Genomic DNA, 115,343 nt, shown 5'->3' on the forward strand with positions numbered 1-115,343 from the left:
AGTCTAGTTCTCCAAATAAAATGAGGTTTTATTTATTTGAAAGCGAATAATAAGTTGGTTTGGAGAGGCGTCCGCTCGACTCCTACGGGAGATGCGAGAAAGTCCGAGACCCTGCAGGAGCGTGAGCGACGAAGCGGCTCGGCGCTCGCCCCGGTGAGTCGTGCGGTAAGCCTCGGAAAACAAAAACCTACATTAAGTTAGAATGGTTTGATAACTACCGATTCACCAGGTAATTCACTTTTTCAGTACCCTCCTCGCATGCGCTGCGGGGTCTAAAGCCTCTCTATTTCCCGCAGGAGTCGAGCGTCCTCCGCTCCATTTCACTTCGTGTTTATTATTAGTTGAAATGCTTATGTTCCAGCCACTTATTTACTACATCCCTTTTGCGACAAGTGCCGCATTAACACCTGCTAGTCTGCCAGTCACAAACGCAGAAGTAATATTATATCCTCCAGTGTAACCATGAATATCTAGTATTTCACCACAGAAGAACAAGCCTTCCATCAATTTTGATTCCATTGTTTTAGGCACTATCTCCTTAATAGAAACACCTCCACCTGTGACAAACGCCTTTTCTAACGGTAAGGTTCCATTTACATCAAAGGTAAAGGATTTACATAAACGAATAAACTGTCTAATTTTATCTTGGGAAACCGTTGCACATGTAGCTGTTGGGTCGATATTTGCTAATGCCAGTAAAAACAGTAGATATCGTTCTATTAACATACCCTTTAACGTATTTTTAATCGCTTTTTTTGGTTCATTTTTAAGTAAAGTCATTGTGTCTTGAAATAGTTTTTCTTCTTTTATTGCAGGGAAAGAGTCAATGGACACTTTTACTTCTTCTAAATTCCATTTTTTCTTTGCTTTTACAACAAATTGGCTGCAGCGTAATACAGCAGGTCCACTTATTCCAAAATGAGTAAAAATCATATCCATCTGGTGGGTTATTATTGGTTTTCCTTTTGGGTTGAGAACACTTAATCCTACATTTCTTAAGGAAACCCCTTGTAAGTCTTTATTCTGAATAAATGCTTCTTTTGAGGTAACTGGAACCTCTGTTGGAAATAAGTCGGTTATAGTATGGCCTGCTTTTTTTGCCCATGCATAGCCATCTCCTGTAGAACCAGTATGTGGAACCGATTTTCCTCCTACCGCAATGATAAGCGATTTACATGTTTTGGCTTCACCATTTTCTAAAATCACTGTCTTTGTATGATTTTCATGATAATTAACTGTCTTAACAGGGGAGTTTATTTGAATAGTTACATCTAATCTATCTAACTCGCCCAATAATGCATCTACAACGGATTGTGCTTTATTGGAAATTGGGAACATTCTTCCATGGTCTTCTTCCTTTAATGCGATTCCAAGGTTTTCGAAGAATGCGATAATATCTTCATTATTAAATTCGGAAAAACCACTATAGAGAAAACGTCCATTACCTGGGATATGTTTAATGATTTCCTCAATTGGCAGCCTATTTGTAACATTACAGCGGCCACCTCCAGAAATTGCTAGCTTTCTGCCAAGTTTATTGCCTTTATCAATTAGCAATACCTTTGCCTTTTGCTCTGCTGCACCAATGGCAGCCATTAATCCTGATGGGCCTCCCCCAATCACGATTACATCATATTGCATACTACATCCTACTTTCCTGGAGTATTTTTCATTTTAATAGTACATTATTTAGCTCGTTTTATCGATTTGTATCATTCATCAAAAAGAAAGCTGTTAGTAGATACTTGCCTTTTTTAAAAGTAGCGTTTCTTTTTAAGAAAGGGTAAACTACTAATAGTGTGTAAAAAAATGTTCATATTTACTTTGTATCGTATATATTTTATCGGTTGTTTTCGTGGTAAAATACTTATTTATGTAACGTTAAAGAGAGCTTCGGTTAAGGAAGGGATTATATGTCGTCAAAATTGCTTAAAGGCACATTTATTTTAACACTTGGGACAATTATATCCAAAGCGTTAGGATTATTTTATGTTATACCATTTAATATGATTGTTGGAAAACAAGGAACCGTCTTATATCAATATTCTTATGTAGCTTATACTATTGTAATAAGTATTGCAACAGCTGGTATTCCTTTAGCTGTAAGTAAATTTATCTCGAAATATAATGCAATGGGAGAATACGAAGTAGGGAGGAAGCTATTTAAGTCAGGGTTAATGATTATGCTAGTAAGTGGAATTCTCTCCTTTATCGCTTTATATGCAGCTGCTCCTTTTTTAGCCGGACTTATTATATCAGATGAGGATTTAACTTCAACTGTAGGTCAGGTAACAACAGTTATTCGTGCAGTAAGTTTTGCGTTAATCGTCGTTCCCTTTATGAGTTTAATTAGGGGCTTTTTTCAGGGACATGATGCAATGTTTCCATCGGCTGTTTCACAAGTAATAGAGCAAATTGTCCGGATAGTTTTTTTGCTTGGTGGGTCTGCAATCGTTATATTTGTATTAAATGGAGAGTTGATTACTGCTGTCAGTATATCTGTTTTTGCAGCATTCGTTGGAGCAATTGGCGGACTAGCTGTGCTTCTATTATATTGGAGAAAAAGTAAAGAGGAGTATGATAGCCTATTACTGTATGATAAAGGCATGCAAACAGATATTCGTTTACGCTCTATGTATAAAGAAATTCTTTTATCTGCTGCTCCATTTGTCTTTGTGGGAGTGGCTAATCCATTGTTTCAAGCAGTTGATACTATTACCTTTAACCATGCAATGAGTAGTATTGGGCTTGGTTCCATTTCTGAAACCGCCTTAAATATATTTAATTATCAAACACATAAAATTATTATTATCCCAGTATCGCTTGCAACTGGGTTCTCAATGGCATTAATTCCAATGATTACAAGAGCTTTTGTAAAAGAAGACCATTCAGATTTAACAACAAATCTAAATCAGACTTTCCAAGTACTATTATTTCTTACTTTACCGGCATGTATTGGATTGTCCGTATTAGCTGAACCTGTTTATCGATTATTTTATGGAACAGAAGATATTATGTTGGGAGCAGAAGTATTAAAATTATATGCGCCTGTAGCCATTTTATTTTCCCTTTATCCAGTAACAGCTTCAATCTTACAGGGGTTAAATGAGCAACGTTTTACTATCTTAAGTTTATTGGTAGGCATTTTGATTAAACTAAGTTTGAATATCCCGTTTATTGAAAGATGGGAAACAAACGGTGCAATACTTGCCACTACATTAGGATATACTGTATCTATCCTGATTAATTTAGGGGTAATAAAAGCATACGCGCAATATTCATTTAAGATAGTTATTCGAAGAAGCATTCTCATTTTGGGATTTTCGGTTATTATGTATATTGTTACAACGAATGTATATAAAATACTCCAGTTATTTTTATCTACAGAGTCGGTATTTGCTTCCCTTTTAATGGTAGTAATTGTAGCTGCCTTTGGGGTTCTTATATATGTTTATCTAGCTTACCGTTCTAAATTGATTTATCGCATATTTGGTAATCAAGCAGTTAGAATAAAACAAAAACTAAGACTTCCTTTTTAATATAGTAGGAACTTAGCTTTTAAATAAAATAATAAGCAAGAAATAATAGATAGAGGTTGAGTTTAGATGCGAATTGACAAAATGCTCGCTAATTTGGGCTATGGGAGTAGAAAAGAAGTGAAAATGCTCCTGAAAAATAAGGCAGTGAAAGTAAATGATGAGATCATTAAAGATGCAAAGTACCAAGTAGACCCAGAAAAAGATGAAGTATTCTTATATAACGAATTGATTGAGTATAAGGAGTTTATCTATTTAATGATGAATAAACCTCCAGGGCTAATATCTGCAACAGAGGATTCGAGGGAAGAAACGGTCATAGACATTCTCCAAATAGAGGACTCTGTATATAATCCGTTTCCTGTTGGAAGGTTGGATAAGGATACAGAAGGATTGCTTCTGCTAACAAATGATGGGAAATTGGCCCATCGATTGCTGTCTCCGAAAAAGCATGTCCCGAAAACCTATTTTGCCGTTATAAGAGGAGAAGTGGGAGAAGCAGATATAGAGGCATTTAAAAAAGGAGTTGTCTTAGACGATGGATATCTTACAAAACCAGGGCATCTCGTTCTATTAAAATCTGGAGACACTTCTGATATCGAACTGACTATTTCAGAAGGGAAATTTCATCAAGTTAAAAGAATGTTTGAGAGTGTTGGAAAAAAGGTCATTTACCTAAAAAGGATTTCGATGGGACCACTAGAACTTGACGAGACTCTAGAGCTAGGGGAATATCGGGAGTTAACAGAAGAAGAAATAGAGCTATTGCAAAATTATCAAGTAGATAATTAATAATAATTTGTGAAAATCACAAATGGAGAAATTCTTATCGATTGAGCAATAGCAGATTTAAGCCAAACAGCAAACAATACGAAAATATGCAGCAAAAACCTCACTTTGACAGCAGGAATAGCAATAGCTTTCCTAGCAACTCATTGTGAGGTTTGCTTTATTATACAAGTTTAAATCTCGGTTGTTTCATTTTTTAGGATGTCATTTTCACTTTTTTTCTAGTTGTTGTCCATTTTCCACGACTTGGACTTTGCACCAAGTCATTATAAGCTAACACATTCAAATCTCTTTGAATCGTTCGCGGAGTAATACCAAATTCCTCCACTAGCTCTTGTGTTGTGACAGTTCCACGCTTACTAATAAACATGTAGACGGATTTGATACGGTTTAACATCCGGTTAGTTGAAGGTTTCAATAAACCACTCCCTATCCTTTTTTCAAACCTTTGGCAAATTCCAGCGACCGACAGCTTATTTGAAGAATATTTTCTTCAAGCGTATGTAATTTTCTTTTCCACAGACAACCCCTTTTCAAATGGCTAAATAGTGACAAATTCAATAGAATGAATTTCTATATAAATATTGTACCCCTATTTACTAATATATTCTACATTATTTGCGTTAATTTACAAAATATTTGCTTTTTTATGTCTATATTTACCACCCCCTGTAGGGTTTCCTTACATTCATCATATGGGATATATAATTATGATATGAATAAAAATTCAAAAAGTTTTTAATTAAATTTTATTTCCCGAATTTTTTATTAGTTAAACATTTTTTTGATAATGTTTTCTAAAAAAAGATTTCTCTATGAACTATGGCAAAAACATTGCGGGCAAGGCTAAGGGATCCACGTAAATCACTAGTGGGTTTTCCCCTGTCTCGCTCGCCTTGCTCCTAATTTAAAGTTTCTTCCATTTTTTTAAAATCCTCTATCATTTTGCGATGGCTGCCGACCATGTTTTGTGGTAATTTGTGTAATGGGAAAAATCGAAGGCTGAATGCTTCTTCCTGGTCATTCTCGAGTATTCCTTCATATTTAGATGTATAATAGGCGGTTGTTACAGTGTAGAAAGGATCGCCGTTTGCTGCAATCGCAAAGTAGTCTTTTCCGGAATAAACAGATAATAACTGTAGATTTTTTACTTGAAGTCCTGTTTCTTCGAATATTTCGCGTTTTGCTGTATCCTCTGTACTTTCTCCTAATTCCATAAGGCCACCTGGTAATCCCCAAACATTTTTTGGGTGTTTTCTTTCTTGTAATAGAATATTATTTTCCTTGTCTAACAGAATTACTACTGCTCCCACAAGAATGATAGGCATTTTGCCAACTAGCTTTCTTACATCTTCAACATATCCCATTTAAAATACATTCCTTCCATATGGTAGATAAAAATATAGTGTAGCTTTGTTTTCGATAAAATGTATACTATACTTAATGATAATTTAGTGAAATATGAATTTAAAGGTTTTATTTCTCATATAAAGCGTTTTATGATATGTTTTTCCTATACTATATTTAAAAACTTCCAAGGAGGAAACCATGAATTCAATTGATTGGTTAAATGAAGTACATAATCGTAAAGACAGCTTTATTAATGATTTACAAGGACTTTTGCAAATTAAAAGTGTATTGGACGAAGAGAATGCAACAGATGATGCACCTTTTGGCCAAGGAGTGAAAGAGGCATTAAGCTATATGCTAACGATTGGAGAAAAGGGTGGTTTCGTCAGTAAGAATGTTCAAAACGTTGCTGGACATTTACTATTTGGGGAGGGTACGGAAAGTGTCGGTATTCTTTGCCATGTAGATGTTGTTCCAGAGGGGGATGGATGGACAAGCGATCCATATAAGGCAGAGATTCGTGATGGGAAGATTTATGCAAGAGGGGCTTTAGATGATAAAGGTCCAACAATGGCTGCCTATTATGCAATGAAAATTGTGAAAGAATTGCATCTCCCTTTGTCAAAAGAAGTTAGAATGATTATTGGAACAGATGAAGAGAGTGATTGGCGATGTGTGGATACTTATTTCCAGCACGAAAGTATGCCTACGATTGGATTTGCTCCAGATGCTGATTTTCCAATTATTTTTGCAGAAAAAGGCATTGCTGATTTTGATATCGTTCAGAAAATTTCAAAAACATCAAATGATACAGGAGAAGTTAAAATTATAAGCTTTGCATCAGGCAGAAGATATAATATGGTCCCAGATTTTGCCCAAGCAGTGTTGGAAGTGAAAGAAGGTGAACAAACTGAGGTCATTCAGCGTTATAAGAATTATTTAAAGCTAGAGAATGTACCTGGGCGCTATTTGGTTGATAATGGCGATTTAGTATTAGAATTAGAAGGTGTGTCAGCACATGGATTAGAGCCTAATAATGGGGTGAATGCAGGTCTGAAACTTGCTAACTTTCTTGTGGAATTAGAATTGGATGAAAAGGCTGCTCATTATTTTCAATTTGTGCGAAACTTCTTTGTGAATGATTCTAGAGGAAAAAAACTTGGCATTGATTATGAGGATGAAATTACAGGCGAACTTACCTTAAATGCTGGTATTTTGGAATATCATTTAGAAAAGGGTGGAAAAATTGGTCAAACAGTACGCTATCCTGTTACAAATGATATGGATAAGACGAAAGAGAAGCTTGCGAAATTACTAACAGAACATGATTTTAGCCTAGAGAATTTCACAGATTCTAAACCACATCACGTGGAAAAGAACTCAGAATTAATTCAAACATTGAGCAGAGTCTATGAGGAGCAAACAGGAGAAAAAGCTAAGTTATTATCCATAGGTGGAGGCACATATGCTAGGTCGCTAGAAAAAGGGGTTGCATTTGGACCACTATTTCCTGGAAGAGAAGATATTGCTCATAAAAAAGATGAATATATGTATATTGAGGATTTAATGAAAGCAACAGCAATTTATGCACAGGCTATCTATGAATTAGCGAAATAAAGATATAATCCAAAGGAGAAGAGAAAATGAGTACGGTGTTAATGAATGGGGAGTTTATACCAAGAGAAGAAGCAAAAGTAGATATAGAAGACAGAGGATATCAGTTTGGCGATGGAATTTACGAAGTAATCCGTGTGTACAATGGTAAAATGTTTATGGCGAAAGAACATCTTGAGCGTTTATCTGCAAGTAGCGAGAAAATAGGCATAGCTATTTCTTATTCCATCTCAGAATTAACCAATTTATTAGAAACGTTAATTTCGAAAAATTCATTAAGCACCGGTATCCTTTATATGCAATTCACTAGAGGAATAAGTCCGAGAAACCATGGCTTTCCAACAGATGATGTTACTCCAACATTTATAGCTTATACAAAAATAATGCAAAGACCATTAGATAATCTAGAAAATGGTGTGTCTGTCATTACTGTAGAAGATATTAGATGGTCAAGATGTGATATTAAAAGTTTAAATTTACTTGGAAATGTAATGGCAAAACAAAAAGCAGTAGAGGCAAGCTGCTATGAAAGCATTCAGTATAGAGAATTATCTGTAACAGAAGGTAGTTCTTCTAATATTTGGATTGTGAATGGGGAAAAGGTACAAACTCATGAGGCAAATCAATTCATTTTAAATGGAATTACCAGACAAAAAATTATTCAATTATGTAATGAAAATGGAATGGAACTAGAGGAAAAAGCATTTTCAATTGAAGACTTAATTGATGCAGATGAAGTTTTCTTATCCAGTACAACTTCTGAAGTAACACCAATTACTTCTGTCAATAATGTTCCCGTAAAAGAAGGGAAAGTAGGAGAAGTAACGAAAAAGTTACAAGGGTTGTTTATTGATGCAATCATCGCAGAATGCGGACAGTTAGCAAATTAATTTAAGGGAAAAACGCAAAATGGGGTTGTTTCAAACTAGTTATGGTCAATAGCTGGACTTGAGACAGCTCCTTTTCTTTTTTCAAAAGAAAATAGGGTATAGTAATTTATATGGATTTTCTAAAACATAGGTACAGATACGGTTAAAATTGATTCATTAGGTTATATAATAGAAATATAGTTAGAGATTAAGCTAATCATCGATACTGCATTAAAAAAAGGTTAAAGGAAAAAGGATATGAATACAAAACCACATTATTTTCTAGGAGTTAAGCCAGATAGTCCTGTTATAAGCAAATTAGAAAAGATTAGGAAAGAGCTACAGTTAAGGTTCCCTTTTAAAAAGTGGGTACATCCTTTCGATTACCATATTACCCTTGCGTTTTTAGGGAGTGCTAATGATGATAAAAGGGAAATGTTACAAAATCTTTTAGAAGAATCATTTTTAGCTAGTAACCAATTTAAGCTACATATTGATCATTTAGGTGTTTTTGGTCAACCCAAAAGCCCTAGGATATTTTGGGCTGGGGTAAAAGAGGAGAAGAAACTATTTGATCTTAGAAATCAAGTCTTTCATATTTGTAGTCAGGCTGGTTTTCAGTTGGAAACTAGGCCGTTTCATCCACATCTAACGTTAGCAAGAAAATGGGATTCCGAAACTATATTTTCGGAGCAATTGCTAAAAGGATCCCTTTTCCCAAACGATTTGATTTTTGATATGGACAGTATCCACCTATTTCAGACACATATGGAGAAAATACCTAAATATGAAATAATAAAAAGTTATTGCTTTAATGACCAATAGAAACATTGTAATTTAGGGGGAAAAAGCTTGGCGCAGTTAATAAAGTTGCAAGATTATGTGTCGCGTTATGAGCAAAACATTGTCTTGTATCCATCACGTTTTGTTCGGTTGAAGAAACAAAAGTGGCTCGGATTAAAAAGAGCATTTGAAACAAAGGATAGAAGTCTATTTTACCCGGAGAGTCCAATAGAAGAAGACTGGATAGTGGATAAACCTTCTTTTTTAGAACGATTTAAGAAATCAATTTGGCAGCAAAATAATTTTGAAGAAGTAGAATTGGAAAATGAAAGCGAAATAGTCAAAACGGAAGAAGATGATTTGAGTTTTGAGTACGATGCAAAACAATATAGCCGTCCACAAACTGTTGAGGAATTAAAACAGCAATTCCTAAATCAATTATTTGAATTTCAGCTGAAATGGGCCAGTTCAACGCTCACGGAAAAGTCTAACGTGAAAAAGACGCTTTATTATGATGAATTATTAAAGTACTACTTACAAAGATTTCCGGATACTTTCTTGGTACTTTATCAACCATTATTTCAACTGAAAAATGCTCCTGTTGAATTGGACACGATTATGATTACCCCAACTGATGTCTGGTGCATTCATGTGTTAGAAGCAGAGAATTCAGCAGTATATGTTGGTTCGAATGATAAATTTTGGGTCAAAAAAAAGGGGGATAAAGAGCAAAAGATTCTTAGCCCTGTCATATCTATAAATAGAACAGAAAAAATAGTGAAAAGTATTTTAGATAAATATGATATTACATTACCTGTTCAAAAGGTAATTCTTACTCGAAATGGATATATTGATTTTCCATCCGTGCCATATGATTTAAAAATTGTGGAAAAAAGAAATTATGAAGAGTGGTTTCAAAAAATGAGAAGTCATCATTCGCCAATTAAGGCTATTCAATTAAAAGCAGCAGAGAGCTTATTACAATATGGTTTGACGAACTCGAAAAGAAGGTATGAATGGGATACAGAAGAATCATAAAAAAAGGGGAAGAGTAGAAGGAGGGCACTGAAAAAGTCTAGTTCTCCAAATTAAATGAGGTTTTATTTATTTGAAAGCAAATAATAAGTTGGTTTGGAGAGGTGTCCGCTCGACTCCTACGGGAGATGCGAGAAAGTCCGAGACCCTGCAGGAGCGTAGCGACGAAGCGGCTCGGCGCTCGCCCCGTGGAAAGCGAGCGGTAAGCCTCGGAAAACAAAAGCCTACACTAAGTTAGAATGGTTTGGTAACTACCGATTCACCAGGTAATTCACTTTTTCAGTGGCCACGAGTAGAAGAGTTGTGTTTTCAAGAGATGAGGGAGTGAGAAATTTGATATCAATTCGAAGAAGTTTCTTTGCTTATTTAGATGAAATGTCATTAATAACTGTTCTACTTCCCTATTCCTATTATAACGGGGAATCTACTGCGTTTAGATTAAAAGGAGATAGCCATCCTATTAATCTTGTGATTGAGTCGAAGGAAAAAATGCAGCATTTTGTAAAGTACAAATGTCACTTAAACGAAACCATTCAAATCGGCCAAAAATATGAGGTAGAGGATGCAAATAAGGGAGTAACAGATTTACAAATAGGTGCAGTCATTAGAACAGCTTCATTTGATGAAGAATTTTATTATGATGGTCCTCTAGGTGTAGACTATTCATCCGAGAAAAGTATCTTTTATCTATGGGCACCTACTGCACAACAAGTGAAATTGGTACTTAAATCCTCTGATCCAGCTATTGAGGAACGAAGGATTTTGGAGATGGAAAGACAGGAAAAAGGGGTTTGGAAAACAATCTATCTTGAAGATCTAGAAGGATGGTACTACAGCTATTTAGTACTTATAAATTTAGAGTGGAAAGAAGCAATAGACCCATACGCTGTAGCGGTTTCTGTAAATGGAGAAACAGGGGTAATTGTAGATTTAAATAAAACAAAAAGACAAAAGCCGGTTTTACCAGCACTCGAGCATGCGGTAGATAGTGTGATATATGAAACTCATATTAGAGATTTAACGATTCATCCTGATAGTGGAATTCGGCAAAAAGGAAAATATTTAGGTGTAACAGAATTAAATACAAAAACGAAAAAAAACGAGCTATCAGGTCTTTCCTATATAAAAGATTTAGGGATAACACATATAGAGTTTCTCCCTGTTCATGACTTTGAAGAAGTTGATGAGCTAGAGGTGCTAAAAAAATATAATTGGGGATATAATCCTTCCCATTATAACGTGCCAGAGGGCAGTTATTCGACAAATCCTATTGATCCATATGTAAGAATTAACGAACTTAAAGAAATGATTCATGCTGTACAAGAGCAAGGTATCCGTGTCATATTGGATGTTGTATATAATCATGTCTATAAAAAAGAAGATTCTTCTTTTGAAAAAATTGTTCCAGGCTATTTCTTCCGCTATGATAAGTATGGAATGCCATCAAATGGTACAGGAGTAGGGAATGACATAGCTTCAGAAAGATCGATGGTGAGACGATTCATTGTTGATTCTGTCCGTTTTTGGATAAAAGAATATCAAATTGATGGATTGCGCTTTGATTTAATGGGAATTCTTGATTGCCAAACAATGAATGAAGTTCGTTCCGTGTGTAATAGTTTCGATAAGAGCATTTTAATTATTGGGGAAGGTTGGGATTTAGCAACCCCTTTAAACAAAGATAAGAAGGCTATTATTGCTAATCAGCATTTGCTTCCTAGGATCGGTCAGTTTAATGATCAATTTAGAGATAAATTAAAAGGGAGTACCTTTCAGTTATATGATCGAGGTTATGCGCTTGGAAATAAGCTTTATAAAGACGATATTCCTGAACTATTAGCTGGGAGTGTCGGTGTCTATAAGGAAAATGGAATGTTTATTGAACCAGGTCAATCTGTAAATTATGTGGAGTCTCATGATAATCATACGCTATGGGATAAAATTGAAATATGTTTTTCAAATGAATCAGAAGAGTGGAAGCAAAAGAAACAACGACTTGCAACGTCTCTTGTCCTTCTTAGCCAGGGAATCCCTTTTATTCATTCGGGTCAGGAATTTTTCCGCACGAAAAATGGTGTAGAAAATAGTTATCAATCGCCAGATGAAATTAATCAGTTAGACTGGGATAGAAAAGATCAATTTATAGGCAATGTGGAATATATAAAAGGATTAATTTCCCTAAGAAGAAATAACAGAGCGTTCCGATTACCATCAGTGGAAGCTATTCAAAAGCACCTTATCATTAATCAGCAATCGAATGACGTAATACAATATATTTTACATGATCTAAAAGAAATGGGAGAATGGGAATCGATTATCGTATTTATAAATGTGAATGATTCTCCTGAAGAAGGATTTTGTAAAGAAGAATGTTGGAATATTTTAGTTGAAGGCGATACAGTTTATCAGCGGGATTATCCAACCATTCACAGAGATCGGATAATGGTTAAGCCAGTAAGCATAACAATAATTGCCAAGTAATAGGAAACGATAGTAACATTCGAAAGATTTCCGTGATATTTAGCAGGAATGTTTCCTAATGATGGAACCGGAAAATTTTTTTGACAGGAAATCATTATTTTAACGAGAGATTCACTTGACTAAAAAAAGAAATAAGAGATAATATTTAAATGAGAAACTTTCTATAAGAAAAAGTATTTAGGTAAAATTTAATATAAAATGATTGGAAATCTTGGATACATAGTATAATGGTATGGATACTATGTCCTTTTCTTTTTTACAGTTAAGAAAGTATTAGTTTTCTAAAAGTTAATTTGGTGTCTAGCTAAAGCGCCTACTGTCTAGCAAACTTTAGGTCATTTCTTTTGCGTTAGATAACACGAAAAATGCGTGTATCCTTTCTCGAAAGAACAGGTCCTTTCCGGTTATAAGGCGGTGTACAAGGCGCTTGCGCTTTTCTTATATCATTAAACTTTAGGCAAATTTGTGCTAATTAAAGAATGATTGCAGTACGATGAGTATAAGTTTACTATAAATGGATGAATAGCTGATAACCATTTTTGTTTGTTCTTCCTACCAAATTAGGACAAAAAAGACTCAAACAGGAATTTCTCATCTTTTTTTTGGAGCATAATATATAGTAGGTGAACAATTTTGGAACATTTATTAGGGCAAGATTGGGAAATAACCCCTGCAGGTGGAGAAACAGGCGAAGCCTTTTTTGCACAAAATAATGGGCAGAAGCTTTTTTTAAAACGGAATTCTTCTCCGTTTTTAGCTGTGCTGTCAGCAGAAGGAATTGTCCCAAAACTTGTTTGGACAAAAAGATTTGAAAACGGAGATGTTTTTACTGCACAGCAATGGCTCATAGGGAGAGAATTTGGTCATTCGGATATGACGGATGAAAGAGTGACAATGTTGCTTAAAAAAATTCATACCTCGAAGCCTTTATTAGAGATGCTAAAAAGACTAGGTAAGACATCTTTTCATCCTGAGATGATATTGTCAGTCATAAAAGCAGAAATAGACGATGAGCTAAAAGAAAACGAGGATATTACTCGTTATATCCAATTCTTAGAAGATAATCTTCCGTTTATAAAAACAACAGAACATGTGGTATGCCATTGTGATGTTAATCATAACAACTGGCTGCTTTCTGAAGACAACCAGTTGTATCTCATTGATTGGGATGGAGCGATGATAGCAGACCCAGCCATTGATTTAGGAATGCTGCTTTATTGGTATATTCCAAAGGAAGATTGGAAAAATTGGTTACACACTTATGGGTATGAACTCACAGATAATTTATCTTTAAGAATGAAATGGTATGTTATTGCTCAAACCATTAACTCCATCCGCTGGTACAAGAAAAAAGGTCGTTTTAGTGAAATGGAAAGATGGATGAAGTTTTTACATGATATTGAATAACACCCATTTCAAAGTATTTCTGATAAATTATGATAAATTGTTAATGCCATCTACCCACTGAGACAATTGATTTTGATGTGAATGGATATGTGTGTCTAAATTTGAGGCAGTAACACCTTGTTCGCTGTAACGGTGAACTTCCTCCAAAATTGGAAGGATATTCTGATCGATTTGCTCATTGGATCTTAAGGATGTAATCAATCTTTCTATTTGCTCACATTCTGCAACAGATCCACAGCAGTCTGTTTGTTGATTACTGAGAATATCGGCTAGTAATGCTAGTTGATGCTCATGATTTATAGGCATACATAGAACACCCTTTCTATAGGTTCTAGTATGAAAAGAATAATACATTCTTTTCAAATACCAGTTAAGGAATTCACTTATAGGTTGTGAATTCTTTTTTTCTTTATACAATTGTTCCTAATGTAAATTTATCCTTATATAAATTCAAGTTGCCAATAAAAGAGTATTGCATCCATGTATAATGCATGATATTGTTTGAAACGATAGTTATTAATAAGGAGTGTCCACATGCGATTAAGACATAAACCATGGGCGAAAGATAAATTAAGTGCATATCCACAATATATTATCCAAAACCCTGTAGATTGGAAAGGAAAATGGGATCAAGCTTTTAGTCAAAAGGGTCCTATTCATATTGAAATTGGTACAGGTAAAGGTCGATTTATTACAGAAATGGCAAAAGCGAATCCTTCGATTAATTACATCGGCGTAGAACTTCAGGAAAGCGTCATTGTTTCTGCATTAGATCGCTTAATAGAGGCAGAGATTCCTAACTTGAAGTTAATGAATATAAATGCAGAAAAACTAAAGGAATATTTTGAAAAGGGAGAAATTGCAAGAGTTTATCTAAATTTCTCCGATCCTTGGCCAAAGACCAGACATGAAAAACGAAGACTTACTTATAAAACGTTCCTTGATTCGTATCAGTCTGTGCTTGTAAATCAAGGAGAAGTACACTTTAAAACAGATAATCAAGGTTTATTTGAATATTCTTTAAAGAGCTTTTCTGAATATGGCATGCTTTTAAAATATGTGAGTCTTGATTTGCATAATAGTGATTATGAAGGCAATATCATGACAGAGTATGAGGAAAAATTCTCAAATAGAGGAAATAGAATTTATCGTTGCGAAGTACAATTCAGATAATGTAAAAGAGCTGGGATATAAGTATTCCAACTATATAATAACCCGAACTATTTCACGTAGATGTTAAAAAACATGCGTATAATTGTTGTTCGGGTTATTATATAGGTCTCAGGTTAATTGATTCACATCAAGAATAGTTCCAGTCTCACAATCGGAAACAAATTCAAAAACCTCTTGTTTTTCACCATTCATTCGAGTAATACCACCTCTATAGACTGTGAGTGAAGATTCAGGAGTATGAAGTGTTTCTTTTTCCATATTGATCCACGATCCGTTAATCGGCCCCTTTTTTTTAAAAGCTACTTTTGCTATATGTAAAATTTCATTACTTGATAGGTTATTGTTCTTTGTAATGGTTTTCTTCGCAAGATAACTTGCAGCCACTCCAACAACAACCCCTCCTAAACATTGTTTCCAATTCATAAACTTAGCTCCTTACGTTTTTTTTATTCAAAACAAGAATGTTTATCAAAAAGAAAGCCATCCTTTTAAACAGATAATGTTATTATATCTAATTTATATGCTAGAAGAAATGATAAGGTAATATTCTTCTTGCGAAGGTTGGTTTAATGAAATGGATTAATTGGCAGTAGTTAAAGGAAAGTAGTGGTATGTGTTTAAATATTTCGGTACAATAAATATATTATCCCATTCTTAACGGACAGAAACTTCCACCTGAAGCTTTAAGAGAATAGCAAGGAAGCAAGGTGGGAGATCAACTATCCGTAAAGGTCTAGATTGGTTCAACTAACCTTTAGTGGAGAGGAAGGGCCCCCTACTGATGGAAGTTTCACTTTATCAAATACATAGTTAATTAAAGGAGCTTTGCTATAATGGAACAACAAACTTTGGATATGTTTAGAACTTTAACAGAACTTCCTGGTGTAGCTGGGAATGAACATCAAGTTCGAAATTTTATGAAAGAACAATTAAGTCTTTATACAAATGAGATAGTGCAAGATAATCTTGGCAGTATATTTGGTGTAAAAAGAGGGCAAGAGGATGGCCCGACTGTAATGGTTGCTGGTCATATGGATGAAGTTGGATTTATGGTAACATCCATCACAGATAATGGAATGATTCGCTTTCAGCCAATAGGTGGATGGTGGAGTCAAGTGCTTCTAGCACAAAGAGTACAGATAATTACGAATAATGGTCCTGTAATAGGCGTTATTGGTTCTATTCCTCCACATCTATTGGATGAAGCATTAAGAAGTAAACCAATGGATATAAAAAATATGCTTATTGATATTGGTGCTGATGATAAAGAAGATGCCTTGAAAATTGGAATTAAACCAGGTCAGATGATTGTTCCAATTTGCCCATTTACTCCTCTTGCGAATGAAAAGAAAATTATGGCAAAAGCGTGGGATAATCGTTATGGCTGTGGGTTAGCAATTGAATTGTTGAAAAACCTTCAAGGAGAAGAGATACCAAATATCTTATATTCTGGTGCTACCGTACAAGAAGAAGTAGGTCTTAGAGGGGCTAGAACAGCAGCTAATATGATTAAGCCCGATGTTTTCTATGCTTTAGATGCAAGTCCTGCAAATGATGCCTCAGGGGATAAAAATCAATTTGGCCAGCTTGGTAAAGGTGCCTTACTCCGTATTTATGATCGTACAATGGTTATGCATAAAGGAATGAGAGAATTTATTTTAGATACTGCTGAGTCTAATAAAATTGCCTATCAGTATTTTATTTCACCTGGTGGAACAGATGCGGGACAAGTTCATATTTCTAATGACGGGGTTCCAAGTGCTGTTATTGGAATATGTTCTCGATATATTCATACAAGTGCTTCTATTATTCATATCGATGATTATGCAGCTGCAAAGGAATTGCTTACTAAATTAGTAAAAACAACAGATAATACCACAATTGAAACACTGCGTGCTAATCAATAAATATAGTCAGATTTAGCGTAGATTTGCATTGTTTTGAACAAAGAAGAATTTTCTTCATAAAAGGTGTCTCAACTATAATTAGCTGAGATACCTTTTTCTGTAGAAATTTTGTTAGGAGAGAATAATCATGAAAGTTTGTATCGGTACAAATAATATGGCTAAAGTGAATGCCGTCAAAAATTGTCTAGGAAATGACAAACATATGGAATATGCTATGTTCAATGTTAGCTCTGGAGTCAGTGATCAACCATTTTCAGATGAAGAAACTATTAAAGGTGCAATTAATCGAGCCAAAGCTGCTTTACTAGAGGGAGAAGGGGAGATAGGGATTGGATTGGAAGGAGGAGTACATCACACAAATGATATCCTCTTTTTGAATAATTGGGGTGCATTAGTATTAAAGGATGGAACAACCTTTATCGCAAGTGGAGCAAGAATACCGTTACCGAAAGAAATTGAGACGGAGTTAGTTGCAGGGAAAGAATTAGGACCAGTTATGGATGAATATGCCCAAAAAGAAAATGTGCGCCATAACGAAGGTGCTATCGGGATATTTACAAGTGGGAGAATAAATAGAACCTCGATGTTTAAACATGTTGTCGAATTACTCATTGGACAAATGGAATTTCACCAAATAAATAAATAAAGCATAACTCTCATCCGACTTTTTCATAATAGAGGAGATGGCTTAAGTACACCATCTTCTCTATTATCTATATATAAGAGTTATTTTATTTAAAGCTGCTTTTCATCAGGAGGAGATAGTGTGAATTGATTTACTTCACTATGCAGATCTAAGGCGATTTGCTGAAGAAGAGAAGCGGAATCATTTACTTTAATAACAGCCTCTAATTGAACTTCACTAGAAGCAGAAACCTCCTGTGTGGAAGCAGCTGCATTTTGAGAAACATTGTATACCTCAAGAACATCCCCCTTTAAGGACTGATTTGCTTCCTTAATTTTCGTTACTGCTTTGTTGATTGTACCCACTTTTACATTGATATTGGCAATGGATTTCACTATATTTTCAAAAACTAATTTTGTCGTATAAACTGATTTTTCTTGATAACTCCTGTATTCGTTTAACTGTTCAGCATTTTCCTTCAGCTGATTCATTTCCTCTGTCATTTCAGAAACTAAGCAGTGGATGTCTTCTGCTTCCTTTTTTGATTTTTCTGCTAGATGACGAACTTCTGTTGCGACAACCGTAAATCCTTTTCCACTTTCTCCTGCTCTGGCAGCTTCAATAGCAGCATTTAAGGCAAGGAGATTTGTACTGTCTGCAATGGTTTGAATGGTATCAACAATCGAAGCGATTTTTTCCGAATAATAGGTAGCATGTACCACTTTTTTTGTTAGCATTTGTGTTAAGTGAAGAAAATGTGTAGATATATTTTCTAATTCCTTCACTGTTTGCAAGCCTATTTTACTTTCTTCGCTAGCTAAATGAACCTCTTTTGTAACCTGTTTATCAAGTGTCACTGCTTGCTCAATCGCTTCTTCCACATCTTTTATATTATGAAGACTGTTAAATAGACGATTAGACTGTTCTGAAGCTCCTAAAGCAATTTGCTGGATGCTTTGGTCCACTTCATTTGCTTGTGCAGTTGTCTCTTTTGAAATAGTACTTAACTCTTGGGACGAAGCATGTAATTGATCCCCTGAAGTAGAGATAAAGAGTAAACTATTTTGGACTTTTTCTGCCATCTGATTAAAAGCAATTGCAAGAATACTCATTTCATCTTTAGTTGTTATAGGAACACGATAATAAAAATTTCCCTCACTAATTTTTTTTGCAGCGGAGATAAGTAATTGAATCGATTTATTAATCATTTTTAAAAGAAATAATCCAATGACAAATAGGAGTAAAATGATGAGAATACTGACAGAAAGGATGATGGCAGTATACATTCTATTTTTTTGAAGCAATTCTGTATTTAATCTGTTTTGTTCACTAGATAGGGCGTTTTCAAGTTCTTGAATGTTGGTTTGGATGGATTGAGATTGTGAATCAAAGGCTGTGATAAAATCAGTACTTCCTTCATAAGAACGGTTGATTTCTTTCAAAGCATCAAAATAATTATTGAAACTAGTTGTAATCGCCTGCTTTTGCTCAGCTGAAAGAGCGGTGTTATTATCTAATCTATCTGCATAGCCGGATGAAATCTCGAGGAAATTTTCATAAAATATCTTATTTTGTGTAGTAATATAATGTTCTTCATTAGTATGTAATTCCTCGAGTTCAGAAATAAGAATGCTATCGTTTGTATACTGTATAATCGATTGCAGTTCTTTAACAGAACTTTGAACGTCCCCCTTTAGTCCTTCATATGGTTCGTAACCAATCTTTTCATATTGATTAGACAATGTATCAAATCCATCTAAATAATTATTCCCATCTGCAGCTATTTGTTTAAATTTTTGTTGTAGTTCTTTTGAAAGATTTTTATCTTCACTGTATTGCTCAGCTAGGTGGACTAATTTTGTCCCCTCAGCTTTTACACTTTCTGCTAATGCGTAGCTTGGTAATTGAAGATATTCCCCTTCGATATTTCGTGTCTCATAAATAATCGCTTTAATCTCTTTTCCATCCCCAATAGTAGATAATAGATGTAGTTCTTGTTGTTTACTTTCTGTTTGAGCATTATTAAGAACGAATATTGCGCCTAAAATAGAAATAAATCCACAAATTGCTAATCCTAAAATAAAATATAATTTCGATTTTATTGTTTTCATCCTATCACCTCTTTTTGAAAATTCTTAAAAAACTGAATATTATATAATTATAGATGGGAATAAAAAATAGGACAATAGTCATTTAAAGAATTTTATGAAATAGTTAAAATGACATAAAAAAAGAGAGGAGATTGGTTGATAAAATACAATCAATAGGAAAGCATATTAGTAGTTAGGAAAAGGGAATTCTGATACTATTTAAAGAAAGTGGCATGAATTATTTAAGGGGGCTTTACAATGAAAGATTTACAATCAGTAGAAGAATTTACAGAGCTTAAAAATAGTCCGGAAAAACATATTTTTCTTTTTTCAGCACAATGGTGTGGAGACTGTCGATTTATTGAACCATTTATGCCAGAAGTAGAAGCTAGATATGATAACTATACATTTGTACATGTGGATCGAGATAAATTTATTGATACATGCATCGAATTAGACGTATTTGGCATTCCAAGCTTTATTGCTTTTGAAGGCGGAAAAGAACTAGGCAGATTTGTAAGCAAGGATCGAAAAACACAAGAAGAAATTGAAAAATTTATTGAGTCTTTATAAAGGAATGGTGCGTATTTATTACGTGCATAAGTGAGAAGCAGTTTAAGAAGATTTGTTTACGTTAAAAGGTTGTCTCCTATAAAAAATATAGCGTAGGAATAACATAGTTTCCTGCTATATTTTTCTATTTGAGATAACCTTTTTCCATTGATTTGAATAAAATTCATTATCAAAACGATGAATATAAGATGGGATAGAGTATAATAAAAAAAATGACACCTAATAGGACGGAAGTGAAGCAAGAATGAAAATGACCAGTAAAAAAATGAAGGACATGCTTAAACAACGAATTAATAACGAGGATCGGACATTTACTTTTGATAGTAAAAAAGATTTGGTACGCATAGAAAGCAAGCAGACAGGCAAGGGCGTTACGGTCTCTTTACCTGAAATAATTGCAAAATGGGAAACACAAAAAGAGAAAGCAGTAGATGAGATTGTTTATTATATTGAGCATGGATTAGGAGCAATTGAAAAAGATAGCAAAATAGATGGGAAAGAGAAAAAAATCTTTCCAGTTATACGTTCTACTTCTTTTCCACAGCAATCGAATGAAGAGATTCCATTTATAACAGATGAGCATACAGCAGAAACAAGAATATACTATGCCTTAGATATGGGAAACACGTATCGTCTCATCGACGAGAAATTAATGGAAAAGGAAAAGTGGACAAAGACAGCTATTAAAGAGATGGCTCTCTTTAACGTAAGGTCTCTACCAACTAGTGTAAAGACAGACAGTGTTGCAGAAAATATCTTTTATTTTATAAATAGTAATGATGGCTACGATGCAAGTAGGATATTAAATGATGCATTTTTAAAAGAAATGGACGAACAGATGGAAGGAACAATGACTGTTGCTGTGCCACATCAGGATGTCCTTATAATTGGAGATATTCGAAATGAAACAGGGTATGATATACTTGCCCAAATGACGATGAGCTTTTTTGCAAGTGGCAGAGTTCCAATTACTGCATTATCTTTTCTCTATGAAAATGGAGAATTAGAGCCAGTGTTTATATTAGGGAAAAATAAAAAGCGCGAAAAATAATCGTATGAATGTAATCAAATCGATGCATAAATTACTTTTGAATGACATCTAATTGAAATGTTTTTATATTAAAATAACATGCATGTAGGTTGAAAGATACCATGGAGAAGAGGAACACCATTTCCTTTGATGAAAACGGGGAAATTACCCCGTTTTACTTAATTAAAAAGAGAAACTTGATGAAAGGGCAATTAGGAATCAAAAAACTTTCAAATCGTTTCTCTTTTTTTGTAAATGACTCTCATTATACGAATCGATGTTTAATTTTTTGTTTAGTCTCTTCCTGAATAGGGAAAGGAAGAGATGTTAAAAAATAGTGCTCGAAATTCTGAACATAACTGTTAAAATAGTAATGAGATTTGAAAGAAAGAGTGATTAAGTGTGAATTGGTTCAAGAAAGTATTTAAACAGTTTGTTAGTGAAGAAGATGAGCTGAACCAAATTGAAGAAACGGTAGAGGAATACGATCAACCAAACAAGGAATCAACAGCATGGAAAAAAGAGATGGATTCCAAAGTTATTTATCAATATCCGAAAGGAAACTTTCGCTTTCCGTTAATTCCAGATGGGGATGAAGACGATAGGAAGGAAATAGAAAGGAAAACTAGAAGAGAGAAAGCAGGACAAACTTTCGCGGATGAAAGACAAGATAGCAATCAACCATTTAATCGTCCATTAAAAGAAGAGCCTAAAAGTAATCCGAGGGAAAATCAAACATCCAATACATATAGTTCTAATCGACCTTTTAAGCCGACAGAAACAATTTCTCCTATATATGGATATAATCGCCCGGAACGAAAAGAAACGAGTATTACGATACAACAACCAAGAGTAAAAGAAGAGATTGAATCTCCGGTTGAATCGGCTACTATCCAGACAGAACAAAGGCAGAATGAGGAATTACTTGCATGGAAAGAAATAGTGAATGATAAGATAGCTGTAGCACAAGAACAACCTACATCCACTCAGGAAGTAATCGAGCCAATTAATGAGCAAGAGGAAATACTTTCTCTGTTTACAGAAGAATGGTTAGAGAGTGAGAAAAACTTGCAATATAAGGATAGTGGGGATAGTTCACTAGAAGCGGAAGAAATAGTTTCACCTGAAATGGATGATGAAATTACTACACAAACTGAAAGGTTAGTAGAAGAGCAAGAACAAAACGATCAGCCGATTTTGCTGAAAGATTTGGAAATTAGGGAAGAAAAAATTCCTGAGCAAAATAAGGAAGAAATCATTGGAGCAATTGAAGAAGAAGCGCGAGAGACAGAATTACAAGAAAAAGAAAACAAGAAAGCAACCTCTTCTAAAAAAGGTCCATTGCCTTTTAATGTATTGATGCTAAATAAAGATAGACAGTCTTTGGCTAATAAAAAAGTCGAAAATAAAGCCTATGAGAAGCCGCTTCAGCAACCGAAGTTGGAAGAAGAAACCACTTCTATGCTAGAGAAGGATATGGAGAACCATCATGATTTACCATATTACGTTTTTCCAGAAGAAAATTTATTACATCCCCCTATTTTGCAAATAGAAAAGGACGGCTGGATTGAAGAGCAGACACTACTTTTAAATAATACATTTACTAACTTTAATGTTCATGCAAAGGTAGTAAATGTAACACAAGGACCCTCTGTGACACGATATGAAGTACAGCCTGAGCCAGGAGTTAAGGTTAGTAAAATTACAAACCTTTCGGATGATCTAAAATTAAGCTTAGCTGCTAAAGATATAAGAATTGAAGCACCAATTCCTGGAAAGCATACGGTAGGAATAGAGGTGCCAAATCAAAGTAGCCGACCTGTGCTAATAAGAGAAATTTTGGAAAGCGATGAATTTAAAAATTCATCTTCTCCTTTAACTGTCGCTATGGGATTAGATATTTCCGGTAAACCAATCGTAACAGATTTACGAAAAATGCCACATGGCTTAATCGCTGGGGCAACTGGTTCTGGGAAAAGCGTATGTATAAATACAATGCTTGTTAGCTTGCTGTATAAGGCAAAGCCAGAAGAATTAAAGCTATTGTTAGTGGATCCTAAAATGGTTGAGTTGGCACCATATAATTATGTGCCGCATTTAGCTAGTCCCGTTATTACAGATGTAAAGGCGGCAACGGCTGCATTAAAATGGGCTGTAGAAGAGATGGAAAGAAGATATGAGTTATTAGCACATGCCGGGGTTAGAGACATTACTAAGTTTAATCAACTAGCTGATGAACATAAAAGATACAGTGACAAATTGCCTTATTTAGTTATTGTGATTGATGAATTAGCGGATTTAATGATGATGGCACCAGCAGATGTAGAAGAAGCAATTAGCAGAATAGCTCAAAAAGCAAGAGCGTGTGGAATTCACCTTTTGATTGCCACACAGAGACCTTCAGTTGATGTTATTACCGGTTTGATTAAGGCAAATGTGCCGACACGAATCGCTTTCTCTGTCTCCTCTCAAATTGATTCACGAACCGTAATAGATATTAGTGGTGCCGAGAAGCTATTGGGTAAAGGAGATATGCTGTTTTTAGAAAATGGAACATCAAAGCCAGTACGATTGCAAGGTACCTTTGTATCAGATGAAGAAATTGATCAAGTAGTGGCCCACGTTAGAAAAGAAAGAAAACCTGAATATTTATTTGAACAAGAAGAGCTGTTAAAAAAGGTCCAAATGTCTGAAGAAGAAGATGAGCTATTTTATGAAGCATGTGAATTTATTATTGAACAAGGTGGTGCTTCAACATCTAGTCTTCAAAGGAACTTTAAAATTGGCTATAATCGGGCAGCAAGGCTGATTGATATGATGGAAAAGCAAGGGTTTATATCAGAAGCAAGAGGAACGAAGCCTAGAGAAGTATTAATCACAGAAAGTGAATTAATACAATTGCAGGACAGTGAATGAAAAAAGGCTGTTTTCTAAAAAATCGTATTTTATTAATAAAAAAGAATTAGTTGGAAAAATAGAGTAGCGTTATACCTAGACCTAATGAGAGAGTAGCGAGCCACTTTGAGACCCTGCAGAAGCGATTTTAGTGCGAGCCCTGCGGAAAGCGAAGTGTATTTTAGACTTGGGGATAGAGTAACATCTTTACGAAAAAGCTATAAGAAAAGGCATTTGGTTAAAAATGTCATACATTGGAAATGTATTGTTGCGTAGTTTTTCAACTTAAAAGATGATATAATGAATAAATGTGAAATAAAAAAGGAAAAAAAAGTTAATGTTTAGCGAGAACATGAATAAATGCTAAATGAGAAAAAATAAAATAAAATCAAAATTGCATACATATAAATGCAATTAGCAAATTGAATGAGGATATCATATACTGTTAAAAGATATGCGTAGTTGGAGGTTCTTTATATGACTATTTACCACTTCGTAGGTATAAAAGGGTCGGGGATGAGTGCATTAGCACAAATTTTACATGATATGGGTTTCGAAGTACAAGGATCAGATGTGGAGAAAACATTTTTCACTCAGGTTGCTTTAGAACAAGCAGGAATAAAAATTCTTCCTTTTCAACGAGAGAACATTAAACCAGGAATGAATGTGATTGTTGGGAATGCTTTTCCTGATACACATGAAGAAGTAGAAGAAGCAGTGAAGCTAGGACTTCCAGTTATTCGTTACCATCGTTTCCTTGGCGATTTTATGAAGCAATTTACAAGTATAGCCATAACGGGTGCGCATGGTAAAACATCGACGACTGGGTTACTTTCACATGTAATGAAAGGTGCTAAGCCTACTGCGTATTTAATTGGTGACGGAACGGGTAAAGGGGTAGTAGGAGCAGAATATTTTGCTTTTGAAGCTTGTGAATACAGAAGACATTTTCTTTCGTATTTCCCTGATTATGCTGTAATGACTAATATTGATTTTGATCACCCAGATTATTTTGCTAATGTGGATGATGTATTTTCTGCCTTTCAAGAAATGGCATGGCAAGTTAAAAAAGGAATTTTTGCTTGTGGAGATGATGAACATCTACAAAAAATTCAAGCGAAAGTACCGGTAGTATTTTATGGATTTGGTGACGAAAATGACTTCCAAGCAAGGAATGTGGAGAAAACAACGGAAGGCACAACGTTTGAAGTGTATGTACGTAATACGTATTACAATACATTCTCTATCCCGACATTTGGTGATCATAATATCTTAAATGCTCTATCGGTGATCGCGCTTAGCCATTATGAAGAATTGGACGCAGAAGTCGTGAAAGAACGTTTAATGACATTTGAAGGTGTTAAACGAAGATTTACAGAAAAGACAATCGGTACACAGGTAATTATTGATGACTATGCCCACCATCCTACAGAAATCAAAGCAACGGTGGAAGCAGCACGTCAGAAATATCCTGATCGTGAAGTAGTTGCTGTATTCCAGCCACATACATTTTCGCGTACACAAGCGTTTCTTCAAGAATTTGCAGACAGTTTGAATTTGGCAGATTCTACCTATCTATGTGATATATTTGGTTCTGCCCGTGAAAATCACGGTAAACTAAGCATAAAAGACTTAGCAGATAAAGTACCGGGAAGCAAAATCATTTCCGAAGAAACGATTTCTTCATTAAGTGAACATAATAACAGTGTCATCTTGTTTATGGGCGCAGGCGATATTCAAAAATATCAAAGTGCTTATGAAAAAACATTAGAATAGACAATAGGACTCTTAGCTTCATATTTAAGAGGGGAAAGAAAGGGATCAGAATGTTAATTCTGATCCCTTTTTTGACAATTTATACGGATATTTTAAAAACCAAATGTTTAGAATTTCAATATCATTACTTTAAATTCTCTGGATTCAATGCTTCTAATTCTGGAATGACAAACTTACCATCTTTTCTGATGAGCACATCGTCAAAGTAGATTTCTCCGCCACCATAATCAGGACGTTGAATATTTACCATATCCCAGTGGATATTGGAGTTATTGCCATTATAGGCGTTATCGTAAGCTTGTCCTGGTGTAAAGTGGAAGCTTCCATCGATTTTCTCATCGAATAAGATATCTTGCATCGGATGTAAAATATATGGGTTTACTCCAATAGCAAATTCACCAATATAACGAGCACCTTCATCTGTATCCAGAACTTTGTTCAATCTTTCTGTATCATTTGAAGTTGCTTCAACAATTTTTCCATCTTCGAACTTTAAGTTTACATTTTCAAAAGTAAAGCCCTGATATGGGGAAGGTGTGTTATATGTTAGTACTCCATTGATTGAATCTCGTACAGGAGCAGTATAGACTTCACCATCTGGGATATTCATTTGTCCAGAACATTTTATTGCAGGAATATCCTTAATAGAGAAGGTTAAGTCTGTGCCAGGACCAGCTAAACGAACTTTATCTGTACGATTCATTAACTCCACAAGGGCATCCATTGCTATATCCATTTTCCCGTAATCTAGATTACATACATCGAAATAGAAATCCTCAAATGCATCTGTGCTCATTCTCGCAAGCTGTGCCATGGATGCACTAGGATAACGTAGGACAACCCATCTAGTTTTTGGCACACGAATTTCTCTATGTACCTTTTTACCAATTGTCGATCCTTCAATCTTCATTCCCTCTGCTGGTACGTCTGCAAGTTCATTAATGTTATCGCCAGCACGAAGCCCAATGTATGCATCCATATTACGCATTACATTTGCTTCAAATTGTGCCATCATTTCATATTGCTCTTCTTGAGCTCCTAAAAGCAAGGAACGATTAATATCATTGTCTTTTAGGGAAACAAATGGGTAACCTCCAACAGCGTATGCTTCACGGACAAGGGCTTTTACAAGCTCCTTTTGAAGTCCAAAGTTTTCAATAAGTACTTTTTCTCCTTTTTGTAAACGAACAGAATAATTAATTAAATTTTTTGCTAGTTGATCAATGCGTGGATCTTTCATATGTACCTCCAAGTTTTATAAATGTGATAACTTTCTTATTGTACCCGAAAAAATTTTTTCCTTAAATATAAACGGTTATAAAAAATAAGAAATAAGAAAAAAATAATCAGAATCGGACTCTTTCTATTATTTTTCTCCACAAACATGGTCCCGTAGTAGAGGAATGGAAAGGAATCATTTGTTTCTGTAAGTTTTTCCAATTATAATAAAACTAAGGTTTTAGTCATAGCGATTGTGGGAAAAGACCAATAAAGTGGAGGTGCGATAAGGATGATAAATCTTTTATATTTAAGTGTAGCTTTAATAGCTATAGCATTTACAATTCTAGTCATTTATGTTGCTAGAACATTGAAATCACTACATATCACGCTTGATAGTGTTTCAAAAACACTTGTCGGGTTAGAAAGGCAATTAGATGGCGTTACAAGAGAAACAACAATTTTATTACAAAAAACGAATGATTTAGCTACAGATATTCAACAGAAATCGGAAAGTTTAAATTCAGTCGTAGATGCAGTCAAGGATGTAGGAACAAGTGTACAAGGTTTTAATCAGTCTGTTCAAACGATTACGCAAAATGTAGAAAATACACTTACGAAAAATCAAGATAAAATAGCTCAAATTGTTCAATATAGCAAAGTATTTATGAATATTAAAGATCAGTGGCAAGCTAGAAAGACAGAACAAAATCGAACGCGAGTAAGAAGTAATTAAAAGGAGGATGTTTAATAATGAAGCGAGAACAAGAAATAATCCATGCAAATGAAAACTCAAGTACGAAGGATTTTCTAGTCGGTGCCATTTTAGGTGGGGTTGTCGGTGCAGCTACCGCTTTATTTCTTGCTCCAAAGCCTGGAAAAGAATTGCTTCATGATTTGAACGGACAAGCAGGAGCTTGGAAGGATAAAGGAATTGAATTAACGGATACTGTAAAAGAAAAAGGCACAGAGTTCATTTCCATTGCGAAGGATAAAACAGACAAGATTAGTAATGTAGTAACAAAAACTTCTAGTGATATTATGGATAAGGTGAAAAGTACGAAAGCACAAGATAATACTTCTGATCATTTTGATGAACTGAAAGAAGAGGCATCTGATTTAAGTACTAGTTTAAAAAGCTCGGAATTTGATGAAATTCAACAAAAACTAGCAGAAACAAAAAAAGCATTTGATGAAACAGAAAGTAAATACAATCATTGATAAGGACGATTTGTATAAAATATCGTTAAAGTTTGCAGTCTATATTACCATTCGCTTTCTACGCTAAAAAGAGACAGTCTTTTAAGTTAAGCTACATGCAGATAGCCAATAGGTATATAGGCTGTTTTAAGTAGATTGATTCCTTTCTAGAACCCTTTCGATTAGTTAAAGAGTCTTAGGAAAGCTATTTAAGATAGGATGGTTAGAAATGAAAAAAATAGACACTGTTGAAAAATTTGAAGGTCTTGTTCAAAGTAAAGAGATATTTTGGTTGGTTAAGCATAGCTTGACATGTCCAATTAGTGCGAATGCTTTTGATGAATATAAACAATATGCGGAAGATAATAAAGAAATCGCTACATACTATTTAGCTGTACAAGAATCAAGAGCATTATCTAACTATATTGCAGAAAATTATCAAGTAAGGCATGAATCTCCGCAAGCGTTACTTTTTGAAAACAATCATATTGTTTGGCATACATCACATGGAAAAATAACGGTAGATTCTTTACAAAAAGCTGTGATTGAAAGATAAAGTAGGGTAGTCCTAGCGATTCAGCTAAAGATAAGTAAAAATCAAATTTTACATAAAAAGGAAGTCGGAAGATGGTAGTCTGACTTCCTTTTGTAATGTTAAATGATTTATAACCGTTTATTTGTCTTTATTCTAACTTCCTGTTTTAACAGGCCAAACGATTGAAAGCTTATCGTTTTTTTTTATAGGGGTTAAAAAGGTTGCACGTTCTCCGTTTCGTAAAAGCTGAAAAGATCCCCCGCCGTTTTGAGGCATATTAATATTTACAAAAGCGAATAAATCTTGAAATAAAAACCCCTCAAATGGTTTTTGCTCTATTCTAATGTCATCTCCACTGTATAAAAGATCATCCAGTTGTAGAATTTGTCCCTTTCTTTGTATTTGTGCTAATTGTTTTGTAAGGGTTATTTTTTTGTCATTAAAATAGACAGGAAGTATTTGGTACATTAAAATTTGTTTTTTTTCTGTTAATTCTTGAACAGTTGGTGTCCTTCTTTGTTCTAATATAATTTCATCATTATGTTCAAAATACTGACTTATACGACAAGGCAAACCATTCTTAATAATTTTTCCAGAAAAAGCAGGAAGAATCGTTTCTTTTCCGTTTATTAAAAGTTGGAATGGCTGAAGTTCATCAATAAGATGGGTTAAATTTAGTGATTTTAATGCCTCATGAATGGTGGTATCTGCGTGATATACGATGATATCTTTATCTTCTACTTGGTAATCACTTGAAACAGCTTCTCCATTGCATATAATCTTAGAATGAATCGTATAGCTTTTATTATTAATCATAATATTTTTGTCTGCTTCTGTATCAATTAAGTCCTTTATTTGAACAATTGCTTGTTCTCCATCCTTCCCACGGTAAACGGTTAATGCTTCTCCATCCTTCACTGTATCTTCTAATGAGCAAGGTATTTCATTTCTTAAAATAGTTGGTCCTTTGCCATGACTTCCTGGAATAGTTATTTTTTGATTATTTATCGTAACAATCATAGCATTGCCTGGTTTTCCATATAGCTGGGTCATCTTTATGCCAGATGCCAAAAGACAATCTCCAACGGTTAATTTATTTACTTCAAATAATCTGACAGGTTGTTCATTAATATAAACCGTTTTATATTGGACTGGCATTTTTTCAGCTGTAATAGCGATTCCAATTGGTGTTACAAGCTCTGGTCCAAAGTGGAAGGACTTTTCAAAGGTTAGTTGGGTGATAGCATCGATTCCTCTTATTGCAACTCTATTAGCAGGCAAATTTAGCATTTCTGCAATCTTCAACTGTAATGCCGGCGTTTGGCTTCCGCCACCAACTAGCATTACTGCTTTAGGTGATTTGTGATTATTTAACGAAAGAATTTCCCTACAGATGGTATCTGCCAATTTATCTAGTGCTGGCTCGATTTCTTTAATAACCTCTTCTTTATGTAATTCAGTCGTGAATCCAAGGATATCTGAAATCTCAATATGATCATTTTGAGATAATTCTCTTTTCGCCTTCTCTGCCAGTGGAAAGTCTAATAAATATGCATCACTTAGTGCCTCGGTTATTTCATCTCCCGCAACGGGGACCATTCCATAGGCAATAACAGTACCAGAATCAGTAATTGCTATATCAGATGTTCCAGCCCCAATGTCTACTAAAGCAACATTTAATCTTCTCATGGAGGGGGGTATAAGTACATTGATGGCTGCAATTGGTTCAAGCGTTAAAGCTTGCATTTCTAAATCTGCTCTATGTAAAGCAGCTATCAGGGATTCGACAACAACCTTAGGTAAAAAAGTAGCGATAATTTCTACTTTTGCAATTAAACCTTGCTGGTCAATTAAGCTACCCATTTCTTGATCATCAAGAGAATAGTGGAGAACAGAATAGCCAACACAATAATAAAATTGTCCTTTATCACGTTCATTTTTTTCTGCAACAGAGCTTTGAGCTTGCTGCACAGCAGTCAATTCCAAATGTAATATATCTTCTTTTGTAATTAACGGTTTTCTTTCTATGTTCATTTCATAAGATGCTCGTTCTGTCTTTAAAGCTCTTCCAGCAGCTGCAACACTAACTTTTTCCAGAGGGCCATGTTTTATTTCTAATTGATTTTTAATTTCTTTAATAATTTTAGATACGGCTAATACGTCATGAATTTGACCATCTAACATTGCTCTTTCTGTATGTTCAATGGCTAAAAGGTCAGAAACATGATATTTGTCTTCTTTCTTTTCTAAGATAATACCGACAACGGAGCGAGTACCAATATCTAATGCAAACAGTTTTTCATTATTTTGCACAGAAAAACACCTTCTTTTTTATTTAAATATAAACTCTTGTTCAAGGCAGAATCATTTATTAACATATTAATTATAACGCTTTAACGCTTAAAAGCGTTTAATTATTAAAGAAAAATAGTGACAAGGCGATAAATTTGATTTATAATTAATCCAATTAAAAGAAATGTAACATATTTTTGTATTTGTATAAAGAATCTAGGCAAATTGTATAATGGAATTATACGGTTTTGGTCTTTTTTAATGAAGGGATGAGGATGATTGTGAGCAATAAGGAATTGGAAGAATTACGTAATCGTGTAGATGAGCTAAACTTAGAAATTTTAGAAAAAATTAATGAGCGTGCAAGCCTTGTTCAAAAAATTGCGCAAACAAAAGATACCCACGGTGTACATCGATATGATCCAGTCCGTGAAAGAAAGATGCTTGATCATATTTTAAATAAAAATAATGGTCCATTTGATAATGGAACTATTTCTCATTTATTTAAGCAGATTTTTAAAATGGGCTTACAATTACAACAAGAAGATGATAGTAAAGCATTATTAGTATCACGTAAGAAAAAGGCAGAGGATACAATTGTTGATATTAAAGGAACAAAAATTGGTGATGGTACGCCAAAATTTGTGTTTGGTCCTTGTTCAGTTGAATCTTATGAGCAAGTAGCTCAAGTTGCTGCATCGGTGCAAGCAAAAGGGCTAAAGCTTCTTCGTGGTGGTGCATTTAAGCCGAGAACATCTCCTTATGATTTCCAAGGCCTAGGTGTAGAAGGTTTAAAAATATTAAAAAGAGTAGCAGATGAATATGATTTAGCAGTAATCAGTGAGATTGTGAGTACGGAGCATATCGAAACAGCTCTAGATTATATTGATGTCATTCAAATTGGTGCACGTAATATGCAAAACTTTGAATTATTAAAAGCAGCTGGTAGTGTGAAAAAACCAATTCTATTAAAACGTGGATTAGCGGCAACGATAGAAGAATTTATAAATGCTGCAGAATATATCATGTCCCAAGGGAATGACCAAATTATCCTTTGCGAACGTGGTATTCGTACGTATGAGCGTGCAACAAGAAATACATTAGATATCTCTGCGGTTCCTATCTTAAAACAGGAAACGCATCTGCCAGTCTTTGTTGATGTAACACATTCGACAGGAAGAAAAGATTTGTTATTACCTTGTGCAAAGGCAGCTTTAGCAATTGGAGCAGATGGAGTAATGGCAGAAGTTCATCCTGATCCTGCAGTAGCATTATCTGATTCTGCACAGCAAATGGACATTGAACAATTTGATGAATTTTACCGAGCAATACAATCTACACCTTATGTAAGAGTTTAAAGCTCTAATAGAATAGGTAAGAGCCCCGTTCGTGTTAAACTAACATGAACGGGTTTTTTATCTTATAAACGGGTAAAGAAAAACTATGTAATATAAATGATTACTTATACATCAATAGGATAATTATTTATATTTTTCTCGTTTTTATGGTAAACTGAATGGAAGAATGCTCAAATAAGGTTTTATTTTACTAAATGACGAAAAAAAGTCGATTTTTTTGAAAAAAAATGAAAGCTTGTCATTGCGGCTTTTGCGACGATATCGTATCATTAGTACATAATTAGACAAGATTAGCTAAATAAAAATCGATTATGATTAGGAAGTAGCTTCTTGCCGTAAAATAATAGAAAGAAATTAGTTCGACTAAAAGGAGTGCAAAATAACAATGAATATAACAATATATGACGTTGCAAGAGAAGCGAGTGTTTCTATGGCAACCGTTTCCCGTGTTGTTAATGGAAATCCGAACGTAAAGCCAACAACAAGAAAAAAGGTTCTAGAAGTTATCGATCGATTAGGATATCGTCCCAATGCAGTAGCGAGAGGGCTTGCAAGTAAGAAAACAACAACTGTTGGAGTAATTATTCCAGATATATCAAGTACTTTCTTTGCAGAATTAGCTAGAGGGATTGAAGATATTGCTACAATGTATAAATATAATATTATTTTAAGTAACTCTGATCAAAATAAAGATAAAGAGCTACATTTATTAAACACGATGTTAGGAAAACAAGTGGATGGTATTGTATTTATGGGTGGTAATATAACAGAGGAACATGTTACTGAGTTTGAGAAGTCTCCTGTGCCAATCGTTCTTGCTGCTAGTATAGAGGAAAGCAAGAAGATTTCTTCTGTTAATATTGATTATGCTCAGGCTGCATATAATGTGGTGACTAGCTTTGTGGAGAAGGGTCATAAGTCTATTGCAATTGTTCTAGGATCCTTAGAAGAGCCAATCAATAAAAATGAGAAATTAGGCGGTTATAAGAAGGCTTTAGAGGCAGCTGGGATTGCTTATAATGAAGATTTAGTAATTGAAGGAGATTATACCTATGAATCTGGTATGGAATCTTTTGATAAATTAATGGAAATTGATAATAAACCAACCGCTATCTTTGTTGGTTCAGATGAAATGGCTTTAGGGGTAATTCATGGAGCTGAAGATAAGGGATATAAAGTTCCGGAAGATTTTGAAATTGTGACATCTGATAATACGAAATTAACTTTAATGGTACGTCCACAACTAACAACTGTTGTACAACCTTTATATGATATAGGGGCAGTAGCAATGAGATTGCTGACCAAATATATGAATAAAGAAACGGTGGAAGATCATATTGTAACACTTCCACACCGTATTGAATCTCGTAAATCAACAAAATAATGATTTATTAAAAACCAAAGCTGGAGAAAATTCTAGCTTTGGTTTTTTGTATGGGAAAATGATTAAGATTTTGGGAAGGTGTGTGTAATAAGGATAAAAAGAAGAGAGAATCAATGATGATTCTCCCCTCAAATATGCTTTAATTATTCTCTTTCTCACCATCATCCTTGGTTTGTTCTGCATTGTTTTGCTGATTCTCTTGTTTCGTGTTTTCTTCATTATTTTCTTTTTTATTGTCGGATTTTTCTTCTTTTTGTTCTTCTTGCACTTTTCCTATAACAATTTCATTTGATGCTTTTGATTCTTTCCCCGCAATATCAACAGCCTTAACGATAAAGGTTCCATTACTTGCTTTAAAGCTCAATGTATTGCCTGCTTTTATGCTTTGTACCTTTTTTCCATCCTTATATACACGATAGCCAATAACATCTTTTTCATTATGTTTGCTCCATGTAATCGTATCACCTTTTTGACTTATTTTCAGTGCATTAGGTGCCTTACCATTGTCTTCAATCTTATTATTTGGAATGATAAGATTCTTCAGCTTTGAATTATTTTCGCTTAATATACTTGAATCACTAATGCGTATACCAAATAATTTTTCAATGTAATCTGGATTTAACATTAATCCTTCTTCGGCAAATTCACTTGGTGTTGAATCTAAGGCCATGTATTTTTTATTGTTAATCTCAACATATTTACCAGCAACTAAGCTATCATCCTTTTTGGATGGAACAGTACCAGATTTAAATAAATCGGTAGTAACTAACCCAGCTTTGGAGCAGCCCTCAGAAGGAAGTAGTCCAGAAATAGAACAAACAGATTGTCTTACGATTCCACCAGGCATTTTAAAGGTTTCTGAAGGATCAATGAGCTCAGGTGCTATGTCGTATGCAGCGTTCAATAAATCTGCCCATAAATAATTATTACGTTTACTGTATGATAAGCCAGATGTTTCTAATGATTTTGGTGTATCATAGCCGGTCCATACTCCGAATGTAACATTCGGATTGGTGGCAATTAACCAAGAATCATTTAAATCCTGTGTTGTACCAGTTTTTCCAGCCCAATCTGAGTGGAATTTTAAGCGGCCATTTACAGCAGCTGCTGTTCCTTGATTAATAACATCTCTCATCATATCTAATGTTAAATATGCAGTTTGTGGACTAAATACATCCACGGGCTGTACTTCATGTTGATAAATAATATTTCCATCTTTATCTTCAATTTTTTCAATCATATATGCATCAATATGTTTACCGCTATTAGCAAATGTAGAAAATGCATTTGTATTTTCTTCAACAGTTAACCCATATGAAAGCCCTCCGATAGCGGCAGATCTTGTAGAATAATCTTGTTCATCTAAAGTAGTAATACCCATTTTTTCTAGATATTTCATTGGGTTTTGCGGCATGATATCAATATATGCCTTAACAGCAGGAACGTTATAGGATTGTTGCAATGCATATCTTGCTGTTACCAACCCATGGAACCGAAAATCATAGTTGTTTGGCCATACTTTTCCTGGTGTACTAGGGTTTAACTTTAATGGTAAGTCTGGAAGAACACTACCTGGTGATAATGTGCCTAGTTCAATGGCAGGAGCATATACTAGTAGTGGTTTCATTGTTGATCCATTTGGTCTAACACTGCTTGTAGCATGGTTTGTCGCTTCTCGATTATAATCACGTCCCCCAACAAAGCTGATAATCGCTCCGGTTTTATTTTCTATTAGAATTGCTCCCGTTTCTACTGGTTCCATAATGGTTACTTTTTCATTCGTTTCTGGATCAATCACTTGTTGTGGCTTGTCTGGACCAAATAGTTGAGAGTTTTTAACCGTTTCTTGTTGAATATCATAAATTTTCTTATTAATAGTGCTATGAATTTTATAGCCATTTTGATGGATTTGACGGTCTGCAATTATGTTGTACTGTTCTGCTAATATGTCATCTGCTTGTAAGTCTTCTTTTGTATATCCGTCTTCTTTTGCTAACAGCTCAGCAATAATTTCTATACTTCTTTGTTGTATCTCAATAGTTAAAGCAGGATATTCTTCAATTGGACTTTTTTTAGGACCAATAAAATCCTCCGTTATATCATATGCTATAGCAGCTTCATATTCTTTTTTAGAAATTTTTTCTTGATCATACATTCGGTTTAAAACGGTTTTCATTCGATTTAAACCAGGTTCTAAGTTCTTTTTTAGCTTTCCTTCTTGGGTAAAAGGAGTATAACCAAATGGACTTTGCGGGAGTCCTGCAATAAATGCAGCCTGCGGCAATGTTAAGTCTTTAGCTTCCACTCCAAAGATTCCGTTTGCTGCTGCTTGTACACCAGCAATGTTTCTGCCAGAAGAATTTCTTCCAAAAGTTGAAACATTTAAGTATGCTTCTAATATTTCATCCTTGTCAAAAAATTTCTCTAGCCTCAGCGCTAGTAATATTTCCTTAGCTTTTCTTTCAAAAGATACTTCATTTGTTAAGATTTGATTCTTTATCAATTGTTGTGTTAACGTACTTCCTCCTGATTGAGTGGAAGTGTTAGCAACTTCTTGAAATAATGCACGGAAAATTGCTTTTGGGACTACTCCGTTATGGGTATAGAAATTTTCATCCTCTGTAGCAATCACAGCATCCTTTAAATAGGATGAAACATCTTTAATTTTTACTTCTTCTCTTTCAAGGTCAGTAGGAACTTTTCCTAGAAAATCATTGTTGGCAAAGTATAGTTCGGATGTTTCTTCATAATTGTAAATTTCTTTTTGCATGGAAGCATAAGGACGAATTGGCTCATCTTTAACAAGTGATGCAAAGTATCCTGCACCAATTCCGAGGCCAAATGCCCCGCCTATCACGATAATAATGATAAACAGCAAGGTAACATTCCATGTTACCTCATAGGTTACACGGGCTCCTTTTATTGTTCTTTTATTGGTGAAGAAGTTTTTAAAATGGTTTAATGCATTTTTCCACTTCGGCCTTTCATTCATGTATCATTCCCCCTAAAATCACATACATTATAGCATAAAGAAGAAGGGAATATAGACAGAGTTCGGTATTTTTCCTCTTTTTTCGAATAATTGTTTGACATTAATAGCTTTACTATGGTAAAAATAAGCTAACTATATATTGATTCGTTATTGCTTTGAAGGGAAGAAGTAGTTCTTTTATCACTAGAAACAGAGAGCCATTGGTTGGTGGAAAATGGTATAAATAAAAGGATGAATTACCTCCTGGAGCTTTCACTGGGAAAATTGCGCATATTTGTGTATTAGTAGCAGTGAACGGTAGAAACCGTTATTCTAATTAAAGTGGAGAATCATTTTCTCAAGTTTTGGGTGGTACCGCGCTAATTTGGCGTCCCTGCATTTAATTGCAGGGACTTTTTGATGGTTTCGAAAACCCCTGGCTATGCCGGGGGTTCCGGAGAGCTTATAGCGAGGTAACAAAAAAACCTCCTTTCATGGAAGGATAAAGTTGGTTTCCCGACCACTTTATCTCACGCAAGAAGGAGGTATGCCCTTATGAAGGACATGAACAGTTTAGCACATACAACATGGAATTGTAAGTATCACATAGTCTTTGCCCCAAAATACAGAAGGCAAATTATTTATGGCAAATACAAAAAGAGTATAGGACAAATCATAAGAGAGCTATGTGAAAGAAAAGGTGTCATTATACATGAAGCAAATGCCTGTCCGGATCATATCCATATGTTGGTTAGTATTCCACCAAAATTAAGTGTATCGCAGTTCATGGGTTACCTAAAAGGAAAAAGTAGCCTGATGATATTTGATCGACATGCGAATTTGAAATATCGCTATGGGAATCGGAAATTTTGGTGTCGTGGTTTCTACGTTGATACCGTGGGGAGAAATAAGAAACAAATACAAGAATATATAAGAAATCAGCTGAAAGAAGATTATATGGCTGATCAGCTAACGTTGTTCGAAGAATTCGATCCGTTCACGGGTGAGAAAAATCGGAAGTAAATAAAGAAATTCTTTAGAATTGGTGAGTGAATGTGGTGCAGAAGGGAAACCTTTTCAGTGGGCCTTTAAGGCCGAGGCCGGTAAGAGAGGCTTTTAGCCGCAGAGCAAACCACCAGTTCACACTGGTGGTTTTGATTTGCGTTACCTATCAACAATAACGAAAAATATGATAAGTACAACTACTTATAATTAATGGAGGAATATAAATGAACTTACTAGAAGATCTTCAGTGGAGAGGGATTATTTATCAACAAACAGACGAAGATGGCTTGAAAGAGCAATTAGCAAAAGGAATGACTAGTTTGTATTGTGGAGTGGATCCAACTGCTGATAGTATGCATATTGGCCATTTACTGCCATTTCTAACATTAAGACGTTTTCAAAATGCTGGGCATCGACCAATTGTATTAGTCGGTGGGGCAACTGGTTTAATTGGAGACCCAAGTGGAAAAAGCGAAGAAAGAAAGCTGCAAACATTAGACGTTATTGGACACAATGTGAAATGCTTGCAATCTCAATTAGAAAGAATCTTTGATTTTGATGGAGCAAATGGTGCAGTAATGGTTAATAACTATGACTGGGCAGGGAAGATGGATATTGTAACCTTCCTACGTGATTATGGAAAGCATATTGGTATCAATTATATGTTAGCAAAAGATACGATTGCGAATCGTTTGGAAACAGGAATTTCCTTTACAGAATTCACGTATACGATATTACAAGCATTGGACTTTTTACATTTATATGAAAACCATGATTGCAAATTGCAAATTGGCGGCAGCGACCAATGGGGAAATATTACAACTGGATTAGAATTAATTAGAAAGAATATGCCAGAAGGTGCAAAGGCCTACGGGTTAACGATACCTCTTGTAACAAAAGCAGATGGCACTAAGTTTGGGAAAACGGAAAGTGGAGCAGTTTGGTTAGATCCTGAAAAAACAACTCCATATGAGTTTTATCAATTTTGGATTAATACTGCCGATGCAGATGTAATTAAATATCTAAAATTCTTTACTTTCCTTTCAAAAGAAGAAATAGAAGCATTAGAAAAATCGGTACAAGAGGAAGCACATCTACGTAAGGCACAAAAAACATTGGCAGAAGAAATGACAAAATTAATTCATGGCGAAGTGGCACTTGAACAAGCACAAAAGATAACTGCAGCATTGTTTAGCGGTGATATAAAAAACTTAACTGCAGAAGAAATAAAACAAGGTTTTAAAGATGTGCCGACATATGAACATAAAGAGGGAGAAGCCCTTCTTGTAGATTTACTTGTAGCAGCAGGGATTGTATCTTCGAAAAGACAAGCGCGTGAAGATATAACTAATGGAGCTGTCTATATTAATGGGGAACGGAAACAGGCATTAGATTATGTCCTGACAGAGGAAGATCGGATTGAAGGACAGTTTACTGTCATTCGACGTGGAAAGAAAAAATATTATTTAATTAAGTTTTAAAGGGAAATGCCTCAAAAGGATTACTTTTGAGGCATTTTTTTATGAAAGGGAGAAACTGTATATGCTCAAGCTAAATATTCAATTGTGAAGGTTCTATCTTATTGCTTCCTCTTTTTCTAATGGCAACATTTTGTTACAAAATATTGTCTAAAATGTGAAAAAGATATATTTTCTTCCAATTGCAATCTGTTTATTCTATAAAATGATTTATACTTATAGACATAAACAATTAATTAAGGAGGGAGAAACGGGTAGATGTAGAATAGATTTACCTCTCCTGTATAAGCGATGAAATTAAACAGTGAAGTATTAAATGTACCGTCTCCTTTTTTAGAGTATATAGTAATGCGGATGTTTATGATGAAGTATTATGAAAAAGACCATTACTCCATTGCCTTCCAGTACCCTTTAAGCCATTTTGAAAGCAGTTATGTAATACCGGAATTTCAAATGCTTTTCGATAAAGTAAGATGGAAAAATAATGTTGTGACTCTAACTAATTTGCGTCAAGAAATATACGATCAAATAGTAACAAAAGTAAAACGCCGGGATATTCGTTCCTCTTATTTTGCGATAATAAATTATATAGAGAAACAGATGAAAGTCGAGGATCGAATGGATGTCTTTCCGACAATCCTAACTGGTGATCTCGTTTCTCCAGAATGGAGTCTAGGTGTTCAAAATGAGGGAGTTATAGAGTTAATCAAGAATCCAAGGGTTTTAGGTGAGAGGGAGAGCTATACTTGTGAAAAGAACAATATAGAATTTCAAAAGATAATATCTCAAGTAGTGCATGAATACTGGCTAGTGTATGAACAAAAACGGGATAAAACAGTTATTCAAATTAGTCTGCCAAACATTAAATACACAAGGGACTTAGAGATTAGAATAAAAGAATTGTTCTTTCCGTTTTTTCATCAAGTCCAAGTAGCGACATTTTTTTATGAAGAAGGACTTTATATTAATAATATCCTTGTGAGAAGGCCGCGAAAAAAAGAGAAGATTGATTGGGGAGCGCTGCTTTTCCCAATGGGAGAAGAAAGAGAGTTTTAATAAAAGCATCGAATGATAATTAATTCTTTTTAAGCATCTTCACTAAAATAGAAAATCCCTGATTCCATATGGAATCAGGGATTTTCTAAATATAACAATTCTATTAACGAGAGTAGAACTCAACGATAAGAGCTTCGTTAATTTCAGCTGGTAATTCAGAACGTTCTGGTAAACGAGTGAATGTACCTTCTAATTTATCTGCATCGAAAGTTAAGAAATCAGGTACGAAGTTATTTACTTCTACTGCTTCTTTAACAACTTCAAGGTTGCGAGATTTTTCACGTAAAGTGATAGTTTGACCAGATTTAACGCGGTATGATGGGATATCAACGCGCTTGCCATCAACTAAGATGTGACCATGGTTAACTAATTGACGTGCTTGACGACGTGTACGAGCTAAACCTAAACGGTAAACAACGTTATCTAGGCGAGTTTCTAATAAGATCATGAAGTTTTCACCATGCTTACCAGTCATTTTGCCTGCGATATCAAAAAGATTACGGAATTGACGTTCGTTCACACCATACATGTGACGAAGTTTTTGTTTTTCTTGTAATTGTAATCCGTATTCTGATAATTTTTTACGTTGGTTTGGACCATGTTGTCCTGGAGCGTAAGGACGTTTGTCTAACTCCTTACCTGTACCACTTAATGAAATACCAAGACGACGAGAAAGTTTCCAGCTTGGACCTGTATAACGAGCCATAATTGACTCCTCCTTCATGTTTTTATTTGGTAAAATAAAAACAGATGTAACATGTCTTCTTATTTATTTTGTCTTCCTGTACCTTCGCCCTAGCAGCCAAGGGTTACACAATACACCATCAGAAATGATTCCTGAGGAACAAAATAGAATAAAAAGTGTATACATATGCTGCGCTATTTTACACAAAGAATATTATATGATTTTTATAGGTGAAAAGTCAAGTAGAGTTTACTATTAATTTGAATGGATGAGAACAGAATGACATAAGTTAGAGATCATGGGAAATGTTAACGAAAGTAAAAAAATATTTTTGTCTAATCTATTTATTGCCAATATGGTATAATTAGTATAATTTAACTATATAATTAGGTGGAGTTCAAGAAATAATTAATTCTATTATATCCATGATAAAATAAAACCTAGTGTATAGTAATATTTAGTGGTATTGCAAACTAGATTCCTCCTATTCACATTTGTGAATAGATATGTAATTAGTACTATATTATAGGCTTTATCATTGTTGGTTTACATCCTCAATAGAAAAATATTTCCCGTTAATTTTATTCTGATTGGTTACATATATAAGTTGTTATTTTGGTACTTATTCTAAAAGGGAATCTATTTATGAATCAGTACAAAAGTATTATAATTACGACAATAAATAAAAAATCAATATATATAAAATAAAGATTGTTCCTTGGAAAAGTGCTTCGATTAATTTTTACTCTTTATTAAATTTATCTCGTATTTATATTTTAAATAAGAATTACTAAATCAAAGAATGAATAGTTAGGTGAATTAGGTGATAAATACATGGACTTCCTTGGCCACCAAAAAATATTAATATTAAAAAGTCGTTTTTTTGAATTGTATGATATTAAATTAATAAACGATGATTACGACATAATTATCCAAGAAGCGCTCCAAGCGATAAAAGAAGTATTTGGGGCTGTTGAAGTTACTCTATATACCAGTGAAGAATGGGATTTGAATTGGTCAATCGTATCCACCACAGCTAGTAGAGATGATTTAGGAAAGAATACCTGTATAAAGGAAAATTTACAATTGGCAAGTGGGTATAAATTTTTCCGGTTGCCTATTACGGAAGATACAATACATGATTATATGATGCTAGCCCTGAAAAGTAAGGAGAAACTTGACTATATTCTAGCAATAAAGATCAAGAAGGAATTATTGGACGAGCCAAATGGAGAAATTTCTTTATTCGATATGGTAGCAAAGGAAGTCGGAATATTATTTAGAAATATGCAAAATATGTTAAATGTTAATAGAGATAAGAAGAAATATAAGCAGTTATTTAAAGTGACTGAAAAATTTCATTCCTCTATGAAAATGGAAGATGTATTAAGAGAGGTTATTTTTACCTTAAAAAAAGTGTATCCTTCGTATCATTATTATCTTTTGCTATCACATGATAATAATAGTCCAATGGATCTGCCAGTAAAGGATTTAGAATATGACAGTGAAAACATGGCCGCTATGGAAGCATATGTTACGGCTGAATTGCAATTCGAAAATTTGAAAGAAGAAAAAAGTTCTGTTATCTATGCTCCTTTAAAAGGAAAACAAGGAGTATACGGAGTTCTGCAAATTATTGTTCCAGATGTGAGCTCTTTTCCGAAAAATGAAGTGGAATTTATTTCTTTATTGGCAAATACGGCAGGAGGTGCATTGGAAAATGCTCAGCTGTATCAGCAATCAAAAAAATTAGTTACTGATTTACAGTTAATAAATGAGGCGTCGGATCAATTAAATTCTAATTTACGCTTAAATGAAATGATGACATATATTTGTGAAAGAATATCTGCGAGTTTTAATGCAAAGGAAGTAGGATTTATTCTGTTTTCCATCGAAAATGATTCAACAAAGGTGCTGCAAGGAAGCTCTTCTTTCTTTTTTGAGCCGGAATCGAAGAACTATATTGATTATTTTAAAGAGAAAATTCAAATGGAGAAAGATTCCCTCTTTTTAGGAGATTTCAGTATGCAGCTTGAGGATGTTCGGTATAAGTCTGTAATGGCTGTGCCTATGATGCAAACAGGGATATTAAAGGGGTTTGCTATAGTAATGCACCCAGATGCATACCATTTTTCATTTGATACATTTAAACTGTTACAGTCTTTAATACATCATTCTACTCTTGCCTTAACTAATTCCTTGTTAAGAGAGGAGTTGGAAAAAATGGTCGTAACAGATCATTTAACAAAACTTTTTTCTAGAAGTTATTTGGATGAAAAGATTCAAAGGTCCTTAATAGAAGATAAGGAAGGAACATTTATTTTAATCGATATTGATGATTTTAAATTAATAAATGACACGTATGGACATCAAATTGGCGATGATATTATCATTCAAGTGGCGAATATTATTAAAGAAAATATTCGGAGTTCAGATGTTGGTTCCAGATGGGGGGGAGAAGAGCTAGCTATTTATTTGCCAAAAGTCACTCTTTCTTTAGGTGTTACGATTGCTGAAAGATTGGTGAAAAAGGTAAGGGATTATTCTAAGCCATCTGTTACCATTTCCTGTGGAGTTTCTTATTGGAATAAGCAAACTAATGATACGTATAATACGCTTTTTAAGCGTGCAGATAAAGCATTGTATATAGCAAAGGAAACAGGAAAAGACAAGGTAGTTATCCAAAATACTCTCCTTGTTAGCGAATAAAAAAGGTGTTCTGCCTCTCATGAAGAAGGGCAGGACACCTTTTTATATTTGGAAGTACATCCCGATTTATTTTATAAACTTAACTAATGTAGATACAAAAATCTCTAAATATTTTTGATCTAATTCATCAAATCTATTCTTTTCTGGAGAGTCAATATCAAGGACGCCTATTAAAGTACCGTCTTCCTTGACTAATGGGATGACGATTTCGGATTGAGAGGCTGCATCACAGGCAATATGACCTGGAAATTGATGAACATCTTCAACTCTTACTGTTTCTTTATTAAAGGCTGCGGTACCACAAACACCTTTTCCCAATGGAATACGGACACAAGCAGGTAAGCCTTGGAATGGTCCAAGAACAAGCTCATTGTCTTCAACTAGATAAAAGCCCACCCAGTTGGTTTTTTCTAGAAATTGATTTAATAATGCTGATGCATTAGAAAGATTTGCAATTGTATTATGTTCTCCCTCTAATAAAGCACGTAATTGTTTTTCAACTAATTGGTACTGTTCTTCTCGTTTACCTTTATATGTTTCGACGCTAAACATGTATATCACCAATCTTTCTCATTTTTTTTGTTGTTTTTTGACGATAAATACAGAAGGAACCCATACTTTGTCGGTAATCTTTTAAAGGATTCTCCCTCTTTATAAAGAAGTGTAAGGAATAGCATATTTGTAGATTTAATGGCTGTTCTCCAAAATACTGATATGGAAACTCATACACACTCTTCCTTGAAAAAACAGTCTTTATCATAAAGCGAAGTTTTTAATAATTCAACCATACTTTTTAAGGATTCGCAACAGAAAAGAGGTTAGGCTAGATGAAAGAAATTTCAACAAGGGATGCCATTGTAGAAGCTGCCATTTCGTTATTTAATCAGAAAGGTTATCATGGTACTTCTATCCGAGATATAGCTGGGCTGGCTAAAGTGAATACAGCAAATATTTCCTATTATTTTAATGGTAAGCAAGGATTGTTAGAATATTGTTATATGAATTTTTTCGAAACCTATTTAGAATTGTTAGAACAAGTTTATTTACAATCCTGCAATCCAACGGAAAAGTTAAAAAAATTAGTAGACAGTATTATCACCTATCAATGCAAAAATCCTCAATTAACCAGATTTATATTAAGAGAAGTTACGATTGATTCACAAGTTGTAAGGGAAATAATGTCGACTTATTATGTGAAAGAAAGATATATCTTTACACAAATTTTGGAAAAAGGGATAGAGAAAAAAGAATTTAGGAAACAGTCTATTTCCTATAGTATCATTCAATTAAAAGGGCTACTCTCCATGCCTTTTATTCACTCTTTCTATGTTACCGAGGTTCTTCATGTTTTTCTAAATGAAGATTATTTCAAAAGAAAATATTCAGAAGAGATCCATCGATGGATACATGACGTTGTTTGTATGAATGAAAATGAATTATCGATTATTCCATAACATAACGTTCCGGCCTTGTCCTAAATCTTTTGCCTGGTGAGCATCAGAACCATATACTAAGGGGATACCACGTTTAACCGCTTCTTCAGCTATCCACTTTGAAGGATATGGTTCTTTGCAATATGGCTTATTTACTCCTGCTCCGTTATAATCCAGTTCATAATTGTTATTTTTCACCTCGTCTAAAATGGTGAGTATAACAGTTTGAAAGTCTTGGTCAATGGGGTACAAATGCTGGAATTTATGTATCAGCGTCATATGACCTATTCGTTTTGGCTTGTTCGGACCTAAGTCTGCTTGAATCGATTTCAAAAGTGTTTGGTAATAAGTAGCATATACTTTTGATATTCCTCCGTACTGCTCAACAATTTTTCCAAAAAGCTCGGGGCTGTAATCGACACAATCATAGTGATTGTTTAAAGGATTTTTCAGGAAGTGTACACTTAAAATACTGTCGTCTAATAAATGACCCCAATCTGCTAGAAAGTTTTTTATTTCTAGTTCAAATCCCTCCATATAATCAATTTCTAGTCCTACATTTATCTTGATTGTTTCTTCATATTCTGCTTTGATACACTGTATTTCTTTTAAATAAATGGGTAATGTTTCGATTGTTATACTGCTGTCTTGCGTTGGTGTTGTATCGATAAACCCTTCTGGTAAGGGGGCGTGCTCGGTAAATGTCATTTCTTTATAACCAAGGGCTAATGCCTGTTCTACGTATTGTTTAAGAGAATCTTTAGAACCATGTGGACAAAATGGAGTATGGATATGTCCGTCTTTTTGCATGGAAATAATCACCCTTTCTATATTTGCTAATATTGATATATACCTAATATAGCAGGAAGACTAATAAAGAAGTAGTTATACGTGTTATTTTTGAAAAATACTTATATAATTTAAGTTATCTAGCGAACTTTGAAAAAAGTAAACGAAATTATGAAAAAAACGTAAAATAATAGTCAAAAAATGTCGTTTACATGTTATCATAAATACAAAGAAATTTACCTGCAAAAAGGGAGATATCTAATATAGCTTAAAACATTTTGCTTGGATTTTGAAAAAGTAATCTTTTTTTTACGGCAGTTACCTTTATGCGTATTATTTTTGTGGAATACTGCTCTTTACTATTGGATAATTATTAGCTTAATTAAAATAGATACGGAATTATGGCCGGTGTATGAACAGGGGGCTTCAAATGAATTACATAATTGGTGGAATAGGTATAGTTATTTGCCTATTTGTAGCGGGATATTTTATTAAACGAAAATATTATAATGGTGTCGATGAATTAGAAAATTGGAAAATAGACATGATGAATCGTCCCGTATTAGAAGAGCTTGCAAAGGTTAAACAATTGAATATGATTGGACAAACCGAAGAGTTGTTCGAAAGATGGAGAAAAGAATGGGATGACATTGTTACTACCGAATTGCCTACTATTGAGGAATTGCTTTTTGATACGGAAAATTATATTGATAAATATAACTTTCCGAAAGCCAAGAAGACACAAGATACTATTCGCTTTAAAATGGAAAGTGTAGATAAAAGAATTGATACTATATTAGAAGAACTTAATAATCTAGTTGGTAGTGAAGAAAAGAACAGATCGGAAATTGAAGAACTTAAAGAATCCTACCGTGTCAGCAAAAAAAATCTTTTAGCACATCGTCATACTTATGGTGAGACAGAGAAAAAGATTGAAACAATGCTTCACGAAGTTGCGGAATTATTTATAACTTATGATGAAAAAACGAATAATGGGGATTATTTGGAAGCAAGAGAGATTGTTTATAAAATGCAAGAACGTTTAACAACGATTACTTATCTGATGGAAAAAATTCCTCCATTACTGATTGAATGTCAGACAAAATTGCCAGAACAACTTGATGAGTTAAAAGATGGCTATGTAGATATGTTGGAGCAAGGATACATCTTGGAACATTTGCAAATGGAAGAAGCAATCGAAAACTTAATGAATGAACTTGCATCAACTGAAAATGATTTAAGAGAAGGAAAAGTTGAGGCAGTAGAAAAGGTTATTGCGGAAATACAGGAAAAGCTGGATTTGCTATATGATTTATTAGAAAAAGAAGTACTTGCAAAAAATTATTGTAGTAATAATATCAACGTAACCAAGGAAATCTTAGAAGATGTTCAGCAAGGAAACGCACAGCTTCAAGTAGAAGTTGGATTATTGCAGACAAACTATAATCTAGATAATGAAGATATTGAACTGCAATTTAAGCTTGAGAAGAAATTAAATCATCTCTATAAGCAATATGAAGTATTAGAACATAAGCTCTTGACTGAATCAGCAGCACATACTCTGTTGGGAGAAGAACTTAAGGAACTGAAAGGGCAATTAGAAAATGCCTCTTTAGAACAAAAAGAATTATTTGATAGGCTGCATGCTCTACGTAAAGATGAAGTTTCTGCACATAATCGTATAAGAGAACTAAGTAAACAAGTGGCAGAAGCTATTAGAAGTGTTACTAATAGCAATTTGCCAGGTGTGACAGATGAGTATAATGAGCTAGTACGAGAAGCAAAAGAAAGTATTGATGAAGCAAAAAGAATGTTAGATCGAACACCATTAAATATGGTTGAAGTGAAGAACATAATAGAAGTGACAGAAGAAAAAGTGACGGTGCTAGTTAATGCAACACTTGAATTGGTAGAAACCGTTTATTTAGCAGAGAAAATCATTCAATATGGGAACAGGTATCGTCGCCAATATCAAAAAGTCCATCAAGGCTTATTAGAGGCAGAAGCACATTTTAGAAATTATCGCTATAAAGAAGCATTGCAATATGCTGCAGCAACCATTGAAGAGATAGAGCCTGGAAGTACTAATAAGATTCAAGCTTGGTCACATGAATGGAAAGAAAATGAAAAGTAATGATGAGTAACATCTAATTCCATTATAAGTAGAAAAAAGTCTGAGGGACATGTCTCAGACTTTTTTTGTGGAAAGCGAAAAATTTCTCCGGTTATGGAAAGAGTTAACATTTTATTTCCAGTAAGAATAGATATAATGAATTTTTATGAAGCTTATTCTTTTATTTGAAAAAGTTTTTTGGTAGCATAATAAAGTGAAACTTCGATTAGTGAATATTATTCCGCTTTATAGAGGATAAAGTAGAGAGTTAAAGACGTAACAATTATAACGTTATGTGAGTGAAAATGATTGTCGCTAAAGGAAAAGCGGATTAACGAATTTTTATAATGGAAAGGAAATTCCAATGTAATGATATATTTAGATAATAGTGCAACAACTAAGCCTTTTCCAGAGGTTATTGAGTCTTTTACGACTGTATCCCAAAAATATTTTGGAAATCCATCCTCAATCCATCGAATAGGAATGGAATCAGAGAAGCTGTTAATACAAGCAAGAGAACAAATTGCGGGACTTTTAGAAGTGAAAAGCAATGAAGTATTTTTTACCTCAGGTGGTACAGAAGGAAATAATACCGTTTTAAAAGGAATTGCTCGTTCATATAAAAGTAGAGGGAATCATATTATTACCACAGCAATTGAACATGATTCCATTCACAAAGTAATGGAGCAATTAGAAGATGACGGTTTCACTATTTCTTATGTCCCTGTCGATGAGTTTGGTCAAGTATCAATCGAGGATATAATCAAAAATATACGCAAAGAAACCATCCTTGTTTCTATTATGCATGTAAATAATGAAATAGGATCTATTCAGCCAGTTGAGGAAATCGGTAAACGATTAACCAATTATCCAAATATATTTTTTCATGTAGATGGTGTTCAAGGAATTGGGAAAAAAGCCATCTCAATAAATAAGGCAAACATAGATGCTTATACCATTTCTGCCCATAAATTTCATGGCTTAAAAGGAAATGGGGTTTTATATATAAAAGAAGGAAAAAGAATAGAACCTTTATTGGCAGGTGGCGGGCAAGAGAATACTTTTCGCAGCGGAACGGAGAATGTTGCTGGTGCAGTTGCTACTGCCAAGGCATTACGAATGCAGCTGCAAAATCAAAAAGAGAAACTGCCTATTCTGAAACAGTTGAATGTTTATTTGCGTGAGGAATTATCTAAGATAGAAGGTATCTCCATTCATACGCCAGCAGCAGAGAAAAGTGTACCTCATATTGTTAACTTCTCCATCGAAGGAATAAAGGCAGAAGTATTTGTTCATGCATTAGAAGAACGTGATATATATATATCCACTACAAGTGCCTGTTCATCAAAGACAAATAAAATTAGTAAAACATTATTAGGAATAGGAGTACCAGAACAGCTTGCAGAAAGCTCGTTCCGAATTAGCTTATCCTATGAGAATACAATAGAAGAAATGGAAAGCGTAATTGCAGCTATAAAAGATATTCAGGAATGGTTGAGAGGGGTAATGAAGTGAAATATGATCGTATTTTAATACGTTATGGAGAGCTATCTACGAAGGGGAGAAACAGAAAGCAATTTGTAGATAAACTAAAACGAACAATTGCAAAGTCTCTAGAGGGCTATCCATCTGTTTCAATTGAAGCAAAAAGAGAAAGAATGTATATAATGTTAAATGGTGAAAAGGAAGAGGAAATTTCTAAAGTGATTAAAAACATCTTTGGTATTCAATCCTTTAGCCCAGCAGTAAAGCTTGAGCGGGATATAGAGAAAGTAAAAGCAGCTGCTTTAGATATTGTTTCTTCTTTATATAAAGAGGGATGTACCTTTAAAATAAGTGCAAGACGAGCTGACAAAGAATTTGAACTAGATACAAATGAAATTAATCAGGCGATTGGTGGGCATTTGCTAAAAAATATCTCTGGTTTAAAAGTAGACGTTAAAAATCCTGATATAAATGTTCAAATTGAAGTTAGAACAGAAGCAATCTATCTTTCCTGTGAAAATATTCCAGGGGCAGGGGGGCTTCCTTCAGGAACGAGCGGGAAAGCAATGCTAATGTTATCTGGTGGATTAGATAGCCCGGTAGCAGGATATTTATCTATGAAAAGAGGATTAGAAGTTGAAGGGGTACACTTCTTTAGTCCTCCGTTTACAAGTGAGAGAGCAAAACAAAAAGTAATTGATATTTCGGAAAAGCTTGCAAGTTTTAATGGTCACTTTGTGTTGCATATTGTTCCGTTTACTACTATTCAGCAGTTAATTCATAAGCAGATTCCAGAAAATTATACAATGACCGCAACGAGAAGAATTATGCTAAGAATAACAGATGAAATTCGCAGAAGAAAAGAAGCGCTGGCTATTATCACGGGCGAAAGCTTAGGGCAAGTTGCTAGTCAGACATTAGAGAGTATGTATGCAATCAACGATGTAACAAACACACCTATTTTAAGACCTTTAATAACTACAGATAAAACAGAAATAATCGAATGGGCAAAAAAAATTGATACACATGATATCTCTATTCGTCCATATGAGGATTGCTGCACGGTATTTGTGCCGGCATCGCCTAAGACTAAACCAAAAAAAGAAAAAATACAATATTATGAAAGCTTTACTGACTTTGAACCATTGATTGAAGAAGCAGTGAATCATGTTGAAACGATTATCCTTAAAAGGGAAGAGAAGAAGAAGGAGACCGAAATAGATTCACTTTTTTAAAGTGTTTTGCATGACCGCCATAAGGAAGAAATGGTATGATACAAAAATTCCCTGTTTTTTTGTGAACAATTACCAGTAAAAAGAACGAATGAATGCTATGTGTATTACACATTCTATTATCACAAGGAGGTGATACACATGGCAAGCAGCAACAATTCAAATCAATTATTAGTACCTGGGGTTTCTCAAGCTCTAGATCAAATGAAATATGAAATTGCTACTGAGTTTGGTGTAAACTTAGGTGCTGAAACAACTTCTCGTGCTAACGGTTCTGTTGGTGGTGAGATCACTAAACGTTTAGTGCAAATGGCTGAACAACAATTAGGCGGCGGTTTCTCTAAATAATTGAATAGTAATGGCTACAAGAAGCAAGGCATCATGCCTTGCTTCTTCTTTATGTATGCCTATTTTTTGCTTTTATTGGTAAAAGATTGGCTACTTAAATAGGCTATAAAAGGAACGAAATTTAATTAATTCAAAAATTGGAGATAGGGTAGTATAATGGGTTAAGTATTTACTTTTATAAACAGGAGGAGACTACATATGCGGACGGAGGATTTAATTGCTCCAGAACAATATAATTTTGTTTCGGAGATTGAGAAATTTGCCCAAAATACAGATAGACTTGCTTTAAAATGGGAGAATGAAGAGGGCGAAACAAAGGAAGTTACTTATTCCTCCTTAATGAAAGCAGCAAATAGAATAGGAAATGTTTTCAAAGAAGAGGGCCTACAAAAAGGAGATGTTGTCCTTGTTATTGTTCCAAGGATAATAGAAGCCTATCAGGTATATTTAGCAGCTTTAAAACTGGGAATAACTGTCCTTCCAAGTTCAGAAATGCTTCGCGCAAAAGATTTACAATATCGCATTAAGCATGGAGAAGTAAAAGGGGTAGTTAGCTATTATCCATTTTTAGAGGAATTAGAATTAGTGGAAGAAATACATACTATTAAACGTTTTGTATTAGGTGAAGCAAAAGAAGGTTGGATGCTTTTAGATGAGCGAGTACTGAAGGTTTCAGATGAACTAGAACTGGTAAGTACACATAAGTCAGATACAGCATTTATTTCCTATACATCAGGAACAACTGGTAATCCAAAAGGTGTCGTACATACGCATGGTTGGGCATATGCTCACCTCAGAACAGCAGCACCAAATTGGCTGAATATTGAAGAAGGTGACCTTGTATGGGCAACGGCAGGTCCAGGATGGCAGAAATGGGTTTGGAGCCCACTATTATCTGTTTTAGGATCTGGTGCAATTGGACTAGTCTATCATGGAAGATTCAACCCGGATAAATATCTGCAGCTTTTGGAGAAATATGAAGTAAATGTTTTTTGCTGTACGCCAACAGAGTATCGCTTAATGGCAAAAGTGGAAGATATTCAAAAGTATCAATTAGATCAATTACGAAGCGCAGTTTCTGCTGGAGAACCACTAAATAGAGAAGTTATTGATGTATTTAAAGAGAATTTCCAACTAGATGTCCGTGATGGATATGGACAAACGGAAAATACGTTATTAGTAGGGATCACAAAGGGAGTAGAATTACGCCCTGGATCTATGGGGAAACCAACTCCAGGAAATAGCGTCGAAATCATAAATGAAGATGGAGAAATTTGTTCAGTAGGGGAAGTTGGAGATATCGCAGTACACAAAGATACTCCTGCATTATTTAAAGAATATTTAAAAGAACCAGAAAGAACAAAAAATCAATTCCGTGGAGATTACTATATCACTGGTGATCGTGCTAAGAAAGATGAGGATGGTTACTTTTGGTTCGAAGGCAGAAGAGATGACATTATTATTAGCTCTGGCTACACGATTGGACCTTTTGAAGTAGAAGATGCTTTAGTTAAGCATAAAGCAGTTAAAGAGTGTGCGGTAGTGGCAAGTCCAGACCCAATTAGAGGAAATGTCGTGAAAGCATTTATAGTTCTTCGAGATAAAGTAGAAGGAACAGAAGAATTAATAAAAGAACTGCAAACACATGTAAAAAAATTAACGGCTCCATATAAGTATCCACGTAAAATCGAATTTATGGAAGAATTGCCCAAAACGACTTCAGGGAAAATTAGAAGAGTGGAATTACGAGAGAAAGAAGAGCGTAGCAACTAAAGAAGAAAATAAACTTCTCGTTCTCAAAACAGAGTGCGAAAGGTATTAAAAAGGGCACTAAAGTTAGTGTCCTTTTTAATAAAACAGAACTGATGATTTATAGAGTTTATTGCCATTCAATCGAAATTTAAGATAGTAGGAGGATTTGCATGGGGAAACTGATTTATGGTGGGAAGATATATACGCTTAAAGAGGAAGGACAAGTAGTTGAGGCAATTTTTACAGAGGAGCAATATATCGTGGATTTCGGCGATAAAAAGTATTTGGAAGAAAAATACGAAGGAAGGATAGAAGAAAAAATAGACTTAGAAGGTGAAGTTCTCCTTCCAGGATTTGTAGATAGTCATATGCACCTAGTTGGGCATGGGGAAAAGTTATTAAGATTAAACTTATCCACTTGCACATCAAAAGAGGAAGCTTTGCGGTTGCTAGCTAATTATGCAGAGAATATAGAAGAAGGGCAATGGATTATAGGAGATGGATGGAATGAAAATATGTGGCAGGAGCAACAGGTACTGACTTCTATAGATATTGATCAGTATGTTCCAAACCATCCAGTCCTCCTAAATCGTATATGTAAGCATGCAATTGCAGTAAATTCATATGCTTTAAAAATTGCCAATATTACAAATGATACTTCCTCTCCAATTGGTGGAGTTATGGAGAAGGATGAGGAAGGCACGATTATTGGAGTTTTTAAAGATCAAGCACAAGAGTTAATAACAAGAGTCTTGCCTAAAGTAACCGATGAATATGTGGAAAGAGCATTGCGAGCAGGTATTAAAGATGCCTATAAGTTAGGACTAACTGGAGCTCATACTGAAGACTTACACTATTATCATGGCTATGAAGGAACATATCGTTCCTATAAAAAAGTAATTGAAGAAGAAGGAAATCACTTTAGAGCCCATTTGCTTGTGCATCATGAAGTATTTGATGAGATGATACATGATGGCGGGAAATATCTAGGTGGTACCGAATGGGTGGAGCTTGGCAGTATGAAAATATTTGCTGATGGTGCTTTTGGTGGAAGAACCGCTCTTTTAAGTAGACCATACCTTGATGACCCTTTAACAAATGGAGTAAGCATTTTTTCACAAGAACAATTAAATGAATTAGTAGAAAAGGCAAGGAAGAGAGAAGTTCCGATTGCTGTACATGCAATAGGCGATGCAGCTTTTGAAATGGTCTTACAAGCTATTGAACAACATCCTTTACAAGGATTTGGAAGAGATCGCCTTATTCATGCAACGATGCTTCGCAAGGATTTAATGGAACGTATGAAAGACTTGCCGTTAATATTAGATATCCAGCCTAGCTTTGTAACTTCAGACTTTCCTTGGGTAATAGATAGACTGGGGAAAGAAAATCTTGCCTATTGTTATGCTTGGAAAACATTATTAAAAGAGGGATTACATTGTGCAGGGGGTTCTGATGCTCCAATTGAAAGTGCAAATCCTTTAGTAGGAATTCAAGCAGCTATTACAAGAACTAATGCAGAAGACATAGAAGGAAACGGATACCTTCCAGAAGAGGCGTTAACAGTATATGAAGCAGTGAGCCTTTATACAAAAGGAAGTGCTTATGCCATTTGTCATGAAGAAGATCGAGGGAAAATTGAAAAAGGCTATTTAGCAGATTTTACTGTATTGAATAAAGATATTTTTGAAGTAAGTCCAAGTGAAATAGATAAAATAGAAGTAACAAAAACAATTGTTGGAAATGAAATAATGTATGATCGATTAAAGTAATAACAAGTGAAAGAGGCAGGGACATAAGTATTTCAACCAACAACAAACACGAACTATAATGTAATTAGATTACATTATAGTTCGTGTTTATTTTTTAGAAAAAGGTTTAAAAACGAAGTGAAATGGAGCAGAGGACGCTCGACTTTTGCGAGAATTAGAGAAGCTTTAGAACCAGCAACGCAGTGATGAGGGCACTGAAAAAGTATAGTTTTTCCAAATTAAATAAGAATTTATTTATTTGAAAGCGAATATTAAGTTGGTTTGGAGAGGTGACCGCTTAACTCCTATGGGAGCAGCGAGAAAGTCCGAGACCCTGCAGGAGCGGAGCGACGAAGCGGCTCAGCGCTCGCCCCAATGAGTCATGTGGTCACCTCGGAAAACAATTTGCACATCTAAGTTTAAAAGGCGGTTACGACCAATCATCAATAGCTATCTGTTTTTCAGTGGTCGCGTAGTGAGGCTCAGCTTCCTCTCCGGCGTATCCGTGCATCTGTAGCACAATGAACGACTTATTTTATACACTTAACTATATTTAAAAACATAGATAAAGTAGCATTATTTAAGAGCTAAATTAGAGATTGTTCGTCTTTAAAGATTAGTTATTTAGTTTTGTCCCAGTCTCTTTTGGCTGGATTTGACAAACATTTCTAAAAAAGATTGCCAGTTACCAAAATAATATATATAATATGGAATATTTCGAATATGGAAAGAAGCGATGAAGATGGAGAAAAACAACATTAAAAACGGGGTAATATTTGCTGGTATATCTTACTTAATATGGGGACTATTCCCGATATATTGGAAGCATCTGCAAGGAGTTGGGGCAGATGAAATTCTCGCAAATCGAATTTTTTGGTCATTTATTTTTATGTGCATTTTACTAACATTTACTCGTAAATGGGAATTATTCTTTCAAACATTAAAATCATTTAAGCACCAGAAAAGACAGGGTATCATGCTGTTTATTGCATCTATATTAGTAAGCTGCAATTGGTTTATCTACATTTGGGCTGTAAATGCGAATAAAATAATCGAAACGAGTCTAGGGTATTATATAAATCCACTGGTAAGTGTATTATTAGGCATTTTTGTAATGAAAGAGAAATTGTCTAAAATACAGTATGTTTCTGTAGGATTAGCTGCGATTGGAGTTTGTTTTATTACTTTTGCTCATGGAGCATTTCCATGGATTGCTATTTCATTAGCATTAACATTTGGCTTATATGGATTAACAAAGAAATTAATCAAAATTAATTCGGATGTAGGATTAACCTTGGAAACCATGTTTATTACTCCATTTGCCTTAATGTATATTGGCTATTTATTTTTAAAAGGAGATCATGCATTTTTAGCTGTATCTACTAGTTTAGACTTCTTATTAATTATTTCTGGTGTGTTAACAGCAGTGCCATTGTTGTTTTTTGCAAAAGGAGCGCAAAGGATTCCGCTATCCATGCTCGGGTTCATTCAATATTTAACACCTACATTAACACTAATACTTGGAGTATTCGTTTATCATGAACCATTTACTACCTCTCATTTATTGGCATTTATATTTATTTGGTCAGCATTATCCATTTATTCTTTATCACAAACAAAACTATTCTCTAATTCAAAAAAGCAACAGCAAGCAAAGGGAATAGCGTAAAGAATCTTTTAAGTAATCCGACATTTTCCTGAAACAATATCGGTACTTATACGTATAAGAAATAGAAAGAAATAATAGGGGGTTATAAGTAATGAGTGGAAAACGTTGGGCAGCTTTAGGGATAGCTGGTATTATTTTTGTCTTTTCCATTATTACCAGTATGGTATCTGTAGCGTTCACAACGGACGTAGAAGATTTATTTGGACAATTTCTTAGTGAAGGGGAAGGACCATATGTAGAAGAATACATAGAGGACGGAGATTTCTCTGAGAAGATAGTTGTACTGGAAGTGTCTGGGACCATTCAAGATACTGGAGATGCCGAATCTCTTTTTTCGACTGTAGGTTATAATCATACTTCCTTTATCGAAAAATTAAATTACATAAAAGAGGATCCTAGTGTAAAAGGTGTAATTTTGAAAGTGAATTCTCCTGGTGGAGGAGTTGTAGAAAGTGCACAAATCCATGATAAATTAGTAGAAATTCAAAAAGAATCAAAAAAACCAATATACGTATCAATGGGATCTATGGCAGCGTCTGGAGGGTACTACATTTCTGCACCTGCTGATAAAATTTTTGCTAGTCCGGAAACATTAACAGGCTCACTTGGAGTTATTATGAGTGGATATAATTTCGAAGGGCTGGCTGAAAAGTATGGAGTAGAGTTTGTCACAATTAAGAGTGGGAAATATAAGGATATCATGAGTTCTACAAGAGAAATGACAGAGGATGAAAGAGAGATTTTACAAAATTTAATTGATAATTCTTATGCCGGTTTTGTTAAGGTTATTGCTGATGGTCGAGGAATGACAGAGGCAGAAGTGAAGAAAATCGCTGATGGACGGATTTACGATGGTAGACAGGCGAAGGAACTAAATTTAATCGACGATTTTGGCTATTTTGATGATGTAGTAGAACAGATGAAAAATGACTATGATTTAAAGGACGCAGCTGTCGTTACCTATACCGACAATACTGGTTTTGCTTCCCTATTTGGAATGACTGCCAAAAAATTAATTACAAGTGAGGATAAAGAATTAGCAAATATACTAAAGATTGTCACCAATGCTAACTCGCCTCGACTAATGTATTTATATGCAGAATAGGAGGGGGACAAATGAGTAATAACCGTGAAAATATAGAATCAGAATCTTCCCTGAAGGACGAGGAACTATCCGAATTAACGGTATCATTAAATGAAACCGTTGAATCAAAGGAACAAAATCTGAATGTTGGTGATAGTAAGTTAGATTCTAAAGGCAAAGTTTCGTATGTATATGCCGGCTTTTGGATGCGCTTTTGGGCTTATTTAGCAGATATAGTGATTGTATCGAGCGTTAATCGTATTCTTATTTATCCGATTTTAAGAATAATAGATGTACCGTTACATGAATCGAGTATTTTTTCTACCGTTAACATTTGTACGGCCATTACGTTTTATTTATATTTTGTTTTAATGACACTGTTTTTAAAACAAACGTTAGGAAAGATGATTTTTGGCTTGAAGGTTATACCGATGAACAAAGAAAGATTAACATGGGACACTATCCTTTTCCGTGAATGGATTGGTCGATTTATCTCTGGCAGCTTTATTATTTTATATGCGCTAGTTGCCTTCTTGCCGAAGAAACAAGGTCTTCATGATTTATTTGCTGATACAGCAGTCATTCATGATCGATAATAGGAACCGAGGTTGGGACATAAGTTTTAACTAATAATAAAAACGGACATTTATGCAGTTGGTATGCATTAGTGTTCGTTTTTTGTGTTTTGGAAAGATGATTTTTAAAAAAGTAAATTGGTTATTTCGTTTTGTCACATCCTAGTTTTTATTTTTGAATACTAATTCCATAGCATAGAAAAGAATCAGGAAGAAATAGGTTTATTTTTTCATATTTTATCCAATAATAATAGGCTGAAGGGAAGTGTTACCAAAGTGAAAGTTCTTTCCATAATTGGTCTTATTATTGGTGCTCTTTTTTTAGTGCTTATTTTTCTGTGTTTTTTAAAATTAACGATACATATACGCTATTATCATAAGAAAGATAATGATGATTTAAAGATAGAGCTTCGAGCATTGTTTGGACTCATAAAATACAAAAAAACCATTCCTTTGATAAAAATAGATGAGGACTCTCCAACACTGGTGATGAAAGAGGAGACGGAATTACAGGGTAAACAGGAAACTGTAGAGGAAACAAAGCAATTTTCCGCCTCTGATTTATTAATTTTTTTATCTAATTTAAAAGAATTATTAAACCATGTTGTACAGTTTCATCGCATAGTAAGGTCATTTTTAGCAAAACTAACAATTAAGCATATCGAATGGAGCTCGATTGTTGGTCTAGGAGATGCAGCACATACTGGAATGATTTCTGGTGCTATTTGGGCTGTTAAAGGAAGTATTATTGGCATTATTAGTAATTATATGAAGCTTAAAGACATGCCCAAAATCAACATATATCCACAATTTCAAGGAATGGCCTCTGAAACATTATTTTCTTGTATGATTCAATTTCGGATAGGGCATGCTATGATGGCAGGAATTAAACTGGTTAAATATTGGAAAGATGGTTTTCCAAAGTTTAAAACAAGTGAACCATCTATTCCAAGTAAACAATAGCAATGGAGGAATGGGAAAATGTCAGATCATCCAATTCAAGGCTTAATGACAACTGCAATGGAAAACTTAAAAGAAATGATTGATGTCAATACGATTATTGGCGATCCTGTTGAAACACCTGATGGCAGTGTCATCTTAACCGTATCTAAAGTGGGATTTGGATTTGCTGCTGGTGGTAGTGAATTCACACTTGAAAATCATTCATTAAATGATTCGTTGACTAAACATCCTTTTGGAGGGGGAAGTGGTGGGGGAGTAAGTATTACTCCAATTGCTTTTCTTATTGTAAATGGTGAGGGCGTAAAAATGGTGCACTTAGATGAAAGTACCCATCTATACGAAAAAATATTGGACATTGCTCCACAAGCTGTTGATAAGATTCAACAAATGTTCGCTAAAAAAGATTCATCTTCTGAATCAAGCAACAACAACGCTCACACAAACCAGCCGAAAGAAGATATTGAGTTTTAAAAAAATCAATTAGATGTAGTTTAAACGAGTTCACACAAAATAGTGGACTCGTTTCCTTTTTTTTATAAAAAAAGCCAATTATATTTCTTAAGAAAGTACGTTTTTTTTGCAAATAAAAAAAACTATCGATATGATGGTAGTAAATACATAGAATGAAATCGAAAATGGAGGAGAGGCAATGGCAAATATAACGTTTAAGCATAACCCGGTAACATTGATTGGAAATGAAGTGAAAGTCGGAGACAAAGCTCCAGATTTTACCGTGTTAGCAAATGATATGTCAGAGGTAACATTAGCAAGCTCAAAGGGAAAGGTCCGCCTTTTTAGTGTTATCCCTTCTATTGATACAGGTGTTTGTGATACTCAAACAAGAAAATTTAATGAGGAAGCAGCTAGACTTGAGAATGTGGAGATAATAACAGTAAGTGCTGATTTACCTTTCGCTCAAAGAAGATGGTGTGCTGCAAGTGGCTTGGACAATGTTATTACTGTATCAGATCACAGGGATTTATCTTTTGGAGAATCATATGGTGTGGCGATGAAAGAATTGCGATTGTTAGCTCGTGCTATTTTTGTTGTTGATTCAACTGATACTGTAACTTACGTTGAATATGTTAGTGAGGGCAGCAACCATCCGAACTACGAGGCAGCGATAGCAGCAGTGAAAGCAGCGAAATAACGATAATAACTTATAGGTAATACAATCGATTATCTGGTTAAATTTTTAACCGTATGATAAGCTAGAGTTTGGCCTTCTATATAAAGGACAGGCTCTTTTTATTTGGATGTATCCTATTATGCAAAATTCAGAGATAGTTATGTAACGGAAAATTTATGTTTAGAAATCTACAATAAATTAGGTGATAATAGATGAACATTTCTCCAGTAGAAGAATTATTTACAGTATTTAATGAAACAGCATTAATTATTCAAGAAGAATTGGAATATACGTATTTAGAATCATTAGCTTTAACAGGAGAAAATATCTTTCAAGAAGCTATATTACAGGAAGAATTAAGTGAATTAAGTAAGAAAAGATTAAGAAATGCCTATAAAGAAATCAAATTGGCCAAATACACAAAAGAAGAAATTCGCAAAGCTTTTCAACTTGTCATTTTAAAAGGGATGAAAGAAAATACACAACCAAATCATCAAATGACACCTGATTCTATCGGCATTCTTTTTGGCTATTTAGTGCAAAAGTTTTGTACGAAAGTGGAACTGCGTTTGTTAGATTTAGCGGTTGGAACCGGTAATTTATTAACTACTGTTATGAATCACCAGCAAGGGAAGAATATAGCTGCATATGGTGTAGATATTGATGACTTATTATTACAACTAGCACTTGTAAATGCAAATCTACAGGAACAGCCAATTGAATTTTTTAACCAGGATAGTTTAGAGCATTTATTTATTGATCCAGTAGATGTTGTTGTAAGTGATTTACCAGTTGGTTATTATCCGAATGATGTTCGTTCTAATGAATTTAAAGTCAAATCAAATAATGGGCATACATATGCACATCATTTATTTATAGAGCAAAGCATGAATTATCTAAAACCAGGTGGCTATGCATTCTTCGTTATACCAAACAATTTATTTGAATCCGAACAAGCTGCAAATCTGCATGATTATATTAAAGAAGAAGTACACATACAGGGGATTATGCAATTGCCGGAAACGCTTTTCAAAAATAAACAGTCGGCAAAAAGTATATTGATTCTGCAGAAAAAGGGGAATAATATAGTTGCACCGAAACAAGTTTTACTTGCAAAAGTGCCTAGCTTCTCCAATATGCGTGGAATGGAACAGGTTTTAAGCGAATTGGACACATGGATTCAATCAAATAAAAAAGCATAACAACATAAATTTCTGTATAAGTGTTATAAAACAGATTTCTTCTATTGTATAGAAGAATATCGACGTAAATATGTCTTTTTTTCGAAAAATCGACGAAATTCTAAAAAAAAATGAATAACTGGGCATAATGTGCTTGAAATGTTTCTAGTAGAATGTTTTAATGAAAAACTGAAAGAAGTAAATATTGTCTGTTGTATGATTCGAACTGTTCAATGTCAGACAAAGTAAATAAAAGTTGTTATACAAAAGGGGAGTAAAACATTTTATGGCAAAAGTTATTGCGATTAATGCTGGTAGTTCTTCATTAAAATTTCAATTGTTTGAAATGCCAAGTGAAGAAGTAATTACAAAAGGTTTAATAGAGCGAATTGGGTTAAATGATGCTGTTTTTAATATTTCTGTTAACGGTGAAAAAATCCAAGAAATCACAGAAATTCCTGATCATGATGTTGCGGTTAAAATCCTTTTAGGAAAGTTAACAGAGCTAGGTATCATTGCATCATTAGATGAAATCGAAGGAATTGGTCATCGTGTCGTTCATGGTGGGGAAGAATTTGCTGATTCAGCATTAATTACAGATGAAGTTATCGCTAAAATTGATACTTTATCTGAATTAGCACCTTTACACAATCCTGCTAACTTAACTGGTATTACTGCATTCCAACATGTATTGCCAAATGTTCCAGCTGTAGCAGTTTTTGATACAGCGTTCCATCAAACAATGCCTGAAAAATCTTATTTATACAGCCTTCCATATGAATATTACGAGCAATATGGAATTCGTAAATATGGTTTCCACGGGACAAGCCATAAGTATGTTTCTCAACGTGCGGCTGAATTATTAGGTCGTCCTATTGACCAATTACGTTTAATTTCTTGTCACTTAGGAAATGGTGCAAGTATTGCAGCTATTGAAGGCGGGAAGTCTATGGATACTTCTATGGGATTCACTCCTCTTGCTGGTGTTACAATGGGAACTCGTTCTGGTAATATTGATCCTGCATTAATTCCATTTATCATGGAAAAAACAGATCAATCTGCTGACGAAGTGTTACAAGTGTTAAATAAGAAGAGTGGACTTTTAGGAATCTCTGGTTTCTCAAGTGATTTACGTGATATCACAGAGCAAGCAAAAGAAGGCAACGATCGTGCTGAGCTTGCATTACAAATATTTGCAGATAACATCCATAAATATATTGGATCATATGCATCAGGTATGAATGGTGTAGATGCAATTATCTTCACAGCTGGTATTGGTGAAAATAGTGAAATCGTTCGTGCTAGAGTACTACAAGGTCTTGAATTCATGGGCGTTTACTGGGATCCAACACTAAATAAAATTTCTGGGGAAGAGTCATTTATTAACTATCCACACTCTCCAGTAAAAGTAATGGTCATTCCAACAAATGAGGAAGTAATGATTGCAAGAGACGTTTGTAGATTTGCTGGAATTTAAGTTAACTATAGACATGTAAGGTTTGTAACCATTATCTAATAAAAAGACAATCTTTTCGTAGAACAGATGCGAGGAAGATTGTCTTTTTTCTGCTAAGCTAAAACGACTACCTTTCAAATGAAAATATATTGTCTTTCCATAGGTTCTTTTAGTAAAATAAGGAATGATTCGGTATGAACTAGGGGGGATTACATGCTTTCTAAAGCAGAAAACTATTATATGGAAAAGATAGAGAAATGGGAATCAGAATTAAGAAATGGTCGTCCAAATAAAATCCTCCATCTTTATTCTGATTCCATAGACAGTGCTTTATCCTATATACCCGATATGCACAAACAAAAAATTTTACATTCATTTGATACCATCTTATTTCATCTTCATGCCATCTTATTTAATTCCACCTTTCAACGAAATACCGCACAAAAATTAATACATCATGCAAGAATACATAATGAATCCATCTTCACTTTAAAGGACATGAAAAAATTGAATATTGACCAATTACAAGCAATTGCAGATAAACTAATAGCACATTACAGATTACTTGCTACTGGGCAAGGTATATTGGCATCGAAGCATACTGGCTTTCTGATGGGAGATTTTCTTTCTATTCTTATAATCAATCTTCGGGCAGTTCAGGTTTTAGCTTCCATATATGGAAGACCTGCAGATAGTCCGAGTGAAATAATGATTTCATTGAAAGTATTCTGTACAGGCTGCTTGCCATATAAACAGCGAATGGAAGCTTGGGTTGAAATCATGGGTGAATTGGAAAAGGAACAACAAAGCTTTTTTTATAATGGCAATGATGAAATGGTGCCAGAAAAGATGTTGCAGACGTTATTAACAGAGCTAATAAAGCTTTCCTTTCTCCAATTTTATAAAGGGTCCCATACAGGAGCAGTAATAGGGGCTGCAGGAAACTATCATTTTACGAGAAATATAACAGAAGTAGCACATCATTATTATCAAAAAAGCTATTTATTAAACAAACGGGAAGAAAATTGATAGATGGAGAAAGGAAAAAACATGGAAGATTACTCAATAGATGAACTGAAACAGGAAAAAAGCAGACTGGAATATACAAAAAATTATATGAATATCGTTTTGCAAGAGGCTCAAATAAATCAAGGAGCATTACAGGAAAATGTAAAAGATGCTATTAGTAATGATGAAGCTCTTGACAGTAGTTTGAGTTATATCAATTATTTAACGAATAGTAAATTTTTGCAGCTGGCAACAACCGAGTTAAATATTTTGAAACGGATTTTAGATGCACCATATTTTGCACGGATTGATTATCAAATGAAGGGCAAATCACAAAAAGATGTTTATTATTTAGGGAAGACCTCTTTGTACGAAAAAGATACGCAAAAACCAATTATAGTAGACTGGCGTTCCCCGATTGCGAATGTTTATTATGATGGACGTCTTGGAGAAGTTGCTTACGAAGTTAATGAAGAAACAATCGAAGGATATTTATCCTTAAAAAGACAGTTTAAAATCGAAAAAGGAAAATTGCTTCATTTTCAGGATATTGACCTAACAACAACGGATGAGTTATTACAGCAATCACTTGCCGGAAAAGCTGATCAGCGTCTAACTGAAATTATATCCACTATCCAGGCAGAACAAAATGAAATCATTCGGGCAGATTTAAACCGGCCGATTATAGTGCAGGGAGCTGCAGGTAGTGGGAAAACGACTATTGCCTTACACCGAATATCTTACTTTATATATAACTATGCTCGATACTTTCAACCAGAGCAGCTAATGATTATTGCGCCAAATAATATGTTTATAGGATATATAGCAGAGGCATTGCCAGACTTAGGCGTAGAGAAGATACGCCAAACGACTTTTATGGACTATGTCCTATTATGCATTGGGAAAAAAATGAAAGTAATCCAGTCCAATAAAAAACTTCTATCTTTTATTAATCATGAGAATAAACAAGAAGAAATGATCAAGTGGCTTTCTCGTTATAAAGGTTCTTTAGCTTATAAAAAAGTAATGGATAATTATCTGATTGATATTTGCAATGAAATGAGCCCAAAGCAAGAGTTCCGTGTGGAAAAATTCCCTTTATATGGGGCAAAAAAATTAGAACGATTATTTAAGAAGGAATATGATTACCTTCCCTTAATCAAACGGAAAGAGAAAATAAAGGGGATATTGCAAGCAGATTTAAAACGGAAAAAGAAAGTGATTTTAAGTAAGCTAGAAGATAAATATGAAGATGCATTGGATCGTGCTTTACGGATTAAAGAGGATGATAAGCGAAAAGAGAGGGTAGTCTATTTTTTGGATACAAAGCAAGAACGATTAGCCAATGTCAAAAAAGAAGCTTCGACTGCCGTTAGAAACTATATGAAAACGATGCAGACAAATGATTTATATGGATACTATAGCCGATTATTTTCTGATAAGGAGCTCCTTCGAAAATATACAGAGGATTCCTTAACAGAAAAGCAATTGGATTATATGATTGCCTTTCAGCAGCGGATATTGAAGCAAAAGAAAGTAGAAATCGAGGATCTTGGGGCATTATTCTATTTGCAATATAAAATCTTTGGTATTGATAAAGAATATCGCGCTAAGAATATCGTGATAGATGAAGTACAGGATTATAGCGAATTTCAATTATATGCCCTAAAAGCAGGATTGGAGACTGATATGTTTACCCTCGTTGGAGATTTAGCACAAGGCATTCATTCGTATCGAGGGTTACAAAACTGGAATACACTGCAGCAAGCTGTATTTCCACGAGCTAATTATATGACCTTGCAAAAAAGCTATCGTACTACAATCGAAATTATGTTTTTGGCAAATGAAATTCTGCATTTACTAGATGAAGATTTACCAAAGGTGAAACCTGTTGTACGTCATGGAGAAAAACCAACTGTTCATTTGTATGAGCATAAAGAAGCTTTAGTAGATAAAATAGTTCAATTAGCAAAGGGTTTACAGGATGAAGATTTTCACTCTATTGCTATCATTGGCAAAACAGAAGCAGAGTGTAAGACTATATTCAAAGAAATGCAAAACAGAAAAATTCCAAATGTTCAATTCTTACGAGAAAATGAAGAGTTAGAAAAAAATTATTTGATCATTGTACCAAGCTATCTTTCAAAGGGATTAGAATTTGATGCAGTATTTCTTTTCACCCTAAGCGAGAGTTTTACACAAGAAGAAATAGATTTAAAGCTATTATATGTAGCAATGACAAGACCAATGCACCGACTTCATTTATTTACTAGGGAAAAATCAGATTTATTATTGGATAAAGTGGATGAGCAACATTATACAGTAGAGATAAACAGATAGAATTAAAGGGAGGAAGGCATGAATAAACAAACACATATCAACAATCATTACTGGCAAGTGGGCTGTAAAGTGATAACGGTTAGTGATACAAGAACAACCGAAACCGATAAGAGTGGCAAACTGATGATTGAATTATTAGAACAAGATAATCACTCAATAGAAGAATACATTATTATTAATGATGATAAACAGCGAATTCAACAGGAAATAGTTAAAGGAGTACAATCAGGGAAAATTGATTGTATCCTTCTCAACGGAGGTACGGGCATTTCTCCAAGAGATGTGACAATTGAAGCGATAAAGCCACTTCTGACAAAAGAATTGTATGGATTTGGAGAACTTTTTCGCATGCTAAGCTACACAGAAGATATCGGCTCTAGTGCCATTTTATCAAGAGCAATTGCTGGTACCATTCATAATAAGGTCGTTTTTTCAACTCCCGGATCAACTGGGGCAGTACGCCTTGCGATGAAGAAGCTAGTTCTTCCAGAATTAAGCCATGTAGTAAGTGAATTGCATAAATAATGGATGAGTAAGGTCAGCAACCTCTTATAAAAGAGGTTGCTGACCTTTTTTTGTTTAAATAAAGATATATCTTTCATTGTAAATAAAATTATCTATACTTCTAATAAGAAAATGTATAAATTCATGCATAAATTATAGACTTCGAGATAGAAGGATTTAAAATGATTTAGCTGTACAAGGAGATAAATTAGGATGGCAAAGAAATAGGTATGTATAAAAATGAAATAATTTATATTTTTATAAAAATTCTATTGAAATTATTAGAAAAAGTTGTTAAAGTGATACATATAGTTTTTTGAATAAAAATATAAATAAATGAATATTTATTCGCATATAGGAGGAATTAGGTAATGGCAAATCCAAAAGTTGTTTTAGCATATTCAGGTGGATTAGATACATCTGTCGCAATAAAGTGGTTACAAGATCAAGGTTATGATGTAGTAGCTTGCTGCTTAGATGTTGGGGAAGGAAAAGATTTAAACTTTATTCAACAAAAAGCATTGTCAGTTGGGGCTGTTCAATCTTATGTAATTGATGCAAAAGAAGAGTTCGCACAGGATTTTGCACTTACTGCTATGCAGGCACATACCCTTTATGAAGGGAAATATCCACTAGTTTCTGCGTTATCAAGACCTTTAATATCGAAAAAATTAGTAGAAGTGGCCGAAAAGGAAAATGCTGTCGCAGTCGCACATGGATGTACGGGAAAAGGAAATGACCAAGTGCGTTTTGAAGTATCGATTCAAGCATTAAACCCAAATTTAAAAGTACTAGCCCCTGTTCGTGAATGGGGATGGTCTCGTGAAGAAGAAATTGCCTATGCAAAAGATAAAAATATCCCGATACCTGTTAACTTAGATAGTCCATTTTCTATTGACCAAAATCTATGGGGAAGAAGCAATGAATGTGGTATTCTAGAAGATCCTTGGGCTGCACCTCCAGAAGAGGCATATGATTTAACGGTTAGTCTTGAAAATGCACCTGATCAAGCAGATGTTATTGAAATTGAATTTAAAGAAGGTGTTCCAGTTAGCATTGATGGCATCTCTTACTCCCTTTCTGAGCTAATCCTTCAGCTTAATAAAATTGCTGGAAAACATGGTGTTGGTAGAATAGATCATGTAGAAAATAGATTAGTAGGAATTAAATCTAGAGAAGTGTATGAATGTCCAGGTGCTTTGACACTTATTAAAGCACATAAAGAATTAGAGGATATCACACTTGTCAAAGAAGTAGCGCATTTTAAACCAGTAATTGAAAAAAAAATTACAGAAGTTATTTATGAAGGACTTTGGTTCTCTCCAATAACAAAAGCTTTACAAGCGTTCTTGCAAGAAACACAGAAAAATGTTACGGGAACTGTTCGTGTGAAATTATTTAAAGGACATGCGATAGTAGAAGGAAGAAAATCACCTAATTCTTTATATGATGAAAAACTTGCTACGTATACTTCAGACGATGAGTTTGATCATGCAGCAGCAGTAGGCTTCATTAAACTTTGGGGACTTCCAACAAAGGTTCAAAGCATTGTGGAAAATGGCAAGAAGGTGACTGTGTGAAGAAATTATGGGGAGGTAGATTTACAAAATCTGCGGAGGAATGGGTGGATGAATTTGGTGCCTCCATTTCCTTTGATCAAGAACTAGTATTAGAAGATATCGAAGGGAGCATAGCCCATGTGGCTATGCTCTCTAAAACAGGAATATTGCCTGTTGAAGATGCGGAAAAAATTAAAGATGGTTTGCTAACACTAAAAAAACAAGCAGAAAATGATGAATTAACGTTTTCTGTAAAACTAGAAGATATTCATCTTAATTTAGAAAGTCAGTTAACGGATTTAATTGGTCCTGTTGGTGGAAAGCTTCATACTGGAAGAAGTAGAAATGACCAGGTAGCTACAGATATGCATCTTTATTTACGAAGACAAGTGAAATTAATCATTCAATTATTAAATGAATTGCAGGTTGCTCTTTTAGAAAAGGCAGAAAATCACATCGAAACAGTAATGCCTGGCTATACACATCTTCAACGTGCACAGCCTATTTCTTTTGCACATCATTTAATGGCGTATTTTTGGATGTTTGAAAGAGATAAACAAAGATATCAGGAAAATTTGGCAAGAATCAATCTGTCTCCACTAGGTGCAGGTGCTCTAGCAGGAACAACTTTTCCTATTGATCGTGTATATAGTGCTGATTTACTTGGATTTGATTCCATTTATGAAAATAGCATGGATGCAGTAAGTGATCGTGATTTTATCCTAGAATTTCTGTCTACTAGCTCTATTTTAATGATGCATCTTTCCCGTTTTAGTGAAGAAATTATTCTTTGGTCTTCTCAAGAATTTAAATTTATTGAATTGGACGATAGTTTTTCGACGGGAAGTAGTATCATGCCGCAAAAGAAAAATCCGGATATGGCCGAATTAATCAGAGGAAAAACGGGACGGGTTTATGGTAACTTAATGGGATTATTAACTGTACTGAAAGGACTACCTCTTTCCTATAATAAAGACATGCAGGAAGACAAAGAGGGAATGTTTGATACAGTAAAAACAGTTGTCGGCTCGTTGCGTATTTTTGCAGGGATGATTCAAACAATGAAGGTTAATGAACAAGGAATGGAAAAGGCAACAAAAAATGACTTTTCGAATGCAACGGAACTAGCTGATTATTTATCAGATAAAGGGATGCCATTTAGAGAAGCACATGAAGTAGTGGGAAAATTGGTTTTGTATTGTGTGAATAAAAATTGCTATTTACAGGATTTAAGTATAAATGAGTTAAAAGAGGCAAGCAGCTTATTTGAAGATGATATTTACCATGTCCTAAATCCAAGAACAGCAGTAGAAAGACGAAATAGTGCTGGAGGAACTGGATTTAAACAAATCGAGAAAGCAATCGAAAAGGCAAAGCTTTGCGTTTTACAAAAAGAAGAAGTGAAGTAATAATTTGTTTGCAAAGTGAAAAGAATATTCTATTTGAATGCAACTTTGCAATCGAATAGAATATTCCTTTTTACCGTTCGAAAGGATATGCATTTTAAAGGATATTTGACGTTTAGTGTAAATACCTGTGAGCTGAGCGATGGTGCCTCTTGCCACAATCCATTCCCTACAATAAGTATCCTTATCTTTTCTCTTGATTGCTGTATGCTAGAAAGGGGCCGTATAGCCCTGTGCATTTGCTATTATACTTAATTTTTCACTTAACTATTTCGCACAATTAGCACATCACAAGGTGCGTTTCTTGTTATTCCTTCCGAAACACTTCCAATGATAAATCTCTCAACTGCATTTAATCCAGTTGCTCCACAAACAATTAAATCTGCTTTGTATTTTTTTGCAACCTCTCGTGGAACTACTGCTCTTGGTGATCCGAATTCAATTGCTTTTACTACATGTTGTATTCCTTCAGCTGTTGCTTCGGTTACATATTTATCTAATAACTCATTTGCGAATTCATCTGATTTAGCTGCAATGGACTGATCATATGCAGCCACTGTTGCGAACGATCTTGTATCAATAACGTGAGCAATGACAAGCCTAGAGTTATTTTCTTTCGCGATTGAAATCGCTTTCTTCATTGCTTTGTCTGCTTCTTCTGAACCATCTACTGCCACAATAATGTTTTGATAGTTTACGTTCATAAGCGTTCACTCCTTTATTTGATCTACTTCTATTATATACCCATTTCATGCATAAGTTTAACTTTTCAATCAGATAATAGATAAGAAATTAAGGAAAGAAGGAATAGAAAATGGATAAACTAAACGGAAGTACCAACCATGATTTTCAATTTGATGAAAAAGGAAGAGAAGAAGTAACCGCACAAGTAATGGAATCCTATAATGATGGTGCTATTGATGCTTTCTTGGATCCTGAAAAGAAACAGAGTCGAAAGTAAACTTTCATAGTGAGTGAAAGAACAAATAGACTGAACAAATGGTGTTCAGTCTATTTTATTGCTAGGTGTAATTTCCTTCGATTAATCAGATTTAATGGAGCAGTAGAAATTGCACAGATTTAATCAAGGGTATGGATTCTATTATTAATAATATCTTGGGAATTGGTAAGGATGTTGATAAGTTGGCTGGGGAGGATAAGTGTGAGCTGGGTAATTGTCCCTTTGACTACTTCTGTTAATCGATGGACCGAGAATGGTTGTTTGATTAATAGGCGAGATAGTAGATTTCCATTTATTTACGTCCATGGAATAAGTATGAGCCATTATTTCGGGTGGTGTTAGACGAAGTAAATCAGAGCCAAAGATAGCTTCAGGTGTAGGTGCGTCAAATATAGCTAAAAGATGAGTATTATTTGTATTCGCTATCTCATAATGCCACCATCCTTGAGGAACATTCGCGACTTGACCTGCTGTAATTGTATAGTTTTGGATTTCCTTCGAAAAAGGATTTAATAGCGACACCGTTGCAGAACCAGAAATACAATAAACGAGTTCCGCAGCATTTTGATGTACATGTGGTTCCACTACTATATCTTTACTTAAATAAATATCTAGTAATGATACATTTTCCAATGAATTTAATTGTTGCTCACCTAAGACATTAATATTGTTGTAATTATCTCTTTTAAAAAAATTGCTCTTATTTACATCATAAGTAAATGATGTTTTTGGATCTGTATAATCCATATATTTCACCATTCTATTTACCCTTCTTCCCCTTAAAGTCTAGGTATTTTATGATGTATTTTTTAAATAAGTGCAAGTACCGCATCTAAATGGAGACAGATTATAGAAAATTCGTATGATAGAAGAGTAACGATGAAATAGAATGAAAGGTAAAGAAGGGTGTTCCATAAGGAAATAATTAGCTATTCCTTATGGAACATATATGAAAGTTTGTTATACCTTATGAGATTACTTGAAGCTCTTTAGGAAATTTCGTTAATATTTCCACACCTTCTTTTGTAACGTAGACATCATCCTCAATCCGAACTCCTGCAACATTAGGAACGTAAATTCCAGGTTCAATTGTATAAACCATGCCTTCTTGTAGTAACAAGGGATTTGTTTCTGTTAAGGAAGGGAATTCATGAACACTAATACCTAATCCATGACCTAAACGATGTGGGAAAAATTCTCCGTAACCTGCATTTCTAATTGTGTTACGTGCAACTTGGTCAATGGTTGCACATGAAACTCCAGCCTTTGATGCTTCAATTGCGGCAAGCTGTGCTTTTAAAACTGTGTCATAGATGTCCTTTTGTTTTTCACTAATATCTCCATATGCAACAGTTCTAGTAATGTCTGAACAGTAACCATCCACAACTACTCCTAAGTCAAATAAAACTAGATCCCCTTTTTTTATTTGAGTTTCTCCAGGATTACCGTGAGGAGAAGCACCATTTACACCGCTAAGTACCATAGTAGAAAAGGACATTTTGCCGATCCCCTTTTTCTTTAATTCATATTCAATACTTGCGAGAATCTCCATCTCTGATTTACCTTCCGCAATTTCATTACAGCCAACTTCTATAGCATAATCCGCCCATTTACAAGCTTCTTTTATTTTTGCTAGTTCATCAGCAGTTTTAATCATACGTAAGGTATTAATTTTTTCTTCGGCAGAAATAAATGATTGGATAGTAGGGAAAGAATTCTGCAGTGCGTGATATCTAGCAACATTCATATGATCCATCTCAAGAGCTACTTTATTTCTACTGCTTGTTCGAGCCTCAACCATAGTTTGAATGGTTTCCCAAAGATTGTCGGTATCACTATATCCGATGATGTCATGATTCCAGCCAGCGTTTTTTGCATCATTTTTTTCCATGGATGGACAAACCAATATGGGATCTTTTTCTGGGAACACAATCAAAGCCAATAGTCTTTCATGTGGGTCACTATAAAATCCGCTAAAATAAAAAATATTATCTGTTGATGTGAGAAAAGTGAAATCAATTTCTTCTTGCTTCATCCAATTCGCTAAAGACTCTAATTTTTGTTCCAATTAAACCAACCTCCGTGTTTCTTAAAAATATAGGATTCGTTATACTTACGTTTTATCCGTAGGACTAGGTGAATGCATTCCTTATCTTATAAGAGTAACAACTAAAATCAAGCATGTAAATATTTAGCTTCCCTAAATTTTTTCAGATCGTTTAGCTAATTATTGTTAGTATAATAATTTGCTGATTTTTAAATACTTTTTTAAACCTTGTCCGCATAGTATGGAAACAAGGAGGTTTTACGACTATGAATAAAAATAGATATTTATTATGTATCTTATTGTGTGGAGTCTTTTTATACTATGGCATGCCAAGACTTTCCCCATTTTCCGAAGGAGCAGAAGGAATATTCTCGATTACTTGGTTAGTATTTGCCTTGATGGTGATAGCAGGAAATTTAACTGCATTACTATATACTCCTAAAAAATCAAGAACAGTGAAAAAATCATCTAAAAAAGTACAGAAAAAGAAAAAAATATATTATTATCAATAAAGTGAAAAAAGCTAGTATGGTGAACCTTCTACTAGCTTTTGCTTTTTATAATAATTGTTGATTAAAGTAAAATCTTTCAATCCACACCATCCCCCCTTTAACTTCCATATATGTTGGAATGTTTTATACCGATTAATCGAGAAGTCATTGAATACCCTAGTAGTTCACTCTATAATAAAGATATGTAAGCTTTTCAATAGTTAAATGATAATAATTTCAGATAAATAGAAAAAAAGGTATTAAAATGTCTAGTGCAAGTCGTTCTCGTCTAGCCTAAACTTCAAGAAGTCTCTTTTCCTTTTCAAAAGAATAGGACTTTTTAAAGGTTAGATTGGATGCAATGCGCTGTTCTTAAAAAGAGGGTGGTAATTTGGCTACAAAACATGAGCAAATACTAAATTATATTGATGAATTACAAGTAGGAGAAAAAATCTCTGTCCGTCAAATCGCAAAAGCATTGAATGTAAGCGAAGGTACTGCTTATCGAGCAATTAAAGAGGCAGAAAATAAAGGATATGTAAGTACGATTGAAAGAGTCGGTACGATTAGAATTGAACGGAAAAAGAAAGAGAATATTGAGAAATTAACATACGCTGAAGTAGTAAATATTGTCGATGGACAAGTTCTTGGCGGAAGAGCTGGTTTACATAAAACATTGAACCGTTTTGTTATCGGAGCGATGAAATTAGATGCAATGATGCGTTACACGGGTGCTGGTAATCTTTTGATTATTGGGAATCGAGTCCGTGCACAGGAGCATGTTTTAAAAGCAGGAGCAGCGGTTTTAATAACGGGCGGATTTGATACAGAGGATCATGTGAAAAGATTAGCAGATGAATTGCAGCTGCCCATTATTTCAACAAGCTATGATACATTTACTGTTGCAGCAATGATAAATCGAGCAATCTATGATCAGCTAATAAAAAAAGAGATTGTTTTAGTGGAAGACATTTTAACGCCACTTAAAGATACAATCTATTTAAAGACAACAGATAATGTTGCATTGTGGCATCAATATAATAAAGACACTTTGCATGGACGCTTTCCAGTAGTTGATCAAAGCTTAAAAGTGCAAGGAATGATTACTTCTAAAGATATTATCGGAAAATCGATGGATATGACTATTGATAAAGTCATGACAAAGCATCCAATGACTGTTAGCGGGAAAACAAGTGTTGCTTCTTGTTCTCATATGATGGTATGGGAAGGTATCGAAGTACTACCTGTTGTAGAGGAAGCAAATAAGCTAGAAGGAATCATAAGTCGACAAGATGTATTAAAGGCATTGCAAATGAACCAAAGGCAGCCTCAAATCGGGGAAACAATTGATGATATTGTAACAAAGCATGTATTGTTGGCAAAAGGGAAAAATAAGGGGGAAACTACCTTTTCCTGTGAAGTGACACCGCAAATGACAAACCATTTAGGCACTATCTCATATGGGGTTTTTACAACAATTGTATCAGAAGCAGCGAATAGAATACTAAGAGGTTTTAAAAAAGGGGATTTAGTTGTAGAAAATATGACAATCTATTTTATCAAGCCTGTTCAAATGGATAGTGTTATTGAAATTTCCCCCAAAATTCTAGAAGTAGGACGAAAATTTGGGAAGGTAGATGTGGAAGTATTTAATCATGGGATCCTTGTAGGAAAAGCGATGATGATGTGTCAATTAATTGACCGTCATTAAGGAAGGGAGAAATAAATGAAACAGCAAATACTAGATGCAATAAAAGGGTTTGATACAATCATTATTCATAGACATGTACGTCCAGATCCTGATGCATATGGATCTCAAGGGGGATTAGCTGAAATCATTAAAGCCTCTTTTCCGGAAAAAAATGTGTACACCGTAGGGAAAGAAGAAATCTCATTAAACTTTCTTAGAAGATTAGATGAGATTGATGATAGTACATTTAAAGATGCTTTAGTCATTGTATGTGATACAGCTAATCAAGAAAGAGTTTGTGACCAGCGATATCAAACAGGTAAAATGCTAATTAAGATAGATCATCATCCAAATGATGATGCGTATGGGGATATTGCTTGGGTAGAGACTACAGCTAGTTCAACTAGTGAGTTGATTTATGAGCTTTATTTGTTTGGAAAAGATCAAGGACTAAAGATGAGTGATGAAGCTGCTAGGCTTCTATATGCTGGAATTGTTGGAGATACAGGGAGATTTCTATATCCAAGCACATCAGAAAAAACATTTCATTATGCTGGAGAATTAATCAAGTATTCATTTTCGCGTACAGACATATATGACCAAATGTACGAACTTGATCCTTCTATTGTAAAGCTGAGTGGATTTGTGCTCCAGAATTTTAATGTTCATGAAAATGGTGTTGCAAGCATGATGATTAACAAGGAGATACTAGATCAATTTCATGCTACTCCAGCACAGGCTTCTTTACTTGTTAGCAGTCTTGGAAGCGTAAAAGGTTTAAAAGCATGGGCCTTTTTCATAGAGGAGTCTGATCAAATACGAGTAAGGCTGCGTTCGAAAGGACCAGTTATTAATGGTATTGCAAAAAAGTATAATGGTGGAGGGCATCCATTAGCTTCAGGTGCAACAATATATCATTGGGATGAAGTAGGTACAGTAATAAGAGATTTAGAGGAAGTTTGTAAATAAATTTTACTAGTAAAGAGGTGCTATCTCATTTTTATGGAGCAGCACCTTATTTCAAAAGCTAAGTAAGTATCGTTTTTTAGTGAACTATCTTCATTTACTTCATGAACGGAACAATTCTTTGGTAAGGAAAGGTTGCTCCTTCTCGTACTGCTTTTTAATCGGCAAAGGTAACACTTAATTCAACATGAACTGTTGTATAGATAATCAACTCTGTTACTTTAAATTTATAGCGCTTCTTATCAGATTCTACTACTTTGTTTTCAATTGATTTTTTCAATAATGCCCGACTTTTATATACCATATCAAGGTCTTTGGCAATAATGGTCGATAAATCTTCTTTCATCGCATCTTCCATCTCAAGGGCATTGAATGGCTTAATGTCATATTTTTCTTTATCTGTATTGTTTATTTTTACAACAATGCCTTCAACTGTAAGCTTTTCCTCGGTTGTTTTGTTTTGTGCAGCAAACTCCTCTTGCCAAATTTTCTTCTCTCTTTCTAAATCTTCAATGGTAGCTTTTTGTGTTTTAATTTCTGAACTATATCTTTCCTGCCATACGCCAAAAATAAAGACAAAAATGCACCAACTGATTACCCCGCCGATTACCATCCCGGCAAAAAAACGCTGCACTGCCTGATTTTTATAATATGGTGGAATTCTCATTTTAAATATACTCCTGCGTTATCCATTTTATAATCGTTATTCCAGTATGCGCGCCACCAAAAGCAGAGACAATTAATAAGATTTGCTTAAATAAATCCTTTGTTCCGGCATCATAAATTCCTTTTTCAATTGTATCAATTGCATCAAATGTACCACCAATTGCGGTGACGATTGCCCAGATTTTTATGATTCCAGATATACGGATGATTTCTGTGATGAGTGGTTTTCCTGTTAGAAATGCGGCGAGACCGCCTAAAAGTGCTCCACCTAATATAACGCCTAATGCAATAAAGTAACTTTCAATGAAGGTAGGGAAGAATGGCTGTTGGTTCATATGTTTACCCTCTCTATCTTTTTTAGTTTTGTCCATTGCTAAAAAGACCGCAAAGTTATTAGCAAGGACTAAAGATTGTTTGTCGTATTCATCACGCTTATTAGCAACATTTTTGAAAATGGTAAAACCGTTATCTAGTATTCTTCTATTCTTATTACTATGGACAAACTATCAGTTTTATGAGTGTTTTTAACAACTTCCTTTTATATGTTTTAAAGGGGGGATGTTTGCATCGTTTTTTGATTATAAATCGTCGTATCCATTTGCTATAAATGCAATGGGAATAATTTTAAATACTCGGAAAGCTCCATAAAGAGAACATATTTTCTTTTTTTGCTGTGAACAACTATAATGAAAGGAAAAAGGTTTATTTCCGCAAACATTTTTAAGGGGAAAATGATATTTTTAAAAATTATCCTAAAAGGACGGTAACCGAAGATTTTCGGTTGAAATTCGTTCTTTTTAAAGGAATGAGCATAATAATATATTTTCTGTTAATAGGAAATTGAAAAATTTACAAGAAAAGTGGTGAATTTATGTCTTTTGTACATCTTCAGGTTTCTAGCGCATATAGTCTTTTATCTAGTACTCTTTCGATAAAAGAGTTGGTCAGCAATGCTAAATTGCAAGGGTATCATTCCATTGCTTTAACCGATCGAAATGTTATGTATGGTGCAGCTTCTTTCTATAAAGAAGCATGGAAGCAAGGAATAAAACCGATTATTGGACTAACAGTAGATGTAATAAGTGAAAGGGAAAAAGAAAATGCATATCCATTAATCTTATTAGCTAGAAATAGTCTTGGGTTTAAAAATTTATTAAAAATTACCAGTGCCATTCAAACAAAGAATCCACAAGGAATTCCGGTGAAGTGGCTAAAGCATTATGCAAAGGGCTTGATAGCCATTTCCCCAGGATTCGAGGGAGAAATGGAACAAAGTATTCTGAAGGATGATATGGAATCGGCACGAAATACATTATTGTTATGGAAGTCTATTTTTGAACCTGGCCAATGCTTCTTATCCATCCAAAGACATGGTTTAACCATTGAGGAAAAGTTCAATGAACAATTAAGGAAATTAGCTATCGAAGAAGAAGTGAAGCTTGTAGCAACAAATAATGTACTATACCTAAAGGAAGAGGATCATTTCGCTTATGAATGCTTAAAGGCAATTAAAAATTCAGAAAAGCTATCAGATTTAGAGCAAAATGAATGGAATTCCAATCAGCATTATTTAAAAAATAAAGAAGAAATGATAGAACTTTTTCATGATGTTCCAGAGATTCTTGAGAATACTTGGAATGTAGGTGAATCTTGCCAGATAGAGATGGAAGGTATACTTGCTACCTTGCCTAAATATACTGTACCTACAGGGAAAAACGCACTAAGCTATTTGAAAGAATTATGTCTTGCTGGATTAAATGAAAGATATCCAGAGCCTACTCTAGAACATAAAGCGCGGTTAGAATATGAACTTGGCATAATTGGAAAAATGAATTATAGCGATTATTTTTTAATTGTTTGGGATTTTATGAAGTACGCACGAGAAAATGGTGTTCTAACAGGTCCAGGGAGGGGATCGGCCGCTGGGTCAATCGTTGCCTATGTTTTACATATTACAGATGTAGATCCTATTAAGTATCAATTGCTTTTTGAAAGATTTCTAAATCCGGAGAGAATTTCCATGCCTGATATCGATATTGATTTTCCGGATAATAAGCGTGAAAAAGTTATTTCATACGTGAAAAATAAGTATGGAGAACTTCATGTTGCACAGATTATTACCTTTGGGACATTGGCAGCTAAAGCTGCTTTGCGAGATGTTGGCAGAGCGTTTGGTCTATCTGTAAAAGAGTTGGATGAACTTTCAAGGATGATTCCATCTAAGCTAGGAATCAATCTTAAACAGAGCTATCAAGAATCAACTCGATTGCAGCAATTTGTTGCAGCATCTCCTCGTAATAAAAAACTGTTTGATACCGCTTGTAAAATTGAAGGGCTTCCAAGGCACACTTCTACGCATGCTGCTGGCGTAGTCCTTAGTCAACAACCGCTTGTGGAAATTATTCCGATTCAGAGTGGGCATGAAGATATTTACTTAACACAGTACAGCATGGAATATTTAGAAGAACTTGGTTTATTAAAAATGGACTTTCTCGGATTGAGAAATCTTTCTTTCATGGAATCTATTCTTGAAATGATTTACAAAACAACTAAGAAAATGATTGATATAAGAAAAATACCGATTGACGATCCAGCTGTGTTCAAGCTTCTAAGTAAAGGGGAGACAACTGGGATATTTCAATTGGAGTCAGAAGGAATGCGCAATGTGTTAAAAAGGCTACAGCCAACTGATTTTGAAGACATTGTAGCCGTTAATGCGCTTTATCGTCCAGGTCCAATGGAAAATATTCCTCATTACATCAATAGAAAACATGGCAAAGAGTCGATTAACTATTATCATCCTGATTTAGAGGAAATATTAAGCAGCACATATGGAGTAATTGTTTATCAAGAGCAAATAATGCAAATTGCTTCTAAAATGGCTGGTTTTTCGCTAGGAGAGGCAGATTTGTTAAGGCGAGCTGTGAGCAAGAAACAAAAAGATATTCTAGAACAAGAAAAGATTCATTTTGTAAAAGGTGCGGCAAGGAAAGGATATCACGAGAAAACGGCGAATGAAATATATGAGTTAATAGTACGATTTGCTAATTATGGTTTTAATAGGAGCCATGCAGTGGCATATAGTATGATTGCTTATCAGCTTGCTTATTTAAAGGCTAATTATCCACTATATTTTATGGCTTCGTTACTGACATCGTCTATTGGAAATACAGGGAAAATACTTCAATATATTCAAGAATTAAAACAAATGAATATCGAAGTGGCTCCGCCATCCATTAATAAAAGTAATTACTTTTTCCGAGTTGAAAAGAACAAAATTCGTTATAGTTTAGTTGCGATAAAAGGGATTGGCACAAACGTAATGAAAGAAATACTAAAGGCAAGAAATCAGAAAAAATTTGAGGATTTATTTGATTTTTGTATTCGTGTCTCTCCAAAGACGATAAATAGAAAAGTGATGGAAATGCTAATCTACTCAGGAAGCTTTGATGAATTTGGCGTAGACCGGGCTACGCTGCTTGCTACCATTGATGTGGCAATTCAGCATGCACAGTTAGTTCATCCAGAGGATGCAGACCAAAATGATTTGTTTAGTGACGACGATTTCTTTTTTAAGCCGAAATATGTAGAAGTGGAGCCACTTAAAGTCGAGGATAAATTAGTTTTAGAAAAAGATGCATTGGGTTTTTACTTGTCAGACCACCCGGTATCTATTTATAAACAGTATCACACTTCTTTACAAACTACTCCCATTAATGAAATAGAAACAGGGAAGAAACAAAGATGTATTGTATATATAACAGAATTAAATGCAATACGTACAAAAAAAGGCGAACCAATGGCTTTTATACAGTTAAGCGATCAAAGCGGTGACATTCAAGGCGTTATATTTCCACTTGTCTTTAAAAAATATCATGAACTGCTAAAAATAGGTGAAACGGTCTATATGGAAGGGAAATGTGAAGACAGAAATGGAACGAAACAACTCGTTATTCAAATGGTTGAATCGATGGGAACAATAGTCCAATCACTTCCTAAAAAAAATCATAAGCTATTTATTAAAGTGATGAGTGAGAAAAAAATGATTGACCAAAAAGCAAAGCTTCTTACGATTATTAGGAAATATCCAGGAATTACTCCTGTTATTATTCACTATGAAGAAACAGGAAAAAATATAATTTTGAGCGAAGAATATAAAATTTCTCCAAGTAAGGAATGTATCGAAGAATTAACTGCTCTGCTTGGTACTAATCAAGTTATCCTAGCTGAATAAAACTTTACAACTTTTCAAAGATAGTATATTGTTTAATAAGCTAACTGGTCAGACCACTTAGCAAAATTTTTTGGATTGGATTATTGTACTTATACTTTATTTATTTTCTAATTATATTTGCCCTATTATGGCAAGAAAGAAGTGAGTGATGACATAAGGTGAATGAATCATCTTCAAAGGAATCCAAATTATATGTGGATATCGTCAATCATTTACGAGAAATGATTGATCAGAATGGTCTTAAGCCTGGGGACAAGCTTCCATCTGAACGGGTATTAAGTGAAACGCTAGGAGCTGGAAGATCGTCTATTAGGGAAGCCTTGAGGGCATTAGAGCTACTTGGACTTATTGAAACAAGAAAAGGGGAAGGAACCTTTCTTCGTGATTTCCAAGGTCATAAACTAGTAGAACTAATCAGTACATTCATCTTGCAGAATGATAAAGCCAAGCAAGATGTTTTGGAGACGAAGAATTATATTCAATTAAACGCTCTATATATTGCGATGGAAAAAATAACAGCAGATGAAATCGAATATTTAAAACAATGGGTGAAAGCGCAAGAACGGTCAGAAAGTGAATTTTTCTTTCAGTTAATAAAAATAGCTGATAATTTTTTGGTCCATCGTTTATGGACAATTTTGAATGACTATTATCACTCCTTAAAGATTCCTACAAAAGAATGGAGGAGGGAAGATTTCCTCCTTCTTTTAGATGCATTACATGATAAGGATCAAATGAAATTATGGAGTGTGTATAGTATTTACAATAACTTTAAATGAATAATGGTGCATGGGAATGACAGGAATCCGATTCAAATCTAAATTGTTACTTATGGGGAGGTTTCCATATTGATTAAGGGGATATTTTCGAAATCGAAAAAACTTAAATATGCTACATTGCCTTCAGAATTATCGAAAAACGAACTTCCTGAAGGTATTATGACAAAATGTTCTAATTGTAAGAAAATAATGTATACACGTGAGCTACAGAAGAATTTAAAGGTTTGTTTGAATTGTGGGTATCATTTACCAATGAAAGCATATGAAAGAATGAATAGTATCCTTGATGAAGCAACTTTTATCGAACTAAATGAGGACATGAAAACAGGCAATCCGTTACAATTTCCTGGCTATGAGGATAAGATTGCTGGAGATATTAAGAAAACGAATATGAATGAAGCAGTTGTTACTGGCACTGGCGAAATAAATGGAAATAAAGTAGTGATAGCAGTAATGGATTCTTCTTTCCGAATGGGGAGTATGGGATCGGTAGTTGGAGAAAAAATAACACTTGCTATTGAAACGGCAGACGAGCTTTCTGTACCGTTTATCATTTTTACTGCTTCAGGTGGAGCAAGAATGCAAGAAGGCGTATTAAGTTTGATGCAAATGGCTAAAACGAGTACCGCATTAAAACGATTTAGTGATAATGGTGGTTTATATATAACGATTATGACACATCCAACGACAGGAGGGGTTTCTGCAAGCTTCGCCTCGCTTGGTGATTATAATTTTGCTGAACCAGGAGCATTAATTGGTTTTGCAGGACGTCGAATTATTGAGCAAACAATTGGAGAAGAACTTCCTGAGGATTTTCAAACTGCAGAGTTTTTACTAAAGCATGGTCAATTAGATGCAGTCATACCTAGATTAGAGTTAAAAGAAAAGCTTAGCTTAGTGCTGGAAATGCATCAAACTGGTGGTGATTTAGAGTGGTAGGATTAGATTTTGATAAGCCGATAAATGATTTGAAAGTTAAAATTAAAGAGTTGAAAGATTTCTCGGAAAATGCAAAAGTTGATTTAAGTACAGAAATTGAAAAATTGGAGCTTCGCTTAAAAAAACTTGAAAATGATATCTATGATAATATGAAGCCATGGGATAGGGTTCAGATTGCTAGACATCCAAATAGACCAACGACTCTAGATTATATCTCTCATTTATTTACAGATTTTATCGAGTTGCATGGCGATAGAGGATTTGGAGATGATGAGGCAATTGTTGGCGGAATTGCAAAATATAAAGGTTTGCCTGTAACAATTGTTGGTCATCAAAGAGGGAAGGATACAAAAGAAAATATTCGTAGGAATTTTGGAATGCCCCATCCAGAAGGATATCGAAAAGCGCTTCGTTTGATGAAGCAAGCGGATAAGTTTAATCGTCCCATTATTTGTTTTATTGACACAAAAGGTGCATATCCAGGTAAAGCAGCCGAAGAAAGAGGGCAAAGTGAAGCTATTGCAAAAAATTTATTTGAAATGGCATCCATGCAAGTCCCAATTGTTTGTATCGTAATTGGGGAAGGTGGTAGTGGTGGAGCATTAGCTCTTGGTGTTGGTAACCATATCCATATGCTGGAGAATTCCACTTACTCGGTTATTACTCCTGAGGGTGCAGCATCTATTTTATGGAAAGATGCTGGACAGGCAAAACAATCTGCTGAAAAAATGAAAATTACTGCTCCAGACTTAAAAGGATTAGGTATTATCGATTCGATTATAAGAGAAGTAAAAGGTGGAGCACATCATGATATAAAAGAACAAGCGGTACAAATCGATGAGGTTTTATATGCATCTCTGAAAGAATTAAAAGGGATGACAAAGGAAGAACTTGTGAATCATCGTTATGATAAGTTCAAAAATATCGGAGCATATAAAAATAGTTAAAAAACGCTAATAACAAGAATTAAGACTGTAGACATAAAGAAAAACTGTCTACAGTCTTTTTGATGAAACTATTTAGAATTTACGCTTTCTGTTATATGTAAGATAAAACTAGTGAAAGCTAGACATAACTTTACAATAAAGTGACGAAAACATATACATAAAAAATAATGAAATGTGTATGATAAAACTGTTAAAATGATTTTGTTGACATGGTTTAAAGTGATAGAAATAGGGAAAGACCTATAATATGCGTCAGTATAAAACGGTTTCAGTTTGCTGATTATTCCGTCTTTTATTTTTTTCATAGTTTAAGTTGAGATGCGCGATTCTTCATGATATGGTAGAATTGTTTAATGGATAATTGGGTACAAATATCGGGAATTAATAGAGAATAAACATTTTCTAGATTAATTTACAAAAGTTAGCATTACATAAAATTATATATGTAAATTTTGTGAAAAATGTTGCAGACAGATAATTTGTTATATAATAGTATATGTATGTTATGCTACATAATTTATTTGTTAAGAAATTATGAGGTGAGGAAATGACAGTTAAAAGAATTGGTGTATTAACAAGTGGCGGTGACGCACCTGGAATGAACGCTGCCGTTAGAGCAGTAGTTCGTAAAGCGATTTTTCATGGTGTAGAAGTATATGGAGTTATTGGTGGTTATGCGGGACTAATTAGCGGCAACTTCAAAAAGTTAGAAGTTGGTTCTGTTGGCGATATAATTCATCGTGGTGGAACATTCCTTTTCTCTGCACGTTGTGAAGAATTCAAAACAAAAGAAGGACAACAAAAAGGAATTGAGCAATTAAAAAAACATAATATTGATGGTCTTGTTGTTATTGGAGGAGACGGATCTTATATGGGTGCGAAGGCGCTTACAGAACAAGGTTATCCTTGTGTAGGCGTTCCTGGTACAATTGATAACGATATACCTGGAACTGAATTTACCATTGGCTTTGATACGGCACTAAACACAGTCATTGATGCAATTGATAAAATCCGTGATACTGCAACTTCTCATGAAAGAACATTTATTATTGAAGTTATGGGAAGAAATGCTGGCGATATCGCATTATGGGCTGGTTTAGCTGGTGGTGCTGAAACAATTCTTATCCCTGAAGAAGGCTTTAATTTAGAAGAGATTATTGGCAGATTGAAAAAAGGGCAAGAACGCGGCAAAAAACATAGTATTATTGTCGTTGCTGAAGGTGTTGCAAGTGGTGTTGAAATTGGTAAATTGATTGAAGAAAATACCGATTTCGATACACGTGTATCTGTATTAGGTCATATGCAGCGTGGTGGTTCCCCTACTGCTCAAGACCGTGTATTAGCGAGCCGTCTAGGTGCTTATGCAGTTGAGCTTCTTGTAGAAGGTAAAGGTGGACGAGCTGTAGGTATCGAGAAAAATCAACTGGTTGATTATGATATCATTGAAGCTTTAGCGCGTAAACACACGATTGATAGTAATTTATATCACTTATCAAAAGAATTATCTATTTAATAAATCGATAGGAATTTATGATTATCTCGTCTATTTCATTGTACAGATAACTCATAAATTCCTAAAATGCTGTGAAATTAGCTATTATTTTTTTACTATTATTTATCGGAGGTAATTATTAATGCGTAAAACAAAGATTGTATGTACTATTGGTCCTGCAAGTGAAAGCGTGGAAAAATTAACGCAATTAATGGAAGCTGGAATGAATGTTGCTCGCCTTAACTTTTCCCATGGCGATTTTGAAGAACATGGTGCTAGAATAAAGAATATTCGTGAAGCAGCAGAGATTACTGGAAACAATATTGCGATCCTTTTAGATACGAAAGGTCCAGAAATCAGAACAAATAACATGAAAGACGGCGCAATTGAATTAGTTGCTGGAAATGATATCATTGTTTCAATGACAGAAGTGGAAGGTACTACAGAAAAATTCTCTGTTACTTATGAAGGATTAATTGATGATGTGGACCCAGGTAGCAAAATTCTATTGGATGACGGCTTAATTGGTCTAGAAGTAACGAAAATAGACAAATCAGCTGGTGAATTACATACAAAAATCTTAAATTCTGGAACATTAAAAAACAAAAAAGGTGTAAACGTTCCTGGAGTAGCTGTAAAGCTTCCTGGTATGACTGAAAAAGATGCAAATGATATTCGTTTTGGTATTGAACAAGGAATTGATTTTATCGCAGCATCCTTTGTACGCCGTGCATCTGATGTTTTAGAAATTAAACAATTATTAGAAGATAACAATGCTTCTCATATCCATATCATTCCTAAGATTGAAAACCAAGAAGGTGTGGATAATATTGATGAAATTTTAGAGGTTTCTGATGGATTAATGGTTGCCCGTGGTGATTTAGGAGTAGAAATCCCTGCTGAGGAAGTACCATTAGTACAAAAATTATTAATTAAAAAATGTAATACTTTAGGGAAACCTGTTATTACTGCAACACAAATGTTAGATTCAATGCAACGTAATCCACGTCCTACTCGTGCAGAAGCAAGTGACGTAGCAAATGCAATCTTTGATGGCACAGATGCAATTATGCTATCAGGTGAAACAGCTGCAGGATCCTACCCAGTAGAAGCTGTACAAACAATGAACAATATTGCTTCTAGAGCAGAAGAAGCATTAAATTATAAAGAAATATTATCGAAACGTAGCAAAGATTCTGAGCATTCCATTACGGATTCAATCGGACAATCTGTTGCCCATACAGCATTAAATTTAGAAGTAAAAGCAGTAATTACACCAACTGGTAGCGGTCACACTGCAAGAATGATTTCTAAATACCGTCCAGAAGCTCCAATTGTCGCTGTAACATATGATGCAAGTATTCAAAGACAATTAGCGCTAGTTTGGGGAGTATATCCACGCTTAAGCCAAAAATCAGAATCAACAGATGAAATGCTAGATGTAGCAGTTCAAGAAGGTGTTAACAGCTCTATTGTTACACATGGTGATTTAGTAGTGATTACAGCAGGTCTTCCTGTTGGAGAAGCAGGTACAACAAACATCATGAAAATTCATGTAATTGGAGATGTTCTTGCTAAAGGACAAGGAATTGGCCGTAAGACAGCATTTGGTAAAGCTGTAATCGCTACTAGTGCTAAAGAAGCGCTAGATAAAGTTAATTTTGGTTCGATTCTTGTGACAAATGCAACGGATCGCGATATGGTACCTGCATTAGAAAAATGTAGTGCAGTAATTGTTGAAGAAGGCGGCTTAACAAGCCATGCAGCTGTTGTAGGCTTAAACATTGGGATCCCTGTTATCGTTGGTGTAGAAAACGCAACAAGTATCTTAAAGGATGGACTAGATATTACTGTTGATTCCCGTAGCGGTTATGTTTATAGCGGACATGCTAGCGTACTATAAAAAATGATTAAAAGAAGAATATCCTTGCTATAAGGCAAGGGATATTCTTCTTTTTTTAGTTAGAAAAGGTTAAGCTATATGATGATAGCCACGATAGTAGTTAGAAAGAAAAAAGTAGTGTTCAAGGAAAGGAAGAAAGCTACATTGGCAACGGAAATGAAAAATAGCTTTTCATAATATTCACCGAAAAATGGAAACAGAGCACCTCCAAGCCCCCTCCGCCAAACCACCTATAAAAATAATGCTAATGATAAATTAAAAGATATTACCATAAATAAACAGTGGGACGAAAGGCGGTCTACTATCCTCAGCAAAGGAAAAAAGGTATAATATAAGTAGGTAGACAAGAGAAGGACGGTGACAATTTTTGCGAAATTTTTTCATTAGCTTGCTGTTATTGCCAATAATAGAGCTTATAATCTTTCTCTTAGCAGGAAATTTAATTGGAATACCAGAAACTTTATTTGTTGTAATAGGAACAGGAATTCTTGGAGCTATATTATTAAAGAAACAGGGATTAAAGGCAATTCGTAATGTGCAGGTTCAATTAAATCAAGGGATCATGCCTGGAGACGCTATACTAGATAGCTTTTGTGTTTTAATTGGGGGATTACTATTACTTTTCCCAGGATTTTTAACAGATATTGTAGGAGCTATTATGTTAATTCCTCCTACAAGAAGAATCGTAAAGCTACTCTTAATGAGGGGCATACAAAGAAAGTTGCAAAAGAAAAATAGAGTAACGATTATTCAATAAGTATAGACAAAAAGGAATAAATAATGATATATAGTAATAAAGAAAGAGTCTGACTTCTTACAAAAGAATGGAACAGACTCTCTTTTTTTGCAACTAATGTTTATTTGTATAACGAATAAACAAAGTTTGTGATTATTTGGTATAATAATGGTGCAAATAAAGAGAAAGGCGATAAATAGATGTTCAATTTATTAAGAAAATGGAATACACTAAGAAATCAAATCTTGTTTGTTTTTTTATCTGTTATGATAGTCGTTCTTTTATTTGTTAGTATATTGATATTTAATCAGGTATCTTCATTATTAGAAAATAATGCTGAAAAACAAATACAGCAAGTGGCAGTCGAAGCAAATGGCAGAATCGAAACCTTATATGAACAATTAAATATGGCATCAAAGCTTGTAGCCACTAATGATAAAGTACAAAAGCTTTTGACGAAAGAATATGATCAAAAACATGTAGCTTTTCAAGAGAAACAAGATTTGATGGGGACGGTTAATACAATAACCGCTAATTCAGATGGCATTTTTTCCTTTCAATTATTTACTAGGAATCATACACGAATTTTGCCTCTGGATAATGCTAATCTAATGACTAGTCTCGATACAAGATGGGTGAAGAAGGCGGATGACGCAAAAGGAAGCCTTGTGTGGATCGGCGAGGATCCCAATGACAGCAATTATTTTCTGGTTATCAGAAGGGTAAACCTTATTAATCGAAGTTTTGCAAATGGGGGATATTTACTTTTTAGTATTTATGGAAATTATTTTAAGTTTGCAAATCAAGCGCTTACAGGTGAAATAAATCAATATTTTATGCTTTTAGACGAATTAAATAAACCGATTATCACAAATTTTGAGCAATCAAGTGAGTCAATTGTGGAGAGGGATAAAAAAATTGTTCAAATTAATGAAAGGGATTACATGATTACCAAGAATTTTTCCAATGTAACTGGTTGGACGGTTCTCATCCTAACGCCGTTCAGTACGTTAACAAAAGGGATAACGGTGGTAAGAACAAGTATCCTCTTAGCTGGCTTAATTGGATTATTAATATATTTCATCTGCTCATTTTTTCTATCCAATATTATTACTAGACCCATTATTCGGCTAACAAATACGATGAGATTTGCAAGCGAAGGCTCTTTGCCATCGACACCTAATATCTCTTCTGTAAATGAAATAAACGAATTAAACAGTACATATAATCAGCTTGTAAAAGAAACCAATCATTTGATCACAATGGTATATCAAAAGGAAATAATTCGGAGCCGTAGTGAATTAAGAGCACTGCAAGCTCAGATTAATCCTCATTTTTTATTTAATACTTTAGATGCCCTTCATTGGACATTAGAAGAGAAAGAGGAGGAAGAGCTGGCAGAACTTGTTGTTACGATGTCTAATTTATTTCGATATACAATCTCTCGTTCCTCAGAGGAGGAGTGGGTACGTATAAAAGATGAAATAGAACATATAGAGGACTACATGGAAATAATGAAAATGCGATTTGGAGAGCAGTTAAAATGGCATATAAAGCTACCTCAAGCATTTGAAGAAGTACGAATTCCTAAATTTTTAATACAGCCATTAGTTGAAAATGCTGTATTACATGGAGCAGAAAATAAGCTTGGACAATGTACGGTTGATGTTATTGTTGAACAAGCAGAGGAGAATAACCGAATAAGAGTTAGTGTTAGAGATGATGGAATTGGCATCAATGCGTCTAAATTAAAAAGTATTAAAGAATCAATGGAAAAAGGAGGCATAACCTCTGCAGCAGGCAAGGGAATGGCTCTTTCTAATGTATACAAAAGGCTTGCACTCTATTATCAGGATAGGCAACAAAAGGGACTAATAATGGAAAGTAGTGAAAATAAAGGAACATTAATTTCTTTTGAAATTCCAAAAGATGGAGGGATGTCTGAATGAATACAAAAACAATATTAATTGTTGATGATGAGCCAAGATCGAGGGAAGGGATAAAAAAAACATTAGAGAATTGGTCTAACGGGCAATATCAAATATTATTGGCAGCCAATGCCGAAGCTGCAATTGACACCATGAAAAAGCAAAAAATAAACATCCTAATAACAGATATTCGAATGCCGAGAATTACTGGTATAATGATGTTAAAAACGATGAAAAATCAAGAACATCAACCTGTAGTTATTGTTATCTCTGCCTATTCTGAATTTGAGTATGCCCAAGAAGCACTTCGATTAGGTGTTATCAATTATTTACTTAAGCCAATAAGTAAAAAGAAACTAATAGAAGCAGTGGAAGATGCTATTACGATTGATAAAAATAGAGAAAGAGCCAATATAATCTCAAAAGTTGTTGATGACAAGTTAATTGATGCCACCGTAACGAATGAATCGGCCCGAGAACCAATACAGAAGGCATTGCAATATATTGATAAGCATTTAAAAGAAGATTTAAACCAACGTGAAGTAGCTGACCATGTTTTTTTAAATCCAAGTTATTTTAGCGTGTTGTTCAAAGAAGAAATTCATTTAACATTTAGTGAATATATCACGAGAAGGAGAATTCAGCATGCTAAAAATCTACTTATGTCAACAAAGCTTTCCATTGCTGATATTGCAGAAGAATCAGGATATAAAACCCCTAAATATTTTATAAAAATTTTCAAGGAATTAGAAGGAATAACACCGAGTGCCTATCGAAAAACCAATGTTGAAAGGGCTTTCTAAAAATAGTTGAACTTTTTCTAATCACTGTTACCTTTTTTCGGAAATCCAATAATGATAGACTTTAATTGTAAGAAAGAAATAAATAGAATGTATAGGGGGTAGTTTTAATGTTTCATAGAAAAGCAATGTCAGCCTTACTATCGGTTGCTTTATTAATGGTTTTAGTTTTAGCAGGGTGTTCTTCATCCACTTCTTCTAATAATGAAAGCGCTTCAGATGATGATGGTAAAACAGTTATTAAATTTATGCATTTGTGGCCAGAAGGAAGTTCAAAAGCTCAGTTCACAATTGTAAACGATATCATTAAGCAATATGAAAAAGACCATCCAGATGTGAAAATACAAACGGAAATTTTAGGAAATGAGCAATATAAAGATAAAATTAAAGTATTATCTGCTTCTAATGAGCTTCCAGATGTTGGAGTTACATGGGCAGCAGGATACATGCAGCCATTTGTTAAGGGTGGAATGTTCGCATCATTAGATGATGTCATTGATAGCAATTTTAAAGATCAATTTGTAGCAGGTACAACAGAAGCCTTTGCTATGGATGGTAAAACATATGGACTTCCACTTGAATTAAACATTACACCTGTATATTACAATAAAGAAATCTTTGAAAAATATAATTTAGAAGTTCCTGAAACATATGATGAGTTCCTGAATGTTGTGAAAACACTAGTAGATAATGATGTTACTCCAATAACTTTAGGTAATAAAGATCGTTGGACTGGTTCTATGTGGTATATGTACCTAGCAGATAGAATTGGTGGACCAGAAGTATTAACAAATGCGATTAATCGCAGTGGAAGCTTTGAGGATCCAGCACTTGTTCAAGCTGCTGAAGAAATTATTAAATTAGTAGATATGGGTGGATTTGTAAAAGGATTTAACGGATTATCCAATGATGAGGCAAAAGGATACTTTATGAATGAGCAAGCAGCTATGTATTTAATGGCTACTTGGGAGTTGCCAAACTATACAACAAGCCCAGATGTTACACAAGAATTTAAAGACAAAGTTGGATACTTTAAATTCCCAACTTATGAAGGCGGTAAAGGCGATATTAACAGCTTTGTAGGTGGTCCTGGTGTTGGACTGTTTGTTTCTGAAAAATCTAAAGTAAAAGAAGAAGCGAAAGATTTTGTAGCATATCTAGTCCAAGAATGGGGCAAAAACTCTGTTAAAGATGCTGGCGTTATCCCGGCAACTGTTGTGGATACTTCCAATATTGATCTTGACCCAATGTACATTGATATTTTAAATGATCTAGGAGAAGCATCGAACTTAACATTATATGCTGACGTTCAAATGAGCTCAAGTGTTGCTCAAGTTCATTTAGATATGATTCAATCACTATTTGGCGGTCAGGCAACACCAAAAGAATTTACAGCAAAACAAGAAGAAGCGTTAGCTGAAGAAGAATAACAAATAATGAGTGGAATCTATCATAGGGAAAAAGATGGATTCCACTATTTAAAAATAATCATTTAATTATGATATTGACATTATTGATTTTAAGAGAAGGCTTTGTTGAACGATAATATTGGTTTGATGAAAAAAATCACATTAGAATACCCAATATTATCATTTGACAAAGCCCTTACAAATCAATAAGGAGGGAGAGCAGAAAAATGAAAAATGTGATGTCGAATAAATGGGTAATCACTCTGTATGTGCTCCCTGCACTGTTGCTCATTTTAATTTTAATCTATATTCCTATTGTATTAACAGGATATTATGGCTTAATGGATTGGGACGGTATAGGGGCTAAGACCTTTATTGGGCTAGATAATTATATAGAGCTCATGAAAGATAAAATGTTCTGGACTAGTACGTATCATTCGGTTTTATTAGCAGTATTTTCTGCAATAAGCCTAGTAGCATATTTAGTAATCTCGTTAATTTTAGCAAGTAAGATTAAGGGAGCAGGACTTTTACGCAAAATTTATTTAATTCCAATGCTATTATCCTCTGTAGCAATTGCTCAGTTATGGTTAAAAATTTTCGATCCAACAAACGGAATGCTGAACAAGCTTTTGGAAATGTTTGGAGTGGAAAATACACCGATATGGCTTGCAGATCCTAATTTGGTCCTATATTCGATATTCATTCCAATTGTATGGCAATATGCAGGATTTTATATCATTATTTATTATGCAGCTTTAAAAGGGGTGCCAGATGAAATTATGGAGGCAGCTAAAATCGACGGAGCTACCCCGTTACAAATCGCTTACAAAATAAAGCTCCCACTGATTGCTCCAGTAATAAAAGTAACGATAGTACTAGCAATTGTAGGTTCATTAAAATACTTTGATTTAATCTATGTAATGACTGGCGGCGGACCTAATGGTGCTAGTGAAGTAATGGCATCTTATATGTATAAGGAAGCATTTAAAACATATAATTTTGGCTATGGTAGTGCTATTGGCTTTGCGTTATTAATAATCTGCTTAGTGATGACATGGGTGATACAAAAATTAACAGCATCAAAAGAAGATGCTCAGTATTAAAGGAGAGAGAGGATCATGAGTGAAGTAGTTGTACAAAAAAATAATAAAACTAATTTATCCACATCTCCTAAAACAAGAGGATCAATTGGAAGTAAAATAGGATACGGAATTTTGTATCTAGTACTAGGAATAATTGCCATTTTTCAAATATATCCATTAATTTGGTTATTCTTCTTTTCTTTAAAAACGAATCAAGAAGTATTTGGCTTATCTCCATTTGCTCTTCCAAAAGATCCACAATGGGGGAACTATGTAAAAGTATGGACACAAGGGAATATAAGCCAATATTTCTTTAATAGTGTGTGGATTACTATTGTCGCAGTAGTTTTAACTGTAATTCTAGCAAGCTTTGTTACTTTTGCAATAACAAGAATGCATTGGAAACTAAGTAAACTTGTTCTTGGATTGTTTATGGTTGGAATTATGATTCCATTGCATTCCACCTTAATTCCTTTATTTAGTTTCTTTAATCAATTACAACTAATCGATAATCCGATTTCAATCATCTTATCGTATACAGCGTTTAACCTACCGCTTACCATCATGATTTTATTAGGATTCTATCAAGCATTGCCACGTGAACTGGAAGAAGCAGCTGTAATGGATGGTTGTTCGATCCATCGCATATTCTTTCAAATCACGCTACCAATGACAACTCCTGTTATGGCAACAGTTGTTATTATCAATATGATCTATAACTGGAATGAATTCGTATTCGTTAATACGTTCATTAGTTCTGATAAATGGAAGACTTTAACCGTTGGTGTTAATAATTTCGTAGGTCAATATTTAACAGATTGGGGAGCTATTGGAGCTACCTTAATGATAAGTATTATTCCAATTTTAATTGCTTTCATCATCCTAAGTAATAAGATTGTCGAAGGATTAGCTGCCGGCTCTGTAAAAGGATAAAAAGGAGGAAATAATCACGATGCCAAAAAATTTATTTTTTAATGCTCATCATTCTCCAATAGGAGCGTTCTCCAGCTTTACGCTAGGATTTCCTGGTGATGGTGGTGGATTAGATTTAGAATTAGGTCGTTCTCCAAAGCAAAATATTTATATTGGAGCACTAGTGTTGCATTAATTTATTTTCACTATTAAAAATACTCAAAATGTTCAATTTTATTATTTTGTGCAAAGAAAAAGTCCTTTATAATGGATAAGTCAGGTGGTAACCCGTCCAAATCCACTAAAAAAGGACCAACTCATGGACAAGATTACACGAAAAACTTCATTTGGACAATGGTTTTCACCAATAAATCTTCAACTTTTTGAAGAAACCGTGAAAACGTTGAAATTAGATTACTATACGAAAAAACTAAAAACAGACTCATTTCTAAAATTACTCCTTTTTGCACAGCTACAAGAAGTCGAAAGTTTGCATGAGCTAAGCGATTGTCTTTTCGACGACCAACTACAAAAAGGCATTGATCTTGATTCAATCAGTATTTCTCAGCTCTCACGCCGATTAAACGGTATAAATCCAGATTTATTTCAAAGGCTTTTCCTTGATTTAGTCGCACAAATTCATGCAAAAACACATTATACAAAGCTTATTATGCCGTTAAAAATCATTGATTCAAGCACATTGCCACTTAATTTGACCAATCATAAATGGGCAAAGTTCCGCAAAACAAAAGCGGGTGTCAAGTTGCATTTGAGACTTGTGTTTATGGAAAAAGGGAGTTCCTATCCTGAAAAGGCTGTTTTAACAACGGCAAAAGAACATGATCGTGGTCAGCTTGAAATCATGGTTGATGATAAAGAATGCATGTATGTGTTTGACCGTGGCTACCTAGATTACGAGCGCTTTGACCGAATGACAGATGATGGTTACTTTTTTCTTTCAAGGCTACGGAAAAACGCAGTCATACGGGAAGTTTATAATTTTAAACTACCCGAGAATTCAGCTGTTTTGTCAGATCAAATGGTGTTGATTGGTACGACTCAAAACCGTGCTGAAAATTACTTTCGTCTTCTAAAAGTGATGGATTCAAAAGGAAATGAACTGCATTTAATTACCAATCGTTTTGATTTGAGTGCCGAAGAAATTTCAGAGATGTACAAATCACGGTGGGCAATTGAGTTGTTCTTTAAATGGATCAAACAGCATCTCAGCATCAAAAAGTTCTACGGTCAAAGTGAATGGGCGATTCAAAACCAAGTGTTTATCGCACTGATTGTTTTTTGCCTACATGTTCTCGTACAACTTGAAACAAGAAGTAAGCGAAAAACCTTACAAATTAGCCGTTATTTAAGGGCTGCATTGTGGAAACCAGCTCATATCTGGCTTCGAAAGATTGAAGGGAAAGCCATCCCTTAATAAGCAAATTGTTGTTGTCGCACAAGTCTAATTGTAAAAAAAAACCAAATGGATGGAGCCACCTTTGAATAGGTATTTACCTTTTTGGCTCTAAACAAGGAGGATAATCAGACTGAAAATTGCGACAATATTTATGCAACACTAGTGATATTGGAGCTGAATCTTTAGATAATGAAGGGACATATGAAGCTTTTCCGTTCTTTGCATACCAAGCCGATGATGAAAGTAAGCGATATGATATTGAAAATATGGATCCAGATCCAGATAAGCCTAATATAATTTTTCCTATCTCTAAAGATAAAATAAAACGTAATTTTCAACTTGGAACAGATACATGGGAATCTGAGGATCTATCTTTTACTATTTACTCCCAAGTAGAAGGTGTTCCAGATCCAAAAGCTGCAGATGAAGAAGAATTGAAAAGTACTATTTTGCCAGCTGTACTTGCTGAATTGACAGTAGATAATACAAACGGAACAAGAAATAGACGCGCTTTTTTCGGCTATCAGGGGAGTGATCCTTATTCATCGATGCGAAGAGTCGATGATACAATGGATGGCTTTGCAGGTATTGGTCAAGGCAGATTGACTGCTATTGTATCCAACAATCCTGATGTAAAATCAGCAATGCACTTTAGTTTGGAAAATATTCTAACAACTCCTGAAGAAGAGAATTGGACATTTGGATTAGGACCTTTAGGAGCGCTTGTTATGGATGTCCCAGCAGGAGAAAAAAGAACATACCAATTTGCCATCTGTTTTTATAGAGGTGGGATTGTAACTGCAGGAATGGATACTTCTTATTACTATACAAACTTCTTTAATAATATCGAGTCAGTTGCTGAATATGCGCTTGGAAATTTTGATCTACTTGCAGACAGATCGAAAAATGCGAATAAAAAAATAACTAGTACAAATCATTTATCGGAAGATCAAAAATTTATGTTGATTCACTCGATTCGCAGCTATTATGGATCTACACAATTGTTAGATTATAATGGTGAACCCTTCTGGGTAGTGAATGAGGGGGAATATCGAATGATGAATACATTTGATTTAACGGTTGATCAAATTTTCTTTGAGCTAAGAATGAACCCATGGACAGTAAAAAATGAATTAGATATGTTTGTCCAACGATTTAGTTATCAAGATACTGTTCGTTTTCCCAATGATGATACAGAATATCCTGGTGGGATAAGTTTTACCCATGATATGGGTGTAGCAAATACAATTTCTCGTCCGCAATACTCATCCTATGAGTTGTATGGACTTGATGGTTGCTTCTCGCATATGACCCATGAACAGCTAGTAAACTGGGTGTTATGTGCTGCCCTTTATGTTCATCATACAGGCGATCAAAAATGGTTGGATGCAAATCTTGAGATAGTGGAACAATGTTTTAAAAGTATACTAAACAGAGACCATCCAGAACCTGATAAGCGTAATGGTTTAATGGGACTAGATTCTTCAAGGGTAATGGGCGGTGCGGAAATTACCACTTATGACAGTCTTGACGTGTCGTTAGGGCAAGCGCGAAACAATATTTATCTTGCGGGAAAAATATGGGCTTCCTATATTGCACTTGAAAAAATATTTACGGAAAATGAAAGAGAAGATTTAGCTAAGCTTGCAGGTGAGCAAGCAGAAACATGCGCAGCAACCATTGTCGAGCATGTTACCGAAGATGGGTATATTCCAGCTGTCATTGGAGAAGGAAATGACTCGAAAATTATCCCTGCAATAGAAGGACTGATTTTCCCATACTTTACAAATTGTAAAGATGCGTTAGATGAACATGGACGATATGGTGTCTATATTCAGGCATTAAAGACACATCTTGAAACAGTGTTAACAGAAGGTGTTTGTCTATTTGAGGATGGAGGATGGAAAATCTCCTCTACAAGTAATAATTCATGGCTAAGCAAAATTTATTTATGCCAATTTATCGCTCGAGAAATTCTAGACTGGGAATGGGATGAAAAAGGGGCAAAAGCAGATGCTGCACATGTAGAATGGCTAACACACCCTGAGTTATCCGTTTGGAGCTGGAGCGATCAAATCATAGCAGGTGAAATCGCAGGAAGTAAATACTATCCACGTGGAGTAACGAGCATCTTGTGGTTGGAGGAACAGCATTAAAAGTAACTATGGTGAAAAAAGCATTCCTAGTGAAAGGGGAATGGGAGCTTAAGTAGCCCCATTTCCTTTATTTACAGTTATTTGCCAGAGAGATTTACTCTTAGTTTGCAAGAAAGATAAAAAAGACTAGGTAGAAAGTTAGCAGGACAGAAGAAAGTAGAGGGGAATTACATGTCAACAAAACCAATGGGAAAATTATATACCATCTGTGAATGGATTATGAAGCTGGCCTATATTAATTTACTATGGATTATGTTTCTGTTAAGCGGATTAATTGTATTCGGTTTTATGCCTGCGACAGTAGCTTTATTTACTGTTGTTCGAAAATGGTTTATGAAAGAAACCGAGATACCCATCTGGAAAACATTCTTCTCTGTCTATAAAAGTGAATTTATCAAAAGTAATGGTTTTGGCATGGTATTTGCAATGGCTGGAGCGATGTTGTATCTAGATTACTATCTAATTTTAAATTTAGAGGGAATAATCAGTATTATATCAACAAGTATCGTATTACTAATTTCTTGCTTGTATATTATTACACTTTTATTCTTTTTTCCTGTATATGTCCATTTTCAATTAAAATTCATCGAGTATTTTAAATATTCTTTTTTTGTAGGAATTTTAAATCTCCATTTATTGATTCTAGTAATCCTTGGAGTAGCTGCAGATATTTTTCTATTGATTTATTTACCTGGACTTCTACCATTTTTCAGTGGTGTTTCAATAGCTTGTATACTAATGTCAGGTGGTCTACTCATTTTTCAGCGATTGCAAAACCAGAAAACAAACAAGATTATCACGGAATAAGTAGAGTTTGAGACGAAATTTATCGTGAAAGAAAAATTCATAGAAAAACTTGTAAAAAAAACAGTTTGTATATTGAATGAACGAACTTAATCATGGTATAATTTGATTAACTTGATGGGGGAGATAGAATGACGAATATTCAAAGAGTAATTGATAAGTTAATCGAACCTGCAAGAAGATTTGAATCAACAACTGATATATTAGTAAAAGGTTCAGCTAATGTTGATGTTGAAGGAATTGTAATCGCATTCATGCTTACGCAAGAAGTATTAGAAAAAGCAATTTCTATTGGAGCAAATATGGTTATTACACATGAAGGTCCCTTTTATAGTCATGATAATTGGAAAGAGGCATATGCTGAAGATCCAATTTGTAATGCAAAACTCCAAGTAATAGAAGAAGCAAATATTAATATTTTTCGCTTTCATGATTACTTTCATCGCTACACTCCAGATGGAATTATGGTCGGTTTGATTCGAAAGCTTGAATGGGAGAAATATGTTGAAGAGAACCATCCTACTGCAACTATTTTAACCATTCCAAAGAAATCGGTTATGGAGATAGCAATGTATGTAAAGGAAAAGCTTGGCGCTCCTTTTGTTAAAGTTGTTGGTGATCAGTTAATGGAATGCATAAGAATCGGAGTGCTGGCAGGTTATCGAGGTGGAGGAGAATTAGTCATTCCTTATTTCAGAATCAACACCTAGATTTAGTTATAGCAGGTGAAGGTCCAGAATGGGAAGCTCCAGAATATGTAAGGGACGCTATCCACCAAGGAGAAAAAAAGGCACTTATTATGATTGGTCATGCAGTTAGCGAAGAACCTGGAATGGAGTACCTCCAATCATTAGTTCAAGAATACTTTCCACATATTCCAGTTCATTACTTCAAAGAAAAGCCATTGTATCAAATTAATTAAATGTTTTAAGTAATAATCGTTTTTTAGGTATACTACCATACTAGTATTTTTCTGAAAAATACAATCTTATCACTCTCAATCACTTCATTCAATTGTTTCATCTCAAATTTTCTATAACATTATATCCTTTTACATAATAGCATTTCATAATTTGTAACAGGACTTCTAAAATTCGTAAAAGTAAGCGCTTTATAAAGAAAGTGTATTTGCTTCATCTTCGTAAGATGAAGCTTTATAATAGTCAAATACTTCTTAAAGAATTTGTATATGACTAAAAAGTTACTAATAATAGAAATGGGGGGTCCTAATGGAAACTGAAGTAGTTCATTCACAGGTAAAGACTACTAGTAAGCCAAAAAGAAACAAATTTAAAACTTTGAAGATTGCTATACGAAAAGATTGGCAGCTTTATTCTTTGTTAATATTGCCAATCATCTATTTATTAATCTTTAAGTATGGTCCTATGCTTGGAAATGTTATCGCTTTCAGAAGGTATATGCCAGGCGGTAAGATTTATGGCGAGCAATGGGTCGGTTTGTATTATTTTCAAATGTTTATTGAAGATCCAGTTTTTTGGAATGTATTTAAAAATACTTTTATTTTAGGTGGATTAACACTGCTATTTTGTTTTCCAATGCCGATTATTTTTGCTCTTCTTTTAAATGAAGTGAAGTCAAAAAAATTCAAAAAGTTTGTACAGACTGCTTCTTATTTACCGCATTTTTTATCTATCGTTATAATTGCAGGGATGGTTTTACAATTAACCGCATTAAACGGTTCGATCAATGCAATAGTAGAATTTTTCACAGGAGATAAAATAAGCTTTATTCAAAGTCCAGAATGGTTTAGGACCATTTATGTTACATCAGAAGTATGGCAAGGAATGGGATGGGGAGCCATTCTTTACTTGGCAGCCTTAACAACTATTGATGAATCCCTCTATGAAGCAGCGAAAATAGATGGTGCAAATCGTTGGAAACAGACACTTCATATTACGATTCCTGGTATCTTACCGACAATTGTTACCCTATTAATTCTAAACATAGGAAGCTTTCTAGCAGTTGGCTTTGAAAAAATCTTATTGATCTATAATCCTTTAACATATGAAACTTCCGATGTTCTTTCTACTTATCTATACCGGGTTGGTCTAGAGTCTAATAATTTCAGTTATGCTGCAGCTATTGGATTATTTGAATCTATCATTGGATTAATACTTGTTTTAACGGCTAATAGTATTTCAAGAAAACTTACAGAAAGAAGTTTATGGTAGGAGGGGAGACTAGATGAAAGAATCGAAGCAGTATAAAATTTTTAAGGTCTTTAATGTTTGTATTCTATTAGTAATCATTTTTTGTACGTTATATCCGTTCATAAATGTTGTGGCACAGTCATTTAGTAGTGAGTCCTATATTAATTCAGGACAGGTAAATTTATTGCCAAAAGGTTTTAATGTAGATACCTATCAAAAAGTTCTTAGTGATGATATGTTCTGGATAAATTATAAAAATACAGTTGTTTATACAATAGTGGGGACAATCATATCCATGTTTTTAACAACTATATTTGCATATGCACTTTCAAAAAGAAGATTGGTTGGCCGCAGGTTTTTAACAGTGTTTGCCGTTTTTACCATGTTCTTTAACGGAGGCTTGATTCCAAACTATGTATTAATCAATGCATTGGGCTTCGGTAATACGATGTGGGCAATTGTTATCCCCGGAGCAATTAGTATTTACAATATGCTAATAATGAAATCCTTTTTTGAAAATATGCCTGAAGAATTAGAAGAGGCAGCTTCTATTGATGGTTTAAACACATACGGTATTTTATTAAAAATAGTTTTGCCGCTAAGTAAAGCGGTAATTGCCACAATGGTATTATTCTATGCGGTTGCATATTGGAATTCTTGGTTTAGTGCTTTCATTTATTTAGATAAAAAAGAATTATTTCCAGTAACAATTTACTTAAGAAATATGATTGCAGGGGCAACAAGCGCTATGTCAGCAGGAGCAACGTCGGCAGACAACTTAACACAGATTTCCGCCAACATTAAAGCCGTAACAATGGTTTTAACCATTTTACCAATACTATCTGTTTATCCATTTGTACAAAAATACTTTGTTTCTGGTGTCATGCTCGGCTCTGTTAAGTAATAAAACAGGACCGCTAGCTAACTGGAATTCAGCGTAGTTATTTTTCGAAGAAGTGTTTACAATATGCCATATCTTGAGAAAAAAACCTACGCTTTTCCTATATATATAAGGGGAGGAAATACCATGAAGAAAAGTTTAAAAAAGGTTGGGTTATTTCTAAGTTTATGTATGTTTGTACTTATTGCAGCTGCGTGTTCTGATGATGATGCGGCAAGCACAGAAGTATCTACAAAAGGAGCTATGGAATCGTACTCGGTTGGAGACACATTTAAAGCTACGGAACCATTTGAATTACCAATCTTATATATGGAACAGTCTACATATCCTTATGAGAAAGATTGGCTTCTATGGGATAAAATAACAGAAATTACGAATGTTACTTTAGAGCCAACAATCGTACCTTTGAGTGATTATACGCAAAAAAGAAGTTTGTTGATTAGTTCAGGTGAAGCACCATTATTAATTCCAAAAACATATCCTGGCGAAGAAACTGCGTTTGTTTCTTCAGGTGCTGCACTTCCAGTAAGCGATTACATTGATAAAATGCCTCATTTAAAAGATAAAATAGAAAAATGGAACCTAGAAGAAGAGTTAGATACTTTACGACAACAGGATGGAAAGTTTTATGTCCTTCCAGGTTTGCATGAAGAAGTTTGGCCAGATTATACATTGCTCGTTAGAACAGATGTCTTTGAAGAAAATAATATTGATATACCAACAACTTGGGATGAACTATATGTAGCAATGAAGAAGTTAAAAGAAATCTATCCAGACTCTATTCCGTTCTCCGATCGTTTTAAGTTTGATAGCACCCTAAATATTGCTGCAACAGGCTTTGGAACAAAGGCCGGTTGGGGATTTGGAAATGGATTGTCTTATATAGAGGAACAAGATGAATTTGTTTATGCACCTACTACAGACGAATACAAAGAATTAGTAACTTATTTTCATAAACTAGTAGACGAAGGGCTGTTAGATGAAGAGAGTTTCACACAGACTGATGAACAGGCAACGCAAAAATTTGTAACTGGAAAGTCCTTTATTATCAATGGTAACTCACAAACTATTAATTTACACCGCACAGATATGGATAAAACATTAGGAAAAGGAAATTATTCTATTTCAAAAATAACCGTTCCTGGTGGTCCTGCAGGTCAATTAATGGCAGGTTCTCGATTAGAAAATGGTGTTATGATTTCTTCAAAAATAAAGGAAAGTGAATATTTTGAAGCAATTCTGCAGTTTGTTGACTGGTTATATTACAGTGATGAGGGTCAAGAATTCGCTAAATGGGGAGTAGAAGGAACAACATTTACAAAAGAAGATGGAGTAAGAACATTAACGGAAGACGTCACTTATAACGGTCTAAATCCAGAAGGAACAAAAGATTTACGTGTTGATTTTGGTTTCTCAAATGGGGTTTTTGCATATGGTGGAACAACAGATTTACTTCACTCTATGATGAGTGAAGAGGAAATCAAATTCCAAAACGATATGAAAGCAGTAAAAACAACAATTCCAGCAGAACCAATTATTCCGTATTCTGTAGAAGATAGAGAAAGAGCTACTTTACAAAGCACACCATTAAAAGACTTTACGACTCAAAACACATTAAAGTTTATTTTAGGTACACGTGATTTAAGTGAATATGATGCTTTTATTAAAGAGCTAAAAAGTCAAGGGTTAGATCAATATGTAGAAACAGCAAATAAAACATACCAAGAATATAAGAAGAATAATAAATAATAGATGAAGAATTGATGAGGTATCCTATAGCGACTAGCAATAAGGATACCTTATCCTATATATTTTTTCATTAGGACATTTCTTTATTCTGAAAGAAGGTGAAAGGCATGGAACATAAAAAAGAGTTTGGACAAGGGATCTTATTTACATTCAGCAATTACGTATATTGGATATTATTAACCAATATTTATTTTGTAGCAACAAATGCAATATTCATTTTTTTCTTTATGACATTAACACCAACGTTCTCTAATATCGGTTTGTATGTTCTTGCATTAATTCCATCTGGTCCTGCTATATCAGGATTACTTTATTCCATGGAGAAATTAGTGAGAACGAAGGAACTGTCACCCACTGCGGACTTTTTCTATGGCTATCGATCAAATTTAAAAGGCACGTTTTTCACCTGGACAATAATCCTTGCCGTATACTTTGTTTTACTCATCGATTTACAATACCTCCGAATAACAGTAACTCCAGTCAATCAAATGATTTTTATCGTATTGCTTGTACTTACTCTTATTTGGACAATGCTTAGTATCAATATGTTAATGATTAATGCAAGGTTTACTTTTCGGATAAGAGATTTAGTAAAGTTATCTGCCTTTTATCAGTTTACTAAATTTAAAGAAACGATAGGCAATATATTGATATTATTTTTAGTTGCTTTTGTAACAGTATGGACGACTGATTTTTTAGTGATTTTTATTGCAAGTTTGATTGCGATGGGGATGACATTTAATTCTAAGGCGATGTTAGGTCATATTGAAAGTAATTTTCTAAAGAAGACAGGAAACAGTGATACAAGTGTATAGGATTCATAATTCAAACGAAGGAGAATAAAAATGTTAACTACGCAAGGAGTGAGGGTTTCTTCAAGAGATTACTCCTATAATATTTTAAAAGAAAAAATTATGAGTTTGGAATTAGAACCAGGTACGAAGATATCTGAAAAAGAAATTGCAGATGAGCTTAATGTAAGCAGAACTCCTGTTAGAGAAGCATTTATGAAGCTAGCACAAGAGGAATTGCTTGATATTATCCCTCAATATGGAACGATTGTATCAAGATTAAATTTAGAGCATGTAGAAGAAGGTCGCTTTATTAGAGAAATGGTGGAAAAGGAAATTGTTATACTGGTCAGTAAGGATTTTCCAGAAGTATTTCGTTTTCGATTAGAAAGTAATATTAGAATGCAAGAACTTTGTATGGAACAAAATAATTTTCAAAAAATATTTGAACTAGATGAGGAATTTCACCAATTATTATTTGCTGCCTGTCGAAAAGAACGAACATGGAATATGCTTCAGCTTCTAAATAGTCATTTTAAGCGATTACGACTGCTCAGATTTTCTAGTGATACAAATTGGGAAATAATCATTAATCAACATAAGTCCCTTTATCAACTAATTACGAATAAGGAAGGAGAAAAGGCAAGTGAAATAATGGAGAAACATCTTCGGCTAGCCTTTTTAGAACAGCATGTTTTAAAGGAAAAGTATCCAAATTACTTTATTGGCTAAAAAATATTTAAGCATTGTTTAGTAGGGAAAGAAAATTTCTATTTTATCTATTTAGATAGGTAGAGGATACATTTTAAAGGTGAAGATATGGATTATCCAAAGAAAAACCACTAACTGTTTTTTATTTCTTATATTCAGGTAAGGAGAGAGGGAGAGTGTTGATGAAAGTAATAGAAGAAGATTTTTTATTACAAAATGAATCTGCAAAAATTCTATATCATGAATATAGTAAGTCCATGCCAATAATTGATTATCATTGCCACTTAAGTCCAAAAGAAATAGCAGAAAATAAATCCTTCGATAATATTAGTGAGCTATGGTTAGCAGGAGATCATTATAAATGGAGAGCAATGCGATACTTCGGAATAGAGGAGGACTATATAACTGGAAAGGCAAGTAATTATGAGAAGTTCCAGGGTTGGGCAAAAGTTCTTCCTTATTGCATAGGAAATCCTTTATATCATTGGTCCCAATTAGAATTAAAGCGATATTTTCAGATTGACACTGTATTGAATGAAGATACTTGCGATGAAATCTGGAATATTTGTAATGAGAAGTTTAAGCAAAAAGAATATACTGCCCAAGGATTTATTGCTAAATCTAATGTCGAAATGATTGGGACAACAGATGATCCTTTAGATGATTTAGAATATCACAGCATGATAAAGGAAAATTCGGAGATTAAAACAAAGGTTCTTCCTTCTTTTCGACCTGATTCTTTACTTGAAATTAATCAAGAATCGTTCCTTTCTTATATAAGAAATTTGGGGAAGAAAACAAATACTAGCATTACAGATTACGAGATTTTTCTAAAAGCGATTAGAAAACGTATTGATTATTTTCATCTAAAAGGATGTAGAATTGCTGATCATGGGTTGGAAGAATTGCCATATGAAGAATGCACGTTAGGAGAGGCAAGTCGCATTTTTCTAGCAAAGCTAGAAGGAGCAACCATTTCTAAACAAGAGGAAAATAAGTTTAAAACGTATACATTCCTATACCTTGGACAGTTATATTCTTCCTTAGGCTGGGTGATGCAACTGCATATTGGAGCAAAGAGAAATAATAATAATCGTATGCTTCAGTCATTGGGTGCTAATACAGGCTATGATTCCATTAATGATTTTACCTTAGCAAGACCGCTTAACCAATTTTTAAATAGCTTGGATAAAGATAATCAATTGCCAAAAACAATCCTATATTCGTTGAACCCTAACCATGGTCCAATCATTGCCTCAGCCGCAGGAAACTTTCAAGCAGCAGGGGTGAAGGGGAAAATACAAAGTGGAGCCGCATGGTGGTTTAATGATCATAAAGATGGAATGATAAATCAAATGAAAGATTTAGCCAATATAGGGATTTTGTCAACATTCATTGGAATGTTAACAGATTCGAGAAGTTTTTTATCCTACACCCGGCATGAGTATTTTAGAAGAATTCTTTGTAATATGCTAGGGAGCTGGATAGAAAATGGAGAGGTCCCAAAAGATTATGATTTTATTGGAAAATTAGTTCAGGATATTTCCTATTTTAATGCAAAAAATTATTTTGAGATTAATAGAGATAATTGATAAAAAGAGATGACTTTCTAGGAGGATTCATAAGTGAAGGTAGCATTTAGATGGTTTGGTAGAGAAGATGATAGTGTTTCATTAGAGCATATTAGACAAATACCTGGAATAGATGGGGTAGTTGGAGCATTGTTTGATATTCCAGTTGGAGAGGTTTGGCCAGAAGATAGAATTATGGAGTTAAAGGAAGAAATCAATAGAAATGGTATGAGTTTAGAAGTTATTGAGAGTGTTAATATTCATGAAGACATTAAACTTGGACTTCCATCAAGAGAAAAATATATTGAAAATTATAAACAAACGATTCGTAATCTAGCAAAAGCTGGAGTGAAGGTTATCTGCTATAATTTTATGCCGATTTTTGATTGGACGCGTTCAGATCTAGCAAAGGAACTTCCTGATGGGTCGACTGTTTTAGCATATGAAAAGGGGAAAATAGAATCGATTGAACCAATGGCTTTAATTGAGCAAATGGAGAACTTATCAAATGGATACTCATTGCCAGGGTGGGAACCGGAAAGACTTAAATCCATTAAGTATCTATTTCAATTATATAAAGATGTAACAGAAGAAGATCTATTTAACCATCTTCAGTATTTCTTAGAACAAATCATTCCAGTTGCAGAAGAATGTGATATAAAAATGGCTATCCACCCAGATGATCCACCATGGTCTGTTTTTGGTTTGCCTAGGATCGTTCATTCAAAGGGAAATTTAGACAAAATTATTAAGTTAGTAGATAGTCCATCTAATGGTTTAACGATATGCTCGGGTTCTTTAGGAGCAAATCCTAATAATGATATTCCTGATATATTACGACATTTTTTGAAAAAAGAACGTGTACCTTTTGTGCATATTCGGAATATCAAAATTGCAGAAAATGGAGATTTCGAGGAAACATCCCATAGAAGTACGGAAAATGGCACGCTTGATTTATATGAAATAGTTAAGACGCTACATGATTATGAATTTAAAGGTTATTTCAGACCAGATCACGGTAGAATGATTTGGGGAGAAAAGGCAAGACCTGGTTATGGTCTTTATGATCGAGCTTTAGGAATAATGTATATATTAGGAATTTGGGATAGTTTAGAAAAAGGCGAAGGAATCAAACAGAAAGGGGAAGACAAAAATGTTGCCTTTAATTGAAAATCTATCAGGGAAAGTTGCAGTTATTACTGGCGGTGGAGGAGTACTATGTAGTTGTATGGCAAAGGAGTTAGCTAGACAAGGTGTAAAAGTAGCACTGCTTAATCGTACGTATGAAAAAGCTCAAAAGGTAGCAGAAGAAATAAATATCGCAGGTGGAACAGCTATTGCAGTTGCATGTGATGTAGTCGATGTCCATAGTGTAAAAGAAGCAGAGAAAATTGTATACGAAACTTTTGGGAACTGTGACATTTTAATTAATGGAGCGGGAGGAAATCATCCAAAGGGGGTTACATCAGAGGAAATTCTTCGTATGGAAGATTTAGATAAAGAAGGGATTACGAGTTTCTTCGATTTAACAATTGAGGGATTTTCATTTGTATTTAATCTAAATATTATCGGAACATTAATTCCTACACAAATATTTTCTAAGCAAATGCTTGGAAAAAGTGGGACTGTCATAAATATCTCTTCTATGAGCGCGCCAAGTCCAATGACAAAAGTACCAGCCTATAGTGCAGCAAAAGCGGGGATTGAAAATTTTACCAAATGGCTTGCTGTTCATATGGCTGAAACCGGAATCAGAGTAAATGCTATTGCTCCTGGCTTCTTTCTTACGAAGCAAAATGAAGGGTTGCTCAAAAACTCTGATGGCACTTATACAGACCGTACGAAAAAAATACTGGCACATACACCAGTAAGAAGATTAGGAAGACCAGAGGATTTATTGGGCACCTTATTGTGGCTAGTTAATGAAGAAACAAGTGGTTTTGTTACCGGAATCAGCGTTCCAGTTGATGGAGGGTTTATGGCTTACTCAGGAGTTTAACTGCTGAAGCTCTTAAAACAATATTTCCTGGGGAATTTCGACATTTACAAAAGATTGAAACTATCCTGAAGAGTAAAAATAAAATGAAAAGAATGATATTTTACTAGAAAATATTTCTGAAAATGTATGTGAACAAAAGAATAGGAGAGAAGGAAATGAAACCTATTATTGTAGCAGCAAAAGGAAAGGAAAAGTTAACAGAAAATTGGAAGTACTGTATCGGAACAGGAAGGCTGGGATTGGCTCTTCAGAAAGAATATCTTGATCATTTAAAAATAATCCAGGAGAAAATAGGTTTTAAATATATAAGAGGGCATGGGCTGCTTTCTGATGATGTTGGTATTTATCGGGAAATGAAGATAGGAGAAGAAGTGAAGGTATTTTATAATTTTACTTATATTGATCGTATCTTTGATTCCTTTCTTGATTTGAATCTACGCCCGTTCATTGAATTTGGTTTTATGCCGGAATTGTTAGCTTCTGGTGATCAAACAATTTTTTATTGGAAAGGAAATGTTACACCGCCGAAAGATTATCAAAAATGGAGTGATTTAGTTACAGCGGTAGTAGAGCATTTTATCGAAAGATATGGATTAGAGGAAGTAAAAAAATGGCCATTTGAGGTTTGGAATGAGCCTAACTTAGTGAATTTTTGGAAGGACACAGATAAGCAAGAATATTTTAAACTATATAAAGTAACGGCATTAGCAATAAAAGCTGTGAACCAGGATTTACAGGTTGGAGGTCCGGCAATATGCGGGGGAGCAGATGAGTGGATTGTTGATTTCTTGGAATTTTGTCATAAAGAAGAAGTGCCAGTCGATTTTGTCAGCCGTCATGCCTATACATCGCAAAGTCCTAAGAAAGTGACTCCCGATTACTATTATCAAGACCTAGTGGATAATACGGACATGCTTCAACAATTTGAGGAAGTACGTGGTCTAATTAAAAAATCAGCCTTTTCTGATTTACCATTCCATATTACAGAATATAATACGTCGTACAGTCCCATTAATCCAGTGCATGATACACCACTAAATGCTGCTTATCTTGCACGCATATTGAGTGAGGGAGGAGATTATGTAGACTCATTTTCCTATTGGACATTTAGTGATGTTTTTGAGGAGTCTGATATACCGAAGGCACCATTCCATGGAGGGTTTGGGTTAATAGCCCTTCATTCCATCCCAAAGCCTACCTTTCATTTATTTGCCTTTTTCAACAGGCTTGGTGAGGAAATGCTCTATCGCGATGCCCAAATGATTATTACTCGAAAAGAAAATGGATCTATTGCCCTTGTAGCTTGGAATACTGTGATGGAAAAAGGGGAGGGCTTTGAAAAAGATTTATTGATACAAATACCTGTTAGCAGCGACCAATACTTTCTTAAGCGGCAAAGTGTCGATGAACACCATGCGAATTCTTGGAAAGTGTGGAAAGAAATGGGGAGACCTCGTTTTCCAGACAAACAGTCAATTGAAACATTAAGAGAAGCTTCTATACCAAAGCTTATGACGGCAAAAATAAATAAAGAGGAAGAGGGCTATTTAAAGCTTGCTATTACATTATCTAAAAATGAAGTAACGCTAATAGAATTAAATGAAATGAAAGATGAAACAGAAACATATAAAGGAATCGATGATAGTCTGATAACTTCCTATACGTCTTAAAAAAGGAGTGATTGTTTAAATGAGTGGTGCATTTAAAACAGGGAAATACCGAAATGTATTTAAAGAGTTGGGTTATACAGATCATGCTATTCAGACAAAATTAGAAGATGCGTGGACTCAAATTTTTTATGGAGATAATGACACTAGAATATATTTTCCTTCTAGTGATGGTGGTTACTTATTAGATACAGGTAATCTAGATGTTAGAACGGAAGGCATGTCCTATGGAATGATGATTTCTGTCCAGTTAGATAAAAAAGAGGAATTTGACCGAATATGGAATTGGACAAAGAAGCATATGTACATGCATACTGGTGAAAATGCTGGCTATTTTGCTTGGTCTTGCAATCCAGATGGAACAAAGCGGGCGTATGGTCCAGCTCCAGATGGAGAAGAGTATTTTGCACTTGCTCTATTTTTTGCAGCACATCGATGGGGAGATGGGGAAGAACCTTTCAACTATAGTCAGCAAGCAAGAAGCTTATTACGAACCTGCCTACATAAGGGGGAAAATGGAGACGGGAACCCAATGTGGAATTTAGACAATAAGTTAATAAAGTTTGTCCCTAATTGTGAATTTACCGATCCGTCCTATCATCTACCTCATTTCTATGAGCTTTTTGCTAGCTGGGCATTTCCGGAAGATCGAGGATTTTGGAAGGAAGCTGCCAAGGCAAGTCGTGAATATTTGGAACTTTCTTGCCATCCAGAAACAGGGCTCTCCCCTGAATATGCCTTTTATGATGGGACACCAAATAATGAAAAAGGCTACGGCCATTTTTATAGTGATTCCTATCGTGTTGCTGGGAATATTGGTCTTGATTATGAATGGTTTAGAGGAAGTGAATGGGAAAGGAAAACGGCTAATAAAATTCAGAACTTTTTCGCAGAAATCGATCCTGAAGATTACAGAAGATATACGATTGATGGAGTTCCTTTTTCTGAGAAATCACTTCATCCAATTGGGTTAATTGCAACAAATGCAATGGCTTCTTTAGCAGCAGAAGGCCCGAATGCGAAACGAATGGTTGAATTATTTTGGAATACACCGATCCGAAAAGGGGATAGGCGTTATTATGATAATTGTTTATACTTTTTTAGTTTACTGGCTTTAAGTGGTAATTTCCGAATTTGGAATCCTGCAGAATAAGGACTAAAGATTATTCATACTTGTAAAAAAATTTTGATTAAATCTACGAAAATAGCATTAATCCGGTTGCACCATAAACCTTAGAAAGTTCTCTGTGGTAAAAGCAGCAGACCCTAGCGCAGAAGAGGAAAAATCGATATCTGAAAAATGGATAGCAAGTTCCGATTGATGAAAGGGTAAAGTATGATTACTTATCATTTTTTTCACGCGTGGCTCTATCCATTTTTTTGCTAAGGTTAGACGATTGCCAATAATAACTTGCTCTGGATTAAAGGTATGAATGATATTAATTATTCCAGCTCCTAAATGATCACCAACATCATTCAATAGATTGATTGCTAGCTCATTTCCTTGGTTGGCAAGTTCAATCAAATCATTTAAATGGACTTGATCTGTATCCCCATGCTTCCATTCGGAGGCTTTCGTTAATAGATATTGCTCCGATGCATATAGCTCCCAACAGCCAATATTACCACATCGACATTTCATTCCATCCTTTTGAATGGTCATATGGCCTATTTCTCCAGAATAACCATTGCTTCCTTTATACAATTCTCCGTCCATAATAATTCCAGCGCCAATACCAATTCCCGCACTTACATAGATAAGATTTTGATAAGGTTGGCCGAGACCAAATTGCTTCTCTCCATATGCTCCTGCGTTTGCTTCGTTTTCAACTAATACTGGCAGATTAAATAATTCTTCTAAAGGCTTTTTTAGGGAAACATTATGCCATCCAAGATTTGGAGCAAGCAGAATATCGCCTTCCATGTTAATAATGCCAGGTGCTCCAATACCAATCCCGATTACACCATAAGGAGACTCAGGAGCAATGTCCATTAAAGTAGTAATTATATTTTTAATAATCTGTAGTGTATCTTCAAAGGTTAAATTTACATACTTTTCATTGATTCGGTGGATGATCTTTCCTTGTAAATCAGTTAAGATTCCTAATATGTAATTGACACCTAGGTCGATACCAATCGAATAACCAGCATGTTCATTTAATAGTAACATGACAGGTCTTCTGCCCCCACTCGATTCTCCATGACCAGATTCATAAATTAATTGTTTGTCTAGTAACTCAGATACTAAGGAGGAAACAGTTCCTTTTGTTAAACCTGTTTGTTGAGCTATTTCAGCTCGGGAAATAGGAGCAGTGTTCTTAATTAAATTTAAACAGAGTGATTTATTCTCTTTTTTAACTAGTTGTTGATTCCAAGTGACATGCATAGCTATTCCTACTCTCCTTCTCATAATGATGGAATTATGTGTTTGTTGGGTTAATTTTCTACATACTCCGAATCTTGCTTTGGGTCTTAGTATAATTGATTAATTATACTATATTTTCTTTATGAACCAAACCGAAAGAGAATTTGTTTATAGTCTTTTAAGAAAAATCCAAGAGGATGTATAGAAAGTTAGTTTATTTAATATACAAACTTAGGGTTGGTTGTTATAATTTCTCTAAGAGCACTTATTTTTTAGAAATAGGAGAAGTACTGTATAGCTACCGCTTCCTTTATAATAGAATAAGGCTCAATAAATATTTGCGTAAGTATTCATAGCTAATGGAGGTGCTCACAAATTGAATTACAGAGATTTAGGAAACACAGGACTAAAAATCAGTGAAGTAAGTTTCGGTACATGGGCAATTGGTGGTTCATGGGGAAAGGTTGATGACAGTGAAGCATTAAAATCCTTAGACTTGGCGATTGAAAAAGGGGTAAACTTTTTTGATACAGCTGATGTTTATGGTGAAGGACATAGTGAAGAATTACTTGCAAAGGCAACGAAGGGAAAAGAGGATCAAATTCATATTGCGACTAAATTTTGTCGTGGCGGCGATATTTTTGCAAAGGAAACATACTCTTTGGAAAGTGTTCGCAAATATTGTGAAAATAGCTTAAAACGACTAAATAGAGAAGCAATTGATTTATATCAAATCCATTGTCCGCCAACAGATATTTTAAAAGGTGGTCAAGTATTTGAAGTACTTGATAAATTGCAGCAAGAAGGAAAAATTCGCAACTATGGGGTAAGTGTTGAAACAGTGGAAGAGGGGCTAATATGTTTGCAAAATCCAAATGTAAAAGCTTTACAAGTAATATTTAATATTTTTCGTCAAAAACCACTGGAGGAATTGATTCCTGAAGCCGAGAAAAAGGGTGTCGGAATTCTTGTTCGACTTCCGTTGGCAAGTGGATTACTTACTGGGAAATTCACGAAAGCGCATACTTTCGCTGAAGATGATCATCGAAAGTTTAATGAAAATGGAGAAGCTTTTAATGTAGGGGAAACATTTGCAGGTCTTGGCTTTGCAAAAGGTGTAGAGTTAGCGGATGAACTATCTTGGATTGCAAATGGTCGAGAGTCAATGGCTACAGCTGCATTACGATGGATCTTGGATCAACAAGGGATATCTTGTGTAATCCCTGGATTTAAAAATCGTCAGCAAATTGTTGAAAACTTAAAGGCTTTAGAAGAAAAAACATTTCATACCGAGGAATTACAAACTTTAAGAACTTTTTATGAAGAAAAAGTTAAAAATGCCATTCGAGGGCCTTACTAAATACTAAAGACAAGTTTGCAAAGAAAAAGAGCTGTGAATCATTTGATATTCACGGCTCTTTTTTCAGTTCCCTTATTTTGGTATCTCACTTTCCCCTTTAATAAATCTCCAGATGTCATGAAATACATTTACTCTATGTAAGGTAGTGATAATGACGAGAGAGACTGGACCAATGATCAGGCCAATAAAACCAAAAAGCTTGAAACCAACAAACAAGGAAATTAATGTTGCTAATGGGTCTAACCCAATGTTAGATGAGAGAATTTTTGGCTCCATAATTTGTCGTTGGACAAGCACGATAGTATAAAGCACGGATAACCCAATTGCGAGGACAATTTGCCCTGTGATAATTTCATAAATAATCCAAGGAACAAATATTAATCCTGTACCTAAATAGGGGATAATATCTACTATTCCAGTTAATAGCGCTATCGTAATAGCATAATCTACTCGGAGGATTAATAGGCCGATTAAAATAATAACGGTTGTGATGGAAACAAGTGTTAATTGAGCTTTTAAAAATCCGAACAACGCTTTCTTTAATTCAAAGAATACAGTTTTTCCACTAATTAGCCATTTAGAAGGAAAGAATTTTCCAAACTTTAAAGATAAACGAACCCAGTCTTTACTAATAAAAAATGTTGCCAATAAAGAAAATATTAGGACACTTGCTGCATTAGGAAACCAGGACAAGATAATGGGAATATTAAGGAAAATAGATTGTAAAAAATCTCCCATAACATTGCCAACTTGTTCACCAACTTTATTTATATTTGACATAATGGTATCCTGTTGGCCTGTTTCGAGATTATCAAAGGTTTGCGATATTTTATTATATAATGGGATGATTTGTCCTGCGAATAAATCTTCTATATATCGAATGATGATATCAATATGTTTTGGTACTACCTCTCCTAAATATGCTGTGCCTGCAACTATTTCTGCGATTAATAATGAAAGTAATCCAGCAAAAACAGATAAAATGAGTAGAATGCTTACAATAACCGCAAAAGCTCTTGGTAATTTACACGTAAATTGCAGGAAATTTACGAGTGGATTCATTAGAAAAGCAATAAGAAAGCCTATAATAAAAGGGTAGGTGACTTTGGATAAATAAAAGATGCTTACAAATAATAGGATGGTAGCAATAAGTACTACCATAAATCGAATCGTACGATACAAATAAGTCAAATTCAACGTTAGTCCTCCCATTTTTAGTATAATAAATAGTGGTCACTTAATTTATTAAGAATAAGAATAGAAATATATTCCTTTTGTCATTCATATTTTCTATACTTATGCTTTTTTAATCGGAAATCCTGCTTTTTATTATAAAATAATAAGTCGGATGGAAAATTTCAGCATAATTTTTTTAAAAGGAGAATTATCCATGTTTTTATTTAGCCAACCATATTTATTTTTATATTTGCTTTTGGCAATTGCACTTGTTGCCAAAAACAATTCTTTAATTATTGCCGTTGTTTTTTTGTTAGTATTAAAACTGATTGGAATAGATAATAAGCTTTTTTCTTTGATTCAATCTAAAGGAATTAATTGGGGAGTAACGATTATTACTATTGCTGTTCTTGTACCAATTGCAACAGGAGATATTGGCTTTAAAGATCTATCTGCAACATTTAAATCACCTTATGCTTGGATTGCGCTGATTTCTGGAATTATGGTAGCATTACTAGCAAAAGGCGGAGTAAATTTATTAGCCGATTCTCCTGAGATTACGACAGCGCTGGTTCTTGGGACTATTTTGTCTGTGGCTGTCTTTAATGGGGTAGCAGTAGGACCGTTAATTGGAGCAGGAATAGCTTATGCTGCAATTAAAGTGGTAGAGTGGATAACATAATCCACTCTACCGGCAGACAGTTGATTGGGATTTATGGTATAATTCAAGAATAAAAGAATATAGTGTAAAAGGGAATCAGAAAAAAATTTTTTTACTATATCTACAGTTTTTAAGTATAAAATATGAGACATTTTAACGTTTTTTGTTTATAATGAGTATGTAGTTACAATTATCTCATCTATAAGTACCAAAATCGTTTATTTTTTTATTTGAAAATGTAAGCATTTTCAAATATAG

Annotated in this window: 97 protein-coding genes and 1 other annotated feature; of the genes, 78 read left to right on the plus strand and 19 right to left on the minus strand. The window is 34.4% G+C overall.

The features are described from left to right. Positions 1-372: 372 nt before the first annotated feature. A complete protein-coding gene (locus ACWNMZ_RS19530) occupies positions 373-1,641 on the minus strand; it encodes a BaiN/RdsA family NAD(P)/FAD-dependent oxidoreductase (protein WP_031540495.1) in 1,269 nt (422 codons plus the stop codon). A 272-nt stretch (positions 1,642-1,913) separates the two neighbouring features. On the opposite strand from ACWNMZ_RS19530, the gene ACWNMZ_RS19535 reads away from it, so the two are divergent. Next, on the plus strand, positions 1,914-3,539 hold the full coding sequence (locus tag ACWNMZ_RS19535; RefSeq protein WP_031540496.1) for a putative polysaccharide biosynthesis protein: 1,626 nt from the start codon (positions 1,914-1,916) through the stop codon (positions 3,537-3,539). A 66-nt stretch (positions 3,540-3,605) separates the two neighbouring features. After that, the gene (locus ACWNMZ_RS19540) at positions 3,606-4,328 is read left to right on the plus strand and encodes a pseudouridine synthase (RefSeq protein ID WP_031540497.1); all 723 of its coding nucleotides are present in this window, start codon (positions 3,606-3,608) and stop codon (positions 4,326-4,328) included. Positions 4,329-4,521: 193 nt separating this feature from the next. On the opposite strand, the gene ACWNMZ_RS19545 is transcribed toward ACWNMZ_RS19540, so the two are convergent. Next, positions 4,522-4,743 (minus strand): DeoR family transcriptional regulator, encoded by a 222-nt coding sequence (locus ACWNMZ_RS19545; RefSeq protein ID WP_016202849.1) that lies wholly within the window; start codon positions 4,741-4,743, stop codon positions 4,522-4,524. 484 nt (positions 4,744-5,227) lie between these two features. After that, positions 5,228-5,692 carry an NUDIX hydrolase gene (locus tag ACWNMZ_RS19550; RefSeq protein ID WP_031540498.1) on the minus strand — a complete coding sequence of 155 codons (465 nt, stop codon included), beginning with the start codon at positions 5,690-5,692 and terminating at the stop codon, positions 5,228-5,230. A 181-nt stretch (positions 5,693-5,873) separates the two neighbouring features. On the opposite strand from ACWNMZ_RS19550, the gene pepV reads away from it, so the two are divergent. From pepV to ACWNMZ_RS19580, 6 genes are all read left to right on the plus strand, one after another. After that, complete coding sequence (gene pepV, locus ACWNMZ_RS19555; RefSeq protein WP_031540499.1) at positions 5,874-7,292, plus strand: dipeptidase PepV; 1,419 nt, start codon at positions 5,874-5,876, stop codon at positions 7,290-7,292. A gap of 26 nt (positions 7,293-7,318) precedes the next feature. Then, a complete protein-coding gene (gene dat, locus ACWNMZ_RS19560; RefSeq protein ID WP_031540500.1) occupies positions 7,319-8,179 on the plus strand; it encodes a D-amino-acid transaminase in 861 nt (286 codons plus the stop codon). 237 nt (positions 8,180-8,416) lie between these two features. Beyond that, complete coding sequence (gene thpR, locus ACWNMZ_RS19565) at positions 8,417-8,983, plus strand: RNA 2',3'-cyclic phosphodiesterase (RefSeq protein WP_031540501.1); 567 nt, start codon at positions 8,417-8,419, stop codon at positions 8,981-8,983. Between the two features lie 27 nt (positions 8,984-9,010). Continuing rightward, a complete protein-coding gene (locus ACWNMZ_RS19570) occupies positions 9,011-9,979 on the plus strand; it encodes a nuclease-related domain-containing protein (RefSeq protein ID WP_031540502.1) in 969 nt (322 codons plus the stop codon). 330 nt (positions 9,980-10,309) lie between these two features. Next, positions 10,310-12,457: a type I pullulanase gene (pulA, locus tag ACWNMZ_RS19575; RefSeq protein WP_268817835.1), complete on the plus strand. Its 2,148-nt coding sequence runs from the start codon at positions 10,310-10,312 to the stop codon at positions 12,455-12,457. Between the two features lie 633 nt (positions 12,458-13,090). Continuing rightward, entirely contained in the window at positions 13,091-13,864 is a 774-nt protein-coding gene (locus ACWNMZ_RS19580; RefSeq protein WP_251628733.1) for a phosphotransferase family protein, read from the plus strand. 27 nt (positions 13,865-13,891) lie between these two features. On the opposite strand, the gene ACWNMZ_RS19585 is transcribed toward ACWNMZ_RS19580, so the two are convergent. After that, positions 13,892-14,170, minus strand: a complete 279-nt coding sequence (locus ACWNMZ_RS19585) for a YtzH-like family protein (RefSeq protein ID WP_031540505.1) — start codon at positions 14,168-14,170, stop codon at positions 13,892-13,894. Between the two features lie 228 nt (positions 14,171-14,398). Between ACWNMZ_RS19585 and trmB the strand changes: the two genes are divergently transcribed. Continuing rightward, positions 14,399-15,037 carry a tRNA (guanosine(46)-N7)-methyltransferase TrmB gene (gene trmB / locus ACWNMZ_RS19590; RefSeq protein WP_031540506.1) on the plus strand — a complete coding sequence of 213 codons (639 nt, stop codon included), beginning with the start codon at positions 14,399-14,401 and terminating at the stop codon, positions 15,035-15,037. Between the two features lie 108 nt (positions 15,038-15,145). Here trmB and ACWNMZ_RS19595 read toward each other — a convergent pair whose 3' ends face one another. After that, positions 15,146-15,460: a hypothetical protein gene (locus ACWNMZ_RS19595; protein ID WP_449598827.1), complete on the minus strand. Its 315-nt coding sequence runs from the start codon at positions 15,458-15,460 to the stop codon at positions 15,146-15,148. Positions 15,461-15,870: 410 nt separating this feature from the next. Here ACWNMZ_RS19595 and ACWNMZ_RS19600 point away from each other — a divergent pair, with 410 nt between their 5' ends. Further along, the gene (locus tag ACWNMZ_RS19600) at positions 15,871-16,944 is read left to right on the plus strand and encodes a M42 family metallopeptidase (protein WP_031540508.1); all 1,074 of its coding nucleotides are present in this window, start codon (positions 15,871-15,873) and stop codon (positions 16,942-16,944) included. A gap of 127 nt (positions 16,945-17,071) precedes the next feature. Next, positions 17,072-17,590, plus strand: coding sequence for a DUF84 family protein (locus ACWNMZ_RS19605; RefSeq protein WP_031540509.1), 519 nt, complete (start codon positions 17,072-17,074; stop codon positions 17,588-17,590). Positions 17,591-17,679: 89 nt separating this feature from the next. Here ACWNMZ_RS19605 and ACWNMZ_RS19610 read toward each other — a convergent pair whose 3' ends face one another. After that, on the minus strand, positions 17,680-19,680 hold the full coding sequence (locus ACWNMZ_RS19610; protein ID WP_449598828.1) for a methyl-accepting chemotaxis protein: 2,001 nt from the start codon (positions 19,678-19,680) through the stop codon (positions 17,680-17,682). 237 nt (positions 19,681-19,917) lie between these two features. Here ACWNMZ_RS19610 and ACWNMZ_RS19615 point away from each other — a divergent pair, with 237 nt between their 5' ends. The 4 genes from ACWNMZ_RS19615 to murC all read left to right on the plus strand — a co-directional run bounded on the left by ACWNMZ_RS19615 (position 19,918) and on the right by murC (position 25,933). Next, complete coding sequence (locus tag ACWNMZ_RS19615; protein WP_449598829.1) at positions 19,918-20,232, plus strand: thioredoxin family protein; 315 nt, start codon at positions 19,918-19,920, stop codon at positions 20,230-20,232. 250 nt (positions 20,233-20,482) lie between these two features. Beyond that, the gene (locus tag ACWNMZ_RS19620) at positions 20,483-21,283 is read left to right on the plus strand and encodes a DUF1444 domain-containing protein (RefSeq protein WP_031540512.1); all 801 of its coding nucleotides are present in this window, start codon (positions 20,483-20,485) and stop codon (positions 21,281-21,283) included. Between the two features lie 381 nt (positions 21,284-21,664). Beyond that, positions 21,665-24,178 carry a DNA translocase FtsK gene (locus tag ACWNMZ_RS19625; RefSeq protein WP_449598830.1) on the plus strand — a complete coding sequence of 838 codons (2,514 nt, stop codon included), beginning with the start codon at positions 21,665-21,667 and terminating at the stop codon, positions 24,176-24,178. Positions 24,179-24,634: 456 nt separating this feature from the next. Next, positions 24,635-25,933: a UDP-N-acetylmuramate--L-alanine ligase gene (gene murC, locus ACWNMZ_RS19630; protein WP_031540514.1), complete on the plus strand. Its 1,299-nt coding sequence runs from the start codon at positions 24,635-24,637 to the stop codon at positions 25,931-25,933. A 124-nt stretch (positions 25,934-26,057) separates the two neighbouring features. Here the strand turns inward: murC and ACWNMZ_RS19635 are convergent, their stop codons facing one another. Continuing rightward, the gene (locus ACWNMZ_RS19635) at positions 26,058-27,173 is read right to left on the minus strand and encodes an aminopeptidase (RefSeq protein WP_349205202.1); all 1,116 of its coding nucleotides are present in this window, start codon (positions 27,171-27,173) and stop codon (positions 26,058-26,060) included. A 270-nt stretch (positions 27,174-27,443) separates the two neighbouring features. On the opposite strand from ACWNMZ_RS19635, the gene ACWNMZ_RS19640 reads away from it, so the two are divergent. The 3 genes from ACWNMZ_RS19640 (at position 27,444) to ytxJ (ending at position 28,907) form a co-directional block, all read left to right on the plus strand. Beyond that, positions 27,444-27,887 (plus strand): DUF948 domain-containing protein, encoded by a 444-nt coding sequence (locus ACWNMZ_RS19640; RefSeq protein ID WP_035416867.1) that lies wholly within the window; start codon positions 27,444-27,446, stop codon positions 27,885-27,887. Between the two features lie 17 nt (positions 27,888-27,904). Next, positions 27,905-28,372: a YtxH domain-containing protein gene (locus tag ACWNMZ_RS19645; protein WP_031540517.1), complete on the plus strand. Its 468-nt coding sequence runs from the start codon at positions 27,905-27,907 to the stop codon at positions 28,370-28,372. A 208-nt stretch (positions 28,373-28,580) separates the two neighbouring features. After that, positions 28,581-28,907: a bacillithiol system redox-active protein YtxJ gene (gene ytxJ, locus ACWNMZ_RS19650; protein ID WP_031540518.1), complete on the plus strand. Its 327-nt coding sequence runs from the start codon at positions 28,581-28,583 to the stop codon at positions 28,905-28,907. Positions 28,908-29,039: 132 nt separating this feature from the next. Here ytxJ and ACWNMZ_RS19655 read toward each other — a convergent pair whose 3' ends face one another. After that, on the minus strand, positions 29,040-31,199 hold the full coding sequence (locus ACWNMZ_RS19655; protein ID WP_349205203.1) for a cell division protein FtsA: 2,160 nt from the start codon (positions 31,197-31,199) through the stop codon (positions 29,040-29,042). 260 nt (positions 31,200-31,459) lie between these two features. On the opposite strand from ACWNMZ_RS19655, the gene ACWNMZ_RS19660 reads away from it, so the two are divergent. Together ACWNMZ_RS19660 and ccpA are read left to right on the plus strand one after the other, a co-directional pair. Then, complete coding sequence (locus tag ACWNMZ_RS19660; RefSeq protein WP_031540520.1) at positions 31,460-32,536, plus strand: bifunctional 3-deoxy-7-phosphoheptulonate synthase/chorismate mutase; 1,077 nt, start codon at positions 31,460-31,462, stop codon at positions 32,534-32,536. A 385-nt stretch (positions 32,537-32,921) separates the two neighbouring features. Next, complete coding sequence (ccpA, locus tag ACWNMZ_RS19665; protein WP_349205204.1) at positions 32,922-33,920, plus strand: catabolite control protein A; 999 nt, start codon at positions 32,922-32,924, stop codon at positions 33,918-33,920. A 139-nt stretch (positions 33,921-34,059) separates the two neighbouring features. Here the strand turns inward: ccpA and ACWNMZ_RS19670 are convergent, their stop codons facing one another. Then, a complete protein-coding gene (locus ACWNMZ_RS19670; protein WP_349205205.1) occupies positions 34,060-36,912 on the minus strand; it encodes a transglycosylase domain-containing protein in 2,853 nt (950 codons plus the stop codon). A gap of 146 nt (positions 36,913-37,058) precedes the next feature. Further along, positions 37,059-37,290, plus strand: a binding site (T-box leader). A 156-nt stretch (positions 37,291-37,446) separates the two neighbouring features. Here ACWNMZ_RS19670 and tnpA point away from each other — a divergent pair. From tnpA to ACWNMZ_RS19685, 3 genes are all read left to right on the plus strand, one after another. Beyond that, complete coding sequence (tnpA, locus tag ACWNMZ_RS19675) at positions 37,447-37,914, plus strand: IS200/IS605 family transposase (RefSeq protein ID WP_100525941.1); 468 nt, start codon at positions 37,447-37,449, stop codon at positions 37,912-37,914. A 206-nt stretch (positions 37,915-38,120) separates the two neighbouring features. Then, positions 38,121-39,377: a tyrosine--tRNA ligase gene (gene tyrS / locus ACWNMZ_RS19680; RefSeq protein WP_031540523.1), complete on the plus strand. Its 1,257-nt coding sequence runs from the start codon at positions 38,121-38,123 to the stop codon at positions 39,375-39,377. Between the two features lie 288 nt (positions 39,378-39,665). After that, positions 39,666-40,430 carry a hypothetical protein gene (locus tag ACWNMZ_RS19685; RefSeq protein WP_251628726.1) on the plus strand — a complete coding sequence of 255 codons (765 nt, stop codon included), beginning with the start codon at positions 39,666-39,668 and terminating at the stop codon, positions 40,428-40,430. A gap of 103 nt (positions 40,431-40,533) precedes the next feature. On the opposite strand, the gene rpsD is transcribed toward ACWNMZ_RS19685, so the two are convergent. Then, the gene (rpsD, locus tag ACWNMZ_RS19690) at positions 40,534-41,136 is read right to left on the minus strand and encodes a 30S ribosomal protein S4 (RefSeq protein WP_031539239.1); all 603 of its coding nucleotides are present in this window, start codon (positions 41,134-41,136) and stop codon (positions 40,534-40,536) included. Between the two features lie 813 nt (positions 41,137-41,949). Here rpsD and ACWNMZ_RS19695 point away from each other — a divergent pair. Continuing rightward, positions 41,950-43,824 carry a sensor domain-containing diguanylate cyclase gene (locus ACWNMZ_RS19695; RefSeq protein WP_235252738.1) on the plus strand — a complete coding sequence of 625 codons (1,875 nt, stop codon included), beginning with the start codon at positions 41,950-41,952 and terminating at the stop codon, positions 43,822-43,824. A gap of 66 nt (positions 43,825-43,890) precedes the next feature. Here ACWNMZ_RS19695 and ACWNMZ_RS19700 read toward each other — a convergent pair whose 3' ends face one another. Continuing rightward, positions 43,891-44,376 carry a GAF domain-containing protein gene (locus ACWNMZ_RS19700; protein ID WP_031534976.1) on the minus strand — a complete coding sequence of 162 codons (486 nt, stop codon included), beginning with the start codon at positions 44,374-44,376 and terminating at the stop codon, positions 43,891-43,893. 275 nt (positions 44,377-44,651) lie between these two features. Between ACWNMZ_RS19700 and refZ the strand changes: the two genes are divergently transcribed. Further along, positions 44,652-45,278 carry a forespore capture DNA-binding protein RefZ gene (gene refZ, locus ACWNMZ_RS19705; protein WP_235252737.1) on the plus strand — a complete coding sequence of 209 codons (627 nt, stop codon included), beginning with the start codon at positions 44,652-44,654 and terminating at the stop codon, positions 45,276-45,278. Here refZ and hisJ read toward each other — a convergent pair. Continuing rightward, positions 45,261-46,067 carry a histidinol-phosphatase HisJ gene (hisJ, locus tag ACWNMZ_RS19710; RefSeq protein ID WP_235252736.1) on the minus strand — a complete coding sequence of 269 codons (807 nt, stop codon included), beginning with the start codon at positions 46,065-46,067 and terminating at the stop codon, positions 45,261-45,263. The genes refZ and hisJ overlap by 18 nt on opposite strands. Positions 46,068-46,476: 409 nt before the next feature. Here hisJ and ezrA point away from each other — a divergent pair, with 409 nt between their 5' ends. The 19 genes from ezrA to argH all read left to right on the plus strand — a co-directional run bounded on the left by ezrA (position 46,477) and on the right by argH (position 69,604). Beyond that, positions 46,477-48,180, plus strand: coding sequence for a septation ring formation regulator EzrA (gene ezrA, locus ACWNMZ_RS19715; protein ID WP_235251696.1), 1,704 nt, complete (start codon positions 46,477-46,479; stop codon positions 48,178-48,180). Between the two features lie 348 nt (positions 48,181-48,528). Then, complete coding sequence (locus tag ACWNMZ_RS19720; protein WP_235251695.1) at positions 48,529-49,674, plus strand: cysteine desulfurase family protein; 1,146 nt, start codon at positions 48,529-48,531, stop codon at positions 49,672-49,674. Continuing rightward, entirely contained in the window at positions 49,671-50,879 is a 1,209-nt protein-coding gene (gene thiI / locus ACWNMZ_RS19725) for a tRNA uracil 4-sulfurtransferase ThiI (protein ID WP_449598831.1), read from the plus strand. Before ACWNMZ_RS19720 ends, thiI begins: the two co-directional genes overlap by 4 nt. A 138-nt stretch (positions 50,880-51,017) precedes the next feature. Further along, positions 51,018-51,224 carry an alpha/beta-type small acid-soluble spore protein gene (locus ACWNMZ_RS19730; protein ID WP_031534962.1) on the plus strand — a complete coding sequence of 69 codons (207 nt, stop codon included), beginning with the start codon at positions 51,018-51,020 and terminating at the stop codon, positions 51,222-51,224. Positions 51,225-51,422: 198 nt separating this feature from the next. After that, positions 51,423-52,997 carry an acyl-CoA synthetase MbcS gene (gene mbcS, locus ACWNMZ_RS19735; protein ID WP_235251693.1) on the plus strand — a complete coding sequence of 525 codons (1,575 nt, stop codon included), beginning with the start codon at positions 51,423-51,425 and terminating at the stop codon, positions 52,995-52,997. Positions 52,998-53,146: 149 nt separating this feature from the next. Continuing rightward, positions 53,147-54,748, plus strand: coding sequence for an amidohydrolase (locus ACWNMZ_RS19740; protein WP_449598832.1), 1,602 nt, complete (start codon positions 53,147-53,149; stop codon positions 54,746-54,748). Between the two features lie 721 nt (positions 54,749-55,469). Continuing rightward, the gene (rarD, locus tag ACWNMZ_RS19745; RefSeq protein ID WP_284561511.1) at positions 55,470-56,396 is read left to right on the plus strand and encodes an EamA family transporter RarD; all 927 of its coding nucleotides are present in this window, start codon (positions 55,470-55,472) and stop codon (positions 56,394-56,396) included. A gap of 91 nt (positions 56,397-56,487) precedes the next feature. Continuing rightward, on the plus strand, positions 56,488-57,501 hold the full coding sequence (gene sppA, locus ACWNMZ_RS19750) for a signal peptide peptidase SppA (RefSeq protein WP_284561510.1): 1,014 nt from the start codon (positions 56,488-56,490) through the stop codon (positions 57,499-57,501). An 11-nt stretch (positions 57,502-57,512) separates the two neighbouring features. Continuing rightward, on the plus strand, positions 57,513-58,076 hold the full coding sequence (locus ACWNMZ_RS19755) for an RDD family protein (protein ID WP_031534952.1): 564 nt from the start codon (positions 57,513-57,515) through the stop codon (positions 58,074-58,076). Between the two features lie 255 nt (positions 58,077-58,331). Continuing rightward, positions 58,332-59,018 (plus strand): DUF2953 domain-containing protein, encoded by a 687-nt coding sequence (locus ACWNMZ_RS19760; protein WP_284561509.1) that lies wholly within the window; start codon positions 58,332-58,334, stop codon positions 59,016-59,018. 18 nt (positions 59,019-59,036) lie between these two features. Further along, entirely contained in the window at positions 59,037-59,489 is a 453-nt protein-coding gene (ytfJ, locus tag ACWNMZ_RS19765; protein WP_031534948.1) for a GerW family sporulation protein, read from the plus strand. Positions 59,490-59,667: 178 nt separating this feature from the next. Next, on the plus strand, positions 59,668-60,168 hold the full coding sequence (tpx, locus tag ACWNMZ_RS19770; RefSeq protein ID WP_284561508.1) for a thiol peroxidase: 501 nt from the start codon (positions 59,668-59,670) through the stop codon (positions 60,166-60,168). 191 nt (positions 60,169-60,359) lie between these two features. Continuing rightward, positions 60,360-61,349, plus strand: coding sequence for a class I SAM-dependent methyltransferase (locus ACWNMZ_RS19775; protein ID WP_284561507.1), 990 nt, complete (start codon positions 60,360-60,362; stop codon positions 61,347-61,349). A 265-nt stretch (positions 61,350-61,614) separates the two neighbouring features. Further along, complete coding sequence (locus tag ACWNMZ_RS19780; RefSeq protein WP_284561506.1) at positions 61,615-62,805, plus strand: acetate kinase; 1,191 nt, start codon at positions 61,615-61,617, stop codon at positions 62,803-62,805. Positions 62,806-62,997: 192 nt separating this feature from the next. Continuing rightward, complete coding sequence (locus ACWNMZ_RS19785) at positions 62,998-63,813, plus strand: EcsC family protein (RefSeq protein WP_449598833.1); 816 nt, start codon at positions 62,998-63,000, stop codon at positions 63,811-63,813. Positions 63,814-63,816: 3 nt separating this feature from the next. Further along, a complete protein-coding gene (helD, locus tag ACWNMZ_RS19790; RefSeq protein WP_449598834.1) occupies positions 63,817-66,132 on the plus strand; it encodes an RNA polymerase recycling motor HelD in 2,316 nt (771 codons plus the stop codon). 18 nt (positions 66,133-66,150) lie between these two features. Beyond that, positions 66,151-66,657, plus strand: coding sequence for a MogA/MoaB family molybdenum cofactor biosynthesis protein (locus ACWNMZ_RS19795; RefSeq protein WP_449598835.1), 507 nt, complete (start codon positions 66,151-66,153; stop codon positions 66,655-66,657). Positions 66,658-67,007: 350 nt separating this feature from the next. Continuing rightward, the gene (locus ACWNMZ_RS19800) at positions 67,008-68,216 is read left to right on the plus strand and encodes an argininosuccinate synthase (RefSeq protein WP_449598836.1); all 1,209 of its coding nucleotides are present in this window, start codon (positions 67,008-67,010) and stop codon (positions 68,214-68,216) included. Beyond that, entirely contained in the window at positions 68,213-69,604 is a 1,392-nt protein-coding gene (argH, locus tag ACWNMZ_RS19805; protein WP_449598837.1) for an argininosuccinate lyase, read from the plus strand. Before ACWNMZ_RS19800 ends, argH begins: the two co-directional genes overlap by 4 nt. A gap of 260 nt (positions 69,605-69,864) precedes the next feature. Here the strand turns inward: argH and ACWNMZ_RS19810 are convergent, their stop codons facing one another. Further along, positions 69,865-70,305 carry a universal stress protein gene (locus ACWNMZ_RS19810; protein ID WP_449598838.1) on the minus strand — a complete coding sequence of 147 codons (441 nt, stop codon included), beginning with the start codon at positions 70,303-70,305 and terminating at the stop codon, positions 69,865-69,867. Between the two features lie 110 nt (positions 70,306-70,415). Here ACWNMZ_RS19810 and ACWNMZ_RS19815 point away from each other — a divergent pair, with 110 nt between their 5' ends. After that, positions 70,416-70,562: a hypothetical protein gene (locus ACWNMZ_RS19815; RefSeq protein ID WP_284561500.1), complete on the plus strand. Its 147-nt coding sequence runs from the start codon at positions 70,416-70,418 to the stop codon at positions 70,560-70,562. Positions 70,563-70,706: 144 nt separating this feature from the next. On the opposite strand, the gene ACWNMZ_RS19820 is transcribed toward ACWNMZ_RS19815, so the two are convergent. Then, on the minus strand, positions 70,707-71,321 hold the full coding sequence (locus tag ACWNMZ_RS19820; RefSeq protein WP_449598839.1) for a cupin domain-containing protein: 615 nt from the start codon (positions 71,319-71,321) through the stop codon (positions 70,707-70,709). 208 nt (positions 71,322-71,529) lie between these two features. Continuing rightward, positions 71,530-72,630 carry a M24 family metallopeptidase gene (locus tag ACWNMZ_RS19825; protein WP_449598840.1) on the minus strand — a complete coding sequence of 367 codons (1,101 nt, stop codon included), beginning with the start codon at positions 72,628-72,630 and terminating at the stop codon, positions 71,530-71,532. A 245-nt stretch (positions 72,631-72,875) separates the two neighbouring features. Here ACWNMZ_RS19825 and ACWNMZ_RS19830 point away from each other — a divergent pair, with 245 nt between their 5' ends. The 3 genes from ACWNMZ_RS19830 to ACWNMZ_RS19840 all read left to right on the plus strand — a co-directional run bounded on the left by ACWNMZ_RS19830 (position 72,876) and on the right by ACWNMZ_RS19840 (position 75,759). Beyond that, on the plus strand, positions 72,876-73,121 hold the full coding sequence (locus ACWNMZ_RS19830) for a hypothetical protein (RefSeq protein WP_449598841.1): 246 nt from the start codon (positions 72,876-72,878) through the stop codon (positions 73,119-73,121). A gap of 370 nt (positions 73,122-73,491) precedes the next feature. Then, positions 73,492-74,811 carry a DRTGG domain-containing protein gene (locus ACWNMZ_RS19835; RefSeq protein ID WP_449598842.1) on the plus strand — a complete coding sequence of 440 codons (1,320 nt, stop codon included), beginning with the start codon at positions 73,492-73,494 and terminating at the stop codon, positions 74,809-74,811. Positions 74,812-74,826: 15 nt separating this feature from the next. Beyond that, the gene (locus ACWNMZ_RS19840) at positions 74,827-75,759 is read left to right on the plus strand and encodes a DHH family phosphoesterase (RefSeq protein ID WP_449598843.1); all 933 of its coding nucleotides are present in this window, start codon (positions 74,827-74,829) and stop codon (positions 75,757-75,759) included. Between the two features lie 154 nt (positions 75,760-75,913). Here ACWNMZ_RS19840 and ytrI read toward each other — a convergent pair whose 3' ends face one another. Further along, positions 75,914-76,423, minus strand: coding sequence for a sporulation membrane protein YtrI (gene ytrI, locus ACWNMZ_RS19845; protein ID WP_031534917.1), 510 nt, complete (start codon positions 76,421-76,423; stop codon positions 75,914-75,916). Position 76,424: 1 nt separating this feature from the next. Further along, the gene (locus ACWNMZ_RS19850) at positions 76,425-76,757 is read right to left on the minus strand and encodes a YtrH family sporulation protein (protein ID WP_031534915.1); all 333 of its coding nucleotides are present in this window, start codon (positions 76,755-76,757) and stop codon (positions 76,425-76,427) included. A gap of 536 nt (positions 76,758-77,293) precedes the next feature. Here ACWNMZ_RS19850 and dnaE point away from each other — a divergent pair. The 28 genes from dnaE to ACWNMZ_RS19990 all read left to right on the plus strand — a co-directional run bounded on the left by dnaE (position 77,294) and on the right by ACWNMZ_RS19990 (position 110,676). Further along, on the plus strand, positions 77,294-80,656 hold the full coding sequence (gene dnaE / locus ACWNMZ_RS19855) for a DNA polymerase III subunit alpha (protein WP_284561241.1): 3,363 nt from the start codon (positions 77,294-77,296) through the stop codon (positions 80,654-80,656). Between the two features lie 158 nt (positions 80,657-80,814). Continuing rightward, positions 80,815-81,435 (plus strand): FadR/GntR family transcriptional regulator, encoded by a 621-nt coding sequence (locus ACWNMZ_RS19860; RefSeq protein WP_449598844.1) that lies wholly within the window; start codon positions 80,815-80,817, stop codon positions 81,433-81,435. A gap of 69 nt (positions 81,436-81,504) precedes the next feature. Further along, complete coding sequence (gene accD, locus ACWNMZ_RS19865) at positions 81,505-82,374, plus strand: acetyl-CoA carboxylase, carboxyltransferase subunit beta (RefSeq protein ID WP_284561243.1); 870 nt, start codon at positions 81,505-81,507, stop codon at positions 82,372-82,374. After that, positions 82,368-83,321 (plus strand): acetyl-CoA carboxylase carboxyl transferase subunit alpha, encoded by a 954-nt coding sequence (accA, locus tag ACWNMZ_RS19870; protein ID WP_449598845.1) that lies wholly within the window; start codon positions 82,368-82,370, stop codon positions 83,319-83,321. The genes accD and accA overlap by 7 nt, the downstream gene beginning before the upstream one ends. A 547-nt stretch (positions 83,322-83,868) precedes the next feature. Beyond that, positions 83,869-84,834, plus strand: a complete 966-nt coding sequence (gene pfkA / locus ACWNMZ_RS19875) for a 6-phosphofructokinase (protein ID WP_031534905.1) — start codon at positions 83,869-83,871, stop codon at positions 84,832-84,834. Between the two features lie 121 nt (positions 84,835-84,955). After that, on the plus strand, positions 84,956-86,716 hold the full coding sequence (gene pyk / locus ACWNMZ_RS19880) for a pyruvate kinase (RefSeq protein ID WP_449598846.1): 1,761 nt from the start codon (positions 84,956-84,958) through the stop codon (positions 86,714-86,716). Between the two features lie 367 nt (positions 86,717-87,083). Next, positions 87,084-87,473, plus strand: a complete 390-nt coding sequence (locus tag ACWNMZ_RS19885) for an FxsA family protein (protein WP_031534901.1) — start codon at positions 87,084-87,086, stop codon at positions 87,471-87,473. Positions 87,474-87,652: 179 nt separating this feature from the next. Continuing rightward, positions 87,653-89,401 (plus strand): sensor histidine kinase, encoded by a 1,749-nt coding sequence (locus ACWNMZ_RS19890; RefSeq protein WP_449598847.1) that lies wholly within the window; start codon positions 87,653-87,655, stop codon positions 89,399-89,401. Continuing rightward, entirely contained in the window at positions 89,398-90,183 is a 786-nt protein-coding gene (locus ACWNMZ_RS19895; RefSeq protein WP_031534896.1) for a response regulator transcription factor, read from the plus strand. Before ACWNMZ_RS19890 ends, ACWNMZ_RS19895 begins: the two co-directional genes overlap by 4 nt. 107 nt (positions 90,184-90,290) lie before the next feature. Continuing rightward, complete coding sequence (locus ACWNMZ_RS19900) at positions 90,291-91,610, plus strand: extracellular solute-binding protein (protein ID WP_449598848.1); 1,320 nt, start codon at positions 90,291-90,293, stop codon at positions 91,608-91,610. A 206-nt stretch (positions 91,611-91,816) separates the two neighbouring features. Then, positions 91,817-92,695: a carbohydrate ABC transporter permease gene (locus ACWNMZ_RS19905; RefSeq protein WP_031534892.1), complete on the plus strand. Its 879-nt coding sequence runs from the start codon at positions 91,817-91,819 to the stop codon at positions 92,693-92,695. A 15-nt stretch (positions 92,696-92,710) separates the two neighbouring features. After that, positions 92,711-93,607: a carbohydrate ABC transporter permease gene (locus tag ACWNMZ_RS19910; protein ID WP_031534890.1), complete on the plus strand. Its 897-nt coding sequence runs from the start codon at positions 92,711-92,713 to the stop codon at positions 93,605-93,607. Between the two features lie 19 nt (positions 93,608-93,626). Then, positions 93,627-93,782, plus strand: a complete 156-nt coding sequence (locus ACWNMZ_RS19915) for a hypothetical protein (RefSeq protein WP_449598866.1) — start codon at positions 93,627-93,629, stop codon at positions 93,780-93,782. Between the two features lie 123 nt (positions 93,783-93,905). After that, positions 93,906-95,021 carry an IS4 family transposase gene (locus ACWNMZ_RS19920; RefSeq protein ID WP_016201461.1) on the plus strand — a complete coding sequence of 372 codons (1,116 nt, stop codon included), beginning with the start codon at positions 93,906-93,908 and terminating at the stop codon, positions 95,019-95,021. A 119-nt stretch (positions 95,022-95,140) separates the two neighbouring features. After that, a complete protein-coding gene (locus tag ACWNMZ_RS19925) occupies positions 95,141-97,159 on the plus strand; it encodes a glycoside hydrolase family 52 protein (protein ID WP_449598849.1) in 2,019 nt (672 codons plus the stop codon). 171 nt (positions 97,160-97,330) lie between these two features. Beyond that, positions 97,331-97,966, plus strand: coding sequence for a YesL family protein (locus ACWNMZ_RS19930; protein ID WP_031534886.1), 636 nt, complete (start codon positions 97,331-97,333; stop codon positions 97,964-97,966). 128 nt (positions 97,967-98,094) lie between these two features. Next, positions 98,095-98,673: a Nif3-like dinuclear metal center hexameric protein gene (locus ACWNMZ_RS19935; RefSeq protein WP_449598850.1), complete on the plus strand. Its 579-nt coding sequence runs from the start codon at positions 98,095-98,097 to the stop codon at positions 98,671-98,673. 89 nt (positions 98,674-98,762) lie between these two features. After that, positions 98,763-98,885 (plus strand): hypothetical protein, encoded by a 123-nt coding sequence (locus ACWNMZ_RS19940; RefSeq protein ID WP_449598851.1) that lies wholly within the window; start codon positions 98,763-98,765, stop codon positions 98,883-98,885. A gap of 307 nt (positions 98,886-99,192) precedes the next feature. Then, positions 99,193-100,155 carry an ABC transporter permease gene (locus ACWNMZ_RS19945; RefSeq protein ID WP_449598852.1) on the plus strand — a complete coding sequence of 321 codons (963 nt, stop codon included), beginning with the start codon at positions 99,193-99,195 and terminating at the stop codon, positions 100,153-100,155. A 13-nt stretch (positions 100,156-100,168) separates the two neighbouring features. After that, complete coding sequence (locus tag ACWNMZ_RS19950) at positions 100,169-101,038, plus strand: carbohydrate ABC transporter permease (protein WP_031534880.1); 870 nt, start codon at positions 100,169-100,171, stop codon at positions 101,036-101,038. Between the two features lie 123 nt (positions 101,039-101,161). Continuing rightward, the gene (locus ACWNMZ_RS19955) at positions 101,162-102,784 is read left to right on the plus strand and encodes an ABC transporter substrate-binding protein (protein WP_449598853.1); all 1,623 of its coding nucleotides are present in this window, start codon (positions 101,162-101,164) and stop codon (positions 102,782-102,784) included. A 107-nt stretch (positions 102,785-102,891) separates the two neighbouring features. After that, entirely contained in the window at positions 102,892-103,599 is a 708-nt protein-coding gene (locus tag ACWNMZ_RS19960) for a DUF624 domain-containing protein (RefSeq protein WP_449598854.1), read from the plus strand. A gap of 30 nt (positions 103,600-103,629) precedes the next feature. Beyond that, positions 103,630-104,307 carry a GntR family transcriptional regulator gene (locus ACWNMZ_RS19965; RefSeq protein WP_449598855.1) on the plus strand — a complete coding sequence of 226 codons (678 nt, stop codon included), beginning with the start codon at positions 103,630-103,632 and terminating at the stop codon, positions 104,305-104,307. A 158-nt stretch (positions 104,308-104,465) separates the two neighbouring features. Further along, complete coding sequence (gene uxaC / locus ACWNMZ_RS19970; RefSeq protein ID WP_449598865.1) at positions 104,466-105,878, plus strand: glucuronate isomerase; 1,413 nt, start codon at positions 104,466-104,468, stop codon at positions 105,876-105,878. A gap of 33 nt (positions 105,879-105,911) precedes the next feature. Further along, positions 105,912-107,027: a mannonate dehydratase gene (uxuA, locus tag ACWNMZ_RS19975; protein ID WP_031534868.1), complete on the plus strand. Its 1,116-nt coding sequence runs from the start codon at positions 105,912-105,914 to the stop codon at positions 107,025-107,027. Continuing rightward, entirely contained in the window at positions 107,011-107,856 is an 846-nt protein-coding gene (locus ACWNMZ_RS19980; RefSeq protein WP_235252675.1) for an SDR family oxidoreductase, read from the plus strand. The genes uxuA and ACWNMZ_RS19980 overlap by 17 nt, the downstream gene beginning before the upstream one ends. Positions 107,857-108,011: 155 nt before the next feature. Further along, a complete protein-coding gene (locus ACWNMZ_RS19985; RefSeq protein WP_449598856.1) occupies positions 108,012-109,526 on the plus strand; it encodes a GH39 family glycosyl hydrolase in 1,515 nt (504 codons plus the stop codon). Positions 109,527-109,545: 19 nt separating this feature from the next. After that, positions 109,546-110,676, plus strand: a complete 1,131-nt coding sequence (locus ACWNMZ_RS19990) for a glycosyl hydrolase family 8 (protein WP_441132210.1) — start codon at positions 109,546-109,548, stop codon at positions 110,674-110,676. Between the two features lie 57 nt (positions 110,677-110,733). Here ACWNMZ_RS19990 and ACWNMZ_RS19995 read toward each other — a convergent pair whose 3' ends face one another. Continuing rightward, positions 110,734-111,933 carry an ROK family transcriptional regulator gene (locus ACWNMZ_RS19995; protein ID WP_109767439.1) on the minus strand — a complete coding sequence of 400 codons (1,200 nt, stop codon included), beginning with the start codon at positions 111,931-111,933 and terminating at the stop codon, positions 110,734-110,736. A 331-nt stretch (positions 111,934-112,264) separates the two neighbouring features. Here ACWNMZ_RS19995 and ACWNMZ_RS20000 point away from each other — a divergent pair, with 331 nt between their 5' ends. Next, complete coding sequence (locus ACWNMZ_RS20000; protein WP_031534859.1) at positions 112,265-113,248, plus strand: aldo/keto reductase; 984 nt, start codon at positions 112,265-112,267, stop codon at positions 113,246-113,248. 72 nt (positions 113,249-113,320) lie between these two features. Here the strand turns inward: ACWNMZ_RS20000 and ytvI are convergent, their stop codons facing one another. Continuing rightward, a complete protein-coding gene (gene ytvI, locus ACWNMZ_RS20005; protein ID WP_031534857.1) occupies positions 113,321-114,445 on the minus strand; it encodes a sporulation integral membrane protein YtvI in 1,125 nt (374 codons plus the stop codon). A gap of 193 nt (positions 114,446-114,638) precedes the next feature. On the opposite strand from ytvI, the gene ACWNMZ_RS20010 reads away from it, so the two are divergent. Continuing rightward, positions 114,639-115,106 (plus strand): DUF441 domain-containing protein, encoded by a 468-nt coding sequence (locus ACWNMZ_RS20010; RefSeq protein WP_031534855.1) that lies wholly within the window; start codon positions 114,639-114,641, stop codon positions 115,104-115,106. The last annotated feature ends 237 nt before the right edge of the window (positions 115,107-115,343 follow it).

It is taken from the genome of Niallia sp. Marseille-Q9988, from assembly GCF_976954375.1.

Coding starts and splice junctions, on each gene's coding strand:
- ACWNMZ_RS19530 (WP_031540495.1), bottom strand. CDS start 1,641: ATGCAATATGATGTAATCGTGATTGGGGGAGGCCCATCAGGATTAATG.
- ACWNMZ_RS19535 (WP_031540496.1), top strand. CDS start 1,914: ATGTCGTCAAAATTGCTTAAAGGCACATTTATTTTAACACTTGGGACA.
- ACWNMZ_RS19540 (WP_031540497.1), top strand. CDS start 3,606: ATGCGAATTGACAAAATGCTCGCTAATTTGGGCTATGGGAGTAGAAAA.
- ACWNMZ_RS19550 (WP_031540498.1), bottom strand. CDS start 5,692: ATGGGATATGTTGAAGATGTAAGAAAGCTAGTTGGCAAAATGCCTATC.
- pepV (WP_031540499.1), top strand. CDS start 5,874: ATGAATTCAATTGATTGGTTAAATGAAGTACATAATCGTAAAGACAGC.
- dat (WP_031540500.1), top strand. CDS start 7,319: ATGAGTACGGTGTTAATGAATGGGGAGTTTATACCAAGAGAAGAAGCA.
- thpR (WP_031540501.1), top strand. CDS start 8,417: ATGAATACAAAACCACATTATTTTCTAGGAGTTAAGCCAGATAGTCCT.
- ACWNMZ_RS19585 (WP_031540505.1), bottom strand. CDS start 14,170: ATGCCTATAAATCATGAGCATCAACTAGCATTACTAGCCGATATTCTC.
- trmB (WP_031540506.1), top strand. CDS start 14,399: ATGCGATTAAGACATAAACCATGGGCGAAAGATAAATTAAGTGCATAT.
- ACWNMZ_RS19595 (WP_449598827.1), bottom strand. CDS start 15,460: ATGAATTGGAAACAATGTTTAGGAGGGGTTGTTGTTGGAGTGGCTGCA.
- ACWNMZ_RS19600 (WP_031540508.1), top strand. CDS start 15,871: ATGGAACAACAAACTTTGGATATGTTTAGAACTTTAACAGAACTTCCT.
- ACWNMZ_RS19605 (WP_031540509.1), top strand. CDS start 17,072: ATGAAAGTTTGTATCGGTACAAATAATATGGCTAAAGTGAATGCCGTC.
- ACWNMZ_RS19610 (WP_449598828.1), bottom strand. CDS start 19,680: ATGAAAACAATAAAATCGAAATTATATTTTATTTTAGGATTAGCAATT.
- ACWNMZ_RS19615 (WP_449598829.1), top strand. CDS start 19,918: ATGAAAGATTTACAATCAGTAGAAGAATTTACAGAGCTTAAAAATAGT.
- ACWNMZ_RS19620 (WP_031540512.1), top strand. CDS start 20,483: ATGACCAGTAAAAAAATGAAGGACATGCTTAAACAACGAATTAATAAC.
- murC (WP_031540514.1), top strand. CDS start 24,635: ATGACTATTTACCACTTCGTAGGTATAAAAGGGTCGGGGATGAGTGCA.
- ACWNMZ_RS19635 (WP_349205202.1), bottom strand. CDS start 27,173: ATGAAAGATCCACGCATTGATCAACTAGCAAAAAATTTAATTAATTAT.
- ACWNMZ_RS19640 (WP_035416867.1), top strand. CDS start 27,444: ATGATAAATCTTTTATATTTAAGTGTAGCTTTAATAGCTATAGCATTT.
- ACWNMZ_RS19645 (WP_031540517.1), top strand. CDS start 27,905: ATGAAGCGAGAACAAGAAATAATCCATGCAAATGAAAACTCAAGTACG.
- ytxJ (WP_031540518.1), top strand. CDS start 28,581: ATGAAAAAAATAGACACTGTTGAAAAATTTGAAGGTCTTGTTCAAAGT.
- ccpA (WP_349205204.1), top strand. CDS start 32,922: ATGAATATAACAATATATGACGTTGCAAGAGAAGCGAGTGTTTCTATG.
- ACWNMZ_RS19670 (WP_349205205.1), bottom strand. CDS start 36,912: ATGAATGAAAGGCCGAAGTGGAAAAATGCATTAAACCATTTTAAAAAC.
- tnpA (WP_100525941.1), top strand. CDS start 37,447: ATGAAGGACATGAACAGTTTAGCACATACAACATGGAATTGTAAGTAT.
- tyrS (WP_031540523.1), top strand. CDS start 38,121: ATGAACTTACTAGAAGATCTTCAGTGGAGAGGGATTATTTATCAACAA.
- ACWNMZ_RS19685 (WP_251628726.1), top strand. CDS start 39,666: ATGAAATTAAACAGTGAAGTATTAAATGTACCGTCTCCTTTTTTAGAG.
- rpsD (WP_031539239.1), bottom strand. CDS start 41,136: ATGGCTCGTTATACAGGTCCAAGCTGGAAACTTTCTCGTCGTCTTGGT.
- ACWNMZ_RS19695 (WP_235252738.1), top strand. CDS start 41,950: ATGGACTTCCTTGGCCACCAAAAAATATTAATATTAAAAAGTCGTTTT.
- ACWNMZ_RS19700 (WP_031534976.1), bottom strand. CDS start 44,376: ATGTTTAGCGTCGAAACATATAAAGGTAAACGAGAAGAACAGTACCAA.
- refZ (WP_235252737.1), top strand. CDS start 44,652: ATGAAAGAAATTTCAACAAGGGATGCCATTGTAGAAGCTGCCATTTCG.
- hisJ (WP_235252736.1), bottom strand. CDS start 46,067: ATGCAAAAAGACGGACATATCCATACTCCATTTTGTCCACATGGTTCT.
- ezrA (WP_235251696.1), top strand. CDS start 46,477: ATGAATTACATAATTGGTGGAATAGGTATAGTTATTTGCCTATTTGTA.
- ACWNMZ_RS19720 (WP_235251695.1), top strand. CDS start 48,529: ATGATATATTTAGATAATAGTGCAACAACTAAGCCTTTTCCAGAGGTT.
- ACWNMZ_RS19730 (WP_031534962.1), top strand. CDS start 51,018: ATGGCAAGCAGCAACAATTCAAATCAATTATTAGTACCTGGGGTTTCT.
- mbcS (WP_235251693.1), top strand. CDS start 51,423: ATGCGGACGGAGGATTTAATTGCTCCAGAACAATATAATTTTGTTTCG.
- ACWNMZ_RS19740 (WP_449598832.1), top strand. CDS start 53,147: ATGGGGAAACTGATTTATGGTGGGAAGATATATACGCTTAAAGAGGAA.
- rarD (WP_284561511.1), top strand. CDS start 55,470: ATGGAGAAAAACAACATTAAAAACGGGGTAATATTTGCTGGTATATCT.
- sppA (WP_284561510.1), top strand. CDS start 56,488: ATGAGTGGAAAACGTTGGGCAGCTTTAGGGATAGCTGGTATTATTTTT.
- ACWNMZ_RS19755 (WP_031534952.1), top strand. CDS start 57,513: ATGAGTAATAACCGTGAAAATATAGAATCAGAATCTTCCCTGAAGGAC.
- ytfJ (WP_031534948.1), top strand. CDS start 59,037: ATGTCAGATCATCCAATTCAAGGCTTAATGACAACTGCAATGGAAAAC.
- tpx (WP_284561508.1), top strand. CDS start 59,668: ATGGCAAATATAACGTTTAAGCATAACCCGGTAACATTGATTGGAAAT.
- ACWNMZ_RS19775 (WP_284561507.1), top strand. CDS start 60,360: ATGAACATTTCTCCAGTAGAAGAATTATTTACAGTATTTAATGAAACA.
- ACWNMZ_RS19780 (WP_284561506.1), top strand. CDS start 61,615: ATGGCAAAAGTTATTGCGATTAATGCTGGTAGTTCTTCATTAAAATTT.
- ACWNMZ_RS19785 (WP_449598833.1), top strand. CDS start 62,998: ATGCTTTCTAAAGCAGAAAACTATTATATGGAAAAGATAGAGAAATGG.
- helD (WP_449598834.1), top strand. CDS start 63,817: ATGGAGAAAGGAAAAAACATGGAAGATTACTCAATAGATGAACTGAAA.
- ACWNMZ_RS19795 (WP_449598835.1), top strand. CDS start 66,151: ATGAATAAACAAACACATATCAACAATCATTACTGGCAAGTGGGCTGT.
- ACWNMZ_RS19800 (WP_449598836.1), top strand. CDS start 67,008: ATGGCAAATCCAAAAGTTGTTTTAGCATATTCAGGTGGATTAGATACA.
- ACWNMZ_RS19810 (WP_449598838.1), bottom strand. CDS start 70,305: ATGAACGTAAACTATCAAAACATTATTGTGGCAGTAGATGGTTCAGAA.
- ACWNMZ_RS19815 (WP_284561500.1), top strand. CDS start 70,416: ATGGATAAACTAAACGGAAGTACCAACCATGATTTTCAATTTGATGAA.
- ACWNMZ_RS19820 (WP_449598839.1), bottom strand. CDS start 71,321: ATGGTGAAATATATGGATTATACAGATCCAAAAACATCATTTACTTAT.
- ACWNMZ_RS19830 (WP_449598841.1), top strand. CDS start 72,876: ATGAATAAAAATAGATATTTATTATGTATCTTATTGTGTGGAGTCTTT.
- ACWNMZ_RS19840 (WP_449598843.1), top strand. CDS start 74,827: ATGAAACAGCAAATACTAGATGCAATAAAAGGGTTTGATACAATCATT.
- ytrI (WP_031534917.1), bottom strand. CDS start 76,423: ATGAGAATTCCACCATATTATAAAAATCAGGCAGTGCAGCGTTTTTTT.
- ACWNMZ_RS19850 (WP_031534915.1), bottom strand. CDS start 76,757: ATGAACCAACAGCCATTCTTCCCTACCTTCATTGAAAGTTACTTTATT.
- dnaE (WP_284561241.1), top strand. CDS start 77,294: ATGTCTTTTGTACATCTTCAGGTTTCTAGCGCATATAGTCTTTTATCT.
- pfkA (WP_031534905.1), top strand. CDS start 83,869: ATGACAGTTAAAAGAATTGGTGTATTAACAAGTGGCGGTGACGCACCT.
- pyk (WP_449598846.1), top strand. CDS start 84,956: ATGCGTAAAACAAAGATTGTATGTACTATTGGTCCTGCAAGTGAAAGC.
- ACWNMZ_RS19890 (WP_449598847.1), top strand. CDS start 87,653: ATGTTCAATTTATTAAGAAAATGGAATACACTAAGAAATCAAATCTTG.
- ACWNMZ_RS19895 (WP_031534896.1), top strand. CDS start 89,398: ATGAATACAAAAACAATATTAATTGTTGATGATGAGCCAAGATCGAGG.
- ACWNMZ_RS19900 (WP_449598848.1), top strand. CDS start 90,291: ATGTTTCATAGAAAAGCAATGTCAGCCTTACTATCGGTTGCTTTATTA.
- ACWNMZ_RS19905 (WP_031534892.1), top strand. CDS start 91,817: ATGAAAAATGTGATGTCGAATAAATGGGTAATCACTCTGTATGTGCTC.
- ACWNMZ_RS19910 (WP_031534890.1), top strand. CDS start 92,711: ATGAGTGAAGTAGTTGTACAAAAAAATAATAAAACTAATTTATCCACA.
- ACWNMZ_RS19915 (WP_449598866.1), top strand. CDS start 93,627: ATGCCAAAAAATTTATTTTTTAATGCTCATCATTCTCCAATAGGAGCG.
- ACWNMZ_RS19920 (WP_016201461.1), top strand. CDS start 93,906: ATGGACAAGATTACACGAAAAACTTCATTTGGACAATGGTTTTCACCA.
- ACWNMZ_RS19930 (WP_031534886.1), top strand. CDS start 97,331: ATGTCAACAAAACCAATGGGAAAATTATATACCATCTGTGAATGGATT.
- ACWNMZ_RS19935 (WP_449598850.1), top strand. CDS start 98,095: ATGACGAATATTCAAAGAGTAATTGATAAGTTAATCGAACCTGCAAGA.
- ACWNMZ_RS19940 (WP_449598851.1), top strand. CDS start 98,763: ATGATTGGTCATGCAGTTAGCGAAGAACCTGGAATGGAGTACCTCCAA.
- ACWNMZ_RS19945 (WP_449598852.1), top strand. CDS start 99,193: ATGGAAACTGAAGTAGTTCATTCACAGGTAAAGACTACTAGTAAGCCA.
- ACWNMZ_RS19950 (WP_031534880.1), top strand. CDS start 100,169: ATGAAAGAATCGAAGCAGTATAAAATTTTTAAGGTCTTTAATGTTTGT.
- ACWNMZ_RS19955 (WP_449598853.1), top strand. CDS start 101,162: ATGAAGAAAAGTTTAAAAAAGGTTGGGTTATTTCTAAGTTTATGTATG.
- ACWNMZ_RS19960 (WP_449598854.1), top strand. CDS start 102,892: ATGGAACATAAAAAAGAGTTTGGACAAGGGATCTTATTTACATTCAGC.
- ACWNMZ_RS19965 (WP_449598855.1), top strand. CDS start 103,630: ATGTTAACTACGCAAGGAGTGAGGGTTTCTTCAAGAGATTACTCCTAT.
- ACWNMZ_RS19980 (WP_235252675.1), top strand. CDS start 107,011: ATGTTGCCTTTAATTGAAAATCTATCAGGGAAAGTTGCAGTTATTACT.
- ACWNMZ_RS19985 (WP_449598856.1), top strand. CDS start 108,012: ATGAAACCTATTATTGTAGCAGCAAAAGGAAAGGAAAAGTTAACAGAA.
- ACWNMZ_RS19990 (WP_441132210.1), top strand. CDS start 109,546: ATGAGTGGTGCATTTAAAACAGGGAAATACCGAAATGTATTTAAAGAG.
- ACWNMZ_RS19995 (WP_109767439.1), bottom strand. CDS start 111,933: ATGAGAAGGAGAGTAGGAATAGCTATGCATGTCACTTGGAATCAACAA.
- ACWNMZ_RS20010 (WP_031534855.1), top strand. CDS start 114,639: ATGTTTTTATTTAGCCAACCATATTTATTTTTATATTTGCTTTTGGCA.